Origin of the sequence: Streptococcus caledonicus (assembly GCF_042656225.1) — a bacterium.
Lineage (GTDB): Bacteria > Bacillota > Bacilli > Lactobacillales > Streptococcaceae > Streptococcus > Streptococcus caledonicus.
This window is the reverse complement of record NZ_JBHSOJ010000016.1, coordinates 576,214-658,670: the sequence shown is the minus strand read 5'-3', so window position 1 is coordinate 658,670 and position 82,457 is coordinate 576,214. Positions and strand designations below refer to the sequence as shown.

71 protein-coding genes, 5 pseudogenes and 1 riboswitch (1 of these 77 running past the window's edge) are annotated in these 82,457 nt (G+C 38.1%); of the genes and pseudogenes, 34 read left to right on the top strand and 42 right to left on the bottom strand.

Annotation, left to right across the window (positions count from 1 at the left end):
- Positions 1-707 (bottom strand): annotated as a pseudogene (locus ACFPQ3_RS07090) (helix-turn-helix domain-containing protein); the annotation flags it as partial.
- Positions 708-1,108: 401 nt separating this feature from the next.
- Positions 1,109-2,092 (bottom strand): L-lactate dehydrogenase, encoded by a 984-nt coding sequence (locus tag ACFPQ3_RS07085; protein ID WP_156805169.1) that lies wholly within the window; start codon positions 2,090-2,092, stop codon positions 1,109-1,111.
- A 191-nt stretch (positions 2,093-2,283) separates the two neighbouring features.
- Between ACFPQ3_RS07085 and gyrA the strand changes: the two genes are divergently transcribed.
- On the top strand, positions 2,284-4,740 hold the full coding sequence (gene gyrA / locus ACFPQ3_RS07080) for a DNA gyrase subunit A (protein ID WP_156805170.1): 2,457 nt from the start codon (positions 2,284-2,286) through the stop codon (positions 4,738-4,740).
- A complete protein-coding gene (locus ACFPQ3_RS07075; RefSeq protein ID WP_232323162.1) occupies positions 4,727-5,464 on the top strand; it encodes a class A sortase in 738 nt (245 codons plus the stop codon). The genes gyrA and ACFPQ3_RS07075 overlap by 14 nt, the downstream gene beginning before the upstream one ends.
- A gap of 329 nt (positions 5,465-5,793) precedes the next feature.
- Here the strand turns inward: ACFPQ3_RS07075 and guaA are convergent, their stop codons facing one another.
- Positions 5,794-7,350, bottom strand: coding sequence for a glutamine-hydrolyzing GMP synthase (gene guaA, locus ACFPQ3_RS07070; RefSeq protein WP_156805172.1), 1,557 nt, complete (start codon positions 7,348-7,350; stop codon positions 5,794-5,796).
- A 110-nt stretch (positions 7,351-7,460) separates the two neighbouring features.
- Between guaA and ACFPQ3_RS07065 the strand changes: the two genes are divergently transcribed.
- The 7 genes from ACFPQ3_RS07065 to ACFPQ3_RS07035 all read left to right on the top strand — a co-directional run bounded on the left by ACFPQ3_RS07065 (position 7,461) and on the right by ACFPQ3_RS07035 (position 16,222).
- Positions 7,461-8,102: a GNAT family N-acetyltransferase gene (locus ACFPQ3_RS07065; RefSeq protein WP_156805512.1), complete on the top strand. Its 642-nt coding sequence runs from the start codon at positions 7,461-7,463 to the stop codon at positions 8,100-8,102.
- A gap of 11 nt (positions 8,103-8,113) precedes the next feature.
- On the top strand, positions 8,114-8,812 hold the full coding sequence (locus ACFPQ3_RS07060; protein WP_156805173.1) for a GntR family transcriptional regulator: 699 nt from the start codon (positions 8,114-8,116) through the stop codon (positions 8,810-8,812).
- A 321-nt stretch (positions 8,813-9,133) separates the two neighbouring features.
- A complete protein-coding gene (locus ACFPQ3_RS07055) occupies positions 9,134-9,466 on the top strand; it encodes a putative DNA-binding protein (RefSeq protein WP_156805174.1) in 333 nt (110 codons plus the stop codon).
- A 63-nt stretch (positions 9,467-9,529) separates the two neighbouring features.
- Positions 9,530-11,110, top strand: a complete 1,581-nt coding sequence (gene ffh / locus ACFPQ3_RS07050) for a signal recognition particle protein (RefSeq protein ID WP_156805175.1) — start codon at positions 9,530-9,532, stop codon at positions 11,108-11,110.
- Between the two features lie 94 nt (positions 11,111-11,204).
- A complete protein-coding gene (locus ACFPQ3_RS07045; RefSeq protein ID WP_156805176.1) occupies positions 11,205-11,900 on the top strand; it encodes a SatD family protein in 696 nt (231 codons plus the stop codon).
- Positions 11,887-12,678, top strand: coding sequence for a DUF3307 domain-containing protein (locus ACFPQ3_RS07040; protein ID WP_156805177.1), 792 nt, complete (start codon positions 11,887-11,889; stop codon positions 12,676-12,678). Before ACFPQ3_RS07045 ends, ACFPQ3_RS07040 begins: the two co-directional genes overlap by 14 nt.
- 463 nt (positions 12,679-13,141) lie before the next feature.
- Complete coding sequence (locus ACFPQ3_RS07035; protein WP_156805178.1) at positions 13,142-16,222, top strand: EndoS/ChiA family endoglycosidase; 3,081 nt, start codon at positions 13,142-13,144, stop codon at positions 16,220-16,222.
- A gap of 94 nt (positions 16,223-16,316) precedes the next feature.
- Here the strand turns inward: ACFPQ3_RS07035 and ACFPQ3_RS07030 are convergent, their stop codons facing one another.
- The gene (locus ACFPQ3_RS07030) at positions 16,317-16,859 is read right to left on the bottom strand and encodes a Gx transporter family protein (protein WP_156805179.1); all 543 of its coding nucleotides are present in this window, start codon (positions 16,857-16,859) and stop codon (positions 16,317-16,319) included.
- Positions 16,860-16,962: 103 nt separating this feature from the next.
- On the opposite strand from ACFPQ3_RS07030, the gene ACFPQ3_RS07025 reads away from it, so the two are divergent.
- The 5 genes from ACFPQ3_RS07025 (at position 16,963) to ACFPQ3_RS07005 (ending at position 22,634) form a co-directional block, all read left to right on the top strand.
- Positions 16,963-18,873 (top strand): NAD(P)/FAD-dependent oxidoreductase, encoded by a 1,911-nt coding sequence (locus tag ACFPQ3_RS07025; protein ID WP_156805180.1) that lies wholly within the window; start codon positions 16,963-16,965, stop codon positions 18,871-18,873.
- Positions 18,874-18,962: 89 nt separating this feature from the next.
- Positions 18,963-19,955 carry a polyprenyl synthetase family protein gene (locus ACFPQ3_RS07020; RefSeq protein ID WP_156805181.1) on the top strand — a complete coding sequence of 331 codons (993 nt, stop codon included), beginning with the start codon at positions 18,963-18,965 and terminating at the stop codon, positions 19,953-19,955.
- Positions 19,956-20,065: 110 nt separating this feature from the next.
- Positions 20,066-20,563 (top strand): FMN-binding protein, encoded by a 498-nt coding sequence (locus ACFPQ3_RS07015; protein ID WP_156805182.1) that lies wholly within the window; start codon positions 20,066-20,068, stop codon positions 20,561-20,563.
- 66 nt (positions 20,564-20,629) lie between these two features.
- A complete protein-coding gene (locus ACFPQ3_RS07010) occupies positions 20,630-21,685 on the top strand; it encodes an FAD:protein FMN transferase (RefSeq protein WP_156805183.1) in 1,056 nt (351 codons plus the stop codon).
- The gene (locus ACFPQ3_RS07005) at positions 21,660-22,634 is read left to right on the top strand and encodes a 1,4-dihydroxy-2-naphthoate polyprenyltransferase (protein WP_156805184.1); all 975 of its coding nucleotides are present in this window, start codon (positions 21,660-21,662) and stop codon (positions 22,632-22,634) included. Before ACFPQ3_RS07010 ends, ACFPQ3_RS07005 begins: the two co-directional genes overlap by 26 nt.
- Positions 22,635-22,733: 99 nt before the next feature.
- Here ACFPQ3_RS07005 and ACFPQ3_RS07000 read toward each other — a convergent pair whose 3' ends face one another.
- Positions 22,734-23,141, bottom strand: coding sequence for a NusG domain II-containing protein (locus ACFPQ3_RS07000; RefSeq protein ID WP_156805185.1), 408 nt, complete (start codon positions 23,139-23,141; stop codon positions 22,734-22,736).
- 225 nt (positions 23,142-23,366) lie between these two features.
- On the opposite strand from ACFPQ3_RS07000, the pseudogene tnpA reads away from it, so the two are divergent.
- The 10 genes and pseudogenes from tnpA (at position 23,367) to xerS (ending at position 32,566) form a co-directional block, all read left to right on the top strand.
- Positions 23,367-23,782: pseudogene (tnpA, locus tag ACFPQ3_RS06995) on the top strand (IS200/IS605 family transposase).
- A gap of 309 nt (positions 23,783-24,091) precedes the next feature.
- Positions 24,092-25,498, top strand: a complete 1,407-nt coding sequence (locus tag ACFPQ3_RS06990) for a glycoside hydrolase family 1 protein (RefSeq protein ID WP_156805186.1) — start codon at positions 24,092-24,094, stop codon at positions 25,496-25,498.
- Positions 25,499-25,508: 10 nt separating this feature from the next.
- Positions 25,509-26,600 carry a DUF871 domain-containing protein gene (locus tag ACFPQ3_RS06985; RefSeq protein WP_156805187.1) on the top strand — a complete coding sequence of 364 codons (1,092 nt, stop codon included), beginning with the start codon at positions 25,509-25,511 and terminating at the stop codon, positions 26,598-26,600.
- Positions 26,601-26,691: 91 nt separating this feature from the next.
- Positions 26,692-28,632 (top strand): BglG family transcription antiterminator, encoded by a 1,941-nt coding sequence (locus tag ACFPQ3_RS06980; RefSeq protein ID WP_156805188.1) that lies wholly within the window; start codon positions 26,692-26,694, stop codon positions 28,630-28,632.
- 15 nt (positions 28,633-28,647) lie between these two features.
- Positions 28,648-28,959 (top strand): PTS sugar transporter subunit IIB, encoded by a 312-nt coding sequence (locus ACFPQ3_RS06975; protein ID WP_156805189.1) that lies wholly within the window; start codon positions 28,648-28,650, stop codon positions 28,957-28,959.
- Between the two features lie 3 nt (positions 28,960-28,962).
- The gene (locus tag ACFPQ3_RS06970) at positions 28,963-29,289 is read left to right on the top strand and encodes a PTS lactose/cellobiose transporter subunit IIA (RefSeq protein WP_156805190.1); all 327 of its coding nucleotides are present in this window, start codon (positions 28,963-28,965) and stop codon (positions 29,287-29,289) included.
- Positions 29,290-29,294: 5 nt separating this feature from the next.
- On the top strand, positions 29,295-29,726 hold the full coding sequence (locus ACFPQ3_RS06965; RefSeq protein ID WP_156805191.1) for a DUF3284 domain-containing protein: 432 nt from the start codon (positions 29,295-29,297) through the stop codon (positions 29,724-29,726).
- Positions 29,727-29,755: 29 nt separating this feature from the next.
- The gene (locus tag ACFPQ3_RS06960; RefSeq protein ID WP_156805192.1) at positions 29,756-31,117 is read left to right on the top strand and encodes a PTS sugar transporter subunit IIC; all 1,362 of its coding nucleotides are present in this window, start codon (positions 29,756-29,758) and stop codon (positions 31,115-31,117) included.
- A gap of 3 nt (positions 31,118-31,120) precedes the next feature.
- Positions 31,121-31,267, top strand: coding sequence for a hypothetical protein (locus ACFPQ3_RS06955; protein WP_198039872.1), 147 nt, complete (start codon positions 31,121-31,123; stop codon positions 31,265-31,267).
- A gap of 228 nt (positions 31,268-31,495) precedes the next feature.
- Entirely contained in the window at positions 31,496-32,566 is a 1,071-nt protein-coding gene (gene xerS / locus ACFPQ3_RS06950; protein WP_156805193.1) for a tyrosine recombinase XerS, read from the top strand.
- A gap of 306 nt (positions 32,567-32,872) precedes the next feature.
- Here the strand turns inward: xerS and ACFPQ3_RS06945 are convergent.
- The 14 genes and pseudogenes from ACFPQ3_RS06945 to ACFPQ3_RS06880 form a co-directional block, all read right to left on the bottom strand.
- A pseudogene (locus ACFPQ3_RS06945) lies at positions 32,873-33,196 on the bottom strand (type II toxin-antitoxin system HicB family antitoxin); the annotation flags it as partial.
- A 38-nt stretch (positions 33,197-33,234) separates the two neighbouring features.
- Positions 33,235-33,422: pseudogene (locus ACFPQ3_RS06940) on the bottom strand (type II toxin-antitoxin system HicA family toxin).
- A gap of 161 nt (positions 33,423-33,583) precedes the next feature.
- Positions 33,584-34,750: an ATP-grasp domain-containing protein gene (locus ACFPQ3_RS06935; RefSeq protein ID WP_156805194.1), complete on the bottom strand. Its 1,167-nt coding sequence runs from the start codon at positions 34,748-34,750 to the stop codon at positions 33,584-33,586.
- Between the two features lie 9 nt (positions 34,751-34,759).
- A complete protein-coding gene (locus ACFPQ3_RS06930; protein WP_156805195.1) occupies positions 34,760-35,506 on the bottom strand; it encodes an esterase family protein in 747 nt (248 codons plus the stop codon).
- Positions 35,507-35,525: 19 nt separating this feature from the next.
- Positions 35,526-36,350, bottom strand: coding sequence for an alpha/beta hydrolase (locus ACFPQ3_RS06925; protein ID WP_156805196.1), 825 nt, complete (start codon positions 36,348-36,350; stop codon positions 35,526-35,528).
- A gap of 132 nt (positions 36,351-36,482) precedes the next feature.
- On the bottom strand, positions 36,483-37,874 hold the full coding sequence (locus tag ACFPQ3_RS06920) for an oxaloacetate decarboxylase subunit alpha (RefSeq protein WP_156805197.1): 1,392 nt from the start codon (positions 37,872-37,874) through the stop codon (positions 36,483-36,485).
- A 39-nt stretch (positions 37,875-37,913) separates the two neighbouring features.
- Positions 37,914-38,447: a citrate lyase holo-[acyl-carrier protein] synthase gene (citX, locus tag ACFPQ3_RS06915; RefSeq protein ID WP_156805198.1), complete on the bottom strand. Its 534-nt coding sequence runs from the start codon at positions 38,445-38,447 to the stop codon at positions 37,914-37,916.
- A complete protein-coding gene (gene citF / locus ACFPQ3_RS06910) occupies positions 38,440-39,975 on the bottom strand; it encodes a citrate lyase subunit alpha (RefSeq protein ID WP_156805199.1) in 1,536 nt (511 codons plus the stop codon). The genes citX and citF overlap by 8 nt, the downstream gene beginning before the upstream one ends.
- Positions 39,962-40,864: a citrate (pro-3S)-lyase subunit beta gene (citE, locus tag ACFPQ3_RS06905; RefSeq protein WP_156805200.1), complete on the bottom strand. Its 903-nt coding sequence runs from the start codon at positions 40,862-40,864 to the stop codon at positions 39,962-39,964. Before citE ends, citF begins: the two co-directional genes overlap by 14 nt.
- Positions 40,852-41,157, bottom strand: coding sequence for a citrate lyase acyl carrier protein (gene citD, locus ACFPQ3_RS06900; protein WP_156805201.1), 306 nt, complete (start codon positions 41,155-41,157; stop codon positions 40,852-40,854). The genes citE and citD overlap by 13 nt, the downstream gene beginning before the upstream one ends.
- 75 nt (positions 41,158-41,232) lie before the next feature.
- The gene (locus ACFPQ3_RS06895; protein WP_269747703.1) at positions 41,233-41,367 is read right to left on the bottom strand and encodes an OadG-related small transporter subunit; all 135 of its coding nucleotides are present in this window, start codon (positions 41,365-41,367) and stop codon (positions 41,233-41,235) included.
- 18 nt (positions 41,368-41,385) lie between these two features.
- Positions 41,386-42,513: a sodium ion-translocating decarboxylase subunit beta gene (locus ACFPQ3_RS06890; protein ID WP_156805202.1), complete on the bottom strand. Its 1,128-nt coding sequence runs from the start codon at positions 42,511-42,513 to the stop codon at positions 41,386-41,388.
- Between the two features lie 37 nt (positions 42,514-42,550).
- The gene (locus ACFPQ3_RS06885) at positions 42,551-42,940 is read right to left on the bottom strand and encodes an acetyl-CoA carboxylase biotin carboxyl carrier protein subunit (RefSeq protein WP_156805203.1); all 390 of its coding nucleotides are present in this window, start codon (positions 42,938-42,940) and stop codon (positions 42,551-42,553) included.
- Between the two features lie 21 nt (positions 42,941-42,961).
- Positions 42,962-43,276: a hypothetical protein gene (locus tag ACFPQ3_RS06880; RefSeq protein WP_156805204.1), complete on the bottom strand. Its 315-nt coding sequence runs from the start codon at positions 43,274-43,276 to the stop codon at positions 42,962-42,964.
- A gap of 438 nt (positions 43,277-43,714) precedes the next feature.
- Between ACFPQ3_RS06880 and ACFPQ3_RS06875 the strand changes: the two genes are divergently transcribed.
- The 3 genes from ACFPQ3_RS06875 (at position 43,715) to citG (ending at position 46,839) form a co-directional block, all read left to right on the top strand.
- Positions 43,715-45,118, top strand: coding sequence for a CitMHS family transporter (locus ACFPQ3_RS06875; protein ID WP_156805205.1), 1,404 nt, complete (start codon positions 43,715-43,717; stop codon positions 45,116-45,118).
- Between the two features lie 145 nt (positions 45,119-45,263).
- Positions 45,264-45,962, top strand: a complete 699-nt coding sequence (locus ACFPQ3_RS06870) for a GntR family transcriptional regulator (protein ID WP_156805206.1) — start codon at positions 45,264-45,266, stop codon at positions 45,960-45,962.
- Positions 45,955-46,839, top strand: a complete 885-nt coding sequence (gene citG / locus ACFPQ3_RS06865; RefSeq protein WP_156805207.1) for a triphosphoribosyl-dephospho-CoA synthase CitG — start codon at positions 45,955-45,957, stop codon at positions 46,837-46,839. Before ACFPQ3_RS06870 ends, citG begins: the two co-directional genes overlap by 8 nt.
- 532 nt (positions 46,840-47,371) lie before the next feature.
- Here citG and ACFPQ3_RS06860 read toward each other — a convergent pair.
- Entirely contained in the window at positions 47,372-47,551 is a 180-nt protein-coding gene (locus ACFPQ3_RS06860) for a hypothetical protein (RefSeq protein ID WP_156805208.1), read from the bottom strand.
- A 206-nt stretch (positions 47,552-47,757) separates the two neighbouring features.
- Here ACFPQ3_RS06860 and ACFPQ3_RS06855 point away from each other — a divergent pair, with 206 nt between their 5' ends.
- Entirely contained in the window at positions 47,758-48,618 is an 861-nt protein-coding gene (locus tag ACFPQ3_RS06855) for a helix-turn-helix domain-containing protein (protein ID WP_156805209.1), read from the top strand.
- Between the two features lie 80 nt (positions 48,619-48,698).
- Here the strand turns inward: ACFPQ3_RS06855 and ACFPQ3_RS06850 are convergent, their stop codons facing one another.
- Entirely contained in the window at positions 48,699-49,757 is a 1,059-nt protein-coding gene (locus tag ACFPQ3_RS06850) for an AbrB family transcriptional regulator (RefSeq protein ID WP_156805210.1), read from the bottom strand.
- Between the two features lie 143 nt (positions 49,758-49,900).
- Here ACFPQ3_RS06850 and citC point away from each other — a divergent pair, with 143 nt between their 5' ends.
- Positions 49,901-50,947, top strand: a complete 1,047-nt coding sequence (gene citC, locus ACFPQ3_RS06845; RefSeq protein WP_156805211.1) for a [citrate (pro-3S)-lyase] ligase — start codon at positions 49,901-49,903, stop codon at positions 50,945-50,947.
- Between the two features lie 255 nt (positions 50,948-51,202).
- Here the strand turns inward: citC and ACFPQ3_RS06840 are convergent, their stop codons facing one another.
- The 3 genes from ACFPQ3_RS06840 to gloA all read right to left on the bottom strand — a co-directional run bounded on the left by ACFPQ3_RS06840 (position 51,203) and on the right by gloA (position 53,601).
- Positions 51,203-51,550, bottom strand: coding sequence for a GNAT family N-acetyltransferase (locus ACFPQ3_RS06840; protein ID WP_232323164.1), 348 nt, complete (start codon positions 51,548-51,550; stop codon positions 51,203-51,205).
- Positions 51,551-51,675: 125 nt separating this feature from the next.
- Positions 51,676-53,028 carry an NADP-specific glutamate dehydrogenase gene (gdhA, locus tag ACFPQ3_RS06835; RefSeq protein ID WP_156805212.1) on the bottom strand — a complete coding sequence of 451 codons (1,353 nt, stop codon included), beginning with the start codon at positions 53,026-53,028 and terminating at the stop codon, positions 51,676-51,678.
- A 201-nt stretch (positions 53,029-53,229) separates the two neighbouring features.
- Complete coding sequence (gene gloA, locus ACFPQ3_RS06830) at positions 53,230-53,601, bottom strand: lactoylglutathione lyase (RefSeq protein ID WP_156805213.1); 372 nt, start codon at positions 53,599-53,601, stop codon at positions 53,230-53,232.
- A gap of 226 nt (positions 53,602-53,827) precedes the next feature.
- Between gloA and ACFPQ3_RS06825 the strand changes: the two genes are divergently transcribed.
- Positions 53,828-54,316, top strand: a complete 489-nt coding sequence (locus ACFPQ3_RS06825; protein WP_161980473.1) for a DUF308 domain-containing protein — start codon at positions 53,828-53,830, stop codon at positions 54,314-54,316.
- Between the two features lie 64 nt (positions 54,317-54,380).
- Here ACFPQ3_RS06825 and ACFPQ3_RS06820 read toward each other — a convergent pair whose 3' ends face one another.
- The 12 genes from ACFPQ3_RS06820 to ACFPQ3_RS06765 all read right to left on the bottom strand — a co-directional run bounded on the left by ACFPQ3_RS06820 (position 54,381) and on the right by ACFPQ3_RS06765 (position 71,607).
- Entirely contained in the window at positions 54,381-55,613 is a 1,233-nt protein-coding gene (locus tag ACFPQ3_RS06820) for a glycosyltransferase (RefSeq protein ID WP_198039873.1), read from the bottom strand.
- A 13-nt stretch (positions 55,614-55,626) separates the two neighbouring features.
- A complete protein-coding gene (locus tag ACFPQ3_RS06815) occupies positions 55,627-56,559 on the bottom strand; it encodes a 3-oxoacyl-[acyl-carrier-protein] synthase III C-terminal domain-containing protein (RefSeq protein WP_156805216.1) in 933 nt (310 codons plus the stop codon).
- Positions 56,560-56,570: 11 nt separating this feature from the next.
- On the bottom strand, positions 56,571-57,851 hold the full coding sequence (locus ACFPQ3_RS06810; protein ID WP_156805217.1) for a F390 synthetase-related protein: 1,281 nt from the start codon (positions 57,849-57,851) through the stop codon (positions 56,571-56,573).
- Positions 57,848-58,648, bottom strand: coding sequence for an MBL fold metallo-hydrolase (locus ACFPQ3_RS06805; RefSeq protein WP_156805218.1), 801 nt, complete (start codon positions 58,646-58,648; stop codon positions 57,848-57,850). Before ACFPQ3_RS06805 ends, ACFPQ3_RS06810 begins: the two co-directional genes overlap by 4 nt.
- Positions 58,623-59,621, bottom strand: coding sequence for an NAD-dependent epimerase/dehydratase family protein (locus ACFPQ3_RS06800; RefSeq protein ID WP_198039874.1), 999 nt, complete (start codon positions 59,619-59,621; stop codon positions 58,623-58,625). The genes ACFPQ3_RS06805 and ACFPQ3_RS06800 overlap by 26 nt, the downstream gene beginning before the upstream one ends.
- Positions 59,622-59,857: 236 nt before the next feature.
- On the bottom strand, positions 59,858-64,867 hold the full coding sequence (locus ACFPQ3_RS06795; RefSeq protein ID WP_156805220.1) for a S8 family serine peptidase: 5,010 nt from the start codon (positions 64,865-64,867) through the stop codon (positions 59,858-59,860).
- A 789-nt stretch (positions 64,868-65,656) separates the two neighbouring features.
- On the bottom strand, positions 65,657-66,307 hold the full coding sequence (gene trhA / locus ACFPQ3_RS06790; RefSeq protein ID WP_156805221.1) for a PAQR family membrane homeostasis protein TrhA: 651 nt from the start codon (positions 66,305-66,307) through the stop codon (positions 65,657-65,659).
- A complete protein-coding gene (locus ACFPQ3_RS06785) occupies positions 66,300-66,740 on the bottom strand; it encodes a DUF1836 domain-containing protein (protein WP_380433856.1) in 441 nt (146 codons plus the stop codon). The genes trhA and ACFPQ3_RS06785 overlap by 8 nt, the downstream gene beginning before the upstream one ends.
- 102 nt (positions 66,741-66,842) lie before the next feature.
- Positions 66,843-68,030 carry an MFS transporter gene (locus ACFPQ3_RS06780; RefSeq protein WP_156805223.1) on the bottom strand — a complete coding sequence of 396 codons (1,188 nt, stop codon included), beginning with the start codon at positions 68,028-68,030 and terminating at the stop codon, positions 66,843-66,845.
- 59 nt (positions 68,031-68,089) lie between these two features.
- A complete protein-coding gene (locus tag ACFPQ3_RS06775) occupies positions 68,090-68,968 on the bottom strand; it encodes an Rgg/GadR/MutR family transcriptional regulator (protein ID WP_156805224.1) in 879 nt (292 codons plus the stop codon).
- Positions 68,969-69,024: 56 nt separating this feature from the next.
- The gene (locus tag ACFPQ3_RS06770) at positions 69,025-70,935 is read right to left on the bottom strand and encodes an ABC transporter ATP-binding protein (protein WP_156805225.1); all 1,911 of its coding nucleotides are present in this window, start codon (positions 70,933-70,935) and stop codon (positions 69,025-69,027) included.
- 111 nt (positions 70,936-71,046) lie between these two features.
- On the bottom strand, positions 71,047-71,607 hold the full coding sequence (locus tag ACFPQ3_RS06765; protein WP_156805226.1) for a GNAT family N-acetyltransferase: 561 nt from the start codon (positions 71,605-71,607) through the stop codon (positions 71,047-71,049).
- 158 nt (positions 71,608-71,765) lie between these two features.
- Positions 71,766-71,857: riboswitch (THF riboswitch) on the top strand.
- 49 nt (positions 71,858-71,906) lie between these two features.
- Between ACFPQ3_RS06765 and ACFPQ3_RS06760 the strand changes: the two genes are divergently transcribed.
- Positions 71,907-72,473, top strand: a complete 567-nt coding sequence (locus ACFPQ3_RS06760; RefSeq protein WP_156805227.1) for a folate family ECF transporter S component — start codon at positions 71,907-71,909, stop codon at positions 72,471-72,473.
- A gap of 36 nt (positions 72,474-72,509) precedes the next feature.
- Here ACFPQ3_RS06760 and pyrE read toward each other — a convergent pair whose 3' ends face one another.
- The 6 genes and pseudogenes from pyrE to ACFPQ3_RS06730 all read right to left on the bottom strand — a co-directional run bounded on the left by pyrE (position 72,510) and on the right by ACFPQ3_RS06730 (position 79,964).
- Complete coding sequence (gene pyrE / locus ACFPQ3_RS06755) at positions 72,510-73,139, bottom strand: orotate phosphoribosyltransferase (RefSeq protein ID WP_156805514.1); 630 nt, start codon at positions 73,137-73,139, stop codon at positions 72,510-72,512.
- Positions 73,139-73,467, bottom strand: a pseudogene (locus ACFPQ3_RS06750) (inorganic diphosphatase). Before ACFPQ3_RS06750 ends, pyrE begins: the two are co-directional and overlap by 1 nt.
- The gene (pyrF, locus tag ACFPQ3_RS06745) at positions 73,460-74,152 is read right to left on the bottom strand and encodes an orotidine-5'-phosphate decarboxylase (RefSeq protein WP_156805228.1); all 693 of its coding nucleotides are present in this window, start codon (positions 74,150-74,152) and stop codon (positions 73,460-73,462) included. The pseudogene ACFPQ3_RS06750 and the gene pyrF overlap by 8 nt, the downstream one beginning before the upstream one ends.
- A 672-nt stretch (positions 74,153-74,824) precedes the next feature.
- Positions 74,825-78,364 (bottom strand): chromosome segregation protein SMC, encoded by a 3,540-nt coding sequence (gene smc / locus ACFPQ3_RS06740; protein ID WP_156805229.1) that lies wholly within the window; start codon positions 78,362-78,364, stop codon positions 74,825-74,827.
- A gap of 47 nt (positions 78,365-78,411) precedes the next feature.
- The gene (gene rnc, locus ACFPQ3_RS06735) at positions 78,412-79,098 is read right to left on the bottom strand and encodes a ribonuclease III (RefSeq protein ID WP_156805230.1); all 687 of its coding nucleotides are present in this window, start codon (positions 79,096-79,098) and stop codon (positions 78,412-78,414) included.
- Between the two features lie 2 nt (positions 79,099-79,100).
- On the bottom strand, positions 79,101-79,964 hold the full coding sequence (locus ACFPQ3_RS06730) for a bifunctional methylenetetrahydrofolate dehydrogenase/methenyltetrahydrofolate cyclohydrolase (RefSeq protein ID WP_156805231.1): 864 nt from the start codon (positions 79,962-79,964) through the stop codon (positions 79,101-79,103).
- 130 nt (positions 79,965-80,094) lie between these two features.
- Here ACFPQ3_RS06730 and ACFPQ3_RS06725 point away from each other — a divergent pair, with 130 nt between their 5' ends.
- The 3 genes from ACFPQ3_RS06725 to ACFPQ3_RS06715 form a co-directional block, all read left to right on the top strand.
- Positions 80,095-81,273, top strand: coding sequence for a DUF6688 domain-containing protein (locus ACFPQ3_RS06725; RefSeq protein ID WP_332307250.1), 1,179 nt, complete (start codon positions 80,095-80,097; stop codon positions 81,271-81,273).
- Between the two features lie 175 nt (positions 81,274-81,448).
- On the top strand, positions 81,449-81,997 hold the full coding sequence (locus ACFPQ3_RS06720; protein ID WP_232323165.1) for a helix-turn-helix domain-containing protein: 549 nt from the start codon (positions 81,449-81,451) through the stop codon (positions 81,995-81,997).
- Positions 81,954-82,457, top strand: partial view of a tetratricopeptide repeat protein gene (locus ACFPQ3_RS06715; protein ID WP_232323166.1) — the 5' portion only. 12 nt of this gene lie beyond the right edge of the window; the window shows 504 of its 516 coding nt (coding positions 1-504); its start codon is at positions 81,954-81,956; its stop codon lies off the right edge, out of view. Before ACFPQ3_RS06720 ends, ACFPQ3_RS06715 begins: the two co-directional genes overlap by 44 nt.

Sequence of the window (82,457 nt, the reverse complement as noted above, 5' to 3'; positions counted from 1 at the left end):
CAAGGCTTGTCCAAGCGTTAGGAACAGGGTGACGACACGATTGGCAACAAGCAACTGCAAGCAGTCCTACCTCCATCTCTAAATAGCAGTTGCGCTCTTCGAGTTGCTTGTTTTTGAGCTGTAACTCTTCTTCTGGGGGTAAGGTTTGGTTTACTGTCTAACCCTTTACTTTTGCAATCTAGGGGTCCTTGACTACCATCCTTCTCAAACTTTCTCCCCCAGGAATAAACTTATTGGTAGGAAATACCATATTTCTCAATCGCTACCTGATAGTCCTTATCATGAATAATTGTGAAGTTGACAATCTCCACACGTTCTTCAAAAGTGGTTTTACGTCCCTGTTTCATACGACTTAATCCTTTACTAGTTGCTTTGATTTCTATACCACTAGTATACCGTTTTAGCCACTTTTCGAGAACACTTCTAGAGGATATTTGATACCTGTCACAAATAGTATACGTTGACCCTGTTCCATTAAGATAATCTTGTACAGCTTGTTCTTTGATTTCTTTTGAGTACCTCGTCCAAGTTTTCCTTTCTTTTAGTCCTGCTATACCTAGCTGTTTGTATTTACGAACCCAAGTTCTAATGGTGGTATCACTAACGCCATATTCCCTTATTAAGCTTGAAATGGATCTCCCTTTTTCTAAATACAAGTTAACAATCTCTAGTTTTTCTTCTACTGATTTTGGACTTCTTTTTGACATACGAAAACTCCCCTTTTAGTTTCTAGTGAATTTTTGTTTTTTCACTGTCCACTATAAGGGGAGTATATCATAATGTAATATAATCTTTTTCCAATTTTATTCAGTAATAGGCAACTTTTTCATTTCAAATCTCCTTATTGTTATTGATTACATAATACAATGAATGATAATAGTTTTCAACGAGTGATAGAATTGTTTAGTATTTCATGGTCTTGACTTCGCTTATTCTTTTAGTATACGAAAAATATTTAAACTTTCTTAAATAGTGTATAGTAGAACCAGTTTGATGTAGTGGTGAGTTGAAACTAATGACGCAAAAGATTCTAGTTGCAGGTAAGTTGAACAATCATAAAACGGCTAAAAAAGACTGGGAATAACAGTACACCAGTCTTCTTCATATATTAATTTTTGCAAGCTGATACAAATTCTTCTTTAGAAAATGCTTCATCAATGATAGCTTTTAACTCAGCAGCAGAAGCTTGCATTTTTTGCAATTCAGCATCGCTGAGCGGAATATTTACTGGACGAACAATACCGTGCGCACCGATAATAGCTGGTTGACCGATGAAGACATCTTCAACCCCTTCGTATTGACCAGCTTGGAAAACTGACAATGGAAGTACTGCATTTTCATCATCAAAGATAGCTTTTGTGATACGAGCAAGAGCAACTGCGATACCGTAGTAAGTAGCACCTTTTTTATTGATGATTGAGTAAGCGGCATCACGAACAGAGATGAAGAGATCAACAAGACCTTGTTCATCAATATCGCGGTTAGCTTGCAACCAGTCATAAAGTTTTACACCAGCAACGTTAGCGTGTGACCAAACAGCGAATTCTGAGTCACCGTGTTCACCCATGATGTAAGCATGGACAGAACGAGCATCAATACCGATTTTATCAGCAAGAGCTTGACGGAAACGAGCTGAGTCAAGTGATGTACCTGAACCAATAACGCGCTCTTTAGGGAAACCTGAGAATTTCCAAGTTGAATAAGTTAACACATCAACTGGGTTAGCTGCAACAAGGAAGATACCGTTGAAACCTGAAGCAACGATTTGAGTAACAACTTCTTTGTTAATACGCAAGTTTTTCTCAACGAGGTCAAGACGAGTTTCACCTGGTTTTTGAGGAGCACCGGCTGTCAAGACAACAAGGTCAGCATCGTGGCAGTCAGCGTAATCTGCAGCATAGATTTTTTTAGGTGAAGTGAATGCCAATGCGTGGCTCAAATCTTCTGCATCACCTTGAGTTTTTTCTTTAAAGATATCAATAATTCCAAGTTCTTGACCAATATTTTGTGTTACCAAAGCAAAAGCGTAAGATGAACCTACGGCACCATCGCCGACAAGGATCACTTTTTTGTGTTGTTTAGTTAAAGTCATGCTAAACGTCTCCTTATTTTTTTCTTTGGGAGATTCCCATACAACAAATATTCTATCATGTTATTTCTTGTTTGTCACTAAGTGAATAGTTAAAAATGAAAATTGCTTACAGAAAGCGATGCCAATGCTGATTTTCCAAGGAATTTATGTTATAATGATAGAAGACTTTTGAAAAGAAAAGGGGCATGTAAATGCAAGATAAAAACTTGGTAGATGTTAATCTAACGAGTGAGATGAAAACAAGCTTTATTGACTATGCAATGAGTGTTATTGTGTCACGCGCTTTACCAGATGTTCGAGATGGATTGAAACCTGTGCACCGTCGCATTTTGTACGGTATGAATGAGCTTGGAGTAACTCCGGATAAACCTCATAAGAAATCAGCTCGTATTACCGGTGATGTTATGGGGAAATATCATCCTCACGGCGATAGTTCTATTTATGAAGCCATGGTCCGTATGGCCCAATGGTGGAGCTATAGACATATGCTCGTTGATGGGCATGGAAATTTTGGTTCTATGGACGGGGATGGTGCTGCTGCTCAACGTTATACCGAAGCTCGTATGAGCAAAATTGCTCTTGAGATGCTACGTGATATCAATAAAAATACAGTTGATTTTCAAGATAACTACGATGGTTCAGAACGTGAACCGCTTGTTTTACCAGCTCGTTTTCCAAACCTTTTAGTTAATGGTGCTACTGGAATTGCTGTTGGTATGGCAACTAATATTCCACCTCACAATTTGGGAGAATCTATTGATGCTGTCAAATTAGTAATGGATAATCCAGATGTTACGACACGTGACTTGATGGAAGTGATGCCTGGACCAGATTTCCCAACGGGAGCTCTCGTGATGGGAAAATCAGGTATTCACCGTGCCTATGAAACAGGTAAAGGTTCGATCGTATTACGTTCTCGTACAGAAATTGAACTGACCAAAACTGGTCGCGAGCGCATTGTTGTGACAGAATTTCCATATGGTGTCAATAAGACGAAGGTCCATGAGCATATTGTTCGTTTGGCGCAGGAAAAACGTGTTGAGGGAATTACAGCTGTTCGTGATGAATCTAGTCGTGAAGGTGTTCGTTTTGTCATTGAAGTTCGTCGTGATGCATCAGCGAATGTGATTTTAAACAATCTTTTTAAACTAACAAGTCTTCAAACTAATTTTAGTTTCAACATGTTAGCGATTGAAAAGGGAGTCCCTAAAATTCTCTCATTACGCCAAATTATTGACAACTATATAGAACACCAAAAAGAGGTGGTTGTACGCCGAACGCGTTTTGATAAGGAAAAAGCTGAGGCACGTGCACATATTTTAGAAGGGTTATTAGTCGCTCTTGATCACCTTGATGAAGTTATTGCAATCATTCGTGGTAGTCAGACGGATGCAGAAGCACAAGCTGAATTAATGTCACGTTTTAATTTGTCAGAACGTCAAAGTCAAGCTATTTTGGACATGCGTCTGCGTCGTTTGACAGGATTGGAACGAGATAAAATTCAAGCAGAATATAATGATTTACTTACTTTGATTGCTGACCTAGCTGATATTCTAGCTAAGCCTGAGCGTGTTTCTACAATCATCAAGGAAGAATTGGACGAAACAAAACGCAAATATGCGGATGATCGTCGTACGGAACTTATGGTAGGGGAAGCATTAACTCTCGAAGATGAAGATCTTATCGAAGAAGAAGATGTTCTTATTACGCTATCAAGTAAGGGGTATATCAAACGTTTAGCCCAAGATGAGTTCCGATCACAAAAACGTGGCGGCCGTGGCGTCCAAGGTACAGGGGTCAACGATGATGATTTTGTTAAAGATTTAGTTTCAACATCGACGCATGACCATTTGCTATTCTTTACAAATCTTGGCCGTGTTTATCGCTTAAAGGCATACGAGATTCCAGAATATGGTCGTACAGCTAAAGGACTTCCTATTATCAATCTTTTGAAGCTTGATGAAGGGGAAAATATACAAACAGTTATCAATTTGACCCAAGAAGATTTCAAAAATAAACATTTCTTCTTTACGACTCGTCTAGGTGTTGTTAAGCGCACTAGTGTTTCTGAATTTAATAATATTCGTCAAAATGGTCTTAAAGCTTTGAACTTGAGAGAAGGGGATCAATTGATTAATGTCATTTTAACAAATGGGCAAGATGATATTATTATTGGTACCAAGACAGGATATTCTGTTAGATTCAGTGAAGACAATATTCGTAGCATGAGCCGTATAGCAACAGGTGTTAAAGGAATTACTTTAAGAAATGACGATATTGTCGTTGGTGCGTCAGCTATTTCTCAAGATCAAGAAGTTCTTGTCATTACTGAAAAAGGCTATGGTAAGCGTACAGCTGCTAGTGAATATCCGACTAAGGGACGCGGCGGTAAAGGAATTAAAACTGCTAATATTACTGAGAAAAATGGACCACTTGCTGGACTTTTAACAGTATCCGGTGATGAAGATATTATGATCATTACAGATACTGGTGTTATCATCCGTACTAGGATTGAAAATATTTCACAAACCGGTCGTTCGACACAAGGTGTTAAAGTGATGCGTCTAGATGAACAAGCAAAAATCGTGACCTTTGCTTTAGTGAAATCTGTAACTACAGATGAGGGAGGGATTGATGAGACGGAATAAAAAGAAATCCATTAAAACATTTTTGTACAATAGCCTGATTGTTATTTTGTTTATTGTTGGCTTAGCTCTGGTTTTTAATAAGTCTATTAGAAATACGTTGATTGCTTGGAATTCTAATAAATATCAAGTTTCTCAAGTATCAAAAGAGACTATTAAAAAGAACAATGAAAAAGAAGTCAGTTTTGATTTTTCGGCAGTTGAGCCTGTCTCTACAGAATCAATTTTAAAGTCTCAGATGGAAGCGCAGCTTCTTCCTGTTATAGGTGGAATTGCTATTCCAGAATTAAAAATTAATTTGCCTATTTTCAAAGGCCTTGGCAATACTGAATTATCCTATGGTGCTGGTACTATGAAGGAAAGTCAGGTTATGGGACAAGGTAATTACACGCTTGCTAGTCATCATATTTTTTCTATGGTCGGTGCTTCAGACATGCTTTTTTCACCACTTGAAAGAGCTAAAAATGGCATGAAAATCTATCTGACTAATAAAGAGACCATTTACACTTATGTGATTACCAGTATGGAAGTTGTGCAACCAGAAGCGATTTATGTTTTGGAAGATCACGACAACGTCAACGAAATCACACTAGTTACTTGTACAGATGCAGAAGCTACACAACGTATCATTGTGAAAGGTGTACTTGAAACACAGGTGGCATTTAATGATGCTGATCAATCAATACTTAAATCCTTTGAGCAAAATTATAACCAAGTTTCTTGGTAGTTTAGATTATCAAAAAATGATTCTTACTTATCAGAGTAGGAATCGTTTTTTATGTGTATGGAATAAACTAGAATTAATATTTGGAGGAGTAGTGCAGATTAACATAGAGGGGGTATGTTCGCATCTATAGATTTTCATGCTTATAGACAAAAAAATAAGCCCTCCTTGAGGACTTATTTTGGCGATAATCCAAACGTATCTAGATTATTTTAATACCATTTATAACAAATTAAATACTGTTAAATCAAGGATTCTTAGCAAAAGTTACACTTGTTCCTCAGCTTTTTTTAATTGTTATAAGGCTGTCTGATTTCCTTCACTGGAGAAAATCACTCCCACTCAACAGTTGCTGGTGGTTTACTTGTAATGTCATAGACGATACGGTTGACGTGATCCACTTCGTTTACGATACGGGTTGAGATTTTCTTAAGAACATCCCAAGGGAGTTGTGCAAAATCAGCTGTCATACCGTCAATAGAAGTGATGGCACGGATAGCGATGGTGTAGTCGTAGGTACGACCGTCCCCCATAACTCCAACAGAACGGACACCAGTGTTTACAGTGAAGTATTGCCATACGTCGCGGTCAAGGCCTGCTTTTGCAATTTCTTCACGAAGGATAGCATCTGATTCACGAACGGTTTCAAGTTTTTCCTCAGTAATTTCGCCCATCACACGGATTGCAAGCCCTGGTCCCGGGAATGGCTGGCGCCAAACAACTTCATCTGGCATGCCAAGTGCAGTACCAAGTGCGCGTACTTCATCTTTAAACAAGGTGTTGAGTGGCTCAATGAGTTTGAACTGCATGTCTTCAGGAAGTCCACCAACATTGTGGTGCGATTTGATGGTTTCAGCAGTCTCAGTTCCTGATTCGATGATATCTGTGTAAAGGGTTCCTTGTGCTAAGAAATCGACATCGGTGAGTTTACTTGCTTCATCGTCAAAGACGTAAACAAATTCATTACCAATAATTTTACGTTTTTTCTCAGGATCATCAACACCTGCTAAAAGACTCAAGAAGCGCTCAGAAGCATCAACACGGATGATGTTAAGACCAAATTTCCCACCAAGCATTTCCATTACTTGGTCGCCTTCATTTTTACGAAGAAGGCCGTGGTCAACGAAGATACAGGTTAACTGATCACCGATAGCGCGTTGAAGAAGGACACCAACGACTGATGAATCCACACCACCTGAAAGGCCAAGGAGAACTTTTTTGTCTCCAACCTTTTCACGGATGTTAGCGATTTCCATGTCGATGAAGTTATCCATTGACCAGTCACCACGCGCACCACAGATGTTTACGGCAAAGTTTTTGAGAATGTCGTTACCATAGACAGAGTGACGAACTTCTGGGTGGAATTGGATACCGTAGAAGTTTTTCTCAGTGTTTTCCATCGCAGCAAATGGGCAGTCAGCAGAGTCACCGACCAAGTGGAAACCTTCTGGAATCTCAGTGACGGCATCACCATGACTCATCAAAACAAGTTGTTCTTTAGGCGTTCCAGCAAATAGCTTAGATTCGGAACGAAGACGTAGTGTAGATTGACCATACTCACGGTTACCAGCTTCACTTGCTGGGACCACTTTTCCTCCAAGGGTATGTGTGATCAATTGCATACCATAACAGATTCCTAAAATGGGAATCCCAAGCTCAAAAATATCTTTGTCAATACCAAAGGCATTGTCAGCGTAGACAGAGTTAGGACCTCCTGAGAGGACGATTCCGATAGGATTGATGGCACGAAGCTCATCTGCTGTAATTTTATGGCTTTTAAGTTCTGAAAAAACACCAAATTCACGAATACGTCGTGCAATTAATTGATTGTACTGGCTACCGTAATCGAGAACGATGATTTTTTGAACATCAGTCAACGTTTCAGTCATGGATTCCCTTTCTTTTTACGTCAGATGTTATAGACGGTTTCTATCATTCTAGCATAAATTCTGGTTTTTTGCAGTCCTTTTTTCATTAAATATGGTAAACTAATCTTATGATAATGATTAAACCTTTTGAGAACCAACACGAAAAAAGTTGGGTTTATTGTAAAGCCCTTTCTTACTTATATTCAGACTTTTTTGATGATATCAGCCGTACTAAGGATAACTTTACGGATTTTTACGAAGACAGCATTGAACTCGTTGCTTTAGATGGAGACATAGTTGTTGGGCTACTAGATATTGGCATTTATTCTCGGGAAAATAGCAGAGCTTATGCCTATTATTCTTGTGACAAAGTCGCTTATTTTGCTAATTTAGCTGTCCATCCAGATTATCAGGGGCAGGGCATCGCAAATCAATTATTTGAACGAGCTGAGATTCTTCTTCGAGAAAAAGGGGTTGAAGCGCTAGCCATTTTTACAAGAGATGATGAAAAGGCGAACCACCTTTATCAGAAATGGGGAGCAGAAGTCATCAGTCGTGATTGGCTTGTTGTAGGGACACCGAAGTCACAGGAACAGTCTTTCACTTTTCAAGTGTTACCAGAACAGAAGCGGCTAGCATTTGTTACTGAGGATGGGGAGTTACCTTACTATCAGCGTGAGGGGTATTATATTGTCGCTAAAGAGAAAGATTTGGAGTTGTTTGAGATTGAGAAGGTCTATGAAGAACGTACCTACCTCAAACGATATCATTAGGAGGAGTAGCGATGGCGCCAGCCTATATTAGTATTCACGATGCCTTGAAGGAGCAGATTGATAAAGGCATTTGGAAGATTGGAGATCGTTTGCCTAGCGAACGGGACTTGGCAGATAATTTTTCCGTTAGCCGAATGACGCTTCGTCAAGCGATTACTTTACTGGTTGATGAAGGTATCTTAGAACGGAGAGTAGGAAGCGGAACCTATGTGGCCAGTAGACGGGTTCAGGAAAAAATGCGTGGTACAACGTCGTTTACCGAGATTGTGACAGCGCAAGGGAAGACCCCTTCTACGAAACTGATTTCTTATCAAAAGAAACTGGCTAGCCAGACGGAAATGGATCGTCTTCATCTGAAGAAAACGGATTATGTGATTCGAATGGAGCGGGTACGATATGCGGATAATATTCCGGTTGTTTATGAAGTGGCTTCTATTCCTGAGGAGCTGATTCGCAACGTTGAACGCCATGCTATTACGGAACATTTTTTTAAAACTTTAACTGACAATGGATATGAAATTGGCAAAAGTCAGCAAGTGATTTCAGCTAAAATTGCTAGTGAGCGTGTGGCAGACTATCTTTCGATTGCTAAAGGTCATGCTATTTTAGCGCTCACACAAGTTTCCTATTTTACAGATAATCGCCCATTTGAATATGTGAGAAGTCAGTATGTTGGAGATCGATTTGAGTTCTACCTAGAGAATAATTAGTTTACATAATTTAAATTATGATTTATTTGTAACGGTATATTCGCATATGTGGTGCTATCTGTGGCGAAACGACTATTGATTATGATGATAGTACAGCGTTAATGCGCAAGGTTGGGACTAAATCATTTAGGATTGTGTGATTCTTATAGATAATGTGGTGCTTGGGGTCTATTTGTGAGCGCCTTGGGTTTGACAATCAGGATAGCTGGTTATCTATTCCAGCGCTTATCTTGTCTAAACCAGAGTGTTCATGGTGGTACAGCTCAAAAGCTCTGCTATTTCCCCTATTAAAATCCTAGATATTATGGTAAAATATAGGACATGGAAATTGAAAAAACCAATCGAATGAATGCTCTTTTTGAGTTCTATGCAGCGCTTTTGACGGATAAGCAAATGAATTATATTGAACTCTATTACGCAGATGATTACAGCTTGGCAGAAATCGCTGAAGAGTTTGGTGTCAGTCGGCAAGCTGTCTATGACAATATTAAGCGTACAGAGAGAATTCTAGAGGATTATGAAATGAAACTGCACATGTATTCTGATTATATTGTGCGTAGTGAAATCTTTGATGAGATGACTGAGAAATATGCAAACGATGACTATTTGCAAGAAAAAATCTCTATTTTAATGAGTATTGATAATAGGGATTAAGCTGGTTGTTGAGCTTATGTGGCCAGCAAGAGTGAGAAGAAAAAAGGAGAGTAATAAAAATAGATGGCATTTGAAAGTCTAACACAACGCTTGCAAGGCGTGTTTAAAAATCTACGTCGTAAAGGAAAGCTAACGGAAAAAGAAGTTCAAGACGTTACAAAAGAAATTCGTCTGGCACTCCTTGAGGCGGACGTTGCACTTCCGGTTGTTAAGACATTTATTAAGCGTGTTCGTGAGCGTGCTATTGGTCATGAGATTATCGAAACTTTGGATGCGTCTCAACAAATCATCAAGATTGTTAATGAAGAATTAACAGCTATTTTAGGTTCTGAAACGGCAGAAATTGAAAAATCCCCTAAAATTCCAACAATTATCATGATGGTTGGTCTTCAAGGTGCTGGTAAGACAACCTTTGCTGGTAAACTGGCAAACAAGCTTATTAAGGAAGAAAATGCTCGTCCACTGATGATTGCGGCGGATATCTATCGTCCAGCTGCGATAGATCAACTTAAAACTCTGGGTGGGCAAATCGGTGTCCCTGTCTTTGATATGGGGACTGATACACCGGCTGTTGAGATTGTGCGCCAAGGTTTAGAAAAAGCGCGCGAGAATCACAATGATTACGTTCTTATTGATACTGCAGGTCGTCTCCAAATTGATGAAAAACTCATGCAGGAATTGCGTGATGTCAAAGCATTAGCGCAACCACATGAAATCCTTTTGGTTGTTGATAGCATGATTGGTCAAGAAGCTGCCAATGTTGCGCGTGAGTTTAACGGACAATTGGAAGTGACAGGGGTTATCTTAACCAAGATTGACGGTGATACCCGTGGTGGTGCTGCCCTTTCAATCCGTGAAATCACAGGGAAACCAATCAAGTTTACAGGTACTGGTGAAAAGATTACCGACATTGAAACCTTCCACCCAGATCGTATGGCTAGCCGTATTTTGGGCATGGGTGACTTGCTGACATTGATTGAGAAGGCTTCTCAAGAATACGACATGCAAAAATCAGCTGAGCTAGCTGAAAAAATGCGTGAAAACACCTTTGACTTCAATGACTTTATTGAACAGCTTGATCAAGTTCAAAACATGGGGCCAATGGAAGATTTACTTAAAATGCTTCCTGGAATGGCAGGTAATCCTGCCTTGGCAAACCTAAAAGTTGATGAACGTGAAATTGCTCGTAAACGTGCCATTGTCTCTTCAATGACACCAGCAGAACGTGAAAACCCTGAATTATTAACTCCAAGTCGTCGTCGTCGTATTGCAGCTGGTTCTGGAAATAGCTTTGTGGATGTTAATAAATTTATTAAAGACTTTAATCAAGCAAAATCAATGATGCAGGGGGTTATGTCTGGCGATATGGATAAAATGATGCGTCAAATGGGCATCAATCCTCACAATCTTCCTAAGAACATGCCTAATATGCCAGATATCAGTGGCATGGACATATCAGCTTTAGAAAGTATGATGGGTGGTTCTGGAATGCCTGATTTATCAGCGTTAGGTGGAGCAGGAATGCCAGATATGAGTCAAATGTTTGGTGGAGGTATCAAAGGTAAAGTTGGTCAATTTGCCATGAAGCAAATGATGAAACGCCAAGCTAATAAACTCAAAAAAGCGAAGAAAAAGCGTAAATAAGGGATTGTTTAATACAATAGCAATTTTTGTGAAATGTCTATCTTGATAGACATTTTTTGTTTTGTCTGTTATAATAGACAAAAAGGAGGGAGAAATGGTTTATATTGCTATTATTGGAGATGTTATCGACTCTAAAAAACTAACGACCCGTTCAGCAGTTCAAGATTCCTTACGTTTGGTTTTGGATGACCTTAATCAAGTCTACGCTGATAGTCTAGTATCTCCTTTTACATTGACATTAGGAGACGAGTTTCAAGCCTTGCTACACCCTCATGCCTCAGTGTTTCAAATGATTGATAGCATTCGAATCAAATTATACCCTGTGACCATTCGATTTGGGATTGGGATTGGTGAGATTGTTACAGCGATAAATCCCTTGAGAAGTATTGGGGCTGATGGACCAGCTTACTGGAATGCTCGCTCTGCTATTGCTTACGTTCATGACAAGAATGATTATGGGGTCACTAATATTCGTGTCAGTATAGGTGACTCATCATCGGAGAATGATCAACTGGTAAATGCTGTTTTAGCAATGGGGGAATTCATCTATGCCAAGTGGACAGATAAACATCGTGACATGTTAAAAGCCTTACTGGAAACAAAGCAGTATGATGAATGGTTTAGCCACCAAGAGCTAGCAAGACATCTTGGTATCGAGCCAAGTGGGTTGACAAAACGCTTGAAAGCGAGTGGTTTGAAGGTTTATTTGCGTGGTAGAAAACAAATAGGAGAGCAGATACAGACTTGGTGCAGGCAGTCTAAGATGGAGGGAACAAATGGGACTATCTAGGTATTTCATCACACATCCGTTATTACTGACCTTGTTTATCGCACATTTTCTGAGTGATTTTCATTGGGAGCAGCCATTGCCTGACGGACAAAAGCCATTTAGCAAGCAAATGATGTGGACACAGTTTCTTCGGATCACCATTCCTTTAGTGGTGCTTAGCCTAATCTTTCCAGAAATGACAATAACAAATGCTTGCCTTGTGTTGAGCCACATTGTTATTAGCCTTGTTAAACGCTTTTTACTAGACAAGTCGTTGCCTCTCTCTCAAGAACAAGGGATTTTTTTAATCAGTCAATGTGCTCACTTGTTAGTAATCGTGTGCTTTTATTGGTGGTTTTTAGTACAAAATGGTGAGGAAGTGATTCTATATCAATACGGTATTGATTGGGAACAGTTAGAATACTTATTGCGTGTTATTCTCTTTATACTTCTTGTCACCAAGCCAATGAATGTGATTTTTAAATTATTCTTTAGTAAGTATCAGGTGAAGGAGTTGTCTCATTTGTTACTTGAAAAGACCACACCAGAACGTGTGCATACGAAACAGGAAGAAGATACGGTGGTAGGAGCAGGAGCGCTGATTGGTAATCTTGAGCGAATCATCATGGGACTCTTTTTGATTTTAGGACAATATACTGCTATTGGTCTTGTCTTTACAGCAAAATCCATTGCGCGGTATGACCGAATTTCCAAGAGTCAAGCTTTTGCCGAATACTATCTAATCGGTTCCTTATTTAGTATTATCGCTGTAGTTATTATCTATTTCGTTTTATTTTAGTACAGTGTTAAATAGCCTTGAAAAACTCAAGTTCTATTATTAGCTTTTTTCCTTTTCTTTGTTAATCCACTATATTGCCTTAAACTAAAAAGATAAAACCCTCCCTTTTCGTTTTAACCGAGATAGGGAGGGTTTGCTGTTGTTCCAGTGGTTTGAACTTGCCAGAATAGTATCAATTAGTCATAAATGGTTTCCTAAAATACAGTTCTGTTTCAAGATAAAATACATGGGCAGGGAAGGTTAAATAAATTTAAGAATATCTTATCTCAATTTTAAAAAAGAGTCCAAGTAAAACGTTCAATTGATTTTCTTCTTAATTTAAATAAAACTTAAATTTGTTTTATTTAACCTATAGTTTGTAGGTTTCTTTTTTAACTAATAGGGAGCATACTTATAGATGTCTAAAAGAATACGCTTTCAAAGAAGTTCGTTCTTAACTTTTGATTATCCAAAGGAGGAAGAAATGGATAAACGTCAATTTTCTAAGTGTGCAGTAGGTTTAGTCTGTACAGCAGTCTTAGCGGGTGCGATATTACAAGCCAATGAATGCTTTAGGCTTCATGGCTTCCAACCAATGGTGGTTCAGGCACAAGAAAACACCAATCGTGCAACTGACAGTGTTGGAATCATAAACGAAATTCGTTCAGGTACAAGAGGACCACTTTATGGCGCGTATTTCCGTACTTGGCATGATAAAGCTGCGACGAAAAGTGAAGAGGCAGCAAGAGATGCGCAGGGAAATATTCAAAAGCAAGAAGTTAATCAAAATTTTGGAAGACCTAATACAATCTCAGAAGTACCTTCGGATGTGGATATGCTTTTTATTTTTGAAGACTGGACTCACAAGGATAGTCCATTTTGGAGAAAACTAAAAGATGAATATATCCCTAAAATGCATGCGCAGGGGACTATAGTTATTCAAACTATTGGTGTAAAAGAATTGAGTGGTAAGGCAGGACTATCTAAAGAAGTTTATAAAGAAGATACAGAAGAGAGTAACAAAGCTCTAGCTAAAGCTTTGGTCGAAAAATATGTCTATGATCGTGGTGTTGATGGATTAGATATTGATGTTGAACTAGGTGATTATAATGTTAGGACTGATGCTACTGTTACAGAGAAAGCAGAAATTATTCGTGCAAATAAAGTTTTTAAGGAGATAGCAACGTTAATTGGCAAGACTGGTAAAGATACCAATAAAATGTTAATTCTTGATACTACACTCGGAGTAGAGCATCATACTATTTTAAAAGAAAATGCCAAATCTTTAGATTTTGTCCTTCGTCAGTATTATGGCGCACAGGGACCAACATCAGATATGCACCGTAAAATTAATGAAGATTGGAAAGGTTACAGTAGCTATATAACTCCTCGTCAATTTATGATTGGATTTGCTTTCTATGAAGAGAATGCAGATTTAAACAATAACTTCTGGAATGATATTAAGGATTATGATCCTTCTAATCCAGAAAGTGGAAAAGATATTAGTGGTACGCGTGCTGAATCATATACAAAATGGCAACCAACAGGTGGTCTCAAAGGAGGTATGTTTGCTTACGCCATTGATCGTGACGGAGTAGGTCATCCTAAAAAAACTGAAGGAAAAGATCCATCTGATGAAATCGTCAAAACCGATTATACTGTTTCTAAAAAGCTAAAAGCTGAATTATTGAAGAATAAAGATTATACACTTATTGATAAAACGGACTTTCCAGATCCAGTACTTTTACAAGCGGTTAAAGAGCAAGTAAGCCCTTATCGTGGTGATTTATCTAAATATGATAAGGAACTTAAACTAACTGGGGAGATTACTAATTTGGAAGGTTTAGAAAAATTAACAAAACTTTCTTCTCTAGAAATGGATGGATTAACAAATTTAACAACTCTAAACGCTCAAGACTTGCCTAAATCTATTCGTGATACTGGTAATCTAAAATTATCTAATATGTCTGGACTTGAAAAATTAGAACTATCAAATAGTATGCTCCAATCTTTAGAGGAGCTTGGAATAGAGAGTATGACAAACTTGATGAAGTTTGACTTATCACATAATAAATTTGACTTTGAAGGTGATAAAGAACGTTTAGAACACTTGATAGCTGTAGTGAAAAAGAACAACCTATCGGCAAACAACAGCGATACAGTTTTTGAAGGGCAAAAACCAAGTGGCTATCTTCCTGAATCCTATGAAATAACAGAAGTAACAGTTCCAGCTGACGGTACGCCTTATAATATTTTTGAGGACGCAGTGTTTGGCAGTGTGACAAAATCCAATTTCTTTATTGGAAACTCTGATGAGTTTGAAGTTTACAAAACTAAAACAGTTGATGGTCGCACATTTGTTGATCAGAATTGGACATATAAAGACTTTAGTGCAAAATATGATAAACATACTGTTGTAAGCTTTACATCAACATTAAAAGAAGAAACAAATCGTTCACTAGGCACTTCAATTGATGAAAGTTATAATGTTTATGTTTATAACGGTAAGCAAAAAGTCCATCAAATGAAAGTTCATGTAGGACAAGGTAAGACATTTATGGAGAATTTAGCACTAGGAGCTAAAGTTTTAGGTGCTAGTCCAGACATGAGAGGGGTTATTAGAAATGTATTTGATGGAGATAAAAATACCACTTATAGATCATTTTCAGAGAACGGAATAATACTTGCAGATCTTGGAAATTTATGTCTAGTACGCCATTGGCGCATCTTTAATCCTGAGACAGGTATTGGAGGGAATTTAATTGAAAACCGTATTAAAGAAGCAACTATCTTAGTTCCAAAAGATCCATATATGACAGATATTTCAAAACTTAAATCAGAAGATTGGGTAGAAGTTGCTAATATTACGAATGGTAAATTGATTGAGGAAAACCCTGTAAATGTATTAACACGTTATTGCAAATTAGATATTAAAAAGACTTACAACGGTTATTCTCCATACCTCTCTGAATTCCAAATTCTTGGTTGGAAGATTAATGATGAACAATATCTTTCAGCATTGAAAGAAGCGAAAGAAGCTAAGGAAACAGCAACTACAGAACTTTCAGAAGTTACCATTAAAGCATTTGAACAAGCTGTCGAAGAAGCTAAAAAAAGATTGGAAGCAGGAGAACTAGACCAGGCAGGTATTGATGCTGTCGTAACAAAGTTGTCAGATCTTACCAATGGGTTAAAAGCACAAGTTGAGAATAAAAAAGCTGCTTACGATATTCAAGCAAATTATCGTACATTGATGAACACGGTTAAAACCTTGGAATATGACAATGGCATTTTCAAAAAAATTGCATTCCTTCAAAAAGAAATGATGACATTGGATTCACAAATTGATGAAAAACTAGGTGAGTTAGTTTGTGACGATACACTTGACGATTTAGTTTCTGAAATGAAAGCTAAAATGACAGCAGTAGCAGATCTTCTAGGTTTGACATTGAATGACAAATTTGAAGTCGAAACAGTTGTAGAACCAGAAGCAGCGACTGAAAAAGTTAGAGAGACTGAAAATTCGGAAACCAGTTCAGTAGAGACAGCTACTGAAACGGAGTAATTTTAAGAATAGTTCATCTTATTACATTTTCTAAAGTACAAAGGGTCCGAGAATTAAAATCTCAGACCTTTTGTATTATTAGAAAAATAATAATTTAAATCGTCCACCCATCGGGTAAGTTATGCTGAAATTCTTTTAAGGCATTAATTTTTAAGAGAAGGTAATTACCTGTGACCCCCACTAAAAAGCCAGATAAGATGCCACTAAATGACAGTATAGGGAGGTAATTTAAAACGAGCCAAGATTGTCCAATCATTGCAAAGACAAGAAGTTGTCCCATGTTATGCATAACACCTCCCATAACAGAAATACCAATAACACTTACGCGTTTTTGTCCAAGCTGTTTTAGGAGCAACATAGTGGTAAAGCTCAGCAATGTTCCAGCGAAAGCATATAAAAAGGTAGAAAAGGTCCCACTGAGAAAAGTTGATACTGTTAGTCTCAGCGAAACAACCTTGATACTATCTTTAGTTGGTAAGGTAAATAAGGAAATTATTGTAATAAGATTCCCTAATCCTAGACGAGCACCTGGAGCAAAGGCAAAAGGTGTAGGCAAGAAACGTTCAAAAAAGGAAATAACAACTGCCTGAGCAGCTAAAATTGTAATAAAGACAAGTTTACGATGATTTAAAGACATATCCTTATTTTATCATAAAACAAGAGTTTCTAGAGAACACGATGTTGATAATTGTAAAAAAGTTTGTTAAAATAATAACGTTATGAAAAAGGAGGCAAATCACTTGACAAAGAATATTGTAATTGTCGGTGCCGGTTATGCAGGGATTTCTGCAGCGCGTCATTTAGGTAAAACGTTTAAGAAAAATGATGACGTGACGGTTACATTGATTGATAAAAACTCGTTCCATACTTACATGACAGAGTTACATGAGGTTGCTGCAGGACGCATTGAACCAGAAGCGATTAAGTATGACTTGCAACGCATTTTCAAAAAATATCCAAAAGTAGATTTAGTGACAGACAAGGTTGTTTCGATTGACTATGACAAGAAACAGGTTGTCGCTGAGCACCAAACCTTAAACTTTGACTACCTTCTTCTTGCGATGGGTGGTGAAGCTAATGATTTTGGAATTGCGGGCGTTAAGGAAAACGGATTTACGTTATGGTCAATTGAAGCAGCAGAAGTGTTACATGATCATATTATTGATGCGTGCTACCGTGCAATGCGCGAACACGATGACGAAAAACGCCGTGCCTTATTGACCTTTACTGTTATCGGTGCAGGTTTTACAGGTATTGAAATGATTGGTGAGCTGATTGATTGGTTACCAATTTTAGCTAAGCAATTTAAACTTGATCCAAATGAGTTCTCGCTTAAAGTTGTTGAAGCGATGCCAAACATCCTTAACATGGTAACTGAAAAAGAGCAGGTTAAGGCCCGTAAATACCTTGAGAAAAAAGGTGTTGAGTTAATTCTTGCTGACGGTGTTACCAGTGTTGAAAAAGACAGTCTTTATCTATCATCAGGGCGTGTTATTCCTACTTATACGTCAATTTGGACAGCTGGTGTTCAAGCGATAAGTGACGCTGGTGAGTTTGGGATTGAAAAAGGCCGTGCTGGTCGTTTGATTGCAAACCAATTCATGGAAGCTAAAGGCAAAGAAAATGTCTATGTTGCTGGTGACTTGGTGTATTATGAAGATCCAAATGAAGGAGACCGCCCAACCCCTCAAATTGTTCAAGCAGCGGAACAAACTGGTCATACTGCAGCTCAAAATATTGCGGCAGCGATCACTGGTGGTGAAAAACACGCTTATAAAGGAAAATATGACGGTTTTATGGTATCTATTGGAGCAAAATACGGTGTGGCATTCTTGATGAACAAATACCACATGTCTGGTTTCCTTGCTATGGCTGTTAAGCACTTGATTAATTTGGTTTACTTCTTTGGTATCCGTAGTTTCTACAATATCGGTGCTTATGTTCGCCATGAGTTCTTTGATGTTCGTGATGGGCGTAATATTTTTGGTAGTCACTTATCAAGCAAGGGCAATCGCCTTTGGTTGGTACCACTTCGTGTCTTCTATGGATCAGTTTGGCTCTATGAAGGAGTAAAAAAAGCCTTTGGACTCTTTGGAACAAACTCGTGGTTTGGTGATAAAGTAGTTTTCCCATTCTCTTGGTTACACGAAGCTGCTGAAGCAACATCTGGTGCCTCAGAGGCGGCTACTGAAACTGTTTCAGCAGCATCTGGCGCAGTTGCTGAAGCAACAACAGAATCAGCGCATCAAATTTTTAGTTTGAGTTATGCTTATGGTGAAGAGCCAATGCAAGTCCTAAAGGAGATGCCAGATTGGTTTGCTGCTATTATGAAATTCATGCTTCCTAATCAGGATGTTGCTCTATTCATGCAAAAATTCATGACCGTTGTCGAGATTGCTATTGGTCTTGCTCTTATTGCCGGTGCCTTTGTATGGTTGGTAAGTGCAGTTACAGCTGCCTTTGTTGTTATGTTTAGTTTATCAGGTATGTTCTATTGGGTGAACATTTGGTTCATTCCAGTTGCGATTGCTCTAATGGGTGGCGCAGGACGAAGTTTTGGTCTTGATTATTGGATTATGCCATGGCTTGGTAAGCATCTAGATCGGTTTATCTACGGTCAGCCAAGACATATTTATCATAAAAAATCATAAAATTCTGATAAAGTTGCACGATTTCGTGATATAATAAAAATGAGGGTTACCAAGTTGGTAGCCTTTATTTACATGTTAAAGGAGTTCACGTGGTACATCGCATTTGGGATTCATATCCAACCATTCAGGAAAACTTAGAACAGGTTAAACAAATTATGATGTCGGAGTTGCGGGTTAATCATCCTGATATCAAAGCAAAAATTTTGGAATATATTGATGCTCCTGGAAAATATGTACGTGCAGGCTTAAGTTTATTATTAGCCATGGAGGAAGATGGTCATATCCCAGAGGGAAAATTGTATTTGGCAGCCTATGTTGAAATGTTACATTTAGCTACATTAATTCATGATGATGTGATTGATGTTGCTGATAGTCGAAGAGGCATAGAAGTGATTAATAAAACTTTTTCGAATCGAGTAGCTATCTATGCAGGTGATTACTTACTAGCCTATGCTAATCGCTTAGCCCTTAAAGGTACTGATTTACTGAAAGTTTCTTCGGACGACGCTCAAGTGTTTAATCCTTACCTAGTTGAAAGGGTATTAACTGGTGAATTGGCACAATTGATGAATCAATACAGCTCCCAAATGACGATGAAGGCTTATCTCAAACAAATTCAAGGGAAGACAGCATTTTTATTCGCTTTGGCCTGTCAGTTGGGGGCTTGGAGAAAGCATATTTCACGTAAAGAGAGTAAATTAGCTTTTCAAATTGGTCAAAATATTGGAATGGCTTTTCAAATCTCGGATGACCTAATTGACTATCGTGTCTCTCAGAGTCACTCAGGCAAACCTCGTATGCAAGACGTTCAAAATGGCATTTATACGGCTCCTTATCTTTTAGCGCAAGCTTCTTCAGAAAAATTTAGAAAATACATAGCGACGATTGATCTTAGATACCTTTCTGAGGATAATCTTCTAAAAATCCATGAATTGTTAGAAGAAGTTGAAGCATTTACCAAAACTGAAGATTTAGTTGATAAATTTATGTCTAAAGCTTTTATTTGTATAGATAAAAAAATTATTCCTGATACCAAAAAACTGAAAATTTTCTTGGAACAGTTGATGAATCGACAGTTTTGATGGAATTGTTTGAACTATAAAAATAGTATCTGAGAATACGTTTTAGTCTAGACAAGGTTTGTGATATATGTTACAATATCTTTATAAACAAGGAAGGAATTTTTCAAAAAATGAAAAAGAAAATTGTATTAGCATCAATGCTATTTGCATCAGTTTTGGCTCTCGCTGCTTGCGGTAACTCTTCTGAAAAAGAATCTGCCAAAGAAACAACTGAAGCTGTTAAAGTTGAGAAAAAAGAAACTGCAGCGGCAGAACTTAAAGATGGTACTTATAAAGCTGAAACTGGATTTGATGATCGTGGTTGGAAAGCAGTCCACACCATTACTGTTTCAGGTGGTAAAGTGACTGAGTCTACATTTGACTATGAAAATAAAGATGGTGCATTGAAGTCAGAAGACGAAGAGTACAACAAAAATATGGAATCTAAATCTGGTATTTCGTCAAAAGACGCAACTGATCAAATGGACAAAGCTTTTGTTGAAGCACAATCAGCTGATATTGAAGTTGTAACAGGTGCAACACATTCAACTGAAAACTTCAAAGCAACTGCAGCAGCACTTTTGGAAGCAGCAGCAGAAGGTAACACTGAAACAATCGTATTGAAATAATTCAGTACAGAGAAATGATTAAGTACCTCGCTTATAAAGGGGTACTTTTTGCATTGAGGAAAACACATGAAAACTAACTGTCTAAAATTACTAACCGTTGTTTTTATAAGCCTTTTTGCTTTAACTGCCTGTTCTTCTCAAGAAAAAGCAGGGCTAAAGGTGATTGACAAGCCAGAGACTCGAACAGAATCTTTACTTCACACGGTTGTTCAGCTCAGCATTTATCACAAAAATCAAGAAGAAGCAATGGATGAAGCCCTTGATTATATTAGAGATATGGAGGCGCTTCTTTCTACTAATCTTGAAGGATCTGATGTTTATAAAATCAATCATGCCGCAGGGGAAGCAGCTGTCAAAGTTCATAAAGAAACTTTTGATATCATTGAAGCTGCTGTTGCTATGTCTGAGAATAGCCAAGGGAAGTTTGATATTTCTATTGGAGCTGTTAGTAATCTTTGGAAAATTGGAGATACAGATGCTAGAGTTCCTTCTCCTGAAGAAATTTCAAATGCTCTTGGTTATATTGATTATCAGCGTATCAAACTGGATAAGACAAAGCAGTCAGTATATATTGAGCAAGGAATGACTTTAGAACTTGGAGCCATTTCTAAAGGCTATATTGCTGACGGTGTTAAAAAAGTCTTTGAAAAACATGGGATTACAACAGCTATTATTAATCTAGGTGGCAATGTTCTTGTGATGGGAACGTCTCCAAAAACTGATGAAGGATGGACTGTTGGGGTTCAAAATCCTAACGAAGTCCGTGGAGAAACAGTTGGTTCTGTAAAAGTTCGTGATAGTTCAGTTGTTACTTCAGGGATTTATGAGCGCTATTTGGAAGGGCCAGATGGAGAAATTTATCATCATATTTTAGATCCTAAAACGGGATATCCTGTTGAAAATACTATATCTGGCGTCACTGTTTATACAAAAACGTCGATTCAAGGAGATGAATTTTCAACTAGCCTTTTCTTATTAGGGATTAAAGAAGGGTTAAAATTAATTGATGAAACTGAGGGTGTAGAAGCAGTATTTATTGATAAAGATAAGGGCCTTCATCTTAGTAAAGGTCTTAAAAATAAATTTGAATTAAGAAATGAGGATTATCATATTGTCGACTAAACACAATCCATTGACATTTCCTATTTTCTTGGAATTTGTTGAACTTCGGACCAAGGTTGCCAGTGTCTTTCCAATGTTGATTGGATTTCTATGGGCCTTTTATCATTATAATGCTTTTAACACTCTCAATACGGTTCTATTTATTCTGTCTGTTATTAGTTTTGATATGTGCACAACAGCTATTAATAACACGATGGACTATAAAAAAGCTCTTGATACAGATTACAAGGAACGAGATAACGTTATTGGTGCTAATAAGCTGAATTTTCAACAAATGGTTCAGATTATTTTAGGACTCTTGAGCTTTTCTATTTTGTTGTCATTAATTTTGGTTTGGAGAACAGATATTATTTTACTACCAATTGGAATATTATGTTTTTTGATTGGCATTTTTTACACCTTTGGTCCAATCCCCTTATCACGTTTACCTTTAGGTGAACTGTTTTCTGGGGTGACGATGGGATTTGGTATTTTTTTTCTAGCTATCTTCATCCAAAAGCCAAATCTTCTAGTTGCAAGTCATCTATCAGAAAATTTCTATCAAATTAATATCGCATGGTTTGAACTAATTAAAACAGTGTTTCTAAGTTTACCGTTCATTTGCTTGATTGCTAATATTATGTTGGCTAATAATTTATGCGACTATGAACAAGATGTTAAAAATGGTCGTTTTACTTTAGTTCATTATATTGGAAAAACCAGAGGCATCACACTTTATAGCATTTTAAATCTCACACCATGGATTTTGTGGTCGATTTATCCTTTAGCAGGGCTTTTACCCAAATGGGTATGGACTGGGCTTTTATTAATAAAGCTAAATCTTACATTTTTAAAAGAATTTCGTCAAAAGCAGGTTAAACGTTTAACGTTTACTTGCGCAATTAAAAGTTTTGTTCTATTTTCGGCTCTCTATCTACTAACCCTTGTGTTAGCAACTGTCACTGGTTAACAAAACGGTTGGAGGGGTAAATCTTTAACAATTGGTATGCTAAAAAGGCATAGAAATAACGTTTTTTGATAACGTCATTTCTATGCCTTTTATTTTTTATTAAATTGGTAAGATGAGTTCTTCTTCCTCATCATTTCCTTCAGGTGCTTGAATTTCAATAATGAGTTGATGAGGGAGACAGATTGATAGTTGTCCCGTACGACTAATCCAGCCGGTATTAACAGCAATTTGATCTGGACTATTGTCTTCTTTGACACGGATACGAGAACCATCCACTTCAACGATATTATACTGGCCATCGGCAGGATAGTAAGTCTTTTCAAAGTGCTTACCACCTTCTGTTAAGGGAAATTGATCAACAACTTCGCCATGGATTTTAACAATGGCAACCAACTGAAGGGGATTGGTTTGCTTTCCTGCTTGATGCCAAGTGATACCAGCAGGAATAAAGGATAGCACGATAGACAAACCGATAAAAAGATAATCATAGGGTTTAAATTGTTTCAATAGCTGTTTCACATCCTTTATTTTATCGGAAAAGAGAGTGTTTGTAAAGAAAATGATTGTTTTTTACATAACTTTGGTTATGTAAAAAACTGTTGTGCTTCGAAAACCACTAGCTGTGCTAGTGGTTCAAAAGAGATTTCTGCATGGTAACAAAAAAACTCCCGAATTGATAAGATAGAAGTGTTTTCTCCGCCATTAAATCTTAATCACAAAGGAGGTCCCTTCATGAGAGAGGATTTATCACATACTACGTATAATTGTAAATATCACATTGTTTTTACACAAAAAATATTGTTGACAAATTATTGATGGTTGTTACAAAGCAAGTATCGGAGAAAAATCATATATTTATGTGAACGAAAAGGGTTATCATCCATGAAGCGAATGCTTGTCCCGACCATATTCATATACTTGTAAGTATACCGCCAAAACTAAGTGTTGCTAGTTTTATGGGCTATTTAAAGAGTAGTTTGATGATTTTCGACAAACATGCTAATCTCAAGTACAAGTATAGTAATCGTAAATTTTGGTGTAAAGGATATTACGTTGATACAGTTGGTCGAAATCAAAAAGTGATAACTGAATATTTTCGAAATCAACTTAAAGAAGATATCAAAGCAGATCAACTAACATTATTTTAGACGGAAGATCCATTCAGAGGAGACCAATTCGATGGCTTTTGGATCTAGCCGGTATAGCGACTTATAGCCGCAGAACAATCTATTTTATGTGATATCTGGTGGCGATAATTATTTTTGTAGAAAAAAGTGATAGAAATTTGTTGCAGAGGCTATCATTAAAAAAGTTTAATTAGGCTATAGCTGAAGGAAACTATAACGTAAAATTGCAATATTTTACCCTTTCGATAAGGAAGTTTTCCGTTATTGAAAGGGTTTACTTAAATGTATACTAGTTTTATACTGGATTTATCAAGCAGAAAGGAAAAAAACATGACAAATTCAAATTTTATGGCATTTCCTGACGGATTTCTCTGGGGCAGCTCTACATCAGGGCCTCAAAGCGAGGGGATAATTGAAGGAGATGGTAAGGGGGATAGTAACTGGGATTTTTGGTATCGGACATCACCAGAATTGTTTCATCATCAAATTGGCCCAGAACGTACCTCTACCTTTTATGAAAATTATCAGAATGATCTTAAATTGCTAAAAGAAACTGGACATAAGGTATTTAGGACTTCAATTCAATGGTCCAGGTTGATTCCAACTGGTCGAGGGGAAATTAATTTTAAGGCTGTTGAGTTTTACCGTAATGTGTTTAAGGAGGTTAATGTATTAGGAATCAAGTTGATTGTTAATTTATATCATTTTGATTTGCCATATTGTTTACAGGAAATTGGAGGTTGGGAAAATAAAGAAATAGTTTTTGCCTATGAAGCATACGCTAAAGAATGTTTTAGATTATTTGGAGATTTAGTTGATACTTGGATTACTTTTAATGAACCAATTGTTCCTGTTGAGGCAGGATACTTAGGCAAATTTCACTATCCTGCAAAAGTTGATGCTAGAGCTGCTGTACAAGTAGCCTATAATACCCAGTTAGCAAGCTCTTTAGCAGTAAAAGCATGTCATCAAAATAACGCTAGTCATAGGATATCAATTGTCTTAAATCTAACACCAGCTTATCCTAGAAGCCAATCTCATGAGGATATCAAGGCAGCTAGAATTGCTGAGTTGTTCCAAACTAAAAGTTTCTTAGATCCCTCTGTTTTAGGAGAATATCCAAAAGAGCTTGTCGAAATTTTATCGGAGTATGGGCTTACTCCAGATTATACTGAAGAAGAATTAGTAATTATTAAAGAAAATACAGTTGATTTTCTGGGAGTTAATTATTACCAGCCTCTACGTGTTCAAGCTCCTCAAAAAAATAAAGAGTTTGATATGGTAACACCTGATATTTTCTTTGAACATTACGATATGCCAGGTAAGAAAATGAATCCGCATCGAGGATGGGAAATTTATGAAAAAGGTCTTTATGACATTGGCATTAATTTAAGAGATCATTATAATAATATTGAATGGCTTGTTACTGAAAATGGTATGGGCGTTGAAGGGGAGGAGAAGTTCCGTGAAAATGGCTATATTATAGATGATTATAGGATTGAATTTATCAAAGGTCATTTAATAGAACTCCATAGAGCTATTGCTGAAGGAACAAACTGCAAAGGATACTTGTTATGGACGTTCATTGATTGTTGGTCTTGGCTCAATGCCTATAAGAATCGATATGGATTAATTGAACTGAATTTAACCACTGAAGAAAGAATTATAAAAAAATCGGGTTACTGGTTTAAAGAATTAAGTGAGCAAAATGGTTTTTTGAATACAAAGGAAAGCTAGAGGAAATAATATGGAATTAGGATTTTCAATGTATCCAGAGCAATATCCTTTGCAGACTTCTTTTGAATATATCAACATGTTAGCAGACTATGGTGCAAAAAGGTTATTTTTAAGCCTTTTACAGATTGATACAGATAGTTCTGATTGTTTTCAAATCTATAAAGACATTGTTCAATATGCCAATTCGAAAGGAATTAGAGTAGTTGCAGATATTAGTCCTCGTTTTATTGAAGCTCATAGGTGGCGGTTAAATTTGATGGAAATGGCTCATGAATTTGGACTTTCTGGAATACGTTTAGATGAATCTTTAGATATCTCAGAAATAACGAAACTCACTCATAATAAATACGGAATCAAAATTGAATTAAATGCAAGTACTGAAGATAAATTGTTAAAAGAGCTTTTAAGTGAAGGTGCAAACAAAGAGAATCTTATGGGATGCCATAATTTTTACCCTCACCGTTACACAGGACTGAGTAGGGAACATTTTTTAAAGATGTCACAAATTTATCACGAACACCAGATAGAAACGTCAGTTTTCATTAGTTCGAATACGGCATCGGAGGGGCCCTGGCCTGTTTCTGAAGGCTTACCGACATTAGAAGAATTACGTGATTTGCCAATTGAACTTCAAGTAGATATTCTAAAGTGTACAGGTTTGTTTGATAATGTCATTGTTTCCAATCAATGGATACAAGAAACGGAATTGAAAAGTTTGGTTGACCGTTTAGCAGATGAAAATATCATCTTTAAATATCATCCTTATGAACCATCGGATATTGAAACTGCTATTTTAGAAAGTCAGCATCGGTATCGGGGAGATATTTCAGATTATGTCATTCGGTCGACAGAATCAAGGTTAGCATTTGTTGATGCTGATATATCACCTCGTAATGAAAATGCAATTGAACATACAGCTAGAGGTGTTCTTACAATTGATAACAACCATTATTTGAGGTATAAGGGAGAACTTCAAATTGTGCTTAAACCTTATCCAAAATCCCCTAAAGTGAATATAGTGGGAAAAATCGATGATAACTATTTGATACTTTTGGATTATATTAAGCCATGGCAATTGTTCAAATTATTTCTTTGTTCTTAAAAATTCCCTTTTGATAAGGAAAAAGACAGTTTCTAAAAGCAGAGAAGCTTTGCTATAATAACATTACATTAAGAGATAGGAGGCAGCCTGAGTGCCAAAAATTGAATCTAAATTATTGGATATTTTTTTGGAAAACCAAGGCGTTTTTCTAACAAGCAGAGTCTTAGCCAATGCAATAAGTAGTAGTGATAAAACGACTCGGAAATATATTGGGCTATTGAATGATGAACTTCAAAGAAATGGAGCGATTATTCACTCTAAACAAGGAAATGGTTATAAATTTGAACTTACAGACCAGATTCTATTTGAGCGATATTTAGCTAACCAAAAAAGCAAGCGCTATCAAATGAATGATATTCAGCATCTAGTGTCGCCAGAAGATAGGGAAAAATATATTTTGAATCAGTTACTCTTAAATAATGCTCAACTGACATCAAGTACCTTATCGCAAGAATTATTTTTAAGTAGAACATCTGTATCGACTCTTCTAAATGATATTAAAACTAAATTAGCAACTTATCATCTAAGTTTAGAAATTTCTAGGAAAAAAATTGGTATTTCTGGTACTGAGACTGATATTAGACATTTCATAAAAGAGTATTTTTTCTCGGAAACATTTACTAAGCCAGTATTTTCATTGTTTGAACAAGAGATTTTGAATAAATCAGACCTTACGGAGATTATTTCTATTGTCATTGATGAATGTCGAAATGCTAAGCTAGCTGTCAGTGATTTTATTGTACACAATCTAGTCATTCATATTTCACTTATGATTAAACGATTAAGATTAGGAAATGAAATCACTTATTCTGGGAAATTAGGCAGTAGGTCGCAACTTAAGGAATATAGTGTGGCTCACCAAATTGCTGAACAACTCCAAAACTATTTTTGCTTAGAGTTACCAACTTATGAAATTGATTTTATTTATTTGCATTTAATCGGTACAAGAGGAGCAGAAGAGTCTTCAGAAACCAATTTACGTGATAGTATTGTTGGAACGTTGGAGAATCTTGGAAGAGGACTTGATGTTGATTTATCAACAGATGAACACTTGATTACGAATATCCAATCTCATATTCGAGGTTTGCTTGTTCGTTTAAAAAACAATGTCCAATTGGAAAATCCGATTAAGGAAAGTATTTTAGCAAAATATCGCTTGGTTGTTCTCTCAATAGCTGAGAGTTTTAGAAAAATAGAGGAGCTGTCGCAATATGATATTTCAATTGATGAATGGGTGTATCTCAGTTTACACATATTGGCTACTCTAGAGAAACAGCAATCTTCTCAAAAAATAAATGCTTTGTTAGTATGCGCTACTGGAGTTGGAAGTGCTAGATTCTTAAAAAATAGAATTGAGAATTTATTTAAAGATAGGATTGTTGTTGAAGATGTTAAGAGTTATTTCGATTTAGCAGAACTTGATCTTTCGTCAGTTGATGTTATTATCAGCTCGGTTGATTTAAGCAATTTAATACTGTTAAAACCAGTCATTCAAGTTAATATTTTACTTGAAACAGTTGACATTAAGCGTATTGAAACATTTTTAAATCAATCAGCTCATTTTGAAGATATTGTAACTCGAGCAACTGAACCTTCTAAACCATCGTGCCTTTTTAAAGAAGAACAGTTTATCTATTTTGATCAAATTCTCTCTAAAGAGGCGATATTAGAAAAATTATTAGATTGCCTATCACCTAGATTAACACATGCTGCATTAACTGAATTTAAGCAGCAGCTTGTTCTTAGAGAAAATTTAGGAGCTATTGTCTTTAACGATAAAATAGCCGTTCCTCACCCAGCTAAAGCTATAACGGATGAGGAACAGGTGGTTATTGGGATTTCAAAATACCCAATTCTTTGGGATGATGAGCACAAGACAGTACAAATTGTATTTCTCATATCACCGTCAAAATTTAGAAATGAACAGTTAAAACAATTGTCTCCGATAATTGCTACATTTGCAAACAATGTAGAGGCTCAACAACAATTATTGCAAACACCTACATTTGAAAACTTTTTAAATTTAATATAAATTGGAGGATTTATCATGAAAAATATTATGTTAGTTTGTAACGCAGGAATGTCAACGAGTATGCTTGTCACTAAAATGGAAGCGGCCGCTAAAGAAAAAGGAATTGAGACAACCATTTGGGCTGTTCCAGTTTCTGAAGTTGCTGATGAAGTATCTTCAAAAAAAATTGATGTTCTTTTGACAGGACCACAAGTAAAATTTATGTTGAAAGAATATAAAGAGCTCTATGAACCTGATATCAAAGTTGCTGACATCAAAATGACTGATTACGGTGTGATGAATGGTAAAAATGTTTTAGAAATGGCTCTTGAAATGCTAGGAGAGTAAATGATGGCAGATATTAAAAATCTTGAATCTATCATGGGGCTTATTATGCATGGTGGTGATGCAAAGGGAAATGCTGTTGAGGCAATTCGCTCTGCTAAAAAAGGAGATTTTGAAGAAGCACATGATTATTTGAAGAAAGCTAATGTTGCTCTAAATATTGCTCATAATTCTCAAACGAGTATGTTGGCTCAAGAGGCTTCTGGAGATGCTTTAGAGTTATCTCTATTAATGGTACATGGACAAGACCATTTGATGACTGCCTTAACCTTTATTGATTTGGCAAAAGAAGTGGTAGAAGTCTATGAAAGAATTGAAAAGTTAGGAGGATAATTGTAATGGAGGTAATCGTTTCAAAAACAACTCATTTATCACCTGAAACCCTTTTTGCAGTATTAAAAAAATCTCTTAAAGAAGATTATATTGCTAATACACAACAAAATCTGGCTGACAGTGATGTAAAAGAGGGGCTAACCTTTGTTAAAAACTATGGTAAGAATCATCAAAACTCTGTACGTGTCTTAGTTTCTTCTTTCGTGGAAAATCATCGCTATGAGGCACTTTTTAGTTCAAATCGCGGTAGCCAAGTCATTTTATATGAACTAACTCCTTTAGGTGATGGCAAGACAATGTTGCGCTTGAAGCAAGAAACAATTCCAGCATCTTTTGTACAAAATTTAAACGATTACCTCATGTCTTTTCTCTTTAAAAAGAGTTTAAAACGTCAACTATCTGCTCAACTTACAGCTTTGATCAATGCTGCAAGTTAAATTAAACGATATAAATAAGGAGTTTTAACATGTCAAATTTCTCTGATAAATTCATGGAAATCTCTGGGAAAATAGGCTCTCAACGTCATCTAGTTGCTATTAGAGATTCCTTTATTTCAATGATGCCAATTACAATGGCAGGGTCTGTTGCAGTCCTTTTAAATGTATTCTTCCGTGATATTCCTAATAATATGGGAGCTACGGGTTTTGCCACAGCTATGCAACCAATCATTGACATCAATGGTTATGTTTACTTTGGTTCAATTGCAATTATGGCAATGGTATTTGCTTTTGCTTTAGGTTATCAATTATCGCTAATGCACAAAGTTAATCCTGTTGCTGGAGGGCTCATTTCCTTTGCTTCCTTTATTGCAACAATTCCTCAGACCTTGACCATAACAACAAGTTTAGAAGGGGCTAGCAATTCTGTTGTAAAAGGTCTTGTAGATTTAGGGCTGACAGTATCCGGTACAAATCTTGAAGTCAGTCAATGGGGAGCTATTGCACAAGGTTATATAGGAGCTACTGGTTTATTCACCGCCTTATTAGTTGGTTTTATTTCAATGTTTGTCTACGCCACATTGGTAAAACGTAATATTATCATCAAGCTGCCAGATACTGTGCCACCAGCAGTTAATAAAGCTTTTGCAGCCATAATTCCAGGTACGGCAGCTATTTATGTTAGTGCAATCGTAGCTTATTTAGCATTTGTTACAACTGGTCTCCCATTAAGTGACTTGGTTTCAACATACATTCAAACGCCACTTATGGGATTGTCACAAGGGGTTGGTTCTGTTATTCTATTGACCTTCCTTGTTCAATTATTCTGGTTCTTTGGACTTCATGGGCACAATGTTCTTGCCCCTGTTATGGATGGTATTTATGCAGTGGCATTAAATGAGAATACAGCTGTTTACGAGGCAACTCATAGTGCAGCAAACTTACCTTATCTTTGGACACGTGGCTCATTTGATGCCTTTGCGCAAATGGGTGGTTCTGGTGTCACTTTAGCACTCATTATTGCTATTTTCCTATTTTCAAAACGAGATGAATATAAAACTGTTGCAAAGTTGTCTGCACCAATGGGCTTATTTAATATTAACGAGCCAATTACTTTTGGTATTCCGATGGTATTAAATCCTTTATTTGCAATTCCTTGGCTCATTGTGCCTCCTGTGTGTGCCACAATCGCTTACCTTGTAACAGCTTCAGGACTAATTCCGCCAGTATTTCTTGCTGTACCGTGGATTACACCTCCTGGATTGTATGCTTATTTAGCAACAGGTGGTAATATCATGGCAGGTGTAGTATCGCTCTTTAACTTATTTGTAGCATTCTGTATTTGGGCACCATTTGTCATTTCAGCAAATAAAGTCAAAGCAGAGGAGTAGACTATGCCTGATAAAAATTGGCAAACTTTTGTAATAGTCTTAGGATTTTTCTTGATTGCAATAAGCCCAATAACGCCATTTAAATTGCTGAATGTTATTACAGGTATTGTCTTGATTTTGTTAGGATTTGTTCTGCTCAAGAAGAAATAAGTACGATGATAAAAACCTCTTAGTTCAGAATGCTAGGAGGTTTTTATTTTGAATTAGAAACGGTAATCAATTATTCGTAAAAGATTTTGGTGACTATATTATTTAGATTAGAGGTTTTTCGATAAAACACCTTCAAACATTTTTCCGAAAAACTATAATTTTCTTGAAACAAATGTATAGGTATGGTATAATACTACTATAGAAAAGAAATCGTAAGGAAAAAATGTTATGAAACGTGAGTTGTTATTGGAAAAAATTGAGGAATACAAAGTTTTGATGCCCTGGTATGTATTAGACTACTATCAATCTAAATTGGCGGTTCCTTATAGTTTTACGACCTTGTACGAGTATTTAAAGGAATACAAACGTTTTTTTGATTGGTTGATTGAATCTGGAATTGCTGAGGTATCTCAAATTTCAATGATTGATTTATCGACACTGAACCATCTCACCAAAAAAGATATGGAGGCCTTTGTCCTGTATTTGAGGGAACGTCCTTTGCTGAACGCCAATACAACTCAACAAGGTCTCTCTCAGACGACCATCAATCGTACCTTATCAGCCTTGTCTAGTCTCTATAAATACTTGACTGAGGAGGTTGAAAATGAGCATGGTGAGCCGTATTTTTACCGTAATGTGATGAAAAAAGTGTCAACTAAGAAGAAAAAAGAAACTTTAGCAGCTCGTGCGGAAAATATTAAGCAAAAGCTCTTTTTGGGTGACGAAACCATGGCATTTTTAGAGTATGTAGATTGTGAATATGAAAACAAACTTTCTAATCGTGCTAAATCATCTTTCCGGAAAAATAAAGAACGGGATCTAGCTATTTTAGCTTTGCTATTGGCTTCAGGTGTACGGTTGTCTGAGGCTGTGAATCTGGATTTAAAAGACGTTAACCTCAACATGATGATCATTGAGGTTACGCGTAAAGGGGGGAAGCGTGACTCTGTGAATGTGGCTGGGTTCGCTAAACCTTATTTAGAAGCCTATCTTGCGATTCGGCAAATGCGTTATAATGCCGAAAAGACAGATATTGCCTTCTTTTTGACAGAATATCGAGGAGTGCCAAATCGCATTGACGCTTCTTCTATCGAAAAAATAGTGGGGAAATACTCGGCGGACTTCAAAATTCGTGTCACTCCCCATAAATTGCGTCACACACTGGCAACTCGTCTATATGATGCGACAAAATCACAGGTTCTTGTGAGTCATCAACTTGGCCATGCTAACACTCAGGTTACTGACCTTTATACCCATATTGTCAATGATGAACAAAAAAATGCTTTGGATAAACTTTAGTTTTACATAAAATAAATGATGTAAAATGAAGAAGTTGTAACTATTTGAATTAAGACTGGACACTTCTTCATTTTCAAGTGTCCACCTCAAATAGTCCGCTGGACTATTTGAGTACCATACAATCGTCAGCGGCCATCCTATACGAATGTGACGAACGAAAGGAAGTCAAAACTTCTATCCCACTCTCGTATACTCTCAAGATATCACAAAAAAGTCTATCGCTGTTGATAGACTTTTGCTTTATTTTTTAAATGTGCTACTTTAAATATAATGGGCAAGCCTTCTCCTACTATCTCAATCGAGGAATAAGTATTCAGCAACATCAACCCTGACCATAGAAAATAAAAGATTTACGAGAATCATAAGTCAATTCAAAATCGTCATCAAGGAAAGGATTATTGTCAACTAGCGATAAGGAATTAATATTTGATGGTTTTGGGATATCTCGTCCATTCTCAATATAATCTGCTAGATGAATACCTAGCCAGTCGCTAGCCTTGCCATCGCGTCTGCCATATCCTCACATTGACTTGCTGAATGTTGTTCAAAGTTTGGGAAGGTGATAAAATAAGGCGTATTCGATTCGTTTGTATCGTCATAATAAAATAAAGCTGGATAATTGACAAGCATCGTTTACCTCCAAAATAAAGACAAGCGCAGGACTGTCTTTATAACAGCCCTGCCTGCTTTTTGATACCCCTTTCGGTGTATTTGTTAATTTCACCGTGGGCAATAATGGTTATTGGTCGTTAGTCTGCTTTTTCAATTTTAATGTGTGACCTTTTCTCCTCCTTTGGTCTTTGTTCAACCGTGGGTAGTAAGAAAGTTTAACCATTTCTTTTTGTGTCATAGGTATAGCGCTTCTACTTCCTGACACGCTTATTATATCACACGTATTCAAGTTGAAATAGCGTTATTTCTATTAATCTATTAATTAGATAGCCAATCTTTTTTTGAATAGAATGACTATTTGAGAGATAAAACTAGTGTGTTTTACATAATAAAAATTATGTAAAATTATTTAGTTTTTCCAATATACTTGACCATCTCGTTGATTGTTTTAATGTTATCTGCTGTTAGGATATAAATCATGTTTCCTTGGAGTGCTGCGAAGGCTTCTGGCATGCGGCAAGTCATTTTGACGTGATCTTTGTAGTGATGTTTAATCTCTTCTTCTGAATAGACATAGTGGTTTTGATCACGACGACTAATGGTTAAGGAAAATTGTGGCTTGTATCGGCGCTCTGATATTGCTTCTCCTTCTACTATTGAAGCATAATCTCGGTAAAGGTCAATGGAGTGCGCATAGTTGTAAGCATCAATGGTAAAACCACCTGCTGGGCGATTATTGTATTCAATAGCAATGTAATCATCCCCATCTCGGAAGAATTCAATATGGAAAAAACGTTCTTTCATACCGAAGGTCTTGATGATATTTTGACCGTATTGGCGGAGTTTTTTATTAACCTTATCGTGGATGAAATAGGCATTGTCCTTTTGTTCAAGTACCAATTGTAGTGGCGTATAGACGTACTCTAAACTGGCTTCATAAACCACATTGCCATGGTGATCAATCAGACCATCATAGGTGATGATTTCATTTGATGTGACAAATTGCTCAAAGAAATAGGCTGTTTGACGATCCCATTCTGCAAAAAACTGGTCAATGTCTGCTAGACTTTCTAACTTGTAGGTTGCTGCGGCACCAACACCGTTATCAGGCTTAGCAATCATTGGAAAACCAATATCGGCAATGGCTTTTTGAACATCCTGCTCTGAAGTAATCACCTGTCCAGGGACAACAGGTACGCCTGCCTTTTTAAAGTAAGTTTTCATTTCTGATTTAAGTTTGGTTTTGGTCAAATCTTCGGATTTTGGTCCAAAAATATTAAATTGGCTCCGAAGTGCAGCATCAGTTTCTAACCAATGTTCGTTATGAGATTCGACGCGGTCAATGGTGCCGTGTTTGTAAAAGAGAAATGCTGTCGCACGTTTCACTTCCTCAATATCTTCAAGATTTTCCACACGGAAATACTCTGTGATGGCATTTTGCAAGGGTTCTCCCAACTGATCATAGGGTTCTTGTCCAATTCCAAGAACTTTGACGCCCTCTTTCTTAGCCAATTCAATGGTAAAGGGTTGAAAATTTTCAGGGTAATAAGGTGAGATAACTAGATAATTCATAAACATCTCCTAATCCACTAAATGGTGTAAAAAATATGGCATTTGCTGGCGCCACCAATCCCAATCATGAGTGACATCAGTGCCCCATCTATCAAACCAAGCTGGGATTTGTTTTTCAGCAAAAGCTTTTTCCATGATATCAAAACTAGGTAAACCATCTTGTTCCCACGCGCCTAAGCCTGTGCAGACAATGATATCAGCCTGGCGGTAGCGGTCAATGAACCAGCCATCGTTTTGGTTCCAGATATAATCTGATGGAGAATTTTGATAGACAGCTTTGCTATTGCCATAATCCTGATGATTGTTAAAGAAACGCACATCATAGACACCTGAGAGTGCAACGACCTTGTTGAAGACGTCGGGATGCTGGAGAAAGAAATTGAGGGCATGGTAGGCTCCCATAGAGCAACCCGTAGTCATCATCTGTTCAAACCAACCTGTTTGATGCTTGATAAAAGGAATAGCTTCGTGGATGACGTATTGTTCATAAGCGATATGACTCAATGCACGGTCGTGAATCGGTTTCCACTCGGCTAGCCAGCTCTCATTATCAAGGCTATCAAGGGTGAAAAATTGGACTTTCTCTGCTTCAATGAAGTCCTTGCAGGCATCAATCATGCCAAAATCGGCGTATTCATTGTAAGAACCACCTGATGAGGGAAAGACTACGATAGGAATACCAGCGTGTCCGTAACGGTTTAAAAACATCTGACGCCCTAACTGAGCAGACCAATGATTTAAAAAGTCAACATGCATGTTTTTTTCCTCCTACTAATTACCAATGTTCACCTAAAAAGCGTAGGCAGTCTGGAAGATAGGCAGCCCAGGCTTCTTCGTTGTGAATAGCACCTGAAATAACTTCTAGTTTCAAATGAGATAGAGCAACCCCTCCTGCAACCAGCTGACGATAGTAAGAAAGTGATGAATTGATATAGGCTTGTTTAATATTTCCAGCCATTAATGTTTTATCAGTATCGTCAGCTTCTTCAGTACCAACATAGATATAAACCCGTTGGTTCCTGTCCAAAGTTTGGCGTTCCATAAAACGGTCAAAGGCATCCTGATGAAGCCAATTTGCTGACGAGAAAACACCTAGACAACCAATTTGTTCTTGGTAAGTCAGTCCCATAAATTGTGTGATATTGCCTCCCAAGGAAGAACCAATCATGGCCGTATGGGTCTTGTCAAGTTTGGTACGGTAAGTTTCATCAATAAAGGGTTTCACCACTTCCATTACAAACTCAGCATACTCAGTTCCCTTACCACCAAATTGAATACCTGGAATGTTAGATTCTTGATATTTCCAAGCTGAATACTCATGCATCCGGTTGAGACCATCGTTATCAATAGCCACAACAATCATTTTAGCAATGTCGGGATGACGTTTAATCGTAGGAATGATTTTCCATGAATGCCCTGAAAAAGATTCTTTACTATAAAGAACATTTTGACCATCATGGAAATAAACAACGGGATACCTTGTATCTGTGTCATTAGTGTAATTTTTTGGTAATAAGACACGAACACGTCGCTTTTGTCCTGTATAAGGAACTTCCAACTCGTGAGTCTTCATATCAAGGTAAAAGTAGGACTTATTCATAGGCCACCTCTGTAAAAGTATTGGAATTATTATACCATAATTTGAGACGATTTTATGAATATTTTCATGTAAACTATTTATTATTAAAGCCTACCACTTTAGTATTGGTAAGCTTTTTACGTATTTTGATGTTTAATCAATAGCAATTGAAACCGACACGGTTTGCACAGGGATATCATAGAATGGGTCTTCACGTCGTCCTAGGAAATCACGTGCCTGTTTAGGGAAAGATGCGTAGCTTAGCACGTCTTCTTCGCTGCGAGCATACTCTGCGATTTCTTCTCTTAGAATTGGCATTTGAGGTTCAATCAAATCAGCAGGACGAACAGTAATTACTTCTTCATCACCAATGATTTTTTCTTTAATGCCTTTTCCAAGTGGCGCAGGTGATTGTCCATATAGGCCACGGACATAATCCTTGATTTCATTTGGAACAACTTTGTAACGTTCGCCTGAGATGACATTCATCAGAGATTGTGTCCCTACCATTTGTGACAGCGGTGTTACCAGCGGTGGGTAGCCAAGGTCGGCACGGACACGAGGCACTTCTGCAAGAACTTCTTCGTATTTATCAGCAAGACCTTGTTCAGTTAATTGACTGAGAAGGTTTGATAGCATGCCACCAGGTACTTGATAAATCAATGTTTTTGGCTCAGTATCTTTGACTTTTGGATTGAGAATGCCTTCGGCACGGTAATGGTCACGCACTTTATTGAAATGCTCTGCGATTTCTTCAACTTTTTTGAGGTCAACACCTGTGTCAAAACCAAGTTCCTCAAGAGCAATTACCATTGACTCGGTCGCTGGCTGGCTAGTTCCACCTGCAAATGATGATACGGCAGTATCAATGATGTCTGCTCCTGCTTCTGCCACTTTAAGATAAGTCATTTCAGAAATACCAGAGGTTGCATGGGTATGAACTTCAAGAGGTAAATCAACAGCTTCTTTGATGCGTTTAACAAGATCATAACCCGTTTGTGGCGTGAGAACTCCAGCCATATCCTTGATACAGATAGAATCAGCACCAATCTCAGCATAGCGCTTCGTCAAATCGACAAAGTAATCAACGGTATGAACAGGACTTGTCGTGTAAGAAATGGCAACTTGTGCGTGCCCTCCGGCTTCTTTTGTCGCTTTAACGGCTGTTTGGAGATTACGTGGATCGTTAAGAGCGTCAAAGATGCGGACGATATCAATCCCGTTTTCAACGGATTTCTGAATGAAGCTAGTCACAACATCATCAGCGTAGTTGCGATAGCCAAGCAGGTTTTGCCCACGAAGAAGCATTTGTAGTTTCGTGTTTTTAACAGCTTTGCGGATGGTACGGAGACGTTCCCAAGGGTCTTCGTTGAGGAAACGGAGACAAGAGTCAAATGTCGCTCCTCCCCACATTTCCAGAGCGTGGTAACCCGCTTCATCCAATTGTTTAAGGACTGGGAGCATTTCTTCCGTCGTCATGCGAGTTGCAATCTGACTTTGTTGCCCGTCACGCAAAACCGTTTCGGTAATACGGATTTTTGTCATGGATTTCTCCTAAATTTATTCATTTTATGGCAATCAGTCTCACAGATGATTCGTCAGAAGATTGCTAATGGCTTCTTGCATCTCTTCGATACTATGTTTACGACTTCTGCTGCATTCTTTGGCAATAGCAGAGCAGACATAGCAAGTTCTTGGAGGGAGCCCTATATCAGAGCGACTCACTGGATGAACATGACCATCACTCAGTTCAATCACATCCAAATCGAAAAGTCGTCCAATAGGACTCGTTTCTTCAAGAGCCATAACGTGTTGTTTTAAGTCTAAAGGGGAAAGATTTGAAACAAGATAATATTCCCAACCGGTAGGTGCTTCTAACTTTCTAGCGAAAATGACATGAGAAGCGAGTTCTTGCTCAATCTTTGCAATCATATCATCAAAAGCTTTGTTTAATACAGTCGATGTTTTGACTGGACCAGGAATATTCATTGTCGCGGACAGAAGGCTTTCTCCAGGATAGCGTTCAAATAGAGAACGCTGACGAAAACTTCTTCCTTCACGCGCAGCCATCATGTCTGCTAAAGTGATAGCTGGACCATTAAAAATCGAATTAGACATTGCGAACAACATCAATCAAGCTGCCGTCACGGTATTCAATAAGGGCAACAACTTTGTCACCGTATTGAATTGGATCAGGATTGCCAACGATAGCGTAAGCTTTTTCTTGCAATTCTTTGATGGTAAATTGAGGTACTTTAAGGTCTTTAAAGTGCTCAATCAAATCAGGACGATTTGGATTGATAGCAATACCGACTTCTGTTACAACCACATCAACAGAGGTACCTGGTGTGATGACAGTGTTTACCTCTTCAACAAAAGTAGGAATGCGACCGCGAATAAGTGGTGAGATTACCATACTCATTTTAGCAGCGAAAGCCGTGTCACAGTGCCCACCTGAAGCTCCACGGATAACACCGTCAGAGCCCGTCATGACATTAACATTGAAATTCGTATCAACTTCAAGTGCTGACAAGATACAAGTATCTAGCATGTTAATGGCAGAGCCTTTGCTGAGTGGTGAAGCGTACATATTGGCATCAATTTCAAGGTGTTTCCCAACATTACGATCAAGTGAAAGTGCAGATGGGTGGTCAAAGTCTTGAACGTCAATAATTTTTTCAACCAAGCCTTCTTCTAATAGTTCAACCATGGCATTGGTAATACCACCTAGAGCGAAACTAGCTTTGATGCCATCTTTAATCATGGCTTCACGCATGAAGCGAGTAACAGCTAGTGAGGCACCACCAGTACCTGTTTGGAAAGAAAAACCTTCTTTGTAGTAGGGTGAGTTTGTAATCACTTTGGCCGCATATTCTGCAATTAAAAGCTCTTTGGGATTTTTAGTGAAACGTGTTGCCCCTTTTGCAATCCCTTTGGGGTCCCCAATAGCCTCTACTTCTACCACATAGTCAACATCTGTTTGTGGAATAGAAATTGGTGAGTTAGGGTATGGTACCAAAGTATCGGTAATAATAACCACTTGATCGGCATATTTGGCATCAACCATCGCATAACCAAGTGAGCCACACGTTGCTTTACCTTTTACGCCATTAGCATTTCCGTAAGCATCTGATGATGGGGCTCCAAGAAACGCTACGTCAATGTGAATATCTCCTGCCGCAATAGCGCGTGCACGACCACCGTGTGAACGGATAACAACTGGATTTTCCATGATACCAGCTGAAATGGCTGCCCCAACTTTATCGCGAAGACCAGATGAGGTGATATTTGTTACTACCCCATTTTTAATGTGTTCAATCAATGGTTCATGAACATTAGCGATTGAACTTGGTGCGATAGAAAGATTTTTAATACCGGCCTTAGCAATTTCTTCCAAGACCATATTCATGACGTAGTCCCCTTCACGGAAATGGTGGTGGAAGGAAATCGTCATGCCGTCTTTGAGACCTGTTTTCTCAATCGCTTCACGAATAGAACCAAGTAATTTTTCATCACGCGGTTTTACAGGTTTGATACGGCGAGTTGATTCGTTATAATCTTTGATATGAGCTAGTTCACCCTCAAATACACCATATTGATCAGCGTATGCTTGAGGAATGTCACGACCTAATTTATTTGTAACCATCTAAAATATCCTCCTCAGTCAATACTCCTGCTGCTTTGGCAAGCATGATTACCCGTTCTGCACGTTCAACGATAGGTTTATCAACCATCTTACCATTCAAGGAGATAACACCAGAGCCTTTGCTTTCAGCTTCACGAATAGCCCAGATAACTTGTTTGGCGTTGTCAATTTCTTTTTCAGTTGGTGTGTAGATATCGTTAACCAATGGAATTTGACGTGGGTTAATCACAGATTTACCATCGAAGCCTAGTTGTTTAATGTGACGAACTTCATTTTGGAAACCTTCTGGATTATTGACATCAGAATAAACCGTATCAATCGCTGCGATACCAGCTGCACGAGCGGCGTGAAGAATCATGCTACGAGCAAAGAAAAGTTCTTGACCATCAGGGTAACGACGGGTTTTCATATTAGTCACGTAGTCTTCTGCCCCAAGAGCGATACCGATTAGACGATTAGAGGCTTTGGCAATCTCACGAGCATTAAGCACCCCTTCTGCTGATTCGATAGCAGCCATCATGCGTGTACGGCCAACTGGGATACCGTATTCGCGTTCGACACGCTCAATTTCTTTTTCGACATCAACAATGTCTTGAGCGGTTTCTGTTTTTGGCAGACGGACAACATCAACCCCAGCAGTAACAACTGCTTCAATATCTAAGGCACCACAAGTGTCTAAACCATTGATACGAACGACAGTCTCAATATTGCTGTAATCAAATGTTTTTAAAGCAAAGTGGACAAGAGCCCGTGACGTATCTTTTTCTTTTAATGAGACAGAGTCCTCAAGGTCAAACATGACAGCATCAGCTCCATATAAAGGAGCGTCACGAAGCATGCCAGCATTGGCACCTGGGACAAACATCATTGTTCTTCTTAAACGTTCCATGTGTCGATCTCCTTCCAGTTCATGCGTTCAACCCCAGCAGCACGGTGAACGGCTGCAATGGTACGGGCTTGAATGGTACAATCCAAGGCTCCTTTATCAACAGCAGTTACATCAACATTGTTGACACCGAGGTTTTCTAAAGTTGCTGTGATTACTTTACGGATTTGCTTTCCGAATTGTTTTTCAACGCTACTGTCAAGGTCAATCGTAATCCCTTGATTCCCTGGATGAACTGTTATCATGATATCACTAGATTCTAGTGAACCAGCAACAGCTGTTTGTTTAATTTCCATGTTTCACCTCTTATTAAATAATGATAATAGGCGGCGCGAGTGAGCAGTGCTCACAGGGTCGCGAAAGTCAATGAACTATTTTTTTACTGGAAAAATCTTAAGTAACACTTCTGCTGAAGCATATAAAATTCCCAAAACAAGGAAGACACCAGTCATTCCAAGGAGCATCAGTTCAAATGATTTCATTAAATGTTCCATATCGATATTCATTGTGTTTCCCCTTCTAAATTAACTAAAGAATGCAAGGAGCAAACCACCTGCAATAACAGATGCGATTTGTCCAGATACGTTAGCACCAACTGAGTACATCAAGATGAAGTTTTGAGGGTCTTCATCTGTTGCCATTTTTTGGATAACACGACTTGACATTGGAAATGCTGAAATACCAGCAGCACCAATCATAGGATTGATTTTGTTGCCTTCTTTGCGGAAAAGGTTAAGAATTTTAGCGAACATAACCCCACCAATTGAGTCCATGATGAAAGCTAAAAGACCAAAGAGGATAATCAATAGTGTTTGAACATTCAAGAACTGATCGGCCTGCATTTTCACAGAAATGGTCAAACCAAGTAAGATGGAAACGATGTTAACCAATTCATTTTGTGCGGTTTGAGATAGGCGATCAAGCACCCCACATTCACGCAGAAGGTTACCGAACATCAAGAAACCAACAAGTGGCAATGAGATTGGTGAGATAAATCCTGCTACCAATGTAATCACGATTGGGAAGAGGATTTTAGTCAACTGAGACACATTTTCAGACTTGTAAGTCATGCGGATGCGACGTTCTTTTTTAGTTGTAACCAATTTAATCGCAAAAGGTTGGATAATTGGAACTAAGGCCATGTATGAGTAAGCTGCTACCGTAATAGGACCAAGTAAGTTCGGCGCTAATTGGTTGGCAACGAAGATCGAGGTTGGCCCATCTGCTGCACCAATGATACCAATAGAGGCTGCTTCTTTAATATCAAACCCTGCAAGGACTGCAACGACGACTACAAAGAAGATACCGAATTGTGCTGCAGCACCAAAGAGCATCATAAATGGGTTTTGAAGGAGCGGACCAAAGTCAATCATTGCTCCGATACCAATGAAAATAAGTAATGGGAACAACTCTGTTCCAATACCAAATTCAAAGAGTTCTTCAAAAACACCAGCCTGCTGGATACCATTAACAGTCTGATTAAGAACCCCTGAATTAGGGAAGTTTACCAAGATAGTTCCGAGCCCCATAGGTACAAGGAGGGTTGGTTCGTATTCTTTTTTGATACCCAAGTACATCAAGAGAGCTCCGATTAGCATCATGATGACTTGAGGGAGAGTAATAGATGTTATTCCTTGAATTAAAATGTCCACAAAGTCACTTCCTTCTGTTTAAAAAATGTTAGTAATATTAACCAATCGTAATCAAACCATCACCTGGGTTTACGACTTGACCTGATGTGACATGAATACCAGTAACAGTACCTGCAGAAGCTGCCACAATTTCATTTTCCATTTTCATGGCTTCAAGAATCATCAATGGTTGGTTTTCTGAAACCGTATCACCAACATTGACAAGAATGCGTAAGATTGTTCCAGGCATTGGTGCAGAAAGCGCATCTGCTCCTGCAGCTGATGACGGTGCCACAACAGGGGCTGGGGCTGGTGTTTCAACTACTGGTGTTGGTGTTGGAGCCGCAACAGGCTGAGCAACTGGAGCAGTGGCTGGTGTGCCACCGATTTCTTCCATTTCAACGAGGTATTCTTTACCATCAATAGAGATTTTAAATTTACGTAACATGTGTTAAGTCTCCTTTAGAAATTAATGTTTAGTATAAATTGATTTGACAGTCAACTGGCTATCTGGATAATCGCCAGCAGCGATGCTAGATGCAATCAAGGACACTGTCAGTGCTTCAGGATTGCGTTGCATAATTCTCGTGATCTTAAATTGACTATCTGGATAGTCGCCAGCCGCAATGGCTGTTGCGATAACACTGACCAATTCATAGTCTTCTTTATCAGCTGGTATGAATCCCAGAATGGGTTCCCAACCATCAAGTTCATTAGATACTGGTACAGCCTGTGTGATTTCTGGCTCACGAGATTTTCCAAATAAACGTTGAAAAAATCCCATAATTTCCTCCTCTCTGTTGTATAAATATAGAAAGTAAGTAACCTCTTTTAATCGTGTTACCATCTCAACGTTTCTAAGACTATTATATAATAAGCTAACTATTAGTAGTTGATTTTTTTGTGTTTTTTTGCAACGCTTTCATCATTGTCTTTGAAGCCCTTCACTAATTATTTTTGAGTTTACTAACAACATCTCTAAAATAAACTATTACATAATAGAAACGGAAATAATATAGTAGAAAATGAAAGTCTTCTCTTCTACTTGTCAAACATAATGCTCATAGTGGTGTTTTTTTTGTGTCTTTTATGAAAAAACATCTTTATATTTCAAACGCTTTCAATTATACTTATGTCATAAGGTCTAGCACACCTTCATATTTTATTCAAGTTCAATAGACCCTATTGAATTTACAAAATTAACTAAAGGGGAGAATAACATATGTTATTGACTGTTTTGGCTTATGCTATGATTATCGTCTTCATGTATGTCGTGATGACGAAGAAAATGTCGCCATTTACGTCACTTGTATTAGTACCGCTTGTATTTGCAGCTGTACTTATCATTACAGGTTCCGCAGACTTGGCTTCTGATGCTAAATTTGTTAGCTTCGTCGGTGAAGAAGGAAGCGTCAATGGTTTAACTGCCATTGGTGACATGGTACTTTATGGTGTAAATACAACTGCAAAAACTGGTATCATGTTGCTTTTTGCCATCCTTTACTTTTCAACCATGTTAGATGCAGGGCTCTTTGACCCTATTACTGAGAAAATGATTCGTTTCGCAAAAGGCGACCCAATGAAAGTTCTCATTGCAACAGCCGTTGTTGCGGCAGCTGTTTCTATGAATGGTGATGGGACAACAACAACTCTTATCGTTGTTTCAGCTTTCTTACCAATCTATAAGAAACTGAATATGAAAATTATGAACCTTGGTGTTTTGATTATTCTTCAAAATACAATCATGAATCTTCTACCTTGGGGAGGACCAACAGCGCGTGCTATGTCAGTTCTTGGTGTAGGCGCTGAAATCCTTGGCTATCTGGCACCAGGTATGGTCCTTTCACTACTTTATGTAACACTTTGGGTTGCTCCTAGCATGGGACGAAAAGAACGTGCACGTCTTGGTGTTGTTGAATTTTCTGAAGCTGAATTAAAAGAGTTGACAGACATTACTGACCCAGATACACTTGCTATCCGTCGTCCTAAAAACTTCTGGTTTAACGCCATTTTGACAATCGTTCTTATTGGTTGGTTAGTTGCTGGTTCATTTATTGAAACAATTGAACTTGCTCCACTTCTTCTCTTTGCAGTTGGTACTGTTATTGCCCTTATGGTAAACTATCCAGTTCTTAAAGACCAATCTAAACGTATCGGTGATAATGCTGGTGATGCTGTTCAAGTTGTTATCTTGGTATTTGCGGCTGGTATCTTCATGGGTCTTTTCCAAGGTTCAGGTATGGCGACTGCTCTTGCTAACAGCTTTGCAACAATCATTCCTAAACAATTGGCTGGTTTCTGGGGACTTATCATTGCTCTTGTTTCTGCACCAGGTACCTTCTTCATCTCAAATGATGGTTTCTACTATGGTATCCTTCCTGTTATGGCAGAAGCTGGTGCTTCTTATGGATTCACACCTGAAGCTATGGCTCTTGCATCACTTATGGGACAAGCGTTCCACTTGCTCAGCCCACTTGTAGCTTTCATTTACCTTCTCCTTCGCTTGACAGGACTTGATATGGGTGAATGGCAAAAAGAATCAGCTAAGTACGCTGCTGTAATCTTTATCATCTTTGTTGTAACAATCATTGCAACTGGACACATGCCATTGTATATACCACAGTAAGACTAATAAACTTGAATAATAAAAAATATGAAGTGACCTCTCAGAAATACTCTGAGAGGTTTGTTGTGGTTTTGTCAAAAAATGCTAACAACTTCTATAAAAATTAGGTATAATAATAGTGATACTTGAAAGGAAAATGTAACTTATGAATCCAATCATTGAAGCGGTTAAGGCTAACCTTGATCTTTCAAAAAACATCCCACTCAAACAAGCGTTCTATGAAGCTTTAAGAAAGACTATTATTTTAAGTCAAATTCCAGCAGGAAGCCGGATTAATGAAAAGGAATTTTCAACGGAACTTAATATCAGTCGTACTCCAATTCGTCATGCTATCAGCTTGTTAATTGAGGAAAAATTAGTTGAACACACCCCTAAAAAGGGGATTGTTGCCAAAGGGATCGGCGCCAAAGATGCCGTTGAAATTTTTGACATTCGAAAAGCACTTGATACTCTTGCGACAACAAAAGCCATGTATAAAATGACTGAAGCTGACTTTGAAGAAATGAGAGCTGTTTTGACGGAGTGTGAAGGCATGATTTCCGATGACAAAAATATTGACAAAATCTTAGCTAACTTTAATCAATTCAATAATCTTATTTATGAGAAAAGCCAGATGTTGCGTCTACGTGAAATTGTTACAGAATTACAGACTTACTTGGTTTACTTCCGTGAAATTTCGATTTCTTCTCTAGAACGTCGCACCAAGGCTTTAGAAGAACACTGGATTATCTATCGTGGCATGAAAAATCAAGACATTGAGCAAGTAACATTGATTACCCACGAGCATCTCAATCGTTCATTAGATTTTATTCTCAAGGAAATGGAAGCTATTTCTCATGCCTGATACACCATTTCAGTATTTTAGCAACTTAGCCACCAAGGCCCTCTTATACGAAGTTTCTCTAAGTCCAAAGCCTGGTCTCGTTGACCGATTTGATGACGGTGCGCATACAGATATGACATTTAGCACTTTTATTGACAGCACGATGGCTTTGGCGCCGTTCTTTGAAAAATATATCAGCTTAGGCTATCAAATGGCTGATGAGCCACCACTTGCCCTCTTTAATGCTTTACGGGATTTAGGGATAAAGGCAGAACAAGCGATGTTTGAAGCAACAGGTGGGATTAACACCCACAAAGGAGTCAATTTTTCTCTAGCAGTTCTCCTCGGAGCAACGGGTACTTATTTGAAAAAACATCTTGAACTCTTAAAAAATCCAAAACGATTTTCCAAAGATGACACTAAAGTGATTTGTCAAATCAGTTCGTCTCTTTGTTGCCATCTCATTGAAACGGATTTAAGTCATTTGAGCGAGAAAAAAGAATTAACCTACGGTGAGAAACTTTATCTCGATTACGGTATCAAGGGACCACGTGGCGAAGCAAGCGAGGGCTTTCCAACGCTAACTGAAAAAGCTCTGCCATTTTTCCGAGAAAAACTAAAACAGAATGATAAGGAATTGGCACAACTCCAACTGCTTCTTTATCTCATGACTTTTGTGGAAGATGGCAATATCATCCACCGCGGGGGGATTGAAGCTTGGCAGCAAGTCAAGGAAGAGTGCCAAAAAATGTACGGAGCCTATCTGACAAAATCTGAATTAGTACACCAACTCAGTATATACAATGATATTTTGATCTCGCGCAATCTAAGTCCTGGAGGAACAGCAGACTTATTAGCTTTAACCTTCTACTTTGCTATGTTAGAAGGGATACTTTGAATAAAAAAATCCCTTCAGAGCAGCATTTCTGGAGGGATTTTTAAGATTAAATATTCAGACTCCTAAGATCTTTAATAATCGTTCATTTTACTTTGTTTAACTATAGTTGTTTGATACAACATAAGTCAGAAAATATTATGATATTACATGTTCCTGATTCGTTGGCGTCCTAATTTTATTTCATTCTACTATAAATTAAAAATGATAAATAGTCGAATTGAGGTTATCATTTTATTATTTAGCTCTTCATTATCACAAATAGTAATAAATAAAGTTGAGATATCATTATAACAATCAAAATAGCATTTAAGGAATCAAAGTTTTTTCTCAAAAGAAGCATAGAAACACAAAACATGATTATTATAAAACATTGGGCTATACTTATTATTTTTAACATATTATCCCTTACCTGTAACTAAAGCATAGTATCTATTTTCAAATCCGAGCATAACTGTCGCACCTAGTGCACCAAATGCTACTATCATTGCTCCTCATGAATACTAAACGATTTCACTCATAGAATTCCAGTCAATTAATCGGCTTTCCCAACATCAAGACCAGAATTGTTATTGGTTGCTCTCTCAAAAACGACATTAGTTTTAGGAATGATAACCTTTTTATCTTTTAGATAATTGCTAGAAAGACTAGACCCAGAACTAAAAACTAATAATGACATTAGCATCGCAAATATATAATGACGTTTTTTCTTCACAAAATAACCTCTTTTCTTTTTATATGGAGATAATATCATATAAAAATGAAAACGTCAACAATTTCATGTATTTCGTTATATATTTTTTTATATTATAGTTTTTCAAGAATGTCAATTTTGTTTGAAAGAGTAAAATATAAGTTGTATAATATATATCAAGAGTCAATTGAAATACATTATAGAGTTGCTAAAGAGGATTTAAAAACATGGTTAATATCGCAGATAAATTGAAAACCAAACGCAAAGAATATGGTTTATCCCAGTCAGAACTAGCTGAGGGAATTTGTGAACAAAGTCAAATTAGTAAAATTGAAAGAGGGAACTACATGCCTACAGCTACGCTCTTGTATAAACTAGCAGGTAGGCTTAATGTCACAATAGATTATTTCTTTGATGAGCAAATAGAGTCTGTCTCTAATTTAAAAGAATTCATGAGATTATCAACTAAATTATTAGAAGATAGGAATTACAAAGACCTTGAATATCTCTACAATCTTGAAAAGGAAAAACAATCATTTTTATCGCTTGATGAAGAGTCTTACCTTACTTGGATTCATGCGCTCATTTTATTCTATTCCTATGATGAAAAGGATAAGGCTATCTCTTTGCTGGAAAAAACAATGTCCTTAGTGAGTGAAAAACATTCTGTTTATCTAAAAATTCTTAATACTCTAGCTAACTTTTATTCCCTAGTTGGTCGAGATGAAGACTATGAAAGAAACTATCAAAGACTCATTGAACTATATAGCGAGAAAGACTTTGACTCTCAAGAATTTCTTTTTGGCTATATCAGAACAAGGTATAATTACGCTCATCATTTACTTGCCAAAGACAAGGCATTAGAAGCTATACAAATTGCAATGGAAACCATTGAAGTCTGTAAAGAGTATCAGACGAGTTACCAATTAGCTCCTCTGTTAATTATAGTTGGCAATGGTAGCAAAGAATTTTTAGATAGCGATAAAGTAATGGAGTATTACTCAGAAGCGCGTGATTTATCTAAAATCTATGGTAATAAATTGATGTCTCTTCAAATTGAAAAATATATAAATGATTTATTAAAGTAAAACTTTAAAATACTTTTTATCTAAAAATTATTCTCAAAAGACTGAAAACTCCAGATTGAACCTCTGGAGTTTTGGCTATCTTAAAAGAATGTCAGCAGAGCTTTTACTAAAAGTGGCATGATAACGACTGTGTAGAGAATGCGACTAATTTGAATGCCTGCGATCTTAGGCATGTCACCACCTAGGTCTCCTGCCATCAAGGTTAAATCTGTTGCTCCTGCTGGCGATGAGGCAAAGAGGGCTGACTGTAAATCGAGGATACCAGTACGCGCCATCCAGAATCCGAATGCGACATTGATGAGTAAATAGCTGGCTAACAAAAGGATGACAGGTACAATCAGGTGCAACATTTGTCTCAAACTGTCTTGAGTAAAGCTGGTTCCGATAATAGAGCCTGCAAAAATTTGAGCCGTGTAACGAATACTGCTTGTTAATTGGACGGTGTTGCATTTTATTTTCAAAGTTGATGAAAAAATGAGTGAAAAAATCAAGGCACCAACAGGAATGTCTAGCCATAAGCCGATAAAACCACCGATAGTCGCTACCGCTAAAATGAACAAATTGTTCATCCATTGCTGCTTAGCAGGTAATTTAAGGCTGGCTTTTTTGAGGCTACTTTTAGGTGTTTCAGAGGTTTTGGGAATGCCTGCGAAGCGTTTGACCCAAAAAGAAATCCAAAGGGGTAAAATAAGTAAAATTCCCATCAGTCGAGCGGTTTGTATCGTTGCAACAATGTCAGACTGGGCTCCCATATCGACTGCCATTAGAGACACATCCATAATGCCACCAGGCAAGCAACTTAAAAAGGCGGTGACTGGGGTCATGTCAAAGAAAGTCATAAAAATAATCCCCATGATGACCATGTTAATAGTGAAAATCCCCATCAAAATGGCAATGACTTTACCCAATTTAGGGAGGTTAGACAAATCTTCTTTTTTGATATTTTGACCAATATAGGCACCGCTCACAATCTGAGCAAAAATTTTCATAGCCTTGGTCGTCTCCATACTTCCAGTTGCAATAGAGACTATCGCTACTGCGATCATGCTCCCAATCATAAATGGAGCGGGGAACTTCAATTTTTTAGCCACAAAGCCGCCCAAAGTTCCTACTAAAACAGTTATCAGAAGCGCCTGCATATTTCTCTCCTTGGTTAAAAGTCACTGTTATTATAGCACACTTTCAAGATAAATAGAGGAGCTTTTTAGCCTAAAAACCAGTGAAAAGACATGAGAAACGCTCGAAAATTGATATAATAGTTTAAAAAGGAGAAAGGTGAGTTATGTCTGAGTACACCGTTTCAAAAATTTTCCCATTTGATAAAAAAGCGCACCTAAAAATTGACACTCTACTTCATGAAGAAGGGATCCGTCGCGATGCGCATCTTGACTGTACGTGTGCTATTTATGACGGCGACCGAGTGATTGCTACGGGTTCTACTTTTGGCAATACGCTACGTTGCCTAGCAGTTTCAAAAGATTATCAGGGTGAGGGCTTGATGAATCTTATTGTCAGTCATTTGGTTGATTATCAATTTGAACAAGGAAATACGCATCTATTTCTCTACACTAAGACCTGCACAGCTAGATTTTTTGCTGATTTAGGTTTTAATGAAATTGCACGTATTGATGGGCTTGTCAGCTTTATGGAAAATAAAAAAACTGGATTTCAAGACTATCTCAAGCAGTTGGAACGCCCACAAAAAAATCCAGATAAGGTTGCTGCTATCGTCATGAATGCCAATCCGTTTACCCTAGGTCATCAGTATCTCGTTGAAAAAGCATGCGCAGAAAATGATCTACTCCATCTCTTTATTGTTAGTGAGGACAAAAGTCTCATTCCTTTTGATGTCCGAAAAAAATTGGTGTTAAAAGGTACGGCTCATCTTGATAATATCATTTACCATGATAGCGGATACTATATCATTAGCCAAGCAACTTTTCCATCCTATTTCCAAAAAGATGAGGTGGTGGTGATTGAAAGTCAAGCAAGACTTGATTTAGCAATTTTTACAAAGATTGCTCAGGAATTGGGAATTACCAGACGTTATGTTGGTGAAGAACCGACAAGTTTGGTCACTAATCTTTATAATCAAGTCATGATTGACAAACTCCCAGAGCAGGGCATTGATTGCATCGTGGTAAAACGTAAGGAGTTTTCGGAAAGTCAACCAATCTCTGCTTCGACAACACGACAGGCGATTAAAGATGGAAATTGGAATCTACTAGACCAATTACTACCTCAGACTACTTTAGACTATTTTCAAAGCCTTGAAGCTAAACCGACTATTGAGCGTATTCGGCAATCTGAGCAAGTTATCCATTATTGACGTCCTATTTATGGCATGGTGTTGCTGTGGTTCTACTGTTACTTCTGAACAAGTCAAATGATAAACGAGAAAAAACGAACACAGATAGTTTCCTAATCCTTAGAAGAATACTATCTTGTTCGCTTTTTGTTTGTATCATTTCAAAGATTGTGACAATAAAGAAGTGTTAGCTGGCAACGTTTTGTTCAAAGTTTTTTAGTGTCTAAAGTAGGATATCATTTGACCTTCAGCTAACGGTTTCATGCCAAAAGCTTTCTAAAAGTTATTGGCCTTTTCATCGTATAAATCGGTATTCAATTGAATCATACGTACATGAGAAAAAGTTTTCCAAACCTGTTTTAGCAAGGTGGTTCCAATCCCTTGACGTTGATAAGCGGTAGCAACAATAAGGTCTTGTACCAATAAGATATGTTCTCCATCTCCGACACAACGAACAAATCCAATTAATTGGTCATTGTCAAAGGCACCTAAAATCCATAGAGAATTTTTAAAGGCACGCGCCAATTTCTCATCATCAGAAAGGTAACTAGTCCAGTTTGCTTCTTTGTAAAGAGTTTTAACTTCTTCTAAATTTTTGTAGTTGAACTTTTGATAACTAATCATTTCAAGTCTCCTTAGCCTTGTTAGTCAATAGCTATTTTCACATGTATTATACCAAATTGAGAGAAGAATTTCCAAAGATGTCAAAACAGAAGCCCGTAGGACTTCTGTTTTACCGTTTCAAACAATTAGATAACACCTTGTGCTGACATTGCTTCAGCTACTTTAAGGAAACCAGCGATATTAGCACCTACAACCAAGTTACCTGGAGCATCGAATTCTTCTGCTGCTGCTGCTGCATTTTCATAAATATCTTTCATGATATTGTAGAGTTTGCTATCAACTTCTTCGAATGTCCAAGCTGTGCGTCCGCTGTTTTGAGCCATTTCAAGAGCTGAGACGGCAACACCACCAGCGTTTGCAGCTTTCGCTGGACCAAATGATACGCCTGCCGCGTGGAAGACATCAATCGCTTCAAGGGTTGATGGCATGTTAGCACCTTCTGCAACTGCGATAACACCATTGCGTACCAAAGCGCGTGCGTCAGCGTCATTTAGTTCGTTTTGAGTTGCACATGGGAATGCAAGGTCAGCTTTGACTGTCCAAATATTATTATCAGATGACGATGGTGTGAAATGAGCGTTTGGATGGTGTTCAATATATTGAACGATACGAGCGCGCTCTACTTCTTTAAGTTGTTTCAATGTTTCAACGTTAATACCATTTTCATCGTAAATGTAACCAGATGAGTCAGAACAAGCTACTACTTTAGCGCCGAGCTCATGCAGTTTTTGGATTGCGTAGATAGCCACGTTACCAGAACCTGAGACGATGGCTGTTTTACCAGCAAAGTTTTCACCACGCGCTTTAAGCATTTGCTCAGCAAAGTAAACCACACCATAACCAGTTGCTTCTGTACGAGCTAATGAGCCACCGTAAGTTAGGCCTTTACCCGTCAAGACACCATTTTCATAACCGTTAAGGCGTTTGTACTGACCAAACATATAACCAATTTCACGTCCACCTACACCGATATCTCCAGCAGGAACATCTACATCTGGACCGATGTATTTTTGTAACTCAGTCATGAAGCTTTGGGTAAAACGCATCACTTCAAGATCTGACTTACCTTTAGGATCAAAGTTTGAACCACCTTTACCACCGCCGATTGGTTGACCTGTCAGTGAGTTTTTAAAGATTTGCTCAAATCCAAGGAATTTGATAATTGATTGGTTGACAGATGGGTGGAAACGAAGTCCTCCTTTGTAAGGTCCGATTGCCGATGAGAATTGGACACGGAAACCACGGTTAACTTGGACTTGACCTTTATCGTCGACCCAAGGCACACGGAAAGAAACGATACGCTCAGGCTCTACTAGGCGTTCCAAGATATTTTCATCAATATATTTAGGATATTTATCGAAAACTGGAATAAGTGAATCAAAGACTTCTTCAACAGCCTGTAGGAATTCAGCTTCATGCCCATTTTGTGCTTTTACTTTTTCAAAAACGCTAGCAACATATTCTTGACCTCTTGTCATAATTTGCCTCCATTATCTAAATAATACGATATCTCACACTTTTCAAAGCCTATTGGCTCACGTTTTATAGCAATAAACGAGGTGAGAAAAAATAACTACAGTAAATAGTATAAATTTTCAGAATATTTTTGTCAAGTATTTTTTAAAATTTAGCGGAAAAAATCAAAAAGTATGTCAGATTTTCTGACATACCTATGCAAATTATAGACGGATCACTTCGACTTTGTAACCATCTGGGTCAGTAATGAAGTAATACTGAACATCTTTCCCCGGTAGTCCTTTAAGATCTGTGACGTCATAGCCAGCTTCTTTGTGGGCTGCATGTGACGCTTCAAGGTCTTCGACACCAACAGCCAAGTGACCATAACCGTTGCCAAGATCATAACCTGGGTGGTCATAGTTGTAAGTCAACTCAAGCTCAAACTCTTCACCTTCTGTTTGCATGTAAACGATGGTAAACTTGTGTTCTGGGAAATCCATGCGACGGGCTTCAAAGAAAGGAAAAGCAGTTGAGTAAAACTTCAATGATTCTTCCAAGTTTTTAACACGGATACAAGTGTGTAGTAATTTCATAAAATCCTCCTAGTCATAATAACAATATTGTAAAATAATAAGAGTTTTTTGACAACTTTTCAGCATTTTTCTATAATAAATTCATTGTATGAAATGATTGACTGTTGTGCTGAGCCGTTTGTTACAAATGTTTCTATGGGGATAACAGATTATTAGTAAGTCACCAAGATGACCGATTAAGTGTTACACCACTTTGTTATTTTAAAACATCACTAAAGGAGAAATGATGAAAACACTTTCGTTAATTATTAGCATTAGTAGTCTTATTTTAGGAATTTACCTGTTTAACCATCCATTTGCGGCTGTTGGCACAATCGCTTCGGTGATTGCCTTTGTTATTTTTGTAACTGGGCTTAATCAGTTGCGGCTTTATTTTTATTTACCAGAAACGCATCGTTCGCTTCGTTTACTCGTAAAAGCTAGCCTTTCTACACTTGTTGGATTTTTATTGATGACCAGCTCTGCCTTTTTCCGAAGCAATCTTATTCTTTCCATGTTATCGCTATGGTTGCTTATTTTAGGGATTTCACGTTTGATGATGGGGACTAGCTCTCTACAAAATCGTAATGATAAACGGCAAACCTGGGGCATTCTTGGCATCGGGTTACTTCTCTTTATTGCACCAGTCTTTTCTTCTGTTTTTATCGGAAAATTCTTTTCTCTAATTTTTATCATAATTGGTGCTTCGACCATGCTATTGGGCAAACGATTCTAAATGATAAGAATGATATCCATATCATAATCTTCTCGCAAAAGTGTGTTGTTGCGGGAATTTTTTGTTATTGGGTTAAACGGTCTATTTCTTTTGCCAAGAGTAGACTACTAGGAGTATTGTTAACCTCTTTAGCATATTTTGGTAAATTAGGCCAATCAGTTGTAATTAGGTTTTGGAAAGCGTCTAAGACTGTTTTCAGTTTCCTATTTTTAGCGTATATTCCTACTTGGAAATAATCAGCTCGCTTGGCAAAGTCATATTGGTCAAAATCCATTGGGATAATGAGGGATGGAATCGTGTTGGCAATAGCTTTGTAGAAAATCCCTGCTGCTCCATGGTGAATCACATAGTCTATATTGGGCAGATAAGCATCGTAAGGAATATAGGAACAAGTGTAGAGATTTTTATCAAGTTGAGAGATTTTCTTGGTAGTCCCCTCTGTAAAAATAACTAAGAAATTTGGGTACTGTGTTGCAATGGCCTTTGCTACATTTCGAAAATAGTCTTTAGACCATTTAACAAGTGTCCCTGAGGTCACTAAAACGACTTTCTTATAATCTAAAAAATTTACTGTATTTCCAATAGAATGGGAGGGATGTTCAGTTTTAGTCAATGGGTATCCGATAAATGTTAGCTGTTTAGGTAAATCCGTCCGAAATTCCAAAGACTTAATACCATAAGCTACGATGGATTCTCTAGAATAAAAATATTCTAAGAGTGGCTGTTTTTGGTTCTCATGCCAAAGGTGAAAATCTTTCGGCAAATATGGTTTGCACCCTAAAAACATGAGGTCTTTGCCCCATTTTAGACCTTGATTTGCCAATTTATTAATGACCTTATTTTCAGAATAAGGGATTCTGAGAAAGGTTGGCGTGGCATCGTAACCTTGACTGACAAATGGAATTGGAAAGGCTGAAATGAGAGGGATACCCGTTTTATCTGAAAGGTATTGAGCTGTAAATAACATCATATCTGCAATAATGAGGTCTGCCTCTATTCGCACGATTAATTCAGAGGTAATAGTTGTCAACAGTTTAGCCACTTGTTTGAAGGTTTTAAAACTTGATACTAGGTTTAATTGGTTAGTGGAATAGGCTAATGTATTGATATCCTCATCATCATGGTAAGTTGATAAAGGCTCAAATTGAAATCCGTTAGCAATTACCTCGTTTCGGCGACTAGAAGTGGTATAAACGGTAAAGTTGTGGTCCTGTTTTAGTGGTATTAACAAATCCATTAGTGGTAAAAAATGACCTGCCATGGGGATTACAATTACCGCTACTGCTTTCTTTTTCATTAGCATTCCCCGCTCATAGCTGCATCAGCAAGATATTAGTCGTTAAGCCAGCAGCCGTTCCAACTAAAATGATTTTATCTCCCACTGTTACCAAGCCTTCATCTAGTGCATAAGCAAATGCAAAAGGAACAGAGGCTGAAACCATGTTGCCATAATCAGAGACGATATTGATGTACTGATGTTTTTGAACACCTAGCTTTTCCATGACTAAAGGCAGAGCTTTGCTAGCTTGATGCGGGATAAAGAACTGAACATCACTGGTATTAAGCTGATTACTAGCCAAGAACTCCTGAACCATTTGAGGAACCTTCTTAACACTAAGTCCTAAAATCCGACGTCCTTTCATATCAAACATGAAGTCTTCTTTAGTTTCCTCTGCATAAGTGCTTGGATGTATAGCAGATAGCCCAGCACGAATTTCGGTATCGTGTGCTCCTTCTGACCAAGTGCATTGTTTGGCGTCAATGATACCAATTTCTTTTTCAGTCTGGCGACCAAAGATAAAGGCTGCTGCTCCATCGCTAAACAATTCAAAACTTTCTTTTTGTTTGGGATTGAGTGCCAATGACCCCACCTCGCTAGACACAATAAGTACATTATGATAGCGCCCCGCTGATATGAGATAAGACATGGTATCTAAAGCAGTGATAAAACTTGTACAGGTAGTATTGATGTCCATAGCAGGAATAGCTGTTCCTTTGGCAATTTTTTCATGAATCAAAGCCGCTGTGCAAGGAATTGGCTGAACATCAACAGCACTGGCAGAGACGATACAGTCAATGTCGGTGATTGATAGATTAGTTTTTATAAGGGCTTTCTCAATCGCTTCGACAGCTAAACCTAGTTGATTTTCAGTGCCAGAAACACGATAGCGAGTCTGGTTACCAAAGTGGATGGTTTGTTTGGGTAATGCTGTTCCATAACCTTTAATCATTAATTTTCTCATAAATAATCTCCTTAGTGCTGTTCTGAGAGAGGCATTTTTTGACAAATACGCTTTAATTTTTGATTTTTTTGCAATTGGTAACGTGTGAAAGTAAGATTGATTGGCTTGAGATGATATACATGAAACAAGGTTTGAAATTCAGAGACAATCTCTGATTGCTGCTGCTTTGTTAGCTCGTTGATAGCAATTTCAACATCTTGTTTTGACACTTGAGAAACTTGATATTCTCTGATTCCGTCGACAAATAATAGGCATCGTCTGATAAAATCTGGATACATGACAACAGTCTCATTTTGTTCGGATTCAAAGTAAAAAATATCATCTGAACGGCCTTCAATTTTTTCAATGACTTGTAAGAGAGAGCCACAGGGACACTGCTCCTTACTCTCTACTAGAATATCATTCAGCCGATAACGGATGAAGGGTTGGGATTTCCGTTTAAAGTCCGTGATGATTGGATAAAACCGTTTATCATCTATATACTCTTTTTCAAACCGAATCCCATCTTCGTTGAGATGGAGCCTCCCGTGCTCGCAAGTATAACCTAAAAACCCTTCTGTCGCTTGATAAATTTGATGAATAAAGGGTTGTTGAAACACACTTGCAATATACTCACTGTCTCTTTCTTCTAAGACTTCAGCTACAGAAATGATTTTTTGAGGTTTGATGACTAGTTCCCCTTTTTCTTGGAGGGTCGCTAATTGACAAAGAACAGAGGCTGGCGCCACTAAAATACTGGGTTGTAGCTGATTAAGGCCGTCTAGGTGTGACGTTATTGATTGACTCATGTCATAATAATGAAGGGTCAAAAAGGGAGAGTTCACTTGCTCATAAAGATTGTTGTTAGCTCTTAAAAAGAAGGCTAGCTGATGACCTAGGAAATTTTTTGAGGGAAGAAGTTTGGCTAAAATGGTCCCGGCCCAAATGGCTTGTTCTTCTGGACTGGTGAGAAAAATCCCTCGATGTCCAGATGTTCCAGAGGAGAGACCGACAGAAATAGAGTTGATCGTTGGTGAAAACTGGCGACTTCGTTCACTGTCAATTGCCAGGTTAAACGCGTCAGCCTTTTTAATTCCTACAGTATTTAACTCATCAAAATGAGCCATCATAAAGGATTTATCCATTGAAATTTGAGTAAGGTTAATCCCGTTTTTAAAATATGGTGAAAAACGTTCAATATAGGCTAAATGCTTTTGGATTTGACGTCCTTGGTAAGTTAGAAGAGCTTCTCTGTTCTGAAAGTGTCTATATCTAGTAGTCATAAAGGCTATTAAAAATGGTAACCATTTCATCTTAATACCCTCTCAATTCTCTCTTCTTGGTCGTGACTGACTATGATATCAATGCCAGCATTTTGCAGTTGTTCTAGCACTTGGATGCTGTTTTGGTATTGGTCAATATTATTTTGGAGCAATCGTGGAATTAGTCGCATTTGCTTTGTCAAGGGAATGAGTGGAACGCCCCAAGCAACATCTGCTGCTAAAAAAAGGGATTTTTCTGGGAAGAAAAGACAACATTGTCCAGCTGCATGTCCTGATAATTCTGTAAAAAGGATACTTTGGTCTCCAAAAAAATCATAGCTGGGAAGGTGAGGAAAGTTTTTATTATCCTGATAATTTTCAATTGTTATGACACGTTTTTCAAAATCATCTGGTAAAAATTCTTTGAAAACTAGGGCTTGTAAGTATTTTTTTTGATAATCTTCAAAACAAGTTTTGGTCATAATAATCTTAGCATTCGGAAAATCCTTGACCTGACCAATATGATCTGGGTGTAAATGTGATAGGATTAGGTAGTTAATGGATTGAGGGGAAATGCCTCGTTGGTTTAATTGAACACTGATAGCTTGTGACGGTGTCATTGTGATTGGGTTTGGTAGGCGGTAAATCCAATATTTCAGATTAGGTGACATGATTTCAGGAGCATAGCCTGTGTCGTATAAGATATAGCCATGTTCACGATGTTTGATGAGAAAGACCCCTGCTGGAAAGTGTATCGTTTCCTTTGGTACACCTTTAAAAAGTCGTTGCTTTTGGTTTGTACAGTAACCGCAAGCAAAGTACTCAATGCTTTCGATGGTAGTCAACATACTTTTGCACTCCTTCTACGATGCTTAATTTAGGACGATACCCGAGTTCACGTTTGATTTTATCAATAGATAGGGTTTGGCTATAAGCCAGTAAATAGAAGGTATACCGTGTGAGCGGTGGCTCTTTTTTCAAACGGCATTTAAGGAAAATACCTTCGATAAGTGTGACGATAACTTCTAATGGTTTTGCTGGAAGTTTGCGATAATGAGGACTATTACCAGAGGCTTTAAAGAATAGATCGAGTAGGTCTTTAAATGGCATTGGTTCATCGTTAGTCAGATTATAGATTTGTCCAGGAGCTTTCTCGTGTTCGAGACATAGTCGAATCGCATAGGCGACATTTTCAACACAGGTCATATCAACGAATTGTTTCCCTTTATTAAGGAGAGGGATACCTATGGTATTATTGGTTCGTAACAGCCTTGGTACAATGCTGACGTCACCGATACCAAACAACCCACGAGGCCTTAAGACGACAGTTGGGACAGCGGATTGGGCCACTAACTGTTCAGCCATTAGCTTACTTTTGATGTAATAGTTGAGATTATTTTCAAGAGGAGCTTCTTCTTCTGAAATGTTAAATTGGTGGTCAGCTTTGGCATAGATGCTGGGAGATGAAATGTGAACAAGTCTCTTGATATTTAGCTCCTCGCAAACAGTTAGCACATTTTGAGTTCCAATAACATTACTATGATAAAAGTCTTGCCATAGGCCCCAAACATCCGAAAGTGCACCGGCATGGATGATTGCATCTACCCCCAAAGCTGCTTTTCTGACATCCTCAATATTTGTTAAGTCCCCTTTGACAAAAGTAACCTGTGAGCTTTCCAGAGAATGTCCGACTATCTCATTGCGACCAAATGCAACTATTTGATAGCCTGAGCTGACTAATTCTTCAATGATATACTTGCCTAAAAATCCAGTTGCCCCAGTGATTAAAACACGCAATTTGTTAGCCCTCCTATTTTTCATTTATGTTAATGAAAGCGATATCTTAATGTGTGTTATTATAACATGATTTTAATATTTTGTATGTTAAAAACATGAAATCACCACTATTAATCAGATACAAAAAAACTCAAAATGACTGCTAAAAAAGTATGTCTGTTTATCAGTCCTGTGACTATTTTTACAGACATACTTTTTTGTATAGGCTACCTTATCTTGCGTATCAAACCTTTAATATTTCTTTAGAATCTTAATAATGGTTATTCCTTTTTGTTTCGTTTAGACAGACTAAAAGCAAGTCTGCTCATCATCAGTAAGCCTAAACCAACTAAGACATTCCAAAATGCTGATTCTCCTCCTGTTTTAGGTAATTTTTTGCTAGTGGAGAGTTGAACTGGGAATTCGGATGTTTTACGGTAGTTCACTTCTTGGCTAAGATTCATTTTTGGAGCATTTATCTGATACTGCTCTTGTTCTTGAAGTGCTGATTCGTTATGAGTATCAGTGGTTTCTGAATCTGATTGGATGTCCCGTGCTTTTTGAGCCCCAGCATCTTCTGTACTAATTTTTGGTATTTTATTAGTAGTTTTAGAGTTGTCTTCGTGGTTTGTTTTTGGCAATTGTTCTTCTAATACCGTTACTGTAAACTCTTTTTCTACTGATTGTCCATACTGATCTTTCAAAATGACTTTAAAGGTTACTTTTCCTTTTTTGCCGTATGCAATAGGGACGCTCCAGCTAGCGGTAATACCTTCAGGTAATTCCAAGAGACCGTTCAAATCATAAGTTTCAGAAATGTTGATTGTTTCTTTTCTCAATGTTGCGTTCAGGTGTTTATCGCTTACCACTGTAAAGGTGAAATCTTTTTCATTGACTTTACCATTTCTAAACAGTCTGACCCTAGCGGTTACTTGCTCTGGTTTTGAACTATCTGGAACTGTAATCGGACGAATTAGAGTAGCGCTAACATCCTTAGGTAAATTTAAAATCTGTGTGATGTCATTAAGCTCATCTTTTTTGAAAATTTGTTTAGTCAACTCGGCTGTGATAGATGAGTCTTGGTTAGAGGCTAGTTTAGCGGTTAAAACTTGGGTTGTCTGGCGACCAAAAATGTCTGTTAAGACAATTGTTGTTGTGACTTCACCCTTATCACTAATTGAAGTTTCAAGAATGTCAACCTTAGCATGTTTAGGAACATCAATCAGTTCAGTTATCGTTGTCAACTCATCTGCTGTGATGACCTGTTTTTTCAATGTCGCTGTTAGATCAAATGGTTTTTCACCGATGGTGTGTGTTTCTTCTGTAACATTTCCGGCCTTATCAACTGCTTTAATCCGAACGACATAAGTATTAGGGACTTCTTCCAGTTTATAATAGCTCAAAGGCTTTTCGCTGTCAAAGTCAAACGGTTTACCATTGATGGTGATGATGTTGTTAGGGGCTGTTTCGTCCCAACTCCAAATATTGTCCTCTAGTTCGATTTCAGGAATATCCGTTTCAGCCATCGTTGGCTTTAAGTTGGTTTTAATTGTTGGGGCTTGATTATCCTCTTTAACTGTTAATCTGATTGTTCGCGCATTTTCTTGGTCATCCATCAGTTTGATTTTGATTTCATCATCTTCTTTAACAACTAATTCATGTTTGAACGGTTTTTCGTTATCACCCTCTTTTTGGTATTGGTAATGGGTTGCGATATTGTTGCCGTTTACGGTTAAGACCCATTTGGGGCCGTTATCTGCGACGGTTCCCTCCAAAACAACACGTCCATTTCGAGCATAGATAGTGCCGTCGATACTAGTTAATGCACCATCAGCCATATTGTCTTCGTCATCGTATAAATCAATCTGATTTTTCAACTGCAAGCGTGGCGCGTGCTCATCGTAGTAGAGGATATTGCCTTCTTCCATGACTAATTTATCGTCTTTATCGTAAATTTTGATATTGATGATGTTAAAGCCTTCTTTGATGAGGACAGGATAGTCTTTGTAACGGTATTGTCCATCTTGGCTAACTGTCTCGAATTTTTGACTAAATATCGGAGAGTAGTCTTTTGATTGTCCCATTTCGGAATCTGTCGCACTCTTGTTGGTTGTGGTTACGACAGCATAGTGATTGTTCTGAATAGCCATATTTAAATCATAATAAAGCTTCCCATCTTCTTCGTTAATCTTACTTTTTCCAGTAAATTTACCGTACATGGCCCAGTTGAACATGTTGATGTAGGCAGGCTGATCCTCAGCCTCTTTTTCTTCATGAGGTTCTGACTTGATATCCTGATCAAAGAGGGATTTTATGGCTTCGTCTAACAGTGACAATCTACGGCGAGGTTGGTCTTTCTCTTCGTTTAGAATAAATTCTTTTTCTTCCGATGGGTTGCCGGCAAAGTCCATAGCTTGCACTCTCAACCGATAAGCGTCCAATTTATCAACATCTTTGATTTCATAGGTATTCTCTGCGACTTTAGCAACAGAAACACTTTTGCCGTCTGCCATGGCAAGTACTTTCCAAATCTTATGATTATCGGCCGTTGTGATGGTAACTTTGCTCTTGTCCTCATTCAGTTCAGCAGTCATGGTAGGGTCAGTATTATCTATCCTAAATGGCAGGTACATTGTTTGAACCGGAGATGAGTCATGGATTTTGGTTCGAATACGGTAGTAATATTGTCCCTCTGGAACCTCCTCATCATCAGCTATTTCAGGATTATAGACTTTCCCTTCCCACCTGAGGTCGGACTCTATTGCAGCATTTGCAGCGTTAGCATGATTAGCCTCGGTCAACGTGCTGTAGAATAATTTGCGTTTGAAATGTCCTGTTTGAACAACTTGTAGCACCTTGCTACTCTCTTCTTTTCCATCAACGATGGCCACTTCGTAATCACGAACATTTCTCAAGAATGATAAACGAGGCACAACGTTCCGGCTGCTTGCTTCAGAAGTATCACGGCGGTTGGTAAAGGCGATGTTATCAGGGTTTGGAACATCACCTTTGTTTTCTACACCTTTTTCAAGGTAACTAACAACATTATGTCCTTTTCTACCGTCGTAAGCTGTGAAAACACCGGTTAGCCCAGCTAGGTTAGATTTCTCCCATCTAGGGGCATCAATCGCAGGCTCAGCACTCCAATCGCCCTTGAAGCCAAAGTAAGGTAAGGAGAGTTCAGGATGAGTTTTATCTTTTGGTACAAAGTAAATAAAGCCTTCAACAAAATCATCTTTAACCTGTCCAGTTTTCAGTTTGAAAGTGACAGTTGCAGAACTATTTGGTTGAATTAGTACCTTATGGTCACTGGTTAACTCACCGCCATCAACTGCTATAGGGTGAACTTCGTTAATATGTTCTGTAAAGTTTCCTGCCTCATCTTTAGTGAAAATGGAACTGGTGGCTTCGCGCTCAGTTTTGGTTTTCTTGATAACAGTCTCAGACAGAACTTTACTGTGTTTGATGTCAAATTGTTGCGCAGTATCTCCAAAATTGTATAGGGTTGCGGTAAATGTCACCTCATCAGATTTGATTTCTTTCAAGGTGACAACGCCTTTTTTGCCTGTTCCAGTTGCAAATACTTTAGTGGATAAAGCGGCATCAGCATCAACTAGACCAGCACCTTGTACTCTTGGAGAGTATTCCAAATCACCAGTAGTTGAACCGAGATCTTTTAGAGGCTTAGCAGTGTTCATGAGTAAGAGCTTGTTAAGCTCTACATTTGAAAATCCTTTGTAAAATCCTAGGCGTTCTTTGCTGCCAGTGATTCCTTTAATTTTATCGGAAAGGAGCGTGCTGACTCCTGCAACATATGGAGATGACATAGAGGTTCCTGACATCACACCGTAACTGCCATCGTTAAAGGTCGAACGAATGTCTTGACCTGGAGCAACTAAATCAGGCTTGAGTTCTAAATCGCTGGTCGGTCCCCAGCTAGAAAATCCTGCAATGCGGTCATGTTGTGAGAGCACATAGGGTGATTTTTCGGTAGTGAATCGAAGTTTGATGGTTTTTGTATCACCGATATTGGCGATTGGTTTGACTAATTGTTCACCAGCTTTCCCAGAAACTGAGACATACCAAAAATCAGAAGTTCTAATATGTTCGTAGGACGTAATGAATTTATCTCGATAATCTTCACGGCTAGCATGTAGAGGAGCATTGATTAGAATAGCCCCAATAGCTCCAGCATCTTTTAGACGTTCAGCTTTTTTATAAACAGCATCTTCACCACGATAGATTAAGGCAACCTTTCCTTTAAGCTTGTCTCCTAGTGTTTCAACATCTTTTTGCGTAGCAAGGTTAGCATTAACCAGTTCAACAGTCTGTTCCTGTCTTGGTTTGAGGTCTTGGGTGGCTTTTCCGACATTCCAATGTGGGTAAGATTCCCCATCGACAATCATGTTTTCTGCGTACAGCACCTTGTTTTGAACAGCTCCAACGCCAATAGCTTGAGGAGTTGCTGCAAGAGCAACCATGGCGGCACTATCTTTCATCGCTAAACCACGGTTAGCATAATGGTCATAGGTGCTACTAGAGGTAGAAGAGGAGTAATTTCCGATTGAGGAGACAATAACCACCCCTTTATCCACCGCATTTTTGATTGTTTCACCATGGATATCTCCAGGTAATCCAGAACCCTCAAGTCCCAGGCTTAAGTTAACCACATCTGCCCCGTGTTCAACGGCATCATTAATCGCGTGATCCACTGCATCGTTTGCTCCTGGCGAGATTTTTTGAGTACTGTCAGAAAAGGTTTTGTAGCCAAGCAGTTGCGCATTGGGAGCAACACCGATAACACCGTTAGGATCTTTACTATTTCCTGCTAAGATACCTGCGACATGCTGTCCGTGAGGGTCTGGAACGTCATCCCTTAGTCGAAAATTCCCCTCAGTATAGTTATAACCGTGAGGAATTTTAGCGGTAAAGTCGGTGCTCCCGTCTTTTTTCTCAGACGGTGTTAGTTTGCTAGAAGAAACAGCGTCATCGTCTAATCTCAAGTCTGGATGACTGGTATCGACTCCTGAATCAACCAGTGCGATAATTTTACCCCGCCCATCAACATGGTGTTTTTGACGAACATCTTTCAACTCTTCTAACGCCTCTTTCAATGGTGCTTGATCAGAAGAGACTGTATTTAATTCTGACTCTTCCTTGTTCGGAGTATTAGCTTGTCCAATCTCGTTATTGATCAGAGGTTGTTCAACTTCATCAGCCCATGCCACGGATGTGCTAGCGCATCCGATTACAACAGATGTTGCAACTGCAACAGATATTTTTTTATTCATGATATTCTCATCTTTCTAAGTACCTCCATTCACAGAATAAATTAAGATGATTAAGATTAAAAATTAAGAATTAAATTCCCTTATTCACAACAATTTTATTAAGGCTATTAAAACGAGGGTCTCTTAATTAGACGGTATTGTTCTTCTTTGTGCAGTGTTTTATGGCATTTCTTCGGAACTAGAGGGGATAGAGCTAAGCTCAGAAAATATAGCATAATTGTTTACTGGAGTTAAGAAGGGACATATCGTTGAATGAAGAGTCAATGTTCGCCAAAGAAAATCACAATCAGGACATATTTCAGATCAAAGACTGCATATTAAATAGATGTTTTGCATAAAAACTACCCCAAAAGCTTATGCGAACAGTGTTCTAATAGTCTCAATGAGATCAAAGATAAATAGAGCCAAAAGTTACCTCTCTAAGTAATAGCAAGTGCAGCACTCAATTGATATTGATTAGAAAGTGACTAACTTTTATGCAGGGAATCTGCCTTCTCTAGTTGTTCTCGTGATCTAGATTTAAGGTGTGAATATCGGATACAATCATATTTTACTAAGAAGTTATTTAAATTGTCAAATTTAAATATTTCACTGCTGTATCTGTAGAAATAAGTCAATAAATTGGGTAATTTGTGTAGATTTCCGAACTCTCACTGAAAAAATAACTTCCATAGATTAATAGGGAAACAAAAAACAAGGATTCCTTCTAAAATTTAAGTAGATTCCTCGTTTTTGGGCTTAATTTTGATTGATTGGTTTCATATTAATCACAAAGATTGATAATGGATCTTATAACATGTAAAAGACAATGGCGATATATTGTAAGGCTGAAGCAAGCAAAATGAAAAGGTGCCAAATCATGTGGAAATAGGGTTTCTTCTTAGCGTAGAAAATAGCTCCAACGGTATAAGATAGTCCTCCTGCTAACATCAGTGCCCAAAAGATGGGACCTGTTTGTTGCAGGATGGCAGGTAGGATAAAGACGACCAACCATCCCATGATAAGATAGAGGGCTAAACTAAATTTTTCATTGATGCGCTTGGCAAAAATTTTATATAGAATCCCAAAAATTGTGATCCCCCATTGTAAAACGATTATGGCATAACCTAACCAACCATCCAACAAGGACAAGGCTACTGGAGTGTAGGAGCCAGCAATTGCAATGTAAATCATACTGTGATCAATGATCCTCAGAACGTATTTATGGGTCGAGCCATAGGACATGGAATGGTAAATCGTTGACGATAAAAACATTAAAAAGAGGCTAATCACAAAAATAGACATTCCTACCGCAGCTCTCAAATGGTAGGCATTATATGCGTGAATGGCCGTAATTGGCAATAAGGTGAGCATGGCAACAGAACCAATTGCATGAGTGACACTATTAGCCACTTCCTCGCCAAATGAGAGTTGTTTACTGAGTTTTAACGTTCTAGTCATTGTTTTGTCCTTCCATTTCTAAGGTTAATAGCCGAGCTTTGTAATAGAGTTTTAGAGCGTCGCAGGCTGTCTTGATCACCTCAGGAACGTCCCTGTCCGCCTCATTCATGCAAGACGCAAAATCATCGTACATCTCCTGAGAAGAATAAGTTTGCTGCAAGAGGTTAAGGGCTTGACTGATTTCCTGAATGGAAAAGACGTTTTTTAAGAAGGTAATGGCAATCAAGCGAGCCAACTGCTTCTTCTGATATTTTTTCTTAATCGGCTTATCTACATAACCGTGTTTGACATAGTTATTAACCATGGATGCTGTTAACCCTTTATCAGTTAGGCTTGTCTTAACTTGGGTCAATTCATTGACCATCAACAACACTTGATCTAAATAAAGATCAAGATTGGGGAGTTCATGCCAATAAGGAATTTTTGTCATGATATATCCTATCTAGTTTTGATAACTAGATTATACCATTTTATAAAAAAGGTGCAAGAAAAAAGTCGCTAATGAACGATTTTTAGAGCTTTAAAGGCTGTGGGCTTATTTCATCTGATGGCTGTAAAGTAAACTTAGCATACCAGTTAACGTAAAGCCTATTCCAATCCAAAGGAAACTCCAAGGAGAAATACTTGCAGACCAGAGAGTCATGGTCAGAGTTCCTAACGGCATGAGTAAGATAGCCACGGTATAGATGGTTGAAATCACGCGTCCCATATAGGCCTTTTCAACGAGCTGTTGAACTTGACTGAAAAAATGGATATTGAATATTGCCATACTGGCTTCAGACAGAAGGTTGCCAGCATAAGATAGGTAAACTGGTAATTCTAGCACAGCTGCAAGTCCAATAATGCAAATACCAAGGCCGCTTATCATTAAAAAAATAAGCATATTGTGTGTCTGGTTTGACACTTTTCGAGCTAAAACAGCTCCGATTAAAGCTCCTATGGCTGCCATTGTTAGTAAAGTTGCATAGGCAGTGTCGTGGTTAAGGATTTGATTGCTAAAAGGTAAGAGAAAACCTAACATAGCCGCAAATATATTAAGCAGAGAAGCGATTAGAAGGAGAAAGAAGACGTCTTGCTTTCTGCGAATATAGGTAAAGCCTTCCCAAATATCACTCAAAATACCTTTAACATCAATCGTTTCTGCTCTGCTATTCTCCTTAGAAGCATCAGGTTGATGGATGAGATAGAGTGCGAGAAAGGATAGCAAAAAAGTGACGCTATCAATGACTAAGGTCATGCGGATACCGACGCATTTTAAAATCCAATAGGCTAATAGCGGGGCAGAAACCTTGATGATTTGGACAGCAGTCTCTAAATCCGAATTGTAACGAACCAAATTATTTTTGTCGACAATTTCTGGGACGTAGGCCTTGTATGATGGACTTGAAAAGGATGATGAAATCGCTAAAATCACATTAACACCAATAAGGCCATAAAGCATGGCTGTCTGATTTGGTAGAAAGGCGACGAGCAAGCAGACAACTGCTCCTAGCCCATCCGTCCATAATAAAATTTTTCGTCTGCTAAAACGGTCAGAAATGGCACCACCAAATGGATTGAGGATAATTGACACCAATAACTCAGCGATTTGATAAATCCCTAAAAATTGTTGCCCTATGGTTCCCATTGTCGCCATAAAGGTTGTGTTGCCATAGTCGAAAAGAACATCACCAAGTTTATTGATGGCACGGCTAAGTAAGAGTTTTACCGCATTTTGATTCATAAAAATGACCTCCTAAAAATGATAGTTCTAGTCTATCGTCATTTTAGGAGGTTTTGATATTATTTGTAAATATGGGAATACTTTTCGAGTTGACGTTTCAAGTGCTCTTGGTAGGTTTCTTGATGATAAGTAGCTCCTATCCAGTCAAAAATTTGAACTACTTGCCTCATTTGCTGCTCACCAGTTTTATCCCCTGAAGCATAGGCTAGCAAACCTTTAAAATAAAGCTGGAGAATACGGTGATAGGCATTACGCTCATTGTCCAACAGGGGCATCAGTTTGTCGTGATAATGCTTCGCAGCTGTTAAATCTCCCCTGTCAATACAGATTTCGATAACATTAAGTAGCGTCGCTTCGATAAGATTTCGGTGGGTCGCAATATCTTGGTAAAGTTCTTTACGCTGCAAGACCTCATCAACTAGTCGATACATATAACTTGTTTCATAAAACTTAAAGAGATTGCCAATCAAAATCAATTCAAAAATGGTCCAATTCTCAGTGCAAAAGAGGTGATCACTGACTTGGTCTAGGTCTTCTTGTCTCATCTGACGACTAGGGTTCAAATCACAAATCATCCCACGGAATAAAATAGCATTGAGGCGTGCGACCTTGTTTTCTTGGTCTGCTAATACTTTGTTTTCCTCATCGACAACCATTTGCTCTAACCGTTTAATGTCTTTACGGTAATGAGCGCGTGCTAGTTGTGACATGAGCTTAATCTGTTCGGCACGCTCATAGTGATTGACTCGCCCCATAAATTCATCTGGTGTCACATTGATTTTTTCTAAGGCATCGAAAAATTTAGTCACGGATAAGTCTGACTCCTCACGCTCAAAGCGGGATAATTGTGAAACCGATAGACCGTCTCCAGCAACTTGTGATAACTTCATTTGCCTATCTAAGCGAAAGGTTCTAAAAATGTTTCCGTAATGTGTCATGTCACCTCCATTGACTAGGCTATCAACAGCCTAATGTCCCATTTTAAACGCTTCTCTTACTCCACCTGCTCGCTCAAGGTCTCCCATTCTTCCATCAAGACCAGTTGTTCTTCCTGAATGGCGTCTAATTCTTTTTGGAGGTCAGCGAGTTGACCTAGATCGTTGGTTGTTAGCATGTCATCATTGATAGCCGTCTCCCGTTGCTCAATGACGTCAAGGCGTCCTTCGATTTCTGCGATGCGTCTTATGAGTTTGCGGAGCTCTTTTTGGTTGGCTTTTTGGCTTTGATAATCGCTGGCGCCAGCTGATGGAAGATCTTCTATAACAGCGATATCTTCGCTTGCTAGTCTTACCAACTCCTCCTGCTCTGCTTTTTTCTCCAAATAATAATCGTAATCACCGAGGTATAGGGTTGCGCCAGTTTCAGAGATTTCAAGGACTTTGCTTGCAATTCGGTTAATGAAATAACGGTCATGGCTGACAAAGAGGAGGGTGCCATCAAAGTCAATCAAGGCATTTTCGAGGACCTCTTTACTGTCGATATCTAGGTGGTTGGTCGGCTCGTCTAGGATGAGGAAGTTGTTATTCTGCATGGACAATTTGGCGAGTAATAGACGCGCTTTTTCTCCACCAGAAAGCATGCTAACGGCTTTTTTAACGTCATCTCCTGAAAAGAGAAAGGCTCCCAGACGGCTTCTAATGTCAAGCTCTGGAGTGGTTGGAAAGTCATTCCAGAGTTCATCAAGGACGGTGTTGGCCGGTGTCAGGGATGATTGAGTCTGATCGTAGTAACCTACCTCGACGTTTGCCCCATAGACTGCTTTTCCTTTGATAAAGGGAAGCTTACCGATGACCGATTTGATAAAGGTGGTTTTACCGATACCATTTGGACCGACAACAGCAATAGCATCCATTTTCTTAACATCGAGTGAGATGGGTTCTGCCAAGATGTCCCCGTCATAGCCAATCGCTGTGTCAGTAACCGTTAAGACCACATTTCCAGAGACTTTGTCCGAATGGAAGGTCATGTTGGCTGATTTTTGCCCTGCTGTTGGTTTGTCAAGCTTTGTTATTTTCTCAAGCTGTTTCCGTCTCGCTTGCGCACGTTTGGTGGTTGAGGCGCGGACGATATTACGCTGGACGAAGTCTTCTAACTTTGCAATTTCCCTAGCTTGTTTTTCGTAATTTTTTTCCTCGGTCGCTAATTTTTCAGATTTAAGGTCCATGAAAGTTGAGTAGTTCCCAACGTAGCGATCCAGGCTATGTGGATTGAGGTCATAGGTGATTGTAGCCACCTTATCCAAGAAATAGCGGTCGTGGCTGACGATAATCAGTGCCCCTTGATAATTGACCAGATAATTTTCCAACCAAGCAATGGTGTCAATGTCTAGGTGGTTGGTCGGTTCGTCCAGAACGAGTAATTCAGGTTTTTCAAGTAGCATTTTAGCGAGGGCAAGGCGCGTGTTTTGGCCACCAGATAGCTCTGAAATGGTCATGTGCCACATACTCTCATCAAACTTAAAGCCGTTTAAAATCGCTCGGATATTACTTTCATAGGTAAAACCACCATGCAGACGAAAATCCTCAGATAGCTTATCGTAATCTGTCATCAGTTTATCAAGGTCTGAACCGACAACTTCTGCCATTTGTTCTTCCATACGGCGCAGTCGTTTTTCATCTTGCCTAAGGTCATCAAAAACGTGTAGCATTTCATCATAGATGGTATTTTCTGAGACAAAGCGACTGTCTTGGGCAAGATAAGACAAACTCAAGTCACGTTTGGTATTGATCTCCCCAGATGTTGGCGCTTCTTCACCGACTAAGATTTTCAGCAGTGTCGATTTCCCAGCTCCATTTCGTCCAACAAGGGCAATGCGATCACGCTCGTCAACTTGAATATTGATATTATTAAAGAGAACGTCTCCCGAGAAGGAACGTTCTAACTTGTTTCCACTTAAAATAATCATGCTTTTAGTTTACCAAAAAACAAGGAAAAAATCATGGGTTTGTTGAGGAAAAAAGGGATAAAAAATAAGTCTAAAGCAGAAGAGCTCAAACCTATTTTTTCTGTATTTTAGTTAATCAGCTAGCCAATCGCTTTTTAAAAGGCCGTAGCAAATATAATCATAAATCTTACCCTTTACTTTCATAGCTTGCCTAAAAGTACCTTCATAGCTCATGCCAGCTTTTTCAATCACACGACCAGAAGCAATATTTTCAGCTAAGAAACCTGCAACAATACGGTCAAAGTCTGCTTGGTCAAAGAGAAAATCTATAACAGCAGCTAGAGCCTCAGTCATCACACCTTGGTTCCAATATTGTTTACTGAGAATGTAGCCAATTTCAGCTTCGTTGACATTGGTTCGTATGGAGACAACACTGATGTCACCGATCACGACTGTCGGATTATCATGCAGGGTTATCGCCCACCGAAATACCTCGCCTGATGAATAATCCTTCACGCGCTCAGTCAGAAATTCTTCTGTATCAGCTAGCGTCTGATGAGTCTCCCAAGGAACGTACTGAGTATTTTCAACATCAGAAGCCCAATTCTGAAACATGGCTTTAGCATCTTCTAATCGCCACCGTCTCAAAATGAGCCGGTTTGTTTTGATTGTCTGGGTACCAATAGGCTTCATAAGGATTCCTCCAAGAAATTTTAGTCTATTTTACTATAGAAACACCGAGTTGTAAATGAACATATATCAATAAAATGTGGTTTTAAATTATCGGTTTCGAGCTTTTTGTATTGTTTACTCTCCCTTCCTATGTTACAATGATCTAGTAAGTTTACTTACACAGAGTAGATGATTCGCGTTAAGTGTGTGTGAATGGGATGTTGTCGCACAACGAAGCCTTATGGCGCGGTGAATCATTGCATCCGCTGTTAATCAAGAACGCTTGATGTAACAGCTCCAATAGAAAAGGAGCCTTTTTAATGAAAACTTTTTTCAAATTGCCTAAACTGACCACGCAACGCCTCGTAACGTTAGCAATGTTAGTTGCCATTGCCTTTGTCATCAGTCAATTTGACATTCGCATTATTCCTAATCAGTTACAATTTACCTTTACATTCTTGGTAAATGCTGTTATTGGGGCTATTGCTGGTCCAATCTGGGGCTTTTTTAGCCTTGCTGTTCTAGACTTATCTACTATTTTTCTGTCACCAGATGCAGCTAATTTCTTGCCAGCTTGGACATTGATGGAAGCGACTACGGGTCTTCTCTACGGCCTTTTATTTTATGGAAAAGAGCTGAGCTGGACATCTAAAAAGAATTGGATTTATGTCAGTCTTGCCATATCAATCATCATGTTATTCAGCACCTTTATCATGACTCCATTGCTGTTACAAATTTACTTTAATTATGGATTTGTAGCACAGTATATCGCTGGTCGATGGTTGAAAATCTTTGAACTTCCTATTCGTATCATCGCCACTATGGCCATTCTCCCACAATTACAACGTATCCCTGAATTGCGCAAATTAATGGGACTAACTAAATAAACAAATAAAGAGCGTTCATCCCCGCTCTTTTTTCGTTTAATCCTGCCAGGTTTCTTGATTCTCTTTGAATTTCTTCAATAATTGTAGCCCATCAGCTGTGATATAACCTTGTACCTTAGCTACCTTGATTAACTCAGTGTAGTTAGATAGGGTGACCAACTTGACCCCTGCTTCTTCAAAGTTTTTAGCTGCCTTTGGCAATTCATAAGTGAAGATAGCTGCTACACCAAGCACATCGGCGCCTTCACGTTTAGCAGCTGCAACAGCATCAAGCACTGACCCACCAGTTGAAATCAAGTCCTCAATGATGACCATTTTTTGACCTTTAACCACGCGCCCTTCAATCTGATTTCCTGCTCCGTGATCTTTTGGTTTGCTACGGATATAGGCAAACGGCAAATTCATCTTATCAGCAATAATGGCACCGTGAGGAATACCCGCTGTCGCTGTTCCTGCAATCACTTCCACTTCTGGGAAATGTGCTTTGATCTGTTCAACAAAGCCATTTTCAATGAGTGTGCGTGTTTCGGGATAAGACAACGTAATACGATTGTCAGTGTAAATCGGTGACTTGATACCAGAAGCCCAAGTAAACGGCTCCTCAGGTTTCAAATAAACTGCCTTAATATCCAATAAATCTGATGCGATTTGCGCTGCTAATGTCATCATTTCTCCTCCTCTAGCATCTCAATGCTTGATGTAAAGTATTGTTCGATAAAATAAGTCTGTGACTGAATATTAAATTTTCTCCCGGAGAGGTTAGTACCCACTTATCCTGTACATCATTCTCTCGATGGATAATAGCAACTAATTCTCTCCAAAACGTCTGCAATGGTTGTGAAATTTGCTGAGAGATAACGTAAACATCTTGCTCCTCACTATCTCCTGCTAACAATTCAGGGATGTAACCATAGTTAACAGGATAGGTATTCCCAAAATGATCTCGAAACCCCATAGGTCTATCAATGATGACCTGATAACTCTTTCTAACCATTCCACTCTTCCTTAATCGCTTGGTAAGCCGTCACAGGATCCTCTGACTGTGTAATTGGTCTTCCAACGACGATATAGTCTGAGCCGATAGTTCTCGCTTCACTTGGTGTCACGACGCGTTTTTGGTCACCAATAGCAGAGCCACTAGGACGAATCCCTGGTGTTAGGCAGACGAAGTTGCTTGATGTAGTTGATTTGATGGCTTCAACCTCATGAGCTGAGCAGACGACACCATCTAGACCTGCTTCTGCTGTTTTACGAGCGTAGTTGAGGACAGAATCTGTTAGACTGGTCTGAATATTTTGGTCAGCCTGCATTTGTGCTTCAGAAGTTGAGGTTAATTGGGTCACGGCAATCAAGATTGGTCCTTCTCCCAACCCTTCACGCGCAGCCTGCATCATCTCAACACCGCCAGCCGCATGAACATTGGTCATATCAACCCCCAATGCTGCCAGCACAGCCATTGCGGAACGCACCGTATTGGGAATATCATGCAGTTTCAAATCAAGAAAGATGCTGTGACCTAGTGACTTGATATAGGTCACAATGTCAGAACCACAGGCATAGTAGAGCTCCATCCCCACTTTGACAAAGAGCTTTTCCTCCTTAGGAAATTGGGCTAGAAATCCCTTAACATCCTCAAACGTTGGGAAGTCAAGGGCAATAACAGGACGATTTTCTCGCATGGACTAGGTTTCCTTTCTACAATAAAAACCCTGTCCCAGAGAGACAAGGTTTACGCCACAATAGACCTAAAGCGACACCAGCTTTAACTCTTTTTCTTTGTCGTACGACCAATCCTCAGAAAGGTCACCTTGCCAACCTCTCTGGATTGACTTAAAGGTTAATTTACTAAATTATAGGTTAGTTTTTGAGGAAAGTCAAGAAAAAATGTGAGATTAAACTATTTTGCGAAACCATTGGGCAATGCGATACCTTGTCAACAAAGTCAGCAATATCAGAATTACCAGACAAGGAAGTACGAGGTGAATTCCGAGAGAAAACCACGTAGTTGTATCGACTAAATTTAGCGAGCCTAGAATAATGTCGTCTCTAAGCCAAGGAGCAACAAAACAGTAATCTTTTGATAATCTTCCACGATATGAGCTTGTAAAATACTATCAAAAATCACGACAGCTAATAAGAGAAACATGCTGATAAATTATAGTTTCAACCCGAACTGCATGGATTTATTAGGACATCATAAAAAACTCTAATGGACAATCGTTTTATCAGAAGCCATTTTTTTATTTATACCTTTCTCACATATACTATACCATGTTTATCACAAAATACAAACGATTACAAGACTGTGTGCAAAAAAAGGAGCCCGTTCCTAAGAACGGATCCCCATTAGTCTAGTTAACCATTTTCTCTGCATCTTTGAGTTTAACAGAGACAATCTTAGACACTCCTGATTCCTGCATGGTAACGCCATAAATACTATCAGCAGCTGCCATTGTCCCTTTTCGGTGGGTCACAACGATAAATTGACTATCTTTGTCAAAGCGATTGAGGTAATCGCCAAATCGTTTCACATTTGCTTCGTCAAGGGCGGCTTCAACTTCGTCCAAAATCACAAACGGAATCGTTTTAACGCGAATAATTGCAAATAGCAAAGCTAGGGCTGATAGTGCTTTTTCTCCACCCGACATGAGATTTAATGACTGAATTTTTTTACCTGGTGGTTGCACAGAAATTTCTACTCCTGCGGTCAATAAATCTCCCTCTGTCAAGATAAGATCAGCAGTCCCTCCTCCAAACATCTGGGTAAATGTTTGCTTGAAGCTTTCGCGAATGGCTTCAAACGTCGATTTGAAACGCAGTTTAACTTCATCATCCATATCATGAATTGTATCCAGTAGCAAGTTTTTAGCGTGAATCAAATCATCTCTCTGCGTACTTAAGAAAGTTAAACGTTCAGAAACGTCATCATATTGGGCGATAGCATCCAAATTTATTGGACCTAATACTTTGATTTGACGACTGAGATCGGAAAGGTTTTGACGCGCTAAAGCTAGATTTTCCAGTGGATTAGCTTGAATTTTAGCTTCCTCAAAACTCATCTGATAGTCTTCGGTTAATAAACGTGCAAAGTTCTGCAATTTTTCAGAGAGATTAGAAATCTCAGCCTCCAGTTGTGCTTGCTGACGAATCAATCCTTCATTTTTATGACTTGCTTTTTGTAATTGTTCTTCTATATCCTCGAGACTTGCTTCACAGTCTTCAACTTCAAATTTTAGGCGAATCAAAGCTTGTTCAGCTTCAGCGTGGCGCCTACCGGTTTCTTCTAATTGTTTTGACAGAATCGGCAATTGCTCTGTATCAATAGTTGAAGGCGCAGCAGTTATCCAATTTCCCAAAGTAACGATTTCTTGATCTAAAGAGCTAATTTCAGATAAGATACGATTAAGGTTTGCTCGTTCAAAACGCTCTTCACTCATGTACTCTCGTTCTTCAAGACGATATTGCGATAACTGCTGATTGAGTTCGGTCACCTTAGCAGTGATACTATCTTTATCTCTCTTGATTTCTGATAAATTATCAGAAACTTGTTTTTTCTCTTTTTCAATAGCTAAAAGCTGTGCTAATAAGTTCGATTTTTTTTCTTCTAATTCATGAGTGGCTTCTTGATCTGATTGGCTCTGAAGAGCTGTGCATAGCTTACGAACTTGTTCTAAGCGCTCTGATACTTGCTTATAGACAAACTGGGTAGTCTGTTCTGATAACCTAGCTTTTTCTCCAGAATCTTTAATTTTGACAAGTTTGTCCTCGGCCTCGCGAAGTTCTTTTTGACTCTCTTCAACGATTTTTTCCTGTTGGCGTAAGCTATTTTGTAATGAAGATAATTCTTGCTCTAAAGCATCTAACTCAGGTTTAATAAAAGTCGTTGAATTTTGACGATTAGAACCGCCAGCAAAAGAGCCTCCTGGACGAATTTCAGAACCATCAAGTGTTACCAAACGAACTTGGAAATTGACTAAGCGAGCTGCTGAATTAGCATGATCAATGGTCTCAAAAATAGCCGTTGTTCCCAACAGATTTTCAAAAATAGTAGTTAATCTTGGTTCAAAAGTCACTAAATCATTCGCAAATCCAAGAAATCCATTGGCTGTTTCAAGTTTTTGTCGATTAAAACCTGAAACTTCACGGGATTTAATCGTCGTTAGAGGTAGAAATGTTGCACGTCCAGAGCGATTTTTTTTCAAAAAATCAATACCAGCTTTTGCAGAAGCCTCATTCTCAACAATGATATGTTGACTAGAACCACCAAGAGCAATTTCGATAGCTGTTTGGTAAGTCGTCTCAAATGTCAAGTGTTCACTAACAGCACCGATAATGCCTCCAATCTGAGAGGCGTTTTGCAACACTGCCTTAACGCCAGCAAAAAAGTTGCTGTGATTTTTTTGAATGGCCAAAAGAGACTGCTGACGCGCTTCCTTGTTTTTAACTTGGTCTAATAAGTCAAACATCTTTTGTTGCTGAGTTTGGTAATTGTGTTGAATGTGTTCAAGCTTTTGAGCAACTGTCTGATATTCTATTAAAAGTGTTTGGACCTGATTAACAATTTCTTGGTGCGCATGTTTTTTTAGCTCTTCATCCTCTTCAAGATCTGCTTTTTCAGCTAAAAGTCCTGCAAGTTCAGTTGATTTATTTTCGAGAGCTTGGATTCTATTATCAATTTCAGCTTGTGTGGATGTCAGTGCATTAGAAAGATCAGCTTCTTTTTCCATGAGCTTGACAAAGTCTTCACGAAGATTTTCTATTAATTGATTTGGATCCGTCGAAAATTTTTCTAGTTGAGACTCTATCGAACAAATTTCAGATTTTTTGATATGCAATTGTTCTGTAATTTCTACCAAGAGAGCTTCTTTTTCAACTTTGGAATGTTCAAGAAACTCTTTATCAGCTTTCATCTGATTGAGACGTTTACCTGCATCAGCCTTTTTCTCTTCATTTTGACTTGATTCAAGTGTTAAAAGATCAATTTGCCTTTGTAAATCTGATTTCAAACGTGTCAAATTCATAAGCTCAGTTTGGTATTCGGAGCTTTGGTTATTCAATTCATGACGTTTGGTTTTTAATTTTTGATTTTCTTGTTCTAAATAGTCACGTTGTTGATAATAAGCTGTCAGTTCTTCTTTGGTTTGGGCTAAATCATTTTCTTTGCTCTGCCATTTTTCCCTAAAAGTAATTATATCATGAACAAGGATATCGAGTTGGAGAGCTTTTCGCTCCGTTTCTAATATTTGGAAACGCTTAGCCGTTTCAGCTTGTTTTTCAAGAGGTTTTAGTTGATTATTAAGTTCATAGATAATATCTTCTAAACGGTCGAGATTGTCCTGGGTCTGATTCAGTTTGGACTCAGTCTCTTTCTTGCGTGTTTTGTATTTGAGTACTCCCGCCGCTTCTTCGAAAATTGCACGCCGTTCCTCAGGTTTTGAATTAAAGATAGTTTCCACCCTACCTTGGGAAATAATCGAAAATGAGTCTCTCCCTAGACCTGTATCCATAAAAAGATCATGGATATCTTTAAGACGAACTTTTTTACCATCAATTAGGTAATCGCTATCCCCATTACGATAAATATGGCGCTCAACTCGGATTTCTTCTGGTTTATCAGCAATAAAACCATCTGAATTGTCCAATATTACTGTCACTTCAGCATAATTTAAAGGTTTTCGATTTTGCGTACCAGCAAAGATAACATCTGGCATCTTTCCGCCACGTAAGCTTTTGGCCGAAGATTCCCCCAAGGCCCAACGCAAACTTTCTGTGATGTTTGATTTTCCAGAACCATTTGGTCCAACGACCGCTGTAACCCCTTGATCAAATTCCACTTTAGTTTTATCAGCAAAAGATTTAAATCCTTGCATTTCAATTTTTTTTAGAAACATAATGTCCTCAGTAAGAAAAGTCGTGGTTCAATAACCACTTTGCAATATTATTGTAATTGTTCAAGTGCATTTTTAGCTGCTTCTTGCTCAGCTAATTTTTTCGATTTTCCTTTACCTCTACTTAATTTTTCGCCATTAACTAAAACAACAATCTCAAAGACTTTATCATGAGCTGGACCTGTTTCATTAATAACCTGATAGGTAATCGTTACTTCTCCATTTACTTGAAGTAGTTCTTGTAAGCTGGTTTTATAATCTTTAACGCGTTCATAATTACCAATTTCAACTTGCGGAATCATCACTTGATTTAAGAAGTCTTCAACTGCCGAGATACCTTTATCTAGTAGTAAAGCTCCTAAGAATGCTTCAAACAAATCACCTAAAATTGCTGGTCGATTACGTCCGCCAGTTTTTTCTTCACCACGACCTAACTTGATGTGATGTTCAAAACCACATTGCCGTGAAAATCCAGCCAGTGATTCTTCACGGACAATCGTTGAACGCATTTTTGACATGTCTCCCTCTGGCATATCAGGGTATTTTTTATAAAGATAACGAGATATGGTTAATTGTAGGGCAGCGTCTCCTAAAAATTCCAAGCGTTCGTTATGTGAAATATTTAGGGCACGATGCTCGTTAGCATAACTTGTATGCGTAAAAGCAGTTTCTAGAATCGCTTTATTTGTAAAAACGATTCCGAAACGATCATTTAAAAGTTTTTCTAATTTATCCATTTTTATTCCTCTTTTGAAGAAGAGCTACGCAAAGCTGCTTTATAGGTTTGCTCTAATAACATGGTAATTGTCATCGGCCCTACGCCACCAGGGACAGGAGTGATAAGACTAGCTATCTCAGCTACCTCATCAAATTTGACATCTCCAATTAATTTTCCATTTTCATCACGGTTCATGCCTACATCAATGACAACGGCGCCAGGTTTCACAAAATCCTTTGTCACAAAATGCCCACGACCAATAGCGACAACTAAAATGTCTGCTGTTTGACAAACTTCTGGTAAATTTTGTGTTTTTGAATGTGTCAGTGTCACTGTTGCATTTTGTTCAATAAGCAAGTGTGCCATAGGTTTTCCAACAATATTGCTACGGCCGATAACAACAGCCGTCTTACCTTCAATCTCTACCTGATATGCCTCAAGCATTTTCATAATACCAGCTGGTGTACATGGGACCATCACCCGATTTCCAGACCAAAGATTTCCCATATTTGTTGGATGAAAACCATCCACATCTTTTTCAGGGTTAATAGCTAATAAAACGTTTTGTTCATTAATATGTTCTGGCAGGGGTAATTGGACTAAAATACCGTGAAATCGATCATCTTGATTATATTTTTTTACTACATTTAGGAGGGCTTCTTCAGTTGTTGACTCTGGCAAGCGCACAGTCTCACTCAAAAAACCTGCTGCTAGGGCAGAGCGTTCTTTATTACGAACATAGACTTGACTTGCAGGATTATCTCCAACTAAAATCACGACTAGACCTGGAACCACACCGTGCTGACTTTTTAAAAGTTGAACTTTTTTTGATAATTCATGTTGTATCTGCTGAGCCAAACCTTTTCCATCAATTATTTGAGCCATAAACAATCCCCCTTTGAAAGATAAAAGTACTACCATTATATCAAATATTCAGTAAGATTTCATCTGCCAATATCACTTGAATATACTATCATTTATTTTTATTTTTTATGAATTAATATATAATGGCATTATGAAAACTTTTAAAATTTTTTTATTATGCTTTTTTCTATCTATAGTAATTGCTATCTTTATTTATCAAAAAGGAAATATATTGGATACATTTTTCTATTTATTTGGTTTCCTATTCACATCTCCCCTAATATATCCTCTCCCCCTTTATTTGACCTATCTTAACCTTAAATACTTCAAAAAAGCTTTATCAGATACACGCCTATTTGATTTAGCTAGCATGTTTTTAGGAGGATTGTTATCATATTTTCTTATCGTACTCAAGGTTGATACTAAACCATGGCAAGATTGGCACACTCAACTCTATGATTATCAGACCCATTCTCCTATTTATACAGCAGCTTTCCCAACCATTATTGTTCTTTTAGCTCTAGGATTGATCGGTTATATGATTTTAACATCAATTCCTATCAAAAAATGTCCACCTCTTATTCTGGCAATAGGCTTTAGCTTCTCCTACATCGGTATAATAACCTTAGCCATCTTTGCCATTCAACTTGGTTATCTTAATATTTGGGGAATCGGATTATATCTTTTTAATGTTTATGTGATTTATCTCAGATCCTTTAGGAAAGTCATTATCACTTATCGTCAGAGTAATATTACAGTAAACACACAAAAGAATTGGCAGATAAAATGTCATCAGTTACTACACTCTTCTGCCCACTGGCATTTATTAAGTCTATGCTTGATGCTACCAGTTTTAGGAATAGCAATCAGTCTTTTGACCTTATTTGGACAGGAACCTGATTATATGATTAAAGCATGGACTGAAACAAGTGATTGGACCTTATCAACAAAGGTGGCTCCTCCAGATATTTTCTACGATGAGCATTATCTCTGTACCGTTGGGGCATCCGGTCATCGAAAGATTGTCAAACCTATTCGTATGGGCGCTCGTCATGGTCACCGTATTGTGGTTAATCGTCAATTGCTAATTGCAAATGCCTTTGAGCAAATCATTGAAGAGAAAATACCACGTATCCATAAGCTAATTAGGTACATTTACGACACCTACGGTTATTCATTTGCTAAGCATATCAAGTCACCGTGGCAGGCAGACGTTATCTACTTTTTAATGAAACCCTTAGAATGGTTGTTCTTGATGATTATCTATCTTTGTGATTCAAAACCTGAAAACCGTATTGCACTGCAATATATCCCAAAACCAGAAAGATGATAAGCTTTTAATAACTTTAAATGTGAGTACTTTTTTTAGCGATAGAAATCCTCAATTCAACTAATCAACCAAATAGCTATCAAATACAACTTATTTTCGATTGTTTTTAGAAATGGTTCGTTTTACAATTAGAGTTACAAGAGCTCTTAATATTATGAATAGAGGTTAATATCTCATGCAAACAATAGGTGACAAAATAAAAAGTTTCAGACTAGCTTCGGGATTAAATCAGACACAATTTGCCGACAACCTAGGTATCTCTAATCAAGCAATCTCTAAATGGGAGACCAATGTTGCTATGCCTGACATTAGTTTACTACCAGAAATCGCTACTATTTTTGGAATTAGCATTGATGACCTTTTTGACTATACTAAGGATAAAATGTATGAGAAAATTGTTAGCCAGCTGGAGAGTGGTTATAGGCTATCGCATCGTGAATTTGAGAATTTTGAGCAATTTTTATTGGATGACCTTCATCAAAATCCATTAGAATATCGAGTAAATCATGAGCTAGCAGCTCTTTACTATTCTCATGGCAATCAACTACGAACTTTAGCTGTTTCTTATGCTAAAAAAGCCTTAGAACTCCAACCAAATAGTCAATTTGATATTAACATTATTAATAATGCTTCTGACGGTGTTCTAACTGACTGGGATACGGGTTCTCATTATCAATTGATTGATTATTATCAAAAAAACATTAAAAACTACCCCAGAAAATAAACGTCTTTATTGGTACTTGCTGGACAATCTTCTGGCTGATGGTCGTATTAGAGAAGCAAAGGACGTTTTATCTGAATCTTATGTACAAAATCCTGACAGTTTAAACGATTTTTATAACGTTTATATTGAAGAGAAGGAAAAAGGTTTTAGTCAAGTTAAAGAAAACTATTTAATTTTAGCAAATCAGTATTCCGATGACTGGCGTATCCTCTTTTCTATTGCCAATGAACTCTGTCGAAACGAAGAGTATCGCTCCGCTATTCCTATCTGGGAAAAAGCTTTTGAAGCACAGGAAAAACCACGCTACACGGATTACTATGAATCTATAGCTCTCTGCTACACCTTCCTTGGAGAACCTGAAAATGCAGTTAAATCCTACCGTAAGTTTTTGGTAGTTCTACGTGATGAATGGGGCTTACGCTTTAGTGCCTACATTGAACGAATCAAAGAGAAGATAGAT

Bases quoted from the DNA above. Each gene is read 5' to 3' on its own strand.
- gloA (WP_156805213.1), bottom strand. From the start codon at position 53,601: ATGAAATTACTACACACTTGTATCCGTGTTAAAAACTTGGAAGAATCA.
- ACFPQ3_RS06730 (WP_156805231.1), bottom strand. From the start codon at position 79,964: ATGGCTCAAATAATTGATGGAAAAGGTTTGGCTCAGCAGATACAACAT.
- ACFPQ3_RS07010 (WP_156805183.1), top strand. From the start codon at position 20,630: ATGAAAACTAACTGTCTAAAATTACTAACCGTTGTTTTTATAAGCCTT.
- smc (WP_156805229.1), bottom strand. From the start codon at position 78,364: ATGTTTCTAAAAAAAATTGAAATGCAAGGATTTAAATCTTTTGCTGAT.
- citD (WP_156805201.1), bottom strand. From the start codon at position 41,157: ATGGAAATTAAACAAACAGCTGTTGCTGGTTCACTAGAATCTAGTGAT.
- ACFPQ3_RS06850 (WP_156805210.1), bottom strand. From the start codon at position 49,757: ATGCAGGCGCTTCTGATAACTGTTTTAGTAGGAACTTTGGGCGGCTTT.
- ACFPQ3_RS06815 (WP_156805216.1), bottom strand. From the start codon at position 56,559: ATGAGAAAATTAATGATTAAAGGTTATGGAACAGCATTACCCAAACAA.
- ACFPQ3_RS06975 (WP_156805189.1), top strand. From the start codon at position 28,648: ATGAAAAATATTATGTTAGTTTGTAACGCAGGAATGTCAACGAGTATG.
- ACFPQ3_RS06820 (WP_198039873.1), bottom strand. From the start codon at position 55,613: ATGAAAAAGAAAGCAGTAGCGGTAATTGTAATCCCCATGGCAGGTCAT.
- ACFPQ3_RS06990 (WP_156805186.1), top strand. From the start codon at position 24,092: ATGACAAATTCAAATTTTATGGCATTTCCTGACGGATTTCTCTGGGGC.
- ACFPQ3_RS07040 (WP_156805177.1), top strand. From the start codon at position 11,887: ATGGGACTATCTAGGTATTTCATCACACATCCGTTATTACTGACCTTG.
- ACFPQ3_RS06880 (WP_156805204.1), bottom strand. From the start codon at position 43,276: ATGGGATTTTTTCAACGTTTATTTGGAAAATCTCGTGAGCCAGAAATC.
- pyrE (WP_156805514.1), bottom strand. From the start codon at position 73,139: ATGACATTAGCAGCGCAAATCGCATCAGATTTATTGGATATTAAGGCA.
- ACFPQ3_RS06775 (WP_156805224.1), bottom strand. From the start codon at position 68,968: ATGACACATTACGGAAACATTTTTAGAACCTTTCGCTTAGATAGGCAA.
- ACFPQ3_RS06895 (WP_269747703.1), bottom strand. From the start codon at position 41,367: ATGAATATCGATATGGAACATTTAATGAAATCATTTGAACTGATGCTC.
- ACFPQ3_RS06800 (WP_198039874.1), bottom strand. From the start codon at position 59,621: ATGAAAAATAGGAGGGCTAACAAATTGCGTGTTTTAATCACTGGGGCA.
- ACFPQ3_RS07030 (WP_156805179.1), bottom strand. From the start codon at position 16,859: ATGTCTTTAAATCATCGTAAACTTGTCTTTATTACAATTTTAGCTGCT.
- ACFPQ3_RS06935 (WP_156805194.1), bottom strand. From the start codon at position 34,750: ATGAATTATCTAGTTATCTCACCTTATTACCCTGAAAATTTTCAACCC.
- ACFPQ3_RS06870 (WP_156805206.1), top strand. From the start codon at position 45,264: ATGAATCCAATCATTGAAGCGGTTAAGGCTAACCTTGATCTTTCAAAA.
- ACFPQ3_RS06765 (WP_156805226.1), bottom strand. From the start codon at position 71,607: ATGAAGCCTATTGGTACCCAGACAATCAAAACAAACCGGCTCATTTTG.
- gyrA (WP_156805170.1), top strand. From the start codon at position 2,284: ATGCAAGATAAAAACTTGGTAGATGTTAATCTAACGAGTGAGATGAAA.
- xerS (WP_156805193.1), top strand. From the start codon at position 31,496: ATGAAACGTGAGTTGTTATTGGAAAAAATTGAGGAATACAAAGTTTTG.
- ACFPQ3_RS07015 (WP_156805182.1), top strand. From the start codon at position 20,066: ATGAAAAAGAAAATTGTATTAGCATCAATGCTATTTGCATCAGTTTTG.
- citX (WP_156805198.1), bottom strand. From the start codon at position 38,447: ATGTCTAATTCGATTTTTAATGGTCCAGCTATCACTTTAGCAGACATG.
- pyrF (WP_156805228.1), bottom strand. From the start codon at position 74,152: ATGCGAGAAAATCGTCCTGTTATTGCCCTTGACTTCCCAACGTTTGAG.
- ACFPQ3_RS06840 (WP_232323164.1), bottom strand. From the start codon at position 51,550: ATGATTAGTTATCAAAAGTTCAACTACAAAAATTTAGAAGAAGTTAAA.
- ACFPQ3_RS06720 (WP_232323165.1), top strand. From the start codon at position 81,449: ATGCAAACAATAGGTGACAAAATAAAAAGTTTCAGACTAGCTTCGGGA.
- ACFPQ3_RS06770 (WP_156805225.1), bottom strand. From the start codon at position 70,935: ATGATTATTTTAAGTGGAAACAAGTTAGAACGTTCCTTCTCGGGAGAC.
- ACFPQ3_RS06960 (WP_156805192.1), top strand. From the start codon at position 29,756: ATGTCAAATTTCTCTGATAAATTCATGGAAATCTCTGGGAAAATAGGC.
- citE (WP_156805200.1), bottom strand. From the start codon at position 40,864: ATGGAACGTTTAAGAAGAACAATGATGTTTGTCCCAGGTGCCAATGCT.
- ACFPQ3_RS07075 (WP_232323162.1), top strand. From the start codon at position 4,727: ATGAGACGGAATAAAAAGAAATCCATTAAAACATTTTTGTACAATAGC.
- gdhA (WP_156805212.1), bottom strand. From the start codon at position 53,028: ATGACAAGAGGTCAAGAATATGTTGCTAGCGTTTTTGAAAAAGTAAAA.
- ACFPQ3_RS07005 (WP_156805184.1), top strand. From the start codon at position 21,660: ATGAGGATTATCATATTGTCGACTAAACACAATCCATTGACATTTCCT.
- ACFPQ3_RS07055 (WP_156805174.1), top strand. From the start codon at position 9,134: ATGGAAATTGAAAAAACCAATCGAATGAATGCTCTTTTTGAGTTCTAT.
- ACFPQ3_RS06805 (WP_156805218.1), bottom strand. From the start codon at position 58,648: ATGTTGACTACCATCGAAAGCATTGAGTACTTTGCTTGCGGTTACTGT.
- ACFPQ3_RS06875 (WP_156805205.1), top strand. From the start codon at position 43,715: ATGTTATTGACTGTTTTGGCTTATGCTATGATTATCGTCTTCATGTAT.
- ACFPQ3_RS06925 (WP_156805196.1), bottom strand. From the start codon at position 36,350: ATGAATAAGTCCTACTTTTACCTTGATATGAAGACTCACGAGTTGGAA.
- ACFPQ3_RS06780 (WP_156805223.1), bottom strand. From the start codon at position 68,030: ATGAATCAAAATGCGGTAAAACTCTTACTTAGCCGTGCCATCAATAAA.
- citF (WP_156805199.1), bottom strand. From the start codon at position 39,975: ATGGTTACAAATAAATTAGGTCGTGACATTCCTCAAGCATACGCTGAT.
- ACFPQ3_RS06855 (WP_156805209.1), top strand. From the start codon at position 47,758: ATGGTTAATATCGCAGATAAATTGAAAACCAAACGCAAAGAATATGGT.
- ACFPQ3_RS06725 (WP_332307250.1), top strand. From the start codon at position 80,095: ATGAAAACTTTTAAAATTTTTTTATTATGCTTTTTTCTATCTATAGTA.
- ACFPQ3_RS06810 (WP_156805217.1), bottom strand. From the start codon at position 57,851: ATGAAATGGTTACCATTTTTAATAGCCTTTATGACTACTAGATATAGA.
- trhA (WP_156805221.1), bottom strand. From the start codon at position 66,307: ATGACTAGAACGTTAAAACTCAGTAAACAACTCTCATTTGGCGAGGAA.
- ACFPQ3_RS06920 (WP_156805197.1), bottom strand. From the start codon at position 37,874: ATGACAAAAATCCGTATTACCGAAACGGTTTTGCGTGACGGGCAACAA.
- ffh (WP_156805175.1), top strand. From the start codon at position 9,530: ATGGCATTTGAAAGTCTAACACAACGCTTGCAAGGCGTGTTTAAAAAT.
- ACFPQ3_RS07060 (WP_156805173.1), top strand. From the start codon at position 8,114: ATGGCGCCAGCCTATATTAGTATTCACGATGCCTTGAAGGAGCAGATT.
- guaA (WP_156805172.1), bottom strand. From the start codon at position 7,350: ATGACTGAAACGTTGACTGATGTTCAAAAAATCATCGTTCTCGATTAC.
- ACFPQ3_RS07085 (WP_156805169.1), bottom strand. From the start codon at position 2,092: ATGACTTTAACTAAACAACACAAAAAAGTGATCCTTGTCGGCGATGGT.
- ACFPQ3_RS06795 (WP_156805220.1), bottom strand. From the start codon at position 64,867: ATGAATAAAAAAATATCTGTTGCAGTTGCAACATCTGTTGTAATCGGA.
- ACFPQ3_RS06825 (WP_161980473.1), top strand. From the start codon at position 53,828: ATGAAAACACTTTCGTTAATTATTAGCATTAGTAGTCTTATTTTAGGA.
- ACFPQ3_RS06930 (WP_156805195.1), bottom strand. From the start codon at position 35,506: ATGCATGTTGACTTTTTAAATCATTGGTCTGCTCAGTTAGGGCGTCAG.
- ACFPQ3_RS06760 (WP_156805227.1), top strand. From the start codon at position 71,907: ATGAAAACTTTTTTCAAATTGCCTAAACTGACCACGCAACGCCTCGTA.
- rnc (WP_156805230.1), bottom strand. From the start codon at position 79,098: ATGGATAAATTAGAAAAACTTTTAAATGATCGTTTCGGAATCGTTTTT.
- citG (WP_156805207.1), top strand. From the start codon at position 45,955: ATGCCTGATACACCATTTCAGTATTTTAGCAACTTAGCCACCAAGGCC.
- ACFPQ3_RS06985 (WP_156805187.1), top strand. From the start codon at position 25,509: ATGGAATTAGGATTTTCAATGTATCCAGAGCAATATCCTTTGCAGACT.
- ACFPQ3_RS06885 (WP_156805203.1), bottom strand. From the start codon at position 42,940: ATGTTACGTAAATTTAAAATCTCTATTGATGGTAAAGAATACCTCGTT.
- ACFPQ3_RS07035 (WP_156805178.1), top strand. From the start codon at position 13,142: ATGGATAAACGTCAATTTTCTAAGTGTGCAGTAGGTTTAGTCTGTACA.
- ACFPQ3_RS06955 (WP_198039872.1), top strand. From the start codon at position 31,121: ATGCCTGATAAAAATTGGCAAACTTTTGTAATAGTCTTAGGATTTTTC.
- ACFPQ3_RS07045 (WP_156805176.1), top strand. From the start codon at position 11,205: ATGGTTTATATTGCTATTATTGGAGATGTTATCGACTCTAAAAAACTA.
- ACFPQ3_RS06965 (WP_156805191.1), top strand. From the start codon at position 29,295: ATGGAGGTAATCGTTTCAAAAACAACTCATTTATCACCTGAAACCCTT.
- ACFPQ3_RS06970 (WP_156805190.1), top strand. From the start codon at position 28,963: ATGGCAGATATTAAAAATCTTGAATCTATCATGGGGCTTATTATGCAT.
- citC (WP_156805211.1), top strand. From the start codon at position 49,901: ATGTCTGAGTACACCGTTTCAAAAATTTTCCCATTTGATAAAAAAGCG.